This is a genomic window from Plantactinospora sp. A48 (assembly GCF_055793945.1).
Window position 1 is genome coordinate 1 of record NZ_JBTIXF010000013.1, and the last position, 115,343, is coordinate 115,343.

At 70.9% G+C, this 115,343-nt stretch carries 102 protein-coding genes and 1 CRISPR repeat array (1 of these 103 running past the window's edge); of the genes, 44 read left to right on the forward strand and 58 right to left on the reverse strand.

Features of this window, described 5'->3' with window-relative positions; translation table 11 throughout:
• Positions 1-136: 136 nt before the first annotated feature.
• Positions 137-319, reverse strand: a complete 183-nt coding sequence (locus ACXN5W_RS09660; protein WP_473157846.1) for a hypothetical protein — start codon at positions 317-319, stop codon at positions 137-139.
• A gap of 101 nt (positions 320-420) precedes the next feature.
• Here ACXN5W_RS09660 and ACXN5W_RS09665 point away from each other — a divergent pair, with 101 nt between their 5' ends.
• Entirely contained in the window at positions 421-2,526 is a 2,106-nt protein-coding gene (locus ACXN5W_RS09665; RefSeq protein ID WP_473157847.1) for an HsdM family class I SAM-dependent methyltransferase, read from the forward strand.
• A 347-nt stretch (positions 2,527-2,873) separates the two neighbouring features.
• Positions 2,874-3,815: direct repeats of the CRISPR family, unit length 29 nt; unit sequence CGTGCTCCCCGCGTACGCGGGGGTGATCC.
• A gap of 313 nt (positions 3,816-4,128) precedes the next feature.
• Here ACXN5W_RS09665 and ACXN5W_RS09670 read toward each other — a convergent pair.
• The gene (locus tag ACXN5W_RS09670) at positions 4,129-4,395 is read right to left on the reverse strand and encodes a helix-turn-helix domain-containing protein (RefSeq protein ID WP_473157848.1); all 267 of its coding nucleotides are present in this window, start codon (positions 4,393-4,395) and stop codon (positions 4,129-4,131) included.
• A gap of 136 nt (positions 4,396-4,531) precedes the next feature.
• Here ACXN5W_RS09670 and map point away from each other — a divergent pair, with 136 nt between their 5' ends.
• From map to ACXN5W_RS09690, 4 genes are all read left to right on the forward strand, one after another.
• Complete coding sequence (gene map, locus ACXN5W_RS09675) at positions 4,532-5,350, forward strand: type I methionyl aminopeptidase (protein ID WP_473157849.1); 819 nt, start codon at positions 4,532-4,534, stop codon at positions 5,348-5,350.
• Between the two features lie 156 nt (positions 5,351-5,506).
• Positions 5,507-5,845, forward strand: coding sequence for an ArsR/SmtB family transcription factor (locus ACXN5W_RS09680; RefSeq protein ID WP_473157850.1), 339 nt, complete (start codon positions 5,507-5,509; stop codon positions 5,843-5,845).
• Positions 5,842-7,611: a SulP family inorganic anion transporter gene (locus tag ACXN5W_RS09685; protein ID WP_473157851.1), complete on the forward strand. Its 1,770-nt coding sequence runs from the start codon at positions 5,842-5,844 to the stop codon at positions 7,609-7,611. Before ACXN5W_RS09680 ends, ACXN5W_RS09685 begins: the two co-directional genes overlap by 4 nt.
• Positions 7,596-8,276, forward strand: a complete 681-nt coding sequence (locus tag ACXN5W_RS09690; protein ID WP_473157852.1) for an adenylate kinase — start codon at positions 7,596-7,598, stop codon at positions 8,274-8,276. The genes ACXN5W_RS09685 and ACXN5W_RS09690 overlap by 16 nt, the downstream gene beginning before the upstream one ends.
• A 1-nt stretch (position 8,277) precedes the next feature.
• On the opposite strand, the gene ACXN5W_RS09695 is transcribed toward ACXN5W_RS09690, so the two are convergent.
• Positions 8,278-9,753 (reverse strand): glycosyltransferase family 39 protein, encoded by a 1,476-nt coding sequence (locus ACXN5W_RS09695; RefSeq protein ID WP_473157853.1) that lies wholly within the window; start codon positions 9,751-9,753, stop codon positions 8,278-8,280.
• Between the two features lie 468 nt (positions 9,754-10,221).
• Between ACXN5W_RS09695 and ACXN5W_RS09700 the strand changes: the two genes are divergently transcribed.
• From ACXN5W_RS09700 to ACXN5W_RS09725, 6 genes are all read left to right on the forward strand, one after another.
• Positions 10,222-12,675 carry a non-reducing end alpha-L-arabinofuranosidase family hydrolase gene (locus ACXN5W_RS09700; RefSeq protein ID WP_473157854.1) on the forward strand — a complete coding sequence of 818 codons (2,454 nt, stop codon included), beginning with the start codon at positions 10,222-10,224 and terminating at the stop codon, positions 12,673-12,675.
• Between the two features lie 349 nt (positions 12,676-13,024).
• Complete coding sequence (locus tag ACXN5W_RS09705) at positions 13,025-14,353, forward strand: restriction endonuclease (protein ID WP_473157855.1); 1,329 nt, start codon at positions 13,025-13,027, stop codon at positions 14,351-14,353.
• A 139-nt stretch (positions 14,354-14,492) separates the two neighbouring features.
• Positions 14,493-17,360: a M48 family metalloprotease gene (locus ACXN5W_RS09710; RefSeq protein WP_473157856.1), complete on the forward strand. Its 2,868-nt coding sequence runs from the start codon at positions 14,493-14,495 to the stop codon at positions 17,358-17,360.
• Between the two features lie 14 nt (positions 17,361-17,374).
• Positions 17,375-17,845, forward strand: coding sequence for a hypothetical protein (locus tag ACXN5W_RS09715; protein ID WP_473157857.1), 471 nt, complete (start codon positions 17,375-17,377; stop codon positions 17,843-17,845).
• Positions 17,842-18,723 (forward strand): hypothetical protein, encoded by an 882-nt coding sequence (locus ACXN5W_RS09720; protein WP_473157858.1) that lies wholly within the window; start codon positions 17,842-17,844, stop codon positions 18,721-18,723. The genes ACXN5W_RS09715 and ACXN5W_RS09720 overlap by 4 nt, the downstream gene beginning before the upstream one ends.
• Before the next feature lie 133 nt (positions 18,724-18,856).
• Entirely contained in the window at positions 18,857-19,717 is an 861-nt protein-coding gene (locus tag ACXN5W_RS09725) for a hypothetical protein (RefSeq protein WP_473157859.1), read from the forward strand.
• Between the two features lie 106 nt (positions 19,718-19,823).
• Here the strand turns inward: ACXN5W_RS09725 and ACXN5W_RS09730 are convergent, their stop codons facing one another.
• Positions 19,824-21,020, reverse strand: a complete 1,197-nt coding sequence (locus ACXN5W_RS09730; protein WP_473157860.1) for a cellulose binding domain-containing protein — start codon at positions 21,018-21,020, stop codon at positions 19,824-19,826.
• Between the two features lie 238 nt (positions 21,021-21,258).
• Here ACXN5W_RS09730 and ACXN5W_RS09735 point away from each other — a divergent pair, with 238 nt between their 5' ends.
• Genes ACXN5W_RS09735 through ACXN5W_RS09750 form a run of 4 tightly spaced genes read left to right on the forward strand, consistent with a single transcriptional unit; the run spans position 21,259 to position 24,846 of the window.
• Positions 21,259-21,783, forward strand: a complete 525-nt coding sequence (locus tag ACXN5W_RS09735; RefSeq protein ID WP_473157861.1) for a PadR family transcriptional regulator — start codon at positions 21,259-21,261, stop codon at positions 21,781-21,783.
• Positions 21,732-22,520: an ABC transporter ATP-binding protein gene (locus ACXN5W_RS09740; protein WP_473157862.1), complete on the forward strand. Its 789-nt coding sequence runs from the start codon at positions 21,732-21,734 to the stop codon at positions 22,518-22,520. Before ACXN5W_RS09735 ends, ACXN5W_RS09740 begins: the two co-directional genes overlap by 52 nt.
• 1 nt (position 22,521) lies before the next feature.
• Positions 22,522-24,306 (forward strand): ABC transporter permease, encoded by a 1,785-nt coding sequence (locus ACXN5W_RS09745; protein ID WP_473157863.1) that lies wholly within the window; start codon positions 22,522-22,524, stop codon positions 24,304-24,306.
• A gap of 42 nt (positions 24,307-24,348) precedes the next feature.
• A complete protein-coding gene (locus tag ACXN5W_RS09750) occupies positions 24,349-24,846 on the forward strand; it encodes a YcxB family protein (protein WP_473157864.1) in 498 nt (165 codons plus the stop codon).
• A 1-nt stretch (position 24,847) separates the two neighbouring features.
• On the opposite strand, the gene ACXN5W_RS09755 is transcribed toward ACXN5W_RS09750, so the two are convergent.
• On the reverse strand, positions 24,848-25,492 hold the full coding sequence (locus ACXN5W_RS09755) for a zinc metalloprotease (protein ID WP_473157865.1): 645 nt from the start codon (positions 25,490-25,492) through the stop codon (positions 24,848-24,850).
• 182 nt (positions 25,493-25,674) lie between these two features.
• Between ACXN5W_RS09755 and ACXN5W_RS09760 the strand changes: the two genes are divergently transcribed.
• A complete protein-coding gene (locus tag ACXN5W_RS09760) occupies positions 25,675-26,658 on the forward strand; it encodes a CPBP family intramembrane glutamic endopeptidase (RefSeq protein ID WP_473157866.1) in 984 nt (327 codons plus the stop codon).
• An 18-nt stretch (positions 26,659-26,676) separates the two neighbouring features.
• On the opposite strand, the gene ACXN5W_RS09765 is transcribed toward ACXN5W_RS09760, so the two are convergent.
• Entirely contained in the window at positions 26,677-27,393 is a 717-nt protein-coding gene (locus ACXN5W_RS09765) for an ArsR/SmtB family transcription factor (protein WP_473157867.1), read from the reverse strand.
• Positions 27,394-27,457: 64 nt separating this feature from the next.
• On the opposite strand from ACXN5W_RS09765, the gene ACXN5W_RS09770 reads away from it, so the two are divergent.
• Both ACXN5W_RS09770 and ACXN5W_RS09775 read left to right on the forward strand, forming a co-directional pair.
• Positions 27,458-28,378 carry a cytochrome P450 gene (locus ACXN5W_RS09770; RefSeq protein ID WP_473157868.1) on the forward strand — a complete coding sequence of 307 codons (921 nt, stop codon included), beginning with the start codon at positions 27,458-27,460 and terminating at the stop codon, positions 28,376-28,378.
• Complete coding sequence (locus ACXN5W_RS09775) at positions 28,375-29,202, forward strand: isocitrate lyase/PEP mutase family protein (protein ID WP_473157869.1); 828 nt, start codon at positions 28,375-28,377, stop codon at positions 29,200-29,202. The genes ACXN5W_RS09770 and ACXN5W_RS09775 overlap by 4 nt, the downstream gene beginning before the upstream one ends.
• Here the strand turns inward: ACXN5W_RS09775 and ACXN5W_RS09780 are convergent.
• The 8 genes from ACXN5W_RS09780 to ACXN5W_RS09815 form a co-directional block, all read right to left on the reverse strand.
• Entirely contained in the window at positions 29,186-30,469 is a 1,284-nt protein-coding gene (locus ACXN5W_RS09780) for an MFS transporter (protein WP_473157870.1), read from the reverse strand. The genes ACXN5W_RS09775 and ACXN5W_RS09780 overlap by 17 nt on opposite strands.
• Positions 30,466-31,005 carry an ArsR/SmtB family transcription factor gene (locus tag ACXN5W_RS09785; RefSeq protein WP_473157871.1) on the reverse strand — a complete coding sequence of 180 codons (540 nt, stop codon included), beginning with the start codon at positions 31,003-31,005 and terminating at the stop codon, positions 30,466-30,468. Before ACXN5W_RS09785 ends, ACXN5W_RS09780 begins: the two co-directional genes overlap by 4 nt.
• 212 nt (positions 31,006-31,217) lie before the next feature.
• Entirely contained in the window at positions 31,218-33,494 is a 2,277-nt protein-coding gene (gene katG / locus ACXN5W_RS09790) for a catalase/peroxidase HPI (protein WP_473157872.1), read from the reverse strand.
• Between the two features lie 23 nt (positions 33,495-33,517).
• Positions 33,518-33,946: a Fur family transcriptional regulator gene (locus ACXN5W_RS09795; protein ID WP_473157873.1), complete on the reverse strand. Its 429-nt coding sequence runs from the start codon at positions 33,944-33,946 to the stop codon at positions 33,518-33,520.
• 72 nt (positions 33,947-34,018) lie between these two features.
• Positions 34,019-34,843: an META domain-containing protein gene (locus ACXN5W_RS09800; RefSeq protein WP_473157874.1), complete on the reverse strand. Its 825-nt coding sequence runs from the start codon at positions 34,841-34,843 to the stop codon at positions 34,019-34,021.
• Between the two features lie 155 nt (positions 34,844-34,998).
• Positions 34,999-36,372 carry a glycoside hydrolase family 43 protein gene (locus tag ACXN5W_RS09805; protein WP_473157875.1) on the reverse strand — a complete coding sequence of 458 codons (1,374 nt, stop codon included), beginning with the start codon at positions 36,370-36,372 and terminating at the stop codon, positions 34,999-35,001.
• Positions 36,373-36,510: 138 nt separating this feature from the next.
• A complete protein-coding gene (locus ACXN5W_RS09810) occupies positions 36,511-37,131 on the reverse strand; it encodes a YdeI/OmpD-associated family protein (protein WP_473157876.1) in 621 nt (206 codons plus the stop codon).
• A gap of 44 nt (positions 37,132-37,175) precedes the next feature.
• Entirely contained in the window at positions 37,176-37,973 is a 798-nt protein-coding gene (locus ACXN5W_RS09815) for an alpha/beta fold hydrolase (protein WP_473157877.1), read from the reverse strand.
• A gap of 199 nt (positions 37,974-38,172) precedes the next feature.
• Between ACXN5W_RS09815 and ACXN5W_RS09820 the strand changes: the two genes are divergently transcribed.
• Complete coding sequence (locus ACXN5W_RS09820) at positions 38,173-39,969, forward strand: helicase-associated domain-containing protein (RefSeq protein WP_473157878.1); 1,797 nt, start codon at positions 38,173-38,175, stop codon at positions 39,967-39,969.
• Positions 39,970-39,990: 21 nt separating this feature from the next.
• Here ACXN5W_RS09820 and ACXN5W_RS09825 read toward each other — a convergent pair whose 3' ends face one another.
• On the reverse strand, positions 39,991-42,606 hold the full coding sequence (locus tag ACXN5W_RS09825) for a tetratricopeptide repeat protein (protein WP_473157879.1): 2,616 nt from the start codon (positions 42,604-42,606) through the stop codon (positions 39,991-39,993).
• Between the two features lie 252 nt (positions 42,607-42,858).
• Between ACXN5W_RS09825 and ACXN5W_RS09830 the strand changes: the two genes are divergently transcribed.
• The 5 genes from ACXN5W_RS09830 (at position 42,859) to ACXN5W_RS09850 (ending at position 48,512) form a co-directional block, all read left to right on the forward strand.
• On the forward strand, positions 42,859-43,293 hold the full coding sequence (locus ACXN5W_RS09830) for a hypothetical protein (protein WP_473157880.1): 435 nt from the start codon (positions 42,859-42,861) through the stop codon (positions 43,291-43,293).
• A 10-nt stretch (positions 43,294-43,303) separates the two neighbouring features.
• Positions 43,304-43,789: a hypothetical protein gene (locus ACXN5W_RS09835; RefSeq protein ID WP_473157881.1), complete on the forward strand. Its 486-nt coding sequence runs from the start codon at positions 43,304-43,306 to the stop codon at positions 43,787-43,789.
• A gap of 433 nt (positions 43,790-44,222) precedes the next feature.
• Positions 44,223-45,815: a cellulose binding domain-containing protein gene (locus ACXN5W_RS09840; protein WP_473157963.1), complete on the forward strand. Its 1,593-nt coding sequence runs from the start codon at positions 44,223-44,225 to the stop codon at positions 45,813-45,815.
• Between the two features lie 326 nt (positions 45,816-46,141).
• Entirely contained in the window at positions 46,142-47,032 is an 891-nt protein-coding gene (locus ACXN5W_RS09845; protein ID WP_473157882.1) for a hypothetical protein, read from the forward strand.
• 253 nt (positions 47,033-47,285) lie between these two features.
• Positions 47,286-48,512: an FAD-dependent monooxygenase gene (locus tag ACXN5W_RS09850; RefSeq protein WP_473157883.1), complete on the forward strand. Its 1,227-nt coding sequence runs from the start codon at positions 47,286-47,288 to the stop codon at positions 48,510-48,512.
• On the opposite strand, the gene ACXN5W_RS09855 is transcribed toward ACXN5W_RS09850, so the two are convergent.
• The 4 genes from ACXN5W_RS09855 to ACXN5W_RS09870 all read right to left on the reverse strand — a co-directional run bounded on the left by ACXN5W_RS09855 (position 48,490) and on the right by ACXN5W_RS09870 (position 51,232).
• Complete coding sequence (locus ACXN5W_RS09855; protein WP_473157884.1) at positions 48,490-49,242, reverse strand: HAD family hydrolase; 753 nt, start codon at positions 49,240-49,242, stop codon at positions 48,490-48,492. The two genes, ACXN5W_RS09850 and ACXN5W_RS09855, sit on opposite strands and share 23 nt — an antisense overlap.
• Before the next feature lie 105 nt (positions 49,243-49,347).
• Positions 49,348-49,572 (reverse strand): translation initiation factor IF-1, encoded by a 225-nt coding sequence (infA, locus tag ACXN5W_RS09860; protein WP_473157885.1) that lies wholly within the window; start codon positions 49,570-49,572, stop codon positions 49,348-49,350.
• A gap of 25 nt (positions 49,573-49,597) precedes the next feature.
• Entirely contained in the window at positions 49,598-50,341 is a 744-nt protein-coding gene (locus tag ACXN5W_RS09865; protein ID WP_473157886.1) for a GNAT family N-acetyltransferase, read from the reverse strand.
• Positions 50,342-50,668: 327 nt separating this feature from the next.
• Positions 50,669-51,232 carry an NADPH-dependent FMN reductase gene (locus ACXN5W_RS09870; RefSeq protein ID WP_473157887.1) on the reverse strand — a complete coding sequence of 188 codons (564 nt, stop codon included), beginning with the start codon at positions 51,230-51,232 and terminating at the stop codon, positions 50,669-50,671.
• Between the two features lie 205 nt (positions 51,233-51,437).
• Here ACXN5W_RS09870 and ACXN5W_RS09875 point away from each other — a divergent pair, with 205 nt between their 5' ends.
• Complete coding sequence (locus tag ACXN5W_RS09875) at positions 51,438-51,914, forward strand: MarR family winged helix-turn-helix transcriptional regulator (protein ID WP_473157888.1); 477 nt, start codon at positions 51,438-51,440, stop codon at positions 51,912-51,914.
• Between the two features lie 79 nt (positions 51,915-51,993).
• Here ACXN5W_RS09875 and rfbH read toward each other — a convergent pair whose 3' ends face one another.
• The 3 genes from rfbH to ACXN5W_RS09890 are packed head-to-tail and all read right to left on the reverse strand — an operon-like array spanning position 51,994 to position 55,668.
• Positions 51,994-53,310 carry a lipopolysaccharide biosynthesis protein RfbH gene (gene rfbH, locus ACXN5W_RS09880; protein ID WP_473157889.1) on the reverse strand — a complete coding sequence of 439 codons (1,317 nt, stop codon included), beginning with the start codon at positions 53,308-53,310 and terminating at the stop codon, positions 51,994-51,996.
• Positions 53,311-53,361: 51 nt separating this feature from the next.
• On the reverse strand, positions 53,362-54,348 hold the full coding sequence (locus ACXN5W_RS09885) for a Gfo/Idh/MocA family protein (RefSeq protein ID WP_473157890.1): 987 nt from the start codon (positions 54,346-54,348) through the stop codon (positions 53,362-53,364).
• A 36-nt stretch (positions 54,349-54,384) separates the two neighbouring features.
• Positions 54,385-55,668, reverse strand: coding sequence for an activator-dependent family glycosyltransferase (locus ACXN5W_RS09890; protein ID WP_473157891.1), 1,284 nt, complete (start codon positions 55,666-55,668; stop codon positions 54,385-54,387).
• Positions 55,669-56,076: 408 nt separating this feature from the next.
• Between ACXN5W_RS09890 and ACXN5W_RS09895 the strand changes: the two genes are divergently transcribed.
• Genes ACXN5W_RS09895 through rfbB form a run of 3 tightly spaced genes read left to right on the forward strand, consistent with a single transcriptional unit; the run spans position 56,077 to position 59,396 of the window.
• Positions 56,077-57,513 carry an NDP-hexose 2,3-dehydratase family protein gene (locus ACXN5W_RS09895; RefSeq protein ID WP_473157964.1) on the forward strand — a complete coding sequence of 479 codons (1,437 nt, stop codon included), beginning with the start codon at positions 56,077-56,079 and terminating at the stop codon, positions 57,511-57,513.
• A complete protein-coding gene (gene rfbA / locus ACXN5W_RS09900) occupies positions 57,510-58,379 on the forward strand; it encodes a glucose-1-phosphate thymidylyltransferase RfbA (protein ID WP_473157892.1) in 870 nt (289 codons plus the stop codon). Before ACXN5W_RS09895 ends, rfbA begins: the two co-directional genes overlap by 4 nt.
• A 3-nt stretch (positions 58,380-58,382) precedes the next feature.
• Positions 58,383-59,396, forward strand: coding sequence for a dTDP-glucose 4,6-dehydratase (gene rfbB / locus ACXN5W_RS09905; RefSeq protein ID WP_473157893.1), 1,014 nt, complete (start codon positions 58,383-58,385; stop codon positions 59,394-59,396).
• Here rfbB and ACXN5W_RS09910 read toward each other — a convergent pair.
• Positions 59,386-60,024: an antibiotic biosynthesis monooxygenase gene (locus ACXN5W_RS09910; RefSeq protein WP_473157894.1), complete on the reverse strand. Its 639-nt coding sequence runs from the start codon at positions 60,022-60,024 to the stop codon at positions 59,386-59,388. The two genes, rfbB and ACXN5W_RS09910, sit on opposite strands and share 11 nt — an antisense overlap.
• Positions 60,025-60,270: 246 nt before the next feature.
• Entirely contained in the window at positions 60,271-61,770 is a 1,500-nt protein-coding gene (locus tag ACXN5W_RS09915) for an MFS transporter (RefSeq protein ID WP_473157895.1), read from the reverse strand.
• A 137-nt stretch (positions 61,771-61,907) separates the two neighbouring features.
• Here ACXN5W_RS09915 and ACXN5W_RS09920 point away from each other — a divergent pair, with 137 nt between their 5' ends.
• Positions 61,908-62,357, forward strand: coding sequence for a MarR family winged helix-turn-helix transcriptional regulator (locus tag ACXN5W_RS09920; protein WP_473157896.1), 450 nt, complete (start codon positions 61,908-61,910; stop codon positions 62,355-62,357).
• A 103-nt stretch (positions 62,358-62,460) separates the two neighbouring features.
• On the opposite strand, the gene ACXN5W_RS09925 is transcribed toward ACXN5W_RS09920, so the two are convergent.
• The 16 genes from ACXN5W_RS09925 to ACXN5W_RS10000 form a co-directional block, all read right to left on the reverse strand.
• The gene (locus ACXN5W_RS09925; protein WP_473157897.1) at positions 62,461-63,114 is read right to left on the reverse strand and encodes a hypothetical protein; all 654 of its coding nucleotides are present in this window, start codon (positions 63,112-63,114) and stop codon (positions 62,461-62,463) included.
• A gap of 10 nt (positions 63,115-63,124) precedes the next feature.
• The gene (locus ACXN5W_RS09930; protein WP_473157898.1) at positions 63,125-64,597 is read right to left on the reverse strand and encodes an FAD-dependent monooxygenase; all 1,473 of its coding nucleotides are present in this window, start codon (positions 64,595-64,597) and stop codon (positions 63,125-63,127) included.
• A 26-nt stretch (positions 64,598-64,623) separates the two neighbouring features.
• The gene (locus ACXN5W_RS09935; protein ID WP_473157899.1) at positions 64,624-66,063 is read right to left on the reverse strand and encodes an MFS transporter; all 1,440 of its coding nucleotides are present in this window, start codon (positions 66,061-66,063) and stop codon (positions 64,624-64,626) included.
• Between the two features lie 29 nt (positions 66,064-66,092).
• Entirely contained in the window at positions 66,093-68,366 is a 2,274-nt protein-coding gene (locus tag ACXN5W_RS09940) for an SDR family oxidoreductase (RefSeq protein ID WP_473157900.1), read from the reverse strand.
• A gap of 16 nt (positions 68,367-68,382) precedes the next feature.
• A complete protein-coding gene (locus ACXN5W_RS09945) occupies positions 68,383-69,894 on the reverse strand; it encodes an FAD-dependent monooxygenase (RefSeq protein WP_473157901.1) in 1,512 nt (503 codons plus the stop codon).
• Between the two features lie 127 nt (positions 69,895-70,021).
• Complete coding sequence (locus ACXN5W_RS09950; protein ID WP_473157902.1) at positions 70,022-70,246, reverse strand: ferredoxin; 225 nt, start codon at positions 70,244-70,246, stop codon at positions 70,022-70,024.
• A 29-nt stretch (positions 70,247-70,275) separates the two neighbouring features.
• Complete coding sequence (locus ACXN5W_RS09955) at positions 70,276-71,511, reverse strand: cytochrome P450 family protein (RefSeq protein ID WP_473157903.1); 1,236 nt, start codon at positions 71,509-71,511, stop codon at positions 70,276-70,278.
• A 13-nt stretch (positions 71,512-71,524) separates the two neighbouring features.
• On the reverse strand, positions 71,525-72,418 hold the full coding sequence (locus ACXN5W_RS09960; protein WP_473157904.1) for an SCO6745 family protein: 894 nt from the start codon (positions 72,416-72,418) through the stop codon (positions 71,525-71,527).
• A 40-nt stretch (positions 72,419-72,458) separates the two neighbouring features.
• Complete coding sequence (locus tag ACXN5W_RS09965; RefSeq protein WP_473157905.1) at positions 72,459-73,421, reverse strand: aromatase/cyclase; 963 nt, start codon at positions 73,419-73,421, stop codon at positions 72,459-72,461.
• 64 nt (positions 73,422-73,485) lie between these two features.
• Positions 73,486-74,271 carry a 3-oxoacyl-ACP reductase FabG gene (gene fabG, locus ACXN5W_RS09970; protein WP_473157906.1) on the reverse strand — a complete coding sequence of 262 codons (786 nt, stop codon included), beginning with the start codon at positions 74,269-74,271 and terminating at the stop codon, positions 73,486-73,488.
• A 35-nt stretch (positions 74,272-74,306) separates the two neighbouring features.
• Positions 74,307-74,573, reverse strand: coding sequence for an acyl carrier protein (locus tag ACXN5W_RS09975; protein ID WP_473157907.1), 267 nt, complete (start codon positions 74,571-74,573; stop codon positions 74,307-74,309).
• The gene (locus ACXN5W_RS09980; protein ID WP_473157908.1) at positions 74,566-75,843 is read right to left on the reverse strand and encodes a ketosynthase chain-length factor; all 1,278 of its coding nucleotides are present in this window, start codon (positions 75,841-75,843) and stop codon (positions 74,566-74,568) included. The genes ACXN5W_RS09975 and ACXN5W_RS09980 overlap by 8 nt, the downstream gene beginning before the upstream one ends.
• Complete coding sequence (locus tag ACXN5W_RS09985) at positions 75,840-77,111, reverse strand: beta-ketoacyl-[acyl-carrier-protein] synthase family protein (RefSeq protein ID WP_473157909.1); 1,272 nt, start codon at positions 77,109-77,111, stop codon at positions 75,840-75,842. Before ACXN5W_RS09985 ends, ACXN5W_RS09980 begins: the two co-directional genes overlap by 4 nt.
• Positions 77,108-77,437: a TcmI family type II polyketide cyclase gene (locus tag ACXN5W_RS09990; protein WP_473157910.1), complete on the reverse strand. Its 330-nt coding sequence runs from the start codon at positions 77,435-77,437 to the stop codon at positions 77,108-77,110. Before ACXN5W_RS09990 ends, ACXN5W_RS09985 begins: the two co-directional genes overlap by 4 nt.
• A 495-nt stretch (positions 77,438-77,932) precedes the next feature.
• On the reverse strand, positions 77,933-78,760 hold the full coding sequence (locus ACXN5W_RS09995) for an SCO6745 family protein (RefSeq protein ID WP_473157911.1): 828 nt from the start codon (positions 78,758-78,760) through the stop codon (positions 77,933-77,935).
• Positions 78,761-78,851: 91 nt separating this feature from the next.
• Positions 78,852-79,781 carry a hypothetical protein gene (locus ACXN5W_RS10000; protein ID WP_473157912.1) on the reverse strand — a complete coding sequence of 310 codons (930 nt, stop codon included), beginning with the start codon at positions 79,779-79,781 and terminating at the stop codon, positions 78,852-78,854.
• Between the two features lie 197 nt (positions 79,782-79,978).
• On the opposite strand from ACXN5W_RS10000, the gene ACXN5W_RS10005 reads away from it, so the two are divergent.
• Positions 79,979-80,674, forward strand: coding sequence for a nucleoside/nucleotide kinase family protein (locus tag ACXN5W_RS10005; RefSeq protein ID WP_473157913.1), 696 nt, complete (start codon positions 79,979-79,981; stop codon positions 80,672-80,674).
• 44 nt (positions 80,675-80,718) lie between these two features.
• Here the strand turns inward: ACXN5W_RS10005 and ACXN5W_RS10010 are convergent, their stop codons facing one another.
• Positions 80,719-81,366: an FMN-dependent NADH-azoreductase gene (locus tag ACXN5W_RS10010; protein WP_473157914.1), complete on the reverse strand. Its 648-nt coding sequence runs from the start codon at positions 81,364-81,366 to the stop codon at positions 80,719-80,721.
• Between the two features lie 117 nt (positions 81,367-81,483).
• Between ACXN5W_RS10010 and ACXN5W_RS10015 the strand changes: the two genes are divergently transcribed.
• Positions 81,484-81,969 carry a MarR family winged helix-turn-helix transcriptional regulator gene (locus ACXN5W_RS10015; protein WP_473157915.1) on the forward strand — a complete coding sequence of 162 codons (486 nt, stop codon included), beginning with the start codon at positions 81,484-81,486 and terminating at the stop codon, positions 81,967-81,969.
• A 97-nt stretch (positions 81,970-82,066) separates the two neighbouring features.
• Here the strand turns inward: ACXN5W_RS10015 and ACXN5W_RS10020 are convergent, their stop codons facing one another.
• Complete coding sequence (locus ACXN5W_RS10020; protein WP_473157916.1) at positions 82,067-84,283, reverse strand: hypothetical protein; 2,217 nt, start codon at positions 84,281-84,283, stop codon at positions 82,067-82,069.
• Between the two features lie 197 nt (positions 84,284-84,480).
• Between ACXN5W_RS10020 and ACXN5W_RS10025 the strand changes: the two genes are divergently transcribed.
• Positions 84,481-84,870, forward strand: coding sequence for a hypothetical protein (locus tag ACXN5W_RS10025; RefSeq protein ID WP_473157917.1), 390 nt, complete (start codon positions 84,481-84,483; stop codon positions 84,868-84,870).
• Positions 84,871-84,988: 118 nt separating this feature from the next.
• On the forward strand, positions 84,989-85,924 hold the full coding sequence (locus tag ACXN5W_RS10030; protein ID WP_473157918.1) for a cyclase family protein: 936 nt from the start codon (positions 84,989-84,991) through the stop codon (positions 85,922-85,924).
• A gap of 180 nt (positions 85,925-86,104) precedes the next feature.
• On the opposite strand, the gene ACXN5W_RS10035 is transcribed toward ACXN5W_RS10030, so the two are convergent.
• On the reverse strand, positions 86,105-86,551 hold the full coding sequence (locus ACXN5W_RS10035; protein WP_473157919.1) for an anthrone oxygenase family protein: 447 nt from the start codon (positions 86,549-86,551) through the stop codon (positions 86,105-86,107).
• Positions 86,552-86,646: 95 nt separating this feature from the next.
• Between ACXN5W_RS10035 and ACXN5W_RS10040 the strand changes: the two genes are divergently transcribed.
• Positions 86,647-87,225 (forward strand): TetR/AcrR family transcriptional regulator, encoded by a 579-nt coding sequence (locus tag ACXN5W_RS10040; protein ID WP_473157920.1) that lies wholly within the window; start codon positions 86,647-86,649, stop codon positions 87,223-87,225.
• Between the two features lie 36 nt (positions 87,226-87,261).
• Here the strand turns inward: ACXN5W_RS10040 and ACXN5W_RS10045 are convergent, their stop codons facing one another.
• From ACXN5W_RS10045 to ACXN5W_RS10075, 7 genes are all read right to left on the reverse strand, one after another.
• Positions 87,262-88,506, reverse strand: a complete 1,245-nt coding sequence (locus ACXN5W_RS10045) for a serine hydrolase domain-containing protein (RefSeq protein WP_473157965.1) — start codon at positions 88,504-88,506, stop codon at positions 87,262-87,264.
• Positions 88,507-88,741: 235 nt separating this feature from the next.
• Positions 88,742-89,428, reverse strand: a complete 687-nt coding sequence (locus tag ACXN5W_RS10050) for a DUF6891 domain-containing protein (protein ID WP_473157921.1) — start codon at positions 89,426-89,428, stop codon at positions 88,742-88,744.
• 99 nt (positions 89,429-89,527) lie between these two features.
• Entirely contained in the window at positions 89,528-93,046 is a 3,519-nt protein-coding gene (gene eccCb, locus ACXN5W_RS10055) for a type VII secretion protein EccCb (RefSeq protein WP_473157922.1), read from the reverse strand.
• Positions 93,043-94,308: a VWA domain-containing protein gene (locus ACXN5W_RS10060; protein ID WP_473157923.1), complete on the reverse strand. Its 1,266-nt coding sequence runs from the start codon at positions 94,306-94,308 to the stop codon at positions 93,043-93,045. Before ACXN5W_RS10060 ends, eccCb begins: the two co-directional genes overlap by 4 nt.
• 154 nt (positions 94,309-94,462) lie before the next feature.
• On the reverse strand, positions 94,463-95,425 hold the full coding sequence (locus tag ACXN5W_RS10065) for an AAA family ATPase (protein ID WP_473157924.1): 963 nt from the start codon (positions 95,423-95,425) through the stop codon (positions 94,463-94,465).
• Positions 95,419-96,678, reverse strand: coding sequence for a S1 family peptidase (locus tag ACXN5W_RS10070; RefSeq protein WP_473157925.1), 1,260 nt, complete (start codon positions 96,676-96,678; stop codon positions 95,419-95,421). The genes ACXN5W_RS10065 and ACXN5W_RS10070 overlap by 7 nt, the downstream gene beginning before the upstream one ends.
• Positions 96,675-97,007: a CU044_2847 family protein gene (locus ACXN5W_RS10075; RefSeq protein WP_473157926.1), complete on the reverse strand. Its 333-nt coding sequence runs from the start codon at positions 97,005-97,007 to the stop codon at positions 96,675-96,677. The genes ACXN5W_RS10070 and ACXN5W_RS10075 overlap by 4 nt, the downstream gene beginning before the upstream one ends.
• A 341-nt stretch (positions 97,008-97,348) precedes the next feature.
• Here ACXN5W_RS10075 and ACXN5W_RS10080 point away from each other — a divergent pair, with 341 nt between their 5' ends.
• Positions 97,349-98,536 carry an FAD-dependent oxidoreductase gene (locus ACXN5W_RS10080; protein ID WP_473157927.1) on the forward strand — a complete coding sequence of 396 codons (1,188 nt, stop codon included), beginning with the start codon at positions 97,349-97,351 and terminating at the stop codon, positions 98,534-98,536.
• A 70-nt stretch (positions 98,537-98,606) separates the two neighbouring features.
• Here the strand turns inward: ACXN5W_RS10080 and ACXN5W_RS10085 are convergent, their stop codons facing one another.
• From ACXN5W_RS10085 to ACXN5W_RS10095, 3 genes are all read right to left on the reverse strand, one after another.
• A complete protein-coding gene (locus ACXN5W_RS10085; protein ID WP_473157928.1) occupies positions 98,607-99,353 on the reverse strand; it encodes an SDR family NAD(P)-dependent oxidoreductase in 747 nt (248 codons plus the stop codon).
• Positions 99,354-99,515: 162 nt separating this feature from the next.
• A complete protein-coding gene (locus ACXN5W_RS10090; protein ID WP_473157966.1) occupies positions 99,516-101,402 on the reverse strand; it encodes a hypothetical protein in 1,887 nt (628 codons plus the stop codon).
• A gap of 302 nt (positions 101,403-101,704) precedes the next feature.
• Positions 101,705-102,724: a helix-turn-helix domain-containing protein gene (locus ACXN5W_RS10095; protein WP_473157929.1), complete on the reverse strand. Its 1,020-nt coding sequence runs from the start codon at positions 102,722-102,724 to the stop codon at positions 101,705-101,707.
• Positions 102,725-102,795: 71 nt separating this feature from the next.
• On the opposite strand from ACXN5W_RS10095, the gene ACXN5W_RS10100 reads away from it, so the two are divergent.
• Entirely contained in the window at positions 102,796-103,251 is a 456-nt protein-coding gene (locus ACXN5W_RS10100) for a rhodanese-like domain-containing protein (protein ID WP_473157930.1), read from the forward strand.
• 201 nt (positions 103,252-103,452) lie between these two features.
• Here ACXN5W_RS10100 and ACXN5W_RS10105 read toward each other — a convergent pair whose 3' ends face one another.
• From ACXN5W_RS10105 to ACXN5W_RS10120, 4 genes are read right to left on the reverse strand one after another with little or no spacing between them, the layout of a single operon-like run.
• A complete protein-coding gene (locus tag ACXN5W_RS10105) occupies positions 103,453-104,442 on the reverse strand; it encodes a PfkB family carbohydrate kinase (RefSeq protein ID WP_473157931.1) in 990 nt (329 codons plus the stop codon).
• The gene (locus ACXN5W_RS10110; RefSeq protein ID WP_473157932.1) at positions 104,439-105,761 is read right to left on the reverse strand and encodes an AGE family epimerase/isomerase; all 1,323 of its coding nucleotides are present in this window, start codon (positions 105,759-105,761) and stop codon (positions 104,439-104,441) included. Before ACXN5W_RS10110 ends, ACXN5W_RS10105 begins: the two co-directional genes overlap by 4 nt.
• Complete coding sequence (locus tag ACXN5W_RS10115) at positions 105,758-105,916, reverse strand: glycosyl hydrolase 2 galactose-binding domain-containing protein (RefSeq protein WP_473157933.1); 159 nt, start codon at positions 105,914-105,916, stop codon at positions 105,758-105,760. Before ACXN5W_RS10115 ends, ACXN5W_RS10110 begins: the two co-directional genes overlap by 4 nt.
• A 30-nt stretch (positions 105,917-105,946) precedes the next feature.
• On the reverse strand, positions 105,947-106,126 hold the full coding sequence (locus ACXN5W_RS10120) for a hypothetical protein (protein WP_473157934.1): 180 nt from the start codon (positions 106,124-106,126) through the stop codon (positions 105,947-105,949).
• A gap of 107 nt (positions 106,127-106,233) precedes the next feature.
• On the opposite strand from ACXN5W_RS10120, the gene ACXN5W_RS10125 reads away from it, so the two are divergent.
• Both ACXN5W_RS10125 and ACXN5W_RS10130 read left to right on the forward strand, forming a co-directional pair.
• Entirely contained in the window at positions 106,234-107,082 is an 849-nt protein-coding gene (locus ACXN5W_RS10125) for a class I SAM-dependent methyltransferase (protein ID WP_473157935.1), read from the forward strand.
• A gap of 173 nt (positions 107,083-107,255) precedes the next feature.
• Positions 107,256-107,894 carry a hypothetical protein gene (locus ACXN5W_RS10130; protein ID WP_473157936.1) on the forward strand — a complete coding sequence of 213 codons (639 nt, stop codon included), beginning with the start codon at positions 107,256-107,258 and terminating at the stop codon, positions 107,892-107,894.
• 114 nt (positions 107,895-108,008) lie between these two features.
• On the opposite strand, the gene ACXN5W_RS10135 is transcribed toward ACXN5W_RS10130, so the two are convergent.
• Positions 108,009-108,632: a CGNR zinc finger domain-containing protein gene (locus ACXN5W_RS10135; protein WP_473157937.1), complete on the reverse strand. Its 624-nt coding sequence runs from the start codon at positions 108,630-108,632 to the stop codon at positions 108,009-108,011.
• Between the two features lie 126 nt (positions 108,633-108,758).
• Between ACXN5W_RS10135 and ACXN5W_RS10140 the strand changes: the two genes are divergently transcribed.
• The 6 genes from ACXN5W_RS10140 to ACXN5W_RS10165 all read left to right on the forward strand — a co-directional run.
• On the forward strand, positions 108,759-109,529 hold the full coding sequence (locus ACXN5W_RS10140; RefSeq protein WP_473157938.1) for a TSUP family transporter: 771 nt from the start codon (positions 108,759-108,761) through the stop codon (positions 109,527-109,529).
• A 984-nt stretch (positions 109,530-110,513) separates the two neighbouring features.
• Positions 110,514-111,281 (forward strand): TauD/TfdA family dioxygenase, encoded by a 768-nt coding sequence (locus ACXN5W_RS10145; RefSeq protein ID WP_473157939.1) that lies wholly within the window; start codon positions 110,514-110,516, stop codon positions 111,279-111,281.
• Positions 111,278-112,246 carry an AurF N-oxygenase family protein gene (locus tag ACXN5W_RS10150; RefSeq protein WP_473157940.1) on the forward strand — a complete coding sequence of 323 codons (969 nt, stop codon included), beginning with the start codon at positions 111,278-111,280 and terminating at the stop codon, positions 112,244-112,246. Before ACXN5W_RS10145 ends, ACXN5W_RS10150 begins: the two co-directional genes overlap by 4 nt.
• Complete coding sequence (locus ACXN5W_RS10155; protein ID WP_473157941.1) at positions 112,243-113,547, forward strand: KamA family radical SAM protein; 1,305 nt, start codon at positions 112,243-112,245, stop codon at positions 113,545-113,547. The genes ACXN5W_RS10150 and ACXN5W_RS10155 overlap by 4 nt, the downstream gene beginning before the upstream one ends.
• Positions 113,484-114,941: a mandelate racemase/muconate lactonizing enzyme family protein gene (locus ACXN5W_RS10160; RefSeq protein WP_473157942.1), complete on the forward strand. Its 1,458-nt coding sequence runs from the start codon at positions 113,484-113,486 to the stop codon at positions 114,939-114,941. Before ACXN5W_RS10155 ends, ACXN5W_RS10160 begins: the two co-directional genes overlap by 64 nt.
• Positions 114,938-115,343: the 5' end (the start) of an ATP-grasp domain-containing protein gene (locus ACXN5W_RS10165; protein WP_473157943.1), read on the forward strand. Its footprint extends 824 nt past the window's final position; the window shows 406 of its 1,230 coding nt (coding positions 1-406); it begins with the start codon at positions 114,938-114,940; its stop codon lies off the right edge, out of view. The genes ACXN5W_RS10160 and ACXN5W_RS10165 overlap by 4 nt, the downstream gene beginning before the upstream one ends.

The following is a 115,343-nucleotide window of genomic DNA, read 5'->3' on the forward strand; positions in this document are numbered from 1 at the left end:
CGCGCGTGTCAGCAACAGACCGATCTCCTCGCCGGCTTCTTCGCCAGCACCGGCATGACCCTCGAACCCGAGCCACCGAGATAGCTCGAACCTTGGCCTTTCAATCTCTGTTGTCGGTTGTTGATCGTGCGGCCGCTCAGCGCACCGGCAGTGCCGGCAGCGCCTCGCGGGGATCACGACTGTCCGCAGCCGCGACCGAGTGCTGTTCGCATTGCTCGCGACGGAGCAGTTCGCCAAACCGGCGGATCTCGGAGACCCGGCGGTCCTGGTAGGTCTTGGCGAACTTCCCGATCGTCGTGCTGCGTCCGCGTCGTGCCATGGTCAACCCCCCAGTGCGTGCTGCTGTGAACGACGTGGCGATGCTAGCACGAACTCCGTGAAGTCTATTCACAAGATAATCGGCTGTGCTAGCGTTCACCCGTGACAACAGCGCAGGACCAGGCCGGCAGCGGTCCCACCCTGACCGCGAGCGGTATCGCGCGGCTGGCCAACGTCGGCAGGGCAGCGGTCAGCAACTGGCGCCGCCGCTACGCCGACTTCCCCGCACCAGTCGGCGGCACCCCGAGCAGCCCGCACTTCGACGCGGACGCGGTCGAGGAATGGCTACGCAAGCAGGGCAAGCTCCATCAGGCCACCCCGGAACAGGTGACCTGGCGGCACATCGAGAACTACCAACCAGCATCCGCGATCGACGAGGTCCTCGGCATCTGCGGAGCCCACCTGCTCGTCACCACGGACCGGTCGAACGACGGACGCGATGTCCTGCTGACCCCGAAACAGCTGCTCGCCCGGCTTCGCGCCCTCGACCGCAACCTGGCCACCATGGTCGAGGCGGTCCTGCCCCAGAGATGGACACCCCAGCTCACGACCGTGTTGCGCGCCGTCGACCAGCTCGGTCAGGAACACGACCCGGAGACCGCCTTCGAACGCCTGCACAACCGGTACGTCACCTCGGCCTACTCGCTGTCCGGCCTGGCCAGCACCCCGGACAGCGTCGCCGGGGCGATGCTCACCCTCACCGGCCCCGGCCCGGTCACCTTCGACTTCACCAGCGGCACCGGCTCCATCCTGCGGATGGCCGCCGACCGCGCGCTCCGGGACGGCACCGCGATCCACTGCTGCGGGCAGGAGATCAAACCGCAGTACGCCCTGATCGCCCTGCTGCGCCTGTGGTTCGTACACCGGCGGGCCCAGCTGGCCGGGCAACCAGCGTCCCCGCCCGTGCTGCACGTCGGCGACAGCCTGCTCGACGACGCCTTCCCCGAACTGCGCGCCGATGTCGTCGTGGCCAACTTTCCGTTCGGCATCCACGACTGGGGCCACGACAAACTCGCCTACGACCCGCGTTGGGTCTACGGACTGCCACCACGTACCGAGCCGGAACTCGCCTGGGTGCAGCACGCGCTGGCGCATCTGCGTACCGGCGGCACCGCCGCGGTCCTCATGCCACCCGCCGCCGCGCTACGTCCGGCGGGGCGACGCATCCGGGCCGAGCTGGTCCGGCACGGCGCGCTGCGCGCTGTCATCGCCCTACCCGCCGGCCTGATGCCACCCGCCGGTATCAGCCTGCACATCTGGGCCCTCACCAAACCCGAGCCCGACCAGCACCCCGACGGCCGACTGCTGTTCGTCGACACCACCGCGGCACCCGACGACACCGCGCTACGCGATGTGATCGCCGGCGCCTGGCGGGCCTTCCAGTCCGGTCAGGACGATGACACCTCGCAGATTTACCGGGTGATCCCCGCCATCCAGGTCCTCGACGGCCAGGTCGACCTGACCCCGTGGCGATACCTTCCCCAAGCCGACCACCACGCCCCGGAACCAGCCCAGACCCTTACCCGGATCAGCGACTTCGAGCAGCTCATTGAGCAGACCCGCCGAAGTCTGCCCGCCGTACGCGCGGCGCGGACGGCAACCCTGCGCGAGGCACCGCACGCCAGCCTGGCCGACCTGCTCCGGGCCGGGCACATCGTCGTCCAACAGCGCCCACTCCCCCGGACCCGTACCGACCCGGACTCCCCCGGCGACCCAGTGCTCACCCCCGCCGACGTCCTGGCCGGCCGAGCCGCCAGCGGCACCGGCGGCCACTCGACGAACGACGACCCCGCGCCCCGTGTGCAGCCCGGCGACATCCTCATCCCGATCGCCGGCCGCGAAATCATCGCCCGAGTCGCCACCGCCGAGCAGACCGGCGCCGAACTGGGACCCGGACTACAACTGGTACGGGTCGACCCTGCCCAGTTCGACCCATGGTTCGTGGCCGGCGTCCTCTCCCGCACCGACAACACCCGGGTCGCCGGCCGGGCCTCCAGCGCCGGCAGCGGCACCCGGCGCATCGACGTACGGCGCCTCGCCATCCCCGTGCTGCCGCTCGACCAGCAGCAGAATTACGGGCACGCCTTCCGCCAGCTCAGCGAGTTCCAGGCCCGGCTCCTCGATGCAGCGACGGCCGGCGAGGCACTCGCCCACGAAATCGGCGACGGCCTCGCCCGGGGAACCCTCGCCGCGGTGCCGGAAGCCTAGACACCCCCCGCGCACGCGGGGATGATCCGGTGGCGAATTGGGGCGCGGCCCGGCAGCCAGTGCGCTTCCCGCCCACGTGGGGGTGATCCGACGCACCGACACGGGCGGAAGCAGCGGCTATCGTTTGCCGTCCATGACCACCGCTGGCAGCCGGTGAACCTGGATGGAGTGACCCTGATCCGTCGGCCCAGCGAGCCGGTGAGCAACCCAGCTGCGCCGGGTGGCTAGAGCAAGGCGACGAACCGCCGTCAGCTCGGACGACGCGGTCGGCCCGCGTAGAGTGAGGGTCAGCGATCTAAAGTGAACGAAAACGGCATTGTTGATCTTTGACGCCCCAGGTCAACAAGTGTGCTCCCCGCGTACGCGGGGGTGATCCCTCGTTCCGCGCGACGCGCTCGGCCCCCTGCCCGTGCTCCCCGCGTACGCGGGGGTGATCCCAGATACGCCCGGGGGAAATTGGGACCAGGGTCGTGCTCCCCGCGTACGCGGGGGTGATCCTGGCCAGCGTCATTGATACCGTTGAAAGCTTCCGTGCTCCCCGCGTACGCGGGGGTGATCCGACATGTTGAGAAACGTAGGCGACACCGTGTACGTGCTCCCCGCGTACGCGGGGGTGATCCTCCACAAAAAGTCATGTCTGCCCTGATCAGAAAGTGCTCCCCGCGTACGCGGGGGTGATCCGCCGTACTTCCGCGCTCCTGCCAAGCGCCGGTTGTGCTCCCCGCGTACGCGGGGGTGATCCGGACGTGACCGATGAGTACCTGGCGGCAAACCGGTGCTCCCCGCGTACGCGGGGGTGATCCGTGGAGGTCGCCTGCGTGGTCGCGCCACAGGTCGTGCTCCCCGCGTACGCGGGGGTGATCCGCGTTCCAGGGAGCCAATCTGAGCGGTCAGCACGTGCTCCCCGCGTACGCGGGGGTGATCCTTGCGGGCCCTGGAGGTAATGCAGGAACGGCGCGTGCTCCCCGCGTACGCGGGGGTGATCCCGTCGCGTTCGTCATGGGCGGGATCTCCGTCACGTGCTCCCCGCGTACGCGGGGGTGATCCGATTCACCCCGGCGCCGGTCGTGCTTGAAGTCAGTGCTCCCCGCGTACGCGGGGGTGATCCGAACGACGGATCAGCCTCCATCGCGCCCGTCAGGTGCTCCCCGCGTACGCGGGGGTGATCCGGTCATGGCCACAGTCGTACCAATCATCTTGAAGTGCTCCCCGCGTACGCGGGGGTGATCCCTGTGTCGTGGATCTGACAAATGCGTGTGGGGTGCTCCCCGCGTACGCGGGGGTGATCCCGCGGCCGGCGTCTACCTGGTGCCTCTCGCATCGTGCTCCCCGCGTACGCGGGATGATCCCGCCGCCCAGCCGTGGGCGTACGCCGCGATCGTCTGCTTCCTGCGTGCGCGGGGATGATCCGAGGCGGCGGATCGGACAGAGTGCGGCTTGAAGCTGCTCCCCGCGCGGGGGTGATCCGTGCAGCGACGCGACATACAGCAGCGCGATCGGGTGCTCCCCGCGTACGCGGGGATGGTCCGGGTGGATATGTTCGACGACGAGAGATACGTACGGCCAGCAAGGGCCGGTCGGGTGATTCGAGAGAGGCGCCGTTCAGGAGGCTTGGCGGAGGCGCAGGTCGGCGAGCCACACCTCGGCCAGGTCGCTGAGCGCGACGCCGAGGACCTCGCTGAGGCAGACGACGGTGCCGAACGCGGGCGCCGGGAGCCGGCCCACTTCGATCTTGCGTAGCGTCTCCGGTGAGATGCCGGCCGCCAGGGCCACCTCGGCCAGGCTGCGGCCACCGCGTGCGACCCGGAGCGCCGCCCCGAGGCGTTGCCCCGCGGCGATCTGTTCCGGAGTGAGCGGTGGGCGAACCATGCCAGCAGGATAGGTCCGCCCGTTCGGAGCGGCAAAGCCGACCCGCTGGACGTGCCATCCGCCAGACGCGCCGCCCGACCGGACGCACCAATCCAGCGTGGTATAAATATACCGCCACGGAGCGGGAGGGTTGATCGTGATCGAGCTTAAGTCCGCCGAGGAGATCGATCGGATGGCCGTGACCGGCCAGTTCGTCGGCGAGCTGCTGGCGGAGCTGCGTGCGGTCGCCGGCGTCGGGGTCAACCTGATGGACCTCGAACACCACGCCCGCCGCCGGATCAAGGAGCGCGGCGCCGAGTCCTGCTACTGGGACTACACGCCGTCGTTCGGCCGTGGTCCGTTCCGCAACGTCCTGTGCCTGTCGGTCAACGACGCCGTGCTGCACGGCCTGCCGCACGACTATGCCCTGCGCGACGGTGACCTGCTGAGCGTCGACATGGCGGTCGGGATCGACGGCTGGGCCGCCGACTCCGCGCTGTCGGTGGTCGTCGGCACCCCCGACCCGGCCGACCTGAAGCTGATCGAGGCCACCGAGGTCGCGCTGGCGGCCGGCGTCGAGGCCGCCCAGCCAGGCAATCAGCTCGGCGACATCTCCGCCGCCATCGGCGAGGTCGCCCACCGGTACGGCTACCGGGTCAACAACGAGTTCGGCGGGCACGGCATCGGTCGCACCATGCACGAGGCTCCGCACGTACCCAATGATGGCCGCCCCGGTCGGGGCCTGCGGCTCAGGCCCGGCCTGACGCTCGCGATCGAGCCGTGGTTCTGCCGCGACACCGACCGGATCAGGTACGACAAGGACGGCTGGACGATCCGGTCCGCGGACGGGTCGCGGACGGCCCATTCCGAGCACACCGTCGCGATCACCAGGACCGGTCCGCAGGTGTTGACCCGACGTCCCGGATCCGACGCCGGGCCGGCCAACCGAAGCCGGCAGTCGGCCGCGACGTCCTGACGAGCGACGGCACGAGCACCGGCACGAGCACCGGAGCCGGAGTCGGGCTGTGGGGGGTGGTCCATGACGGGTCGCTGTATCCACTACTTGAAGACTTTCGCAACTGATAAAGTCTGCATCGAAGGCTGACGGTGAGCGTAACGGGATGGTGATGGCGTGCCGGTGCCGCTGTATCAGGCGAAGGCGGAGTTGTTCCGCACGTTGGGGCATCCCGTGCGGATCCGGGTGCTGGAGTTGTTGCAGGACGGCCCGAAGCCGGTACGTGACCTGCTGCTGGAGATCGACGTGGAGGCGTCGAACCTGTCGCAGCAGCTCGCGGTGTTACGCCGTGCGGGGCTGGTGGAGTCCAGCCGCGCGGGCACGTCGGTGAGGTACGCGTTGAGCACGCCGGACGTGGCGGACCTGCTGGCGGCCGGCCGCCGCATCCTCGGCTCGGTGCTGGCCGGCCAGGGCGGGTTGTTGGTGCAGCTCCAGGCCGACGGGCGCGGCCAGTGAGCGCTGCCACCGCGGCGCGCACCGCCGTGGTGCGGCTGGGTGGGCTGCTACCACGGCGCGCGGACTGGGTGGCGGTACGCCGCAGTCCACGCCAGGACCTGGTGGCCGGGTTGACGGTGGCGGTGGTGGCGTTGCCGTTGGCACTGGCGTTCGGGGTCACCTCCGGCCTCGGCGCCCAGGCGGGGCTGGTCACCGCCGTGATCGCCGGCGCGGTCGCGGCGATCTTCGGCGGGTCGAACCTGCAGGTGTCCGGACCGACCGGGGCGATGACCGTGGTGCTGGTGCCGGTGATCGCCAGGTTCGGCGCGACCGGGGTGCTGATGGTCGGTGTCATGGCCGGGATCGTGTTGATCGGCTTGGCGCTCGCCCGCCTCGGCCGCTACGTGCGCTACCTGCCGACCCCGGTGATCGAGGGCTTCACCGCCGGCATCGCCGTGGTGATCGCCCTGCAGCAGGTGCCGGCGGCGCTCGGCGTCACCGGCGCACACGGGGAGAAGGTGTGGGCGGTGGCCGCCGACGCCGCCGCCCGGTTCGCCACCGATCCACACCCCGCCCCGATCGCGGTCGCGCTGGGGGTGGCGGCGGTGATGCTGCTCGGCGCCCGGTGGCGCCCGGGCCTGCCGTTCTCCCTGATCGCGGTGGCCGCCGCCACCGGCCTCGCCCAGCTGGCACCCCTGTCGCTGGCCCGCATCGGCGCGTTGCCGGCCGGGCTGCCCACCCCGTCGTTGGGTTTCCTCGACCTGCACTCCGTCGGCACGCTGCTGCCCGCGACGCTGGCCGTCGCGGCGCTGGCCGCGCTGGAGAGCCTGCTGTCGGCCACCGTGGCCGACGGGATGAGCGTCAACGAGCAGCACGACCCGGACCGCGAGCTGTTCGGACAGGGCCTGGCGAACCTCGTCGTGCCGGTCTTCGGCGGCATCCCCGCCACGGCGGCGATCGCCCGCACCGCGGTCAACGTGCGAGCTGGCGCCGGCTCGAAACTGGCCGCCCTGACCCATGCGATCGCCCTGGCCGTGATCGTGCTGGTGGCCGCGCCACTGGTCGGGCGAATCCCCCTCGCGGCACTGGCCGGGGTGCTGCTGGCCACCACCGTACGGATGGTCGAGGCCAGCGCCCTGCTCGCCCTGGCACGCTCCAGCCGCGGTGAGGCCCTGGTCCTCGCGCTGACCTTCACCGTGACCGTCGCGATGGACCTGGTCACCGCGGTCGCCGTCGGCCTCGGCGTGGCCGTCGTCCTCGCCCTGCGCGCCGTCGCCCGCACCGCCCAACTGCGGCAGGTGCCGCTGGAAACGGGCGACCACTCCGCCGAGGAACACCAACTGCTCGCCGAGCACATCGTGGCGTACCGCCTCGACGGGCCGCTGTTCTTCGCCGCCGCCCACCATTTCCTACTCGAACTGACGGAGGTCGCCGACGTACGGGTGGTCATCCTGCGCATGTCGCGCGTGTCCACGATCGACGCGACCGGCGCGCGCGTGCTCGGCGACGCCATCACCCGGCTGCAACGACGCGGCATCACCGTGCTGCTGTCCGGCATCGCCCCCGACCACGAACAGGTCCTGAGCGCCCTCGGCGTCGCCGAGCAGCTCCGCCGCGACGGACAGGTCTTCCCCGACACCCCCACCGCGATCAGATACGCGCGGACACACCTGATGCACACCCTGCCCCACCCGCATGACCCCGCCGACGCCCCCCGCCCGCGTACCACCGCGCAGGTCGGCGCGTCCCCCCGAACCCACGGAGAGCAGCCATGCGAGTACTCATGATCGGCCCGCCCGGTTGCGGCAAGGGCACCCAGTCGGTACGCATCGCCGGCCACTACGGCATCGAGCACATCTCCAGCGGCGACCTGCTGCGCCGCCATGTCGCCGAGTGCACCCCCGTCGGCCGCGCCGTCGAACAGTGCATGCGACGCGGGGACCTCGTGCCCGACCACATCGTCCTGGACATCCTGCGCAAACCCGTCGAGGCCGCCAGCCGCCGCGGGGGTTATGTCCTCGACGGCTTCCCGCGCACCGTCGCCCAGGCCGAAGCCGCCCACCGTGCCACCGAGCCCTTCGGCGCCGCCGTGCGGATCGCGCTCCACCTCGAAGCCGGACGGGCCCAACTGATCGGCCGACTGCTCACCCGCGGCGCCCAGAAGGACCGTGCCGACGACACCGAACAGGTCATCAGTCACCGGCTCGACGTGTTCGACGAGACCGCTGGCCCACTGCTGGCCTACTACGCCCAACACGAAATACTGATCACCATCGACGGAGACCAGCCGGTGTCGCAGGTCACCGACGCCGCGATCCGCCGCCTCGACCAGGCACGCAGGCAACTCGACCTGCCCGACATCAGCCTCGCCGGCACCGGGGGCGCGTACCGCGCGCACCGGGTCGCCAGCTCAGCCACCACGGCGACGGCGGCCCAGGGTGGCGGGGCCTGACCTAGTCGTCGTGGGTGAGGTGGGGCCAGATCCCGGGCCAGTCGGTGGTGGGGCCGGTGCAGAGGCTCAGGTCGAGATGGTTGAAGTCGTTGTCCACCCCGTACGGCGCGACGAACGTGCCCACGGTCCGGCACCGCGCGAAGTACGGCCGGAGCCGGTCGGCGGCGTCCACCGCGAGCACCGTGTCGGCGGACGCCGAACCCGGTCCCCACATGCCGTACGCGTTGTGTCCCGACAGCACCGGTGGTAGTCCGGCCGGGCCGAGCACGTCGAGGGTGGCCGCCTCGGCGTAGTTGCCGGTGAAGATCGACGTTGGCGGTGTGCCGGAAGCGGCGAGCGTGGCGTTCTCGGTGGCGACGAGGCGGGCGAGTTCCGGCCAGCCGACGGTGTCGGCCAGGTCGCCGCTGCCCGGGTGGGCGTGCAGGTCACGTACCGGCCAGACCGGTAGCACCGAGGGCAGCACGGCCAGGGTCGCCACCAGGATGGCGCCGACGACGAGGACCCGGCGTCCCAGCGGTCGTCGGCCCCGGGCGAACCAGCGCTCGGTCGCCACCGACCCCGCCGCGAGTACGGCCGGCAGCAGGCCGGAGGTGTAGTAGGGCTTTCCCGGCACCCAGGCCAGCACGTACACCGCCACCAGGGTGACCGTGATCGCGAGGTAGCGCAGTTCCGGCGTACGCCACAGTCGCACGACGCCGGCGATCAGCACCGGGACGGTGCAGAGGCCGCCGTAGACGAGCTGCGCCGGTAGCCCGCCCAGGTAGGCGGCCACCGAGGTGTTCTCCCGATGCAGCGACGCGGCCATCGCGAACTGGGGCCAGCCGTGCGTCGCCTGCCACACCACGTTCGGCGCCCAGATCAGCGCGGCGATCCCGGCGCCCAGCCACGGCCAGCGGGTGCCCAGGATGTCGAGGCGGCGGGTGACGAGCAGGCCGACCGTGAGCGTCAGCAGCAGCAGCGCGATCAGGTTGTTGACCTGGAGGCCAAGGCCGGCGACGAGGCCCGCGCCGAGCCACCACCGGGGCCGGTCCCGGGCGATGGCGGTGGTCACGCACAGCACCACGAGCGTCCAACTCAGCAGCGCCGGTGGCGTGGTGTTGCCGATGTGTACGGCGCCGAGCAGCACCGGGGCGCCGGCCAGGCAGAGCGCGGCCAGGATCCGACCGATCCGCCCGGCACCGAAGATCGCGGCCTGCCGCGCGGCCAGCACGATGATCGCGCCGCCCGCCAGCGCCGGCAGCGTGCGTACGGCGGTCGGGTTGGTGCCGCCGATCGTCGTGGCCAGCCGGGCCAGGAGCGGGGCGATCGGCGGCTGGTCGACGTAGCCGAACGCGAGGTGGCGGCCCGCTTCGATGAAGTACAGCTCGTCCTGCTGGAAGCCGTAACCGGCGCTGAATGCCAGCTCGATGGTGACGAACGCGGCGGCGATGACCCAGACCAGCGCCGGAAGGCGGTCGTCGGTGGCGGGCTGGCTCATCGGTCCCCTCACATTCGGCGCTGGTACCGAATGGTCCCATCCCGCTCCGGCGGGCCCGGAGACGGGCCGGGAGACGGGCCGGGAGACGGGCCCGGAGACGGGCCGGGAGGCGTCGGCTGCCAGCCGAAACGCCGGTCGACCAGGAGGCCGGCCCGGATTCCCGGCAGTCGGTCGCAGACCCGGTGCCATCGACATTGACCGATCGCAGAGCGGTCGGTATCGTCCGGCTAACGGTTACCGATATGTTTCTCGAAAATTTCGAAGTCGATGGGGTGCCGCGCGGATGGCCGCGGCCCGTCGACTCCGATCCGGCGTGGAGCGAGGCATGGTGAGAGCAGGACCACCGACGCCGCGCATCGCCGTGCCCGTGGCAGCCGAGCCCGTGGCAGTCCCACGCCGGGTACGCGGGTCCGCCCGCGTCTCCACCCACCCCCACGCATCGTCATCCGATGCCCGCGAAGGAGTGTCATGAAACGTCTACGGAGACATGGCCGCCACCGGTTGGTGCTGGCGGCCGCCACCAGCGTGCTGGCCGTGGCCGGCGCGGCGCTGGTGGTGCCCGGGATGGCCCAGGCGGCCAGCACCCTGGGCGCCGCGGCGGCGCAGTCGGGTCGGTATTTCGGTACGGCTATCGCCGGCAGCAGGTTGGGTGACTCCACCTACACGACGATCGCGGCGCGTGAGTTCAACATGGTCACCGCCGAGAACGAGATGAAGCCGGACGCGACGGAGCCGAACCAGAACCAGTTCAACTTCTCCGCCGGGGATCAGATCTACAACTGGGCCACGCAGCGTGGGATGCAGGTGCGGGGTCACACTCTGGCCTGGCACGGGCAGCAGCCGGGTTGGATGCAACGTCTGTCCGGTAGCGCCCTGCGTAGTGCGATGATCAACCACATCAACGGGGTGATGGCGCACTACAAGGGCAAGCTGGCCGCGTGGGATGTGGTGAACGAGGCGTTCAACGAGGACGGTAGCCGTCGGCAGTCGAACCTGCAGGGCACCGGCAACGACTGGATCGAGGTCGCGTTCAGGACCGCGCGGGCGGCTGATCCGGGGGTGAAGCTCTGCTACAACGACTACAACATCGAGAACTGGAGTTACGCGAAGACGCAGGGCGTCTACCGGATGATCCAGGACTTCAAGTCCCGGGGGGTGCCGGTTGACTGTGTGGGTTTCCAGACGCACTTCACCGGTGGTAGCTCCCTGCCGGGCAACTTCCAGCAGACGTTGTCGAGTTTCGCCGCTCTGGGGGTGGATGTGGCGTTGACGGAGGTCGACGTCACCAACTCTTCCACGACGCAGTATGCGGGTCTGACTCAGGCGTGTATGAACGTGCAGCGGTGTATCGGTATCACCGTGTGGGGTGTGCGGGACAGTGACTCCTGGCGTTCCGGGGAGAACCCGCTGTTGTTCGACGGTGGGGGTAACAAGAAGGCCGCGTACACCTCGGTGTTGAACGCCCTCAACGCGGCGGGACCCGGCCCGACCAACTCGCCGACCGGCGGCCCCTCGCCGACGGCCACCTCCGGACCGACCACCCCACCGCCGGGTAGCGGCACCGGCCGGATCCTCGGCGTCCAGTCCGGTCGCTGCATCGACGTACCCAACTCGACGCAGACCAATGGGACCCGGGTGCAGTTGTACGACTGCAACGGCCAGTCGAACCAGCAGTGGACGTACACGTCGAGCAGGCAGCTGGCCGTGTACGGCACCTCCAAGTGCCTGGACGCCAACGGTGCGGCCACCGCCAACGGCACCGCCGTCATCATCTGGGACTGCAACGGCGGCGCCAACCAGCAGTGGAACATCAACTCCAACGGCACCATCAGCGGCGTACAGTCCGGCCGCTGCCTCGACGTCTGGGGCACCGCCAACGGCCAGCAGGTCCAGCTCTACGACTGCCACGGCCAGGCCAACCAGCAGTTCCAGTTCAGCGGTGGCTCCACGCCGCCCACGACCATGGCCCCCACGTCCGCACCGCCGACCAGCGCCCCGCCGACCAGCCCGCCCGGCAACTGCTCGCTTCCGTCGTCGTACCGGTGGACCTCGACGGGCTCGCTGGCCAACCCGGCGAACGGCTGGGTTTCGCTGAAGGACTTCACCAACGTCGTCTACAACGGCAAGCACCTGGTGTACGCGTCCAACGTCAACGGCTCGGGGTACGGGTCGATGGCGTTCAGCCCGTTCACCAACTGGTCGGACATGGCCTCGGCCCCCCAGACCGGGATGTCGCAGGGCACCGTGGCGCCCACGTTGTTCTACTTCGCCCCGAAGAACATCTGGGTGCTCGCGTACCAGTGGGGCCCGTCGCCGTTCATGTACAAGACCTCCAGCGACCCCACCAACCCCAACGGCTGGTCCGCGGCGCAGCCGCTGTTCACCGGCAGCATCTCCGGCTCCGGCACCGGCCCCATCGACCAGACCCTGATCGCTGACGACCAGAACATGTACCTGTTCTTCGCCGGCGACAACGGCAAGATCTACCGGGCCAGCATGCCGATCGGCAACTTCCCCGGCAACTTCGGCTCCAACTACACCACGATCATGAGCGACTCCACGAACAACCTGTTCGAGGCCGTTCAGGTGTACAAGGTGGCCGGTCAGAGCCAGTACCTCATGCTCGTCGAGTCGATCGGCTCGCAGGGCCGCTACTTCCGCTCGTACACCGCCAGCAGCCTCAGCGGCAACTGGACCCCGAACGCCGCCAGCGAGAGCAACCCGTTCGCCGGCAAGGCCAACAGCGGGGCCACCTGGACCAACGACATCAGCCACGGTGACCTGGTCCGTACCAACCCGGATCAGACCTTCACGGTCGACCCCTGCAACCTGCAACTGCTCTACCAGGGCAAGGCGCCCAACGCCGGCGGCCCGTACGACCAGCTGCCCTGGCGGCCGGGCGTGCTCACGCTCCAGCGTTAGTGGATTGACCAGGTTCGGATGTTCCTGACGTCCGACAACGGCGCACGCCGGACCGCGTGAACCGCTGCCACGACTCACACTCAGGAAACGGATGGACCCCGAACGGGCGGGCTCGGCCAGACCGAGCCCGCCCGTTCCCGTTCGTAGGCATCCATCGGCGCGCTCCCAGCGCTCGGCCCGTTCAGCGGTCAGCACCACGGGCACCTGTCGCAATCGATGACCAGCCGTACCGCGGCTGTCCGAGCCTCGTCGAGGGTGCCCAGATCCGACGCCCTGGTCACCGACGTCGATCGGCGACCAGAGCCAAGGCGAGTGGGGATGGACAATGCTCGCCCGGCACAATGTGGGAGTGGATCATCCGCGTCAGATTCCAATGCTCGAAATCTTGCGGTACGCCCAGAATGCCAGCCGGATCGAGGTGGAGTTGGACGGTTACCTCAACTATCACTTCGTTACCACTCCAACCGCGGCCGGCCACACCCCGAAGCTGATGCTCGAAGCCGGGATTAACCCGGCGGCCGGGATCACCGCGCCGGACGGCCCTCGTCGGCCGGTGATCAGCCTGCGTTCGAGCCCTTGGAAGGCTGGGCACGCCACCAATCCCTGGCACGATGAGTTCGACCTCGATCACGGTCATGTGCGTTACTACGGGGATCACAAGGCCACCACACCTGGCTTGCCGGGCGCCACCGCAGGCAATCGCGCCCTGCTCGATGCATGGTCGCTGCATGCCGCAACCGACCCCCGCCGCCGACTTCAAGCGCCACCGTTGCTGATCTACCGGTCTGTGACCGTGAGGCGAGGCGGTCGCACCCTGGTGAAGGGACATGTGGAATTCTGCGGTGCGGCGATCATCGAACGGCTCGAGCATGTGGTGCAGCGGGATCCGGACACCGGCCGCAGTTTCCCCAATCTGGCATTGGACCTCGCCGTCATCAACCTGGCCGATGCCGGCGACGCCCTGGATCTGCGGTGGATCGACGACCGACGCGACGCAGCGCTCGACGCCGAACAGGCCACCCGATACGCACCGACCTCATGGCTACGCTGGGTCCGCGAAGGTCGCTCAGCGATTCCCCGAGTGCGTCGGCGAGTGGTTGCCTCCCGTGTCAGGACCGCGGAAGACCAACTACCCGTTCCCGGGTCGGTCGAAGACGACCTGCTGCATCGGCTCTACCGATTCTTCGACGGGCGCAAACACGCCTTCGAGCTGCTCGCTGCCCGGGTCAGTGCTCAGATCCTGGGTGGGTCCGGAGCCCGCTACCACGATGGTTGGTTGACCCGGCCCGGCGGCGACGGTGGGGTGGATTTCGTCGGCCGGCTCGATGTCGGCACGGCCGCGAACAACACGCCCTTGGTCGTGCTGGGTCAGGCGAAGTGTGTCCAGCCCGGGTCGTCCATCAGCCCGGACCAGGTCGCCCGGGTGGTCGCGCGGCTGCGCCGTGGCTGGATCGGAGTCTTCGTCACCACTGGAGTGTTCTCGAAGCAGGCGCAGATCGAGGTGATCGACGACCAGTATCCACTGATTCTCGTCGATGGGCGGACCCTTGCAGCTCAAGTGCTGCGGATGACGGCGGCCGATCACGACGGTGACCTGGACGCGCTACTGGCATCTGTCATCACCGACTACGACACCGCGATGACCTACCGCCGGCCGGACGAAATCCTCCACGCCTGACTTCCAGGCGGAGATCAGTCGTCCCTGACGGCGCGGATCGGCAATCTGACAGCGTACGCAGGGACCATTCACATACGATCGCCGCTCGGCGTCGTACCAGCCGCTGTCGCCGTCAGCGCCTCGAGGTCGGTGGTGGAACGTGCTGGACTCGACGCCCCGCGCGGGCGCCGGGCTGCGCTGGCTGCATGTGCTGGTCCTGCTCGTGCTGGTCAGCACCGGTGTCTGCGCCGGCCAGGCGGCGTTCGTCGCGAACGACCTCGGCCAGTGGGGTGACGTACAGGCCTGCGCCGCCCTCAACGGTCTTCCGCCCGATGGCGGGCAGACCGCGCGGCTGCTCGGCCGGGACGACGTCTACGACCGCTGCGCCGCCGGCTTCGATGCGGCCCGCCAGGCGGCGATGGTGGTGGGCGCGGTCGCGGTGCCGCTGCTCGCCGGCGCCTGCCTGGTCGTTGCCGGTCTGTGGCTGCGCTGGCGACTGGGCCGACGGGTGCGGCGGCGACCACCGGGGGACGGCGCGACCGCGGTGGTGTCGGCGGCGTTCGACTCCTGGTGCCAGGCGCTCGGACTGACCGGACGGCGTCGCCCACGGCTGGTCGTGGCCCCGGTCGGCCGGGCGGACCTGGAGGCGTACACGACGGCCGTGCCGCTGCGCCGGCCCCTGGTCGTCGTGCCGGTCGGTTACGCCTACGGCCCCCGCGAACAGCTCGACCTGGTGACCCTGCACGAGTTGGCGCACGTACGCGCCCGTGACGTCTCCTGGGCGGCGGCCACCTGGTGGACCGGGTGGATCCTGCTTCCGGTGCTGGCGCTCAGCATGGCACCGGCGCTGCTGCGGCCATCGGTCGTGGGCGGCCGGTACGCGATCTGGCTGGCCGTCACCGCCGTCCTGGCCGTGGCGACGCTCCTGCTCCGCACGGCGGTGCTGCGCCGCCGGGAACACGCGGCGGACCGCTTCGCGGTGGCCGTGGGTGACCTGCGGACGGCGCTCGCCGACGCCACCGGCCGCGACCGGGTCACGCACCGCTCGCCGTCGCGGCTGGCCAGGCTGCTCGCCACCCATCCCGCGGCCGGCGACCGGGTGCGGGCGCTCGACCGGGACGAACGCTGGGAGGGCGGGGCGGCGGTCGCGGCGGTGACCGGGCTGCTGGCGATGACCGGATACCAGACGGGCCATCTCCTGAGTCTGCGCCTGGACCGGCTGCCCGGCGGGGTCGACGGCCGGGACCTGGCCATCGGCCTGGCCGCGCTGTGCTGGGCGGCGATGGTCGTGCCCGGCTGGGCGGCGAGGCCGGCGCTCACCCCCGGCCGGTGGTGGGCCCGGGTGCTGGGGGCGAGCGCCGGCCTGACCGCCGGCTGTCACCTGCCGACGTTGGGCGAATCCACGTCCGTCGCTGGCGTGTTCATGGCGGGGTTCCGGCCGGCGGCGATCATCGGCACGGCGGTGGCCGTGACCGGCGTGAGCGCGTTCGGCGCGGGCCTGGCCGAGGCGGTCGCCGGCACACCGCGCGGCCTGCGCCGCGCCGCCGGGGCGCTCTCCGTGCTGGCTCTGGCGGCACTGCTCGCCGCCGTTCTGTGGACGGTGGACCTGCTGATCATCGCGCACTGGTCCTGGCACAGCGTGGCCATCGACCGCGCCCTGTTCGTGACCCCGTCCAGCGGGTACCAGCGATGGCTGCCGGTCCCGCTGCTCGTCGCGGGCGCGGTGCTGGTCACCGGGCGGATCCCGACCGGCCTCCGGCGGTTCCGCCCGAACCGGTGGCTTGTGCTGCTCGTGCTGGTCGCCGGCGGCGCCGGGACGATCGCCTGCGCCGTGGTGACCCAACTGCTCGCCGGCCGGGCGGGCGACGACAGCTCCCGCTTCCTTCTGCTGCTCGACAGGTGGTGGATCTGTGCCGGCACCGGCTGGCTGGTCACGCTCGTCGTGCTGCTCCGCCGGGGTATGCGCGGGCCCGACGGCGGCGCCGCGACGGCGTGGCTGGCCGGCGCGGCGACGGTGGCGTTGTGCGGGGCGGCCCAGTTCGCCCGGGACGCGGTCGTCGGCGCCGGTCGTAGCGGTACGCACCTGCTCAACTTCCTGTACCGGCCAGGCTGGCTCTTCGGTGCGCTTGTCGTACTCACCTTCCCGGCGGCGGTACTCGCCCACGATCTCGCTCCGCTGCGCAACAGCGCCGCCCGGTCCCGCGGAGGGGTCCGGGCCGCCCTCGTCGGCACCGTCGCCGGGACGATCGCGGTCGCCTGCGTGGTCGGTCTCGGCTGGAGCGAACCGGTGACGGGTGCGGTTGGCGACTGGCCGCGACTGGCCAACGCCCGGGTCCGGCCGGGCGACCCCGGAGGCGACCGCGCACGCACCAACGCCGATCCGGGTCGGTCGCTGACCGGTCAGGCCGTCGACACGGTGCTGACCACCGCCCGGCGCGGGCTGCCGGCGGAGTGGGCGACCTCCCGGGACGGACCCGGGGAGACACCCGAGGAGGCGTCCGGGGTCCAGCCACCCGCCTGCGCGGAGCTGTTCGCCGCCGGGCGTCGCGCCGAGCGGGACCGCGCCCCGACGGCCGCCGGAACCATCGTCCTCGCCATCCCGGCCGCCACGTTCCCACCGCTGGGTGCCACGCTCCGGATGAGCCTCGTCTCCTATCCCGCGACCTCGGCCGGGCCGGCGGTCCTCGCCGGGACCGCCGAATCGGTCCGCGCCTGTCCACACTGGTCCGTGCCGGCCGACCTCACCGACGACCGGCTGTCCCACCTGTCGATCGAAGCGCTGCCGTCCTCGTCGGAACTGCCGTACCCGAACGCCCGTACCCGGGTCAGTGAGTCCTCCACGGTGCTGGGGCTGCCGGCGGCCGGCGCCGCGGTCAACCTCCTGGTCGCGGTGGGTCACAACCTGGCGGTGGTACGCGTCGAGTACGCCCGGCCGTACCGCGACCAGCTCGACGCGGACGAACTCGCCCTGCTCGACGGGTACGCCGTCGTCGCCGCCCGGCTGATCGTCCGTGCCCTGGAAAGCTGAACAGGAGACCGACCGTGGAAGAGCTGCGCCTCAGCGAGCTGGTGCGGGAGGTGGTCGCGACCGCCGCGCCGCAGGAGCTGGACCTGTTGCCGCAGGTGACCGCCGCCTGGCTGGCCGGCGAGCTGGAACCGTTGCCGCCGTCCGCCACCGGAGCACCGGTGCGCTGGCGGGGTGGGGCGATCGGCGCCGGTCTGGAGCCGGATCTGCTGACCCTCCTGGCCTACCCGGTGCTCACCGGGACCGTCAGCCAGCTGATGGCGCCGGTCGCGGAGTACGGCTGGCGACGGCTCCGGCGCCTGATCCGGCGGCGCCCACGGCGTACCGATCCGGTCATCCCACGCGAGGTCATCGAGGACGCCGACGCCGTCCGCGCGGCGATCCTCGCGCACGGACCAGCCGTCGGGCTCTCCCGGGAACGCGCCACGCTGCTCGCCGACGCCACCTACGCCGCCCTGATCCGCCGCCAGACGAGGAATCGCACATGAGCCACCGGACCACTCGACGCTTCGTACTCGGACTGGCCGGTGCCGCAGCGGCCGGCTGGTTGACCGGCTGCGGTCACGACAGCACTGAGCGGCCGGCCGGGCCGACCGTACCCACCCTGGGCGGCTCCTCCGGCGGCTCGGCCGCCCCGGACGACCTGCTCGACCGGCTCGCCGGCTACCCCGGTGGCTTCCGGTTCACGCCCGCGAACAGCGTCCACTGGAACGACGACCCGGGTCGGGCCCGGGCCGTGGTGGCGATGCGTACCGAGTTGGCGAGGTTCCTCGACTGGGCCGTCACCAACGGCCATCCCGACATCCTGCCCGCGCTCCCCCGCTCACTGGTCGGCCAGGAATACGTGCTGGATCCGCTGGTGGACAACACGGAGAGCCTCGACACCACGCCACTGCCGGGCGCGCGGGAGCCGTTCGGCCGGCTGATCCCGGACGACAACACGGTGAAGAGCCAGATCAGCAGCCGGCAGGCCGGCTTCCTGCTCACCATGCTGAAGACGGTGCTGTCGCGACCGGCGTACGCCCGCCTGGTCACCGAATCGCCGCTGCTCAGGGCCGCGGACGGGAAGAACATCCTTCACGTGTACCCGTACTCCGCGCCCAATCCGGTCGGCGGCACCGACCAGTACACCCCGGCCGGCATCCGCGAGGCGTTCGCCAAGAACCGGGACCTGCGCTGGCTGATCGCCAACCCGGGCCGGAACCTGACCGCCGAGGAGCAGCGTCGCCTGCTCGATGGCGGCGGCACGCTCTACGACACGGAGGGTTTCCGGGTCATCCACCTGGACAGTGCCCGGGGCGGGAACGTGCCCGCCACCCTGGCCCGCTCGCTGTACGACGCGTTCAGATCCGTGCTCCCGGCGTAGTCGTCGCGAACGGGCCCGACTCCGGGGCGGACGGGTCGGCCGGCGGACGGGTCGACGGGCGGATCACCGGGTCCGGAGTGGACGAACTGTCGCGGGCGGGCGGGTACCGGGCGCGGGCCGGCATACTCGTCCCGTGCGTCTTTCTGCGGTGGCCCATGGATTGGTCCTCGTCCGGAAACCGGACACCGGTACCCGGGAGGGTGGTCCGGGAACCCGGCGTTGGGGCCTGGTCGGTGCGGTCGTGGCGGTGGTCGTGCTGCTCGCCGCCCTCGGCGTGCTGGTCCGACGGTCCCCGGACCGGCCGGCACCGCCGGCGCCGGCCGCGTCGGCACCGGCGGCCTCGGCCCTGGCAACGCCGGATGCCCCGCACCCGCTGCCCTGGCAGTCGGCGCTGGTCGCCCGGGACGACCGGACGGTCACGGTTTACGCCGGCCCGGACCGACGGTGCGCGGAACTCGCCGAGGCGCAGGCCGCTGGTACGGAGCACGGCGACCGGGAGGTCACCATCACGGTGACCGGCCGTGCGGTGGACGCAGCCGAATGCGGGCGGATCGGGTCCGCCGTTCCGCTGGTCGTGGCGCTGCACGGACCGCTGGGAACGCGGAGCCTGCGGGACGCCGCCGACGCGCGGCCACGACCGGTCTACTTCGAGCGGGAGCTGCCCGACCTGCGCGGGGACAAGCGGTGGAGTCCGCTCCAGTCGCACGTCATGGCCGGCGGTGACGGCTGGAACCAGGGGTACAACGGATCCGGCGGGAGTTCGTTGCTGCTGTCCGCCCAACCCACCGCGACGGTGCGGCGGCCCGTCGCCGTCAGCACCCTGACGGTCGGCTCCCGCCGCGGCGTCGTCAGCGGCGGCCCGAAGACCTTCTGGGTGCTGAGCTGGGAGGCCCGGCAGGTGACCTATTCGCTCCAGCTGATCCCGGCCGAGGGTGGCGCCACCCCGCTGGGGCAGTTCAAGCGGGAGGTTTCCAAGCTGCGCTGGACGGGCTGACCAAACCGGCGCCGCCCCCGCCGGTTGAGGACGGCGGGGGCGGCGGGTCGGTCGGCCCAGGTGCAGAGTGAACCGCTGGGCTCAGGGTGCGGGGAGAGCTGCTGGCTCAGGTGCAGGGTGAGCCGTTGGTCAGGGTGAACGCGGTCGGGTTGGTGTTGGTGCCGGTGTAGCTGGCCTGGAAGCCGAAGCTCACGGTCGAGCCGGGGTTGATGACGGCGTTGTTCGCGTCGTTGTTGAACGCGACGTGTTGCCCGGTCTGGGTCGCGGTCCCGTTCCAGGGGGTGGTGATCGTCTGGTTGCCCGGGAAGTCCCAGTTGAGCGTCCACTTGTTGATGGCCGTCGTACCGGTGTTCTTCAGGGTCAGGCTGGCGGTGAAGCCGTTCGACCAGCTGCTCGCCGAGTAGGTGACCTTGCAGGAGAGCGTCGGGTTGGTCACCGTGTAGCCGTTGGCCGCGTCCCGGACGGCGGTGACCGACGGGCAGCCGTACCCGTCGTCCGGGGTGTTCAGGCCCTGGAAGCTGGAGTTCGACGGGCCGAGGTTCACCCAGGAGCCGCCGATCTGCAACTGGATGCCGCTGGCCTTCCACACGTGCCCGCGGCTCTTCGTGCAGTAGTCACCGACGGTGGTGACCGGGTTCCAGGCGGTGTACCCCTCGAAGATCGCCCAGCCGTACCCGTCACCGCCGTTGTAACCGTGGGTCGTGTAGAGGACGTCCCAGGTCGAGGTGGTGACGTTGTACACCGACGCGGTCCACTCGTTCGTCGCGGCGTTCGTCTTGAGGATCTGGAAGTCGTACGCGGAGTTGGTCACGTACTTCGACTTGAAGGTGGCGTCGACGTCGGCCACCCAGTGCCCCCGGGGGTTTACGTCGCACCAGTCCCAGACGATGATTTCCAGGATGGCGTTGTGGTACTGGGGGTACAGCTCGATGCAGGAGTTGCTACCCGGATAGAGGGTGGGAGCGTAGATGAAGTCTCCCGTGGAGTAGCCGGGGTTGATGCTGTTCCTGGCCCGGGCGCCGGTGACGCCCGCGTTGATGTGGAAGCCGTAATCCGGGTGGTTGTAAGGGGCCGGGTTGCCCGTCCAGCTCGGCAGTGGCTGTGGTGTCGACTGCGGACCGGGTCGCTTCGCGGACGCCGGTTGGGCGTTGACCGGCGGCTGCGGGTGTGGCGCCGCGATCGCCGCCGGCTGCCCGGCACCGCTCGGCGTCGCCGCCTGGGCCGGGATGGAGAGACCGGCGACTACGGTGACCGCACCGCAGACGACGGCCAGGCCCTTGGTCAGGCCAAAGTGAAACCTCAAGGTTTCCCCCTTACCTAAATGCCGGACAGGGAAAGCGCGCACTGGACACCGGTGTCACCGCCGTCGCCGCTCCTGTCCTGGCGCAACGGATCAAGCCTCGCCTCAGCCGGCTTTCGGATCCAGATTCCCGAACGACCCCGAACGAGCCCGAACGAGCCCGAACACCGGGCCGGCGGGATTTGACACCGGGATAGCTAGCCGTTATCTATTAGCGGTCTGTTCGAGGGGGTGCGACCGGGTGCAGGACGTGGTGCTGGCCATGCTGGCCAAGGAGCCGGCCTACGGGTACGAGCTGCGCAGCAGGATGCGGGCCGCCCTCGGCCCGCTCGGCGCGACGATGAACGCCGGGCAGGTCTACGTGACGCTGGCCCGGCTGGCAAGGGCCGGACTGGTGACCTCGGAGCGGGCCGACGGCCTGCCGGACCGGCCCGATCGGCGGGTCTACGCCCTCACCCCCGCCGGGCAGCAGCGGGTCACCGGCTGGTTGGCGGAGGTGAGCTGGCCGAAGCCGGACCTGATGGAGTTTCACCTGAAGCTGGTGGCCGCCGCCTCCGCCCGGCTGGCCGACCCGGTGGCGCTGGTCGACGCGCAGCGACGCGAGGTGCTGCGCCGGTTGCGCGACGCCCAACGGTCGGCGCTGGACCGGGCGGTGGATCCGGTCGCCGGGTTGTTGCTGGAGGGGGTCGTCCTGCGGTTGCGGGCCGACCTGGAATGGCTGGAGGCGTGCGAACGGATGTGGACCGGGCGGAAGGCGGGGTCGTGACCGGATCGACGGTGTTGCGGGCCTCCCGGCTGAGCATGCGGTACGGCGACGAGCAGGCGTTGGTACGCGCCGTCGACGAGGTCGACCTGGACGTGCCGGCCGGGCAGGCCGTGGCGATCATGGGACCGAGCGGCTGCGGCAAGTCGACCCTGCTGCACCTGCTCGGCGGGCTGCAACGCCCCACCGCTGGGCAGGTGTGGTTGGCCGGGCAGCGGATCGACTCGATGCGCGAACGGGCCCTGGCCCGGCTGCGGCGCGACGGGGTCGGGTTCGTGTTCCAGGCGTTCCACCTGATGGATGAGCTGACCGCGGTGGAGAACGTCGAACTGGCCGCGCTGCTGGCCGGTCGGTCACCCGGTCGGGCCCGCCGCCGCGCCCTGCACCTGCTGGACCGGGTCGGTCTCGCGGACCGGGCCAACCACCTGCCGTCGGCACTGTCCGGCGGCCAGCGGCAGCGGGTCGCCATCGCCCGGGCGTTGAGCAACGAGCCGCTGGTCGTACTGGCCGACGAGCCCACCGGCAACCTCGACAGCGCCGCCACCCTCGACGTCCTACGGCTGTTCGAGGACCTTCGCGCCACCGGACAGACCCTTGTCACGGTCACGCACGACGCCCGCATCGCCGCGATCGCCGACCGGGTCATCGCGATGCGCGACGGAACCTTCGCCGACGACACCCACCTGACCGCTGTCGCTGACCGGGCCGGCGCCGGAACCCGCTACGACGGGCGGCGCTGACATGACCGGCCGGCTACTGCTCGTGTGCCGACTCCTGACCCGCGATCTGCGTCGGCACCCGGCCGAGTCCGTCCTGCTGCTGATCGCCATGACCGCCGCGACCGCGACACTGTCCCTCGGGCTGACGCTGAACGTGATGGTCACCGACCCGTACCAGCGGACCCGCGCTGTCACCGCGGGACCGGACCTGGTCGTGGAGCCGGGAGCGACCGGGCCCAGCGCACTGGCCGCGCTGGACCCGGTCGCCACCGCACCCGGCGTCACCGGCCACAGCGGACCCTTCCCGGTCGCCTACCTGGCGCTGACGGCCCACGACACGACCGTCCGGGTCGTCGTCGAGGGCCGGGACGGCACGCCGGCCGCGGTCGACCGGCCGGCGGTCACCGACGGCACCTGGGTCCACCCCGGCGGCGTGGTCGTCGAGCGCACCTTCGCCGACGCGCTCGGCATGCACACCGGTGACCCGGTGAGCGTCGCCGGGCATCCGTTGCGGGTGATCGGGCTCGCGGTCACCGCCGCCAGGCCCGTCTTCCCGTCGGTCGGTTGGCATGCCCCGGGCGGTTACCTGGTCGAGAAGGGCGGCCTGATCTGGGTCGACCGCGGTGACATCGCCGCGCTTGCCGGCGAGCAGGAGCTGGCGTACGCCCTGAAGTTGAGGCTGGCCGATCCGGACGCGGGTGCGGCGTTCCGGAGCACGTCAACCGGTTCCGACGCTTTCCGTGGTGGGCGGATCCGCACCTGGCAGGAGCTGGCGATGACCGACAACAAACTGACCGGGGCGGCACAGGAAACCCTGACCATCGGCAGTTGGCTCCTCGCGGTCCTCGCCGTGGTCGGCGTCGCCGGCATCGTGGCGGGTCGGGTCATCGCCCAACGCCGCCGGGTGGGGTTGTTCAAGGCCGTCGGTGCCGGTCCGGGCATGGTCGCCGTCCTCAACCTCGTCGAGTACCTCGTGACCGGCGCCGTGGCCGCCGGCCTGGGGCTGGCCGCCGGCTGGTTCGCCGCGCCCAGACTGTTCCGCCCGAGTGTTGGATTCGTCGGCTCCCTCGGCGGCCACCCGCCGCTGCGCGTGGTGGCCGCCGCGACCACGCTCGCCCTCACGATCGCCGTCGCGGCCACCCTGATACCCGTGGTGCGGACCGCCACCACCAGCACCATCCACGCCCTGGCGGACGCTCCGACCTCACCGCGCCGCAGGGGGTGGGTGATCCGGTTGTCCCGTCGGCTGCCCACCGCCCTGCTGATCGGTGTCCGCATCAACGCACGACGACCCCGCCGAGCCCGACTCGTCGCTACGAACGCCATGATCACCACGGCCGCGCTCGCCGCCGTACTCACGAACCTGGCCCAGGCCCCCGACCCGCTGAAGCTCGGTTACTCGACCCTCCCCGACGCCCGCAACGAGCGGCAGCTCCACGCCATGTTCCTCGTCGCCGGGATCGCGTGCCTCCTCGCGCTCTGCAACACCGTCGTGAGCGCCTGGACCGCGGTCCTCGACAACCGGCGACCCCTGGCGGTCACCCGCGCGCTCGGCGCGACACCCGGGCAGGCCGCCATCGGTTTGACGGTGGCGCAACTGCTTCCCGCGGTGCCCGGCGTCGCCGCCGGCGTCCCCTTCGGCGTGGGGCTCTATCTCCTCTTCGACGGCGACCGGTACGCCCCCGCCACCTGGCTGGCCGGCGCGGCACTCGGTGTCCTGCTCGTCGTGGCCGTGCTCACCACCGTCCCCGCGCTGGCCGCCGCCCGGCACCCGGTCGCGGACGCGTTCAGGTCCGCACCAACCTGACCGCACGCCCGGGAACGGCTGGGGGGCACTATCGTTCCTGACGTGCACATCCGTTTTGACGTCCCCGCCGACCCCGCCTATCCGGGCCGGGTGGCCGCCGCGCTCAGCGTCGTCCGGCTGCGCAGGTTCGGTTACATCGGCGCGGGGCTGGTGGCGGTCGGGGTGATCGGTTTCGCCCTCTCCCGGGGGCTCGCGCGGGGGGACCGGATCGCACCGCTGTTCCTGGCGATGGTCGTGGGCGGTCTGCTGTCGATGCTCTACCCGCCGTGGGTGCGGGCCCGCGCCCGGCGCCGCTCCAGCCGCTACGCCGTCGAGGGCGCCTACGACATCACCGACGACAACATCATGATGCGCAGCGGCTCGGAGTCCGGTGGCATCGCCTGGGACGGGGTGGCCCGGGTGAAGGACACCCCGGAGTTCTGGATCGTGTTCGTCGGAAAGATGCCGGCGACCGTGATCCCGCGCCACCTGATGTCCGCGCAGGACGCCGAGACGTTGCAGGCCTTTCTGACCGAGCGTGGGCTGCTCCGGTCCCGGTAGCTCAGCCGCCCGCCGCCGGTCGCGGGGCGTTGGCGTCCCGAACCGGATCAGCGAGCGGATCGTCGTCGCCGTCCCCTCGCACGATCGTCCGCACCGTCCTGGTCACCTCCTCCTGGTAGTAGCCGGACCGGAGCGCGGCGCGCGTGGCTGCCGGCGCCGAGAGCCAGCGGACCAGGTTCCGGCCGTCGCTGCGCGGTGACGTCCCGGGAACGAGATTGAGCACCCCGAGCAGGGCCGCCGACAGCGCCGCACCGAGCAGCGCGACGCGGGTGGTCGCCGTGCTCGGCAACGCCGTCGCGGCGCCCAGCACCGCCGCGGTGAACAGGTTCGTCAGCGGGCCGCCGAGGTGGAACAGCGCCATCCGCAGCGGCAGCCTGGGAGCCGGCAGCACCAGCCGCACCACCACCTCACTCCGCCAGCCGGTGAAGGGTGCGATCCGGACCGCGGTGACCGGCAGCCGCAGCAGCTTCGCGGCGACCAGGTGGCCGCACTCGTGCAGGATGACGTGGACCCACAGCGACACAACGGTGATGCCGACGACGGCCACGGCGTCCGCCATGGACTCGGTGACGAGCAGCGCGAACACCACCGCCTCCAGCACCAGGAGGATGGACGCGGCGACCAGCCGCCGACGGGACGAGATCACCGGCAGATGGTACGGGCCGGCCGGCGTCGGCCGGCTGACCTGACCAAGCAGCGGGCGATGAGCCTGTCGGCCCGGTCGGCGAGGTGCCGAGGGCTGAACCTACCGACGGGGTGGGCCCAGCCGTACCCGTTCCGACAGCCAGCCGTAGTGATCCGCGGTCGGGCGGCTGGTTGTCTGGCGTCATGTCCAGAATCAAGGGGCCGCTGGCGTACCTGCTGATCAGTTTCGGGGTGACCTGGACCGTCGAGATCACGCTGTACCTGCGGGGTTTCTCGATGGTGGATCCGCTCGTGCAGATCCTCTCCCTCGCCTGGTTCGCGCCCGCCGGCGCCGCCCTCATCGTCCGCCGCTGGGTCACCCGCGAGGGGTTCGCCGACGCGGGTCTGGCGCTGCGGCTGCGCACCGCCTGGCCCCACTACCTCACGGCCTGGCTCGGACCGCTGGTGCTCACGGCCGGCGCCCTCGGGGTCGCGGCGGCCCTGGGGCTGTGGCGGCCGACCCTGGCACCGGTGAACGACCTGGTACCTGGCCTGCACTGGTGGGCCTTCCTGGTTGTGCTGATGCTCGTCGTACCGCTGCTCGCCCCGATCTACTGGGGCGAGGAGTTCGGCTGGACCAGCTACCTGCGGCTGCGGATCTTTCCCGGTCGGCCGCTGGCCGCCACGCTGGCCACGGGCCTGATCTGGGCGATCTGGCACTATCCGCTGGCCTTCCTCGGGTACGTCGAGTTCGGCAACGTGGCCCTGGGCCTGCTGGTCTGGACGGTGTCATTCCTGTGCCAGGAGGTCCTTCTCACCTGGCTGCGGCTGCGCAGCGGCAGCATCTGGACCACGAGCGTCGCGCACGCCGGAAACAACATGACCCTGTCGCTGCTGACCGGCACGCTGCTGGGTGAGACATCCGACGCGACGGTGAGCACCATGGTGATGACCGTGCCGATGGCCGCGGTGGCCGGTTGGGTCCTGCTCAGTGGGCGGTACCGGACCGTCCCACAGCACCCGACGCGGCAGCGCCACGGCGGCCACCGACGCGGCCGGCTGCCGGCTGCCGACCTCGATGGTGACCGGGGCGTGGCCGCCGCGCTGGTGCCGGACCCGGTGGGCAGGCCCGAGTGGGGTGTCGATGATGTCCGGTGTGCGGCAGCGGAACCTGGTCAGGCTCGGTAACCTTGGCGACCACCTGGGTCACGCGCTCGGCAGGGTTACGCCCAGCGAGTCGGCCAGCACCCGTCCGCCAGCGGGCGTCACCCGCACCGCCCGGCCGGTGCCGATCCGCTCGATCCAGGCGCGCTCGAGGAAGCGGCGGCACAGCACCGCCCCGGCCACCCCGGCGAGGTGGTGGCGTCGCTCGGTCCAGTCGAGGCAGGGCCGTACCACTGGGCGGCGCGTGGCCGTCAGCTCGTCCGGCCCCGCGCCCAGCACCGCGGCGAACCAGTCCACGCCCGTCGCGGTGAGCGCGAAGCCGGTGTCCTGCTGGAGCAGCCCGCGGGCCAGCAGCGCGTCGGTGACGGCGACACCCAGCCGCCCGGCCAGGTGGTCGTAGCAGGTCCGGCCGCGGGCCAGCGCGTGCGCGGCGGCCGAGGTACGCAGCGAGGTCACCGGCGGTGGCGGGCGGCGCCCGTAACCTGCGAGGTCCTCGACGAGCTGGGCGGTGCGCGCGTCGGCGAGCCGCAGGTAGCGGTGCCGGCCCTGTCGCTCCTGCACCAGCAGGCCGCCGTCGACGAGCAGGTCGACGTGCCCGCTCGCGGTGGAGACCGCGACGCCCGCGTGCCGGGCCAGCTCGCCCAGCGTCCAGGCCCGACCGTCGAGCAGGGCGAGCAGGAACACGGCGCGGGTGCGGTCGGCGAGCAGCCCGGCCAGTCTGGACAGGGGCTCACCGGGGCGGGTCGGGTCGGTGGGCATGCCTCATTCTGGCCGCCGATCACTTCGGCGGGCGCCGAAGTGTGCCGGGCCTAGCTTCGGTGGCATGACCGTTCTCACCGACTCGGTACATCTCACCACGTATGCCCAGGTCGCTGCCGCGCTGACCGAGCCGTGCCTGGCCGTGGTGCCCCCGCCGCCCGAACCCGGCCCCATGGGGCGGCTGCGGGCGGCCGTCGCCCGATTCACCGACGGACCCGCGCACGCCCTCCGCCGCCGCCTCGCCGAGGCCCTGCTGACCGGCCTGGATCCGGCCGGGCTGCGGACGGCGGCGCACGCGGCGGTCCGCGCGGGTACCAGCGCTGATCAGCTGGGCTACGTCCCGGTGCGGGTGCTCGCCGCCCGGTACGGCGTGCCGGAGCACGACCTCGACGGCGCGGTGGCCGCGGTACGCGCGGTCGCGGCCGCGTACCAGCCGGGAAGCGCGGCCCGGCCCGGCGCCGACGCCGCGGTGACGACGCTGGTCCGGCTCTTGCCGCCCGGTGCGGCGGCGGAGTCCGGCACGGGCGTGGCCGCACCGCCGGCGGGGGTCCGCAGCCGCGGTGCCGACCTGGACGAGGTGACCGCGGCGCGGATCGGGCTGCTGGTCCAGGCGTGCGAGGCCACCGCGGGCCTCATCGCGAACACGCTGCGCGTCCTGCCCCGCCCCCCGGCCTGGCCGGTCGCCGACGTGCTGGCCGAGGTGCTGCGACACGACCCGCCGGCGCGGGTCACTCGCCGGGTGTGCACCACCGGGACCACCGTCGGGTCCCTACGGCTCACGGCGGGCATACCGGTCCTGCTCGACCTCGCCGCCGCCAACCGCGACCCGTCCGTGTTCGCCGACCCGGACCGGTTCGACCCCGCCCGCCCGGACCGGGACCGCCACCTGGCCCTGGGCGCGGGCCCGCACCGCTGTCCCGGCCGCAACCCCGCCACGGCACTGGCCGCCGGGGTCGTCACCGCCGTGTGGGAGATGGCCCGATGACCGCGTTCCACGCCTCCCGGCACAGCGGGTCGGTCTGCGACGCGGGGACGGCGTTTCGCCAACTGCATCACGGCGACACGCCGCTGTTGCTGCCGAACGCCTGGGACTTCGGGTCGGCGGCGGCCCTGGTCGCGGCGGGATTCGCCGCGGTCGGCACGACCAGCCTCGGCGTGGCCGTGGCACACGGCCTGCCCGACGGCTGCGGCGCGACCCGTGCCGAGACCGTGGCCGTGGCGCGACGGATCAGCACGCTGCCGTGTCTGCTCACGGTTGACGTCGAGGGCGGCTTCTCCGCCGACCCGGCCGAAGTCGGGCGACTGGCCGCGCAGCTGTCCGGGTACGGCGTCGCCGGGATCAACCTCGAGGACGGCCGGGCCGACGGGACGCTGGCCGACCCGGCGGCGCAGGCCGAGCTGATCGCGGCCGTCCGCGACACTGCGCCGGGCCTGTTCGTCAACGCGCGCACGGACACCCACTGGCTCGGCCGGGGCGGCCTGCGGGAGGCCGTCGACCGGGCCCGGCGCTACGTCGCGGCCGGGGCCGACGGCGTTTTCGTGCCCGGCCTGACCGATCCGGCGGCGATCGCCGCGCTCGTCGCGGAGCTCGCCCCCACCCCGGTCAACATCCTCCACTCGCCCCAGGGCCCGCCGCCAGACGTGCTCGCGACCCTCGGCGTACGCCGGGTGAGCTGCGGATCGCTGCTGTTTCGGGCCGCGCTGCAGGCAGCGGTACAGGTGGCGGCGGGCTTTCGGGAGGCCTCTCCGGCACCGCCGGGCATACCCGGCTACGCCGAGATCGCGGCGCTGGTCACCGGGCCGCGATGACCACTTCGACCGGGCTGTCCGCTGCCGGACTCTCACGGTCGGCGGAACCGCGCAGCGCTGCCTCGACCCGGCGGTTGCTGGTCATGGTCGCCGTGACGGCGGTCATCACCAGGAGGAGGCCACCGGCGGCGTAGAGGGGGGTGCGTATGTCGTAGGTGGTGGCCAGCCAGCCGCCGAGGAAGGCGCCGAACGGTGCGGCGCACATGGCGAGCATCCGGGAGGTGGAGCCGATCCGGCCCATCAGGTGGGCCGGGACGATCGCCTGCCGCAGGGAGGGGCCGAGCACCATCGTGGCGCCCATACCCGCCCCGCAGGCGGCGAGCGCGAGCCCGGCCACGTACGGGTTCGGGGCGGCGGCAAGGCCCAGGATGGCAAGCCCTTCGACCAGGGCCGTGCAGATCAGCGCGGTGCCGATGCCGAGACGGCGGCCGAGGAAGGAGGCGACGCCCGCGCCGAGCAGGCCGCCGGTTGCCTCGGCCGTGAGGAGCAGGCCGAAACCGAAGGTGCCGATGCCGAGACGGTCGTGGGCGAACAGGGCCAGCACGGTCTCCACGGCGAGGAAGGCGATGTTGCCGACCGCCGGACGGAGCGCGAGCCCGAGCAGCAGTCGATCCCCGAAGACGTACGAGGCTCCGGCCCGCGCCTGCCGCAGCAGCGACTCGCGGGGCTGCGGTGCGGGCGGGGGTACGGCGGGCAGTGACCGTACGAGCACGGCGGACAGCACGAACGACACCGCGTCGGTGAGCAACGGGACCGCCCGCCCGAGCAGGAGCAGCGCACTGCCGGCCGGGGGTCCCGCGAAGCCGGACGTGGCGGTCTGGGCGCCGCGCAGGCGGGCGTTTGCGCGTTCCAGGGATGCGGGATCGCGGCCGAGCAGGTCCGGCAGATAGGCCGTGGCGGCCGTGTCGAAGAAGAGTCCGCCGAGGCTGAGCAGGAAGGCGACGACCGCGAGCAGTGGAATGCTCAGCACGTCGAGCAGGGCCGCGGCCGCCGGAATCGTGAGCAGCCCCGCCCGCGCGACGTCTGCTGTCCACATCGTGCGGCGGCGGTCCCAGCGGTCCACCAGCGCACCGCCCAGTATTCCGAAGAGCAGCCAGGGCAGTGTCCCGGCGGCCGTGATCACGGCCAACGCCATCGGGTCCCGCGTCAGCGTCAACGCGAGCAGAGGCAGGGCGGCGTGCATCACCCCGTCACCGAGCGAGGACACCGTCTGTGCGGTCCACAGCCGTCCGAACCCGGTCGGCAGCTTTCTCGCGTCCGAGGTCACTTGGCGTCCCCCTCGGCTTGCTGGCGCGGCGCCGGATGGAACAGCGCGAAGATGAGCGACGCGTCCGGCAGCGACGGATCGGACAGCTTCCGGTACTCGTCCGCCAGTGCGTGCAGCCGCGCGCCCAACTCCGCGAACTGTTCCTCGGTGAGGCGTAGGTGTGCCATCCGTACGTGTCGCTCGCTGTGCGCCGCTGCCGCCTCCAGGTCGGCCACCGCATGGCGCATCAGGATGTCCGGCCCTCCCTCGCCCGGATCCGGCAGCACGATGCTCTGCGCGGCCATGGCGTAGTACCGCTCGGTGACCCCTCGCACCTTCCGCGTCCGTACCACCTTGACCAGGCCAGCCCGCTCGAGCAGGCGCACGTGGTAGCTGGAACTGCCCTTCGCGAGGCCCACCCGTTCGGCGATCTGGGTGATCGTCGCCGGCTCGAAGCGGAGCATGGCCATGATCCGGTGGCGGGTGAGATTGGAGACGGCACGTAGCTGCTCGTCGGTGGTGACGTGAAGACTCTCGGCAAGATCACTGGTGGACATGCGGCTAATGGTCAACGACTCTTGACCATTGCGCAAGGGGGTTCGGCACCTTCTTTCCGGTCAAGCGATCACGGCCGCCGACCGTACGCTGACAAAACCGCCGCAGGGCGGGCACCCCAGCGGACGAAACGCGGGATGTCGCCGCGCCGACACGACAGAGCCCCGGTCGATCGCGGTGGATCGGCCGGGGCCCGTCGGTGGGTCGGGTCGGGTCAGGACAGGTCGAACCGGTCCAGTTCCATGACCTTGGTCCAGGCCGCGACGAAGTCCGCGACGAACTTCTCCCGAGCGTCCTGGCTGGCGTAGACCTCGGCGAGGGCCCGCAGCTGGGAGTGGGAACCGAAGACCAGGTCGACCGCGGTGGCGGTCCACTTCACCTCGTCGGTGGCCGCGTCGCGGATCTCGTACACGTGCTCCTCGGACTCCGAGGCCCGCCACCGGGTGCCCGGAGAGAGCAGGTTGGCGAAGAAGTCGTTGCTGAGCACCCCGGGCCGGTCGGTGAGGACGCCGTGCCGGCTGCCACCGAAGTTGGCACCGAGCGAACGCAGGCCGCCGACCAGGACGGTCATTTCCGGCGCGGTCAGGTTGAGCATGTAGGCACGGTCGACGAGGAGCACCTCCGGCTGGGTCTTCTCGCCCGGCCGCAGGTAGTTACGGAACCCGTCGGCGCGTGGTTCGAGAACCCGGAAGGACTCGACGTCGGTCTGCTCGGCGGTGGCGTCGGTGCGGCCCGGGTGGAACGGCACGGTCACCTCGACGCCGGCGTCCCGGGCCGCCTTCTCCACGGCGGCCGAGCCGGCCAGCACGATCAGGTCGGCGAGCGAGATCCGTGCGCCGCCGGCACCGTTGAACTCCCGCTGGATGCCCTCGAGCGTGTCCAGGACCGTCGCCAGCTGCGCGGGCTGGTTGACCTCCCAACTGCGCTGGGGCTCAAGGCGCAGCCGGGCGCCGTTGGCGCCACCACGCTTGTCGGTGGACCGGAAGCTCGCGGCCGAGGCCCAGGCGGTGGACACCAGCTGGGCGGTGGTGAGCCCGGAGTCCAGCACCTTCGCCTTGAGCGCGGCCACATCGGCGTCGCTCACCAGCTCGTGGTCGACGGCCGGGACCGGGTCCTGCCACAGCTGCGACTCCGGGACCCACGGGCCCAGGAACCGGCTGACCGGACCCATGTCGCGGTGCAGCAGCTTGTACCAGGCCTTGGCGAAGGCCAACGCGAACTCGTCGGGGTTCTCCAGGAAGCGACGCGAGATCTTCTCGTACGTCGGGTCGAAGCGCAGCGACAGGTCGGTCGTGAGCATCGTCGGCTTGTACTTCTTCGACGGGTCGTAGGCGTCCGGGATGATCGCCTCGGCGTCCTTGGCGACCCACTGCTTGGCGCCGCTCGGGCTGGTGGTCAGTTCCCACTCGTGGCCGAAGAGGATCTCGAAGAACCGGTTGCTCCACTGCGTCGGCCGGTCGGTCCAGGTCACCTCGAGGCCGCTGGTGATCGTGTCGGGACCCTTGCCGCTGCCGTGGCTGCTGAACCAGCCCAGGCCCTGCGCCTCCAGCGGGGCGCCCTCGGGCTCGGGGCCCACGTGGTCGTCGGCGTTGCCGGCACCGTGGGTCTTGCCGAAGGTGTGACCACCGGCGATGAGGGCGACGGTCTCCTCGTCGTTCATCGCCATCCGGGCGAAGGTCTCGCGGATGAAGTGGGCCGCCGCCCGGAAGTCCGCGCTGCCGCGCGGGCCCTCGGGGTTGACGTAGATGAGTCCCATCTCGGTCGCGCCGACGTCCTCGGCCATCTGCGTGTCGGCGACGTAGCGCTCGTCACCGAGCCAGGCGTCCTCCGGACCCCAGAAGATCTCCTCCGGCTCCCAGACGTCCACCCGCCCGAAACCGAAGCCGAAGGTCTTGAACCCCATCGACTCCAGGGCGACGTTGCCGGCGAGCACCAGCAGGTCGGCCCAGGAGACCTTCTGGCCGTACTTCTGCTTGACCGGCCACAGCAGCCGGCGGGCCTTGTCGAGGTTGGCGTTGTCGGGCCAGCTGTTGAGCGGGGCGAAACGCTGACCGCCGTCACCGGCGCCGCCGCGACCGTCCTGGATCCGGTACGTGCCGGCGGCGTGCCAGCTCATCCGGATCATCAGGCCGCCGTAGTGGCCGAAGTCGGCCGGCCACCAGTCCTGCGACGTGGTGAGCACCTTGACGATGTCCTGCTTGAGGGCCTCGACGTCGAGCTTCTCGAACTCCTTGGCGTAGCTGAAGTCCGACCCCAGCGGATTGCCCTTCGGCGAGTGGGCGTGCAACACCGAGAGGTCGACCTGGTTGGGCCACCAGTCCCGGTTGGTACGCGGCCGACCGCCGGTCTTCGGGGTCGGCGCGTCGATCGCCGGGTTCTCGCTCTCACTGCCGTGCGCGGTCACGGAGTCGTGCGCGACCGGGCAGCCGCCTGCCGCCATCTGGTCCACGCCCTGGGCACTGGAGGGACCGTTGTCCTGGGTGTTGCTCATGTGCTTCCTTCCGAACGGGCGGTTCACTGGGTCGTGCGGTCGGTCGCGCAGTCGGGGCAGGTGCCCCGGTAGACGACCTCAGCCTCGTCGATCACGAATCCGTGGTCGTCGGAGGCGGTGAGACAGGGGCGGTTGTCGACGGCGCAGTCGACATCGGCGATCGCCCCGCAGGAGCGACACATGACGTGGTGGTGGTTGTCGGCGACCCGGGACTCGTAGCGGACGGTGGCCCCGATCGGCTGGATCCGCCGTACCAGACCGGCCTCGGTGAGCGCCCGCAGCACGTCGTACACCGCCTGCTGGGACACCGTGGGATGATTCGCCCGTACCAGGGCGGTCACCGTGTCGGTGTCGACGTGCGGATGGTCACGCAGCGCGGCGAGCACCGCCAACCGGGGCCGGGTCACGCGCAATGAGACCGACCGAAGCTGCGCCTCGAACTCGGCTGTCACCCGAAGAACATAGCCCAGTTTTCTGGAACATTTCCAGTTTACCGCCGATCCAGTGCCGTCCCCCGCCGGCGCTCAGAACGCCGCGCGCAGGTACAGCCGGTTGCCGTCGGCGTCGGTCAACTCGAGCCGGTCGGCGTCGAGGGCGAAGGCCACCGCACCGTCCAGGACGTCGAAGACGGTGATCTCCAAGCCGAGGTTCTGCTGCGGGCACATCCGCTTCGTGACGCCCAGGTCGGTCACGAGGACGGTTCCTTCGCCCACGACGGCCCCACCGCTGAGCCAGTTGCAGGAGAGTCCGCCGGTCACCTCGGCACCGTGGAACACCAGGTGCGCGTACCCGCCCGCCGGGACCGGGCTGGTGCCCGGCCGGGAGGTCGACTCCACCAGCCAGTACGTGTCCGACAGCGGCCGGTCGACTTCCGGTACGGCGACCAGCCGGATCTGCGTGTCGTCGACCGACAGCAGCAAACCGGCGTCGTCCCGGATCCACTCCGGCCCGGCACCGAGGAACTGGCCCAGCCAGGTGTCCTGGGCGCGCTGCTCCGGACCGTACGGAAGATCGGTGCTGCGCTGGCCGGTGACGACCAGGCGGCTGCCCTCGACGCCGACCTGGCCGGAGATGAGGTTCCCACCGGCGTGGGCCCGTAGGGTGCCGTCGGTGATCCGCAGCCGGATCACCGTGTCGGGCAGCAGCGGGCGGGGCTGGCCACCCTGGGTCACCGCCACCGACTGGAACGTGCGGTCCTCCTCGATCCCGGGCTCAGCGTCGGGAGACGCCGCGGCGGTGTCCGGGACCACCGCCGCGGCACCGGGGGACGCCACCGTGGCAGCGGGGAACGCCGTGGCGGTGCCGGCCGCCAGCAGCCCTACGACAACGAGGTTCGTCAATATCTTCATGGTTCCCATGATGCCCGACCGCACCCGCGCCGCGGGCGATTCCAACCCGCCGGTCCTGGCTCGCCGGTCGGTTCAACTCACCGGGCGACCCTGGCTCGCCGGGCGGTCCTGGCTCGCCGGGCGATCTCGGCTTGCCGGCGGTCGGGCGGGCCCGCTCAGTAGCCGATGCGGAAGGTCGCGTCCTGCCGGTCGGCCGTCGGGGAACCGCTCGTGATCGGGTCGATCCGCAACAGGTAGTCGTAGTGCCGCAGGTACCGGTCCGGGTAGTTGTACGAGCGGAACGACGTCCACGAGGCGTCCGCGAAGCCGGCCGTCCGATAGAACGTGGCGTCGGCCCTGAACACGCTGGTGCCGTCGTTCGCCTCCAGCCGCAACGCGTAGTTGTAGTGCCGCAGGTAGCGGTCGGGGTAGTTCACCGAGCGGAACGACACCCCGGCCGGGTCGGCCAGGCCCGGGACCAGGGTCCACAGCTGGTCCTGGTACGGATCGAAGGGGTACGCGTCGATCCGCCCGACGTTGTTGCTGTGCCGGATGTAGCGGTCCGGGTAGTTGTACGACTTCACGCGGTTCCACGCCGGCGTACCCCACCTGGCGGTGAGCGCGGACAGTTCGGCCGAGGTGATCGGCGTGATCCCCGGATGCTTGGAGTTCAACGGCTGGGTGTACGACCGGTCGTTGAGCAGGCTCCACGAACCACTCGCCACGTTCGTGGTCTGCCAGCAGAAGAACCGGCCGTTGGGGCTCCACGTGTCGCCCCACATGTACCAGGTGTCCGAGGCGTTGGACCGGACGATCTCCGGGGCCTCGACGCCGCGCCCGGGGCCGATGGCCGACGTGTAGACGCCGAAGCTGCCCGGGTTGAGGCTGTTCGAGCGGGTGCCGAGCAGCGTGCTGTTCGTGTTGTTCTTGAAGTACAGGTAGTTGACCCCGTTGACGCTCACGAAGTCGCCGTCGATGGCGTCGTAGCCGGGGTCGAAGAACGTCTGTGGGCTCGACGCGGTCACGAAGTCGCTGGTGTAGTTCACCATCAGCACGTTGTGACCACCGTTGACCGCCGAGTAGACGATCGCGTACTGCCCGCGCCCGGCGTCCCAGTACGCCTCGGGCGCCCAGGCGTGGGTGGCGAGGGAGTGCACCTTCAACAACCGGTACCCGGTGAAGGTGGTCAGGTCGGCGGAGTCCCAGACGTGGATGTACTGGCTCTGGTAGTTCCAGTCGGTGCCGTTGAGGTCGGTGGCGAGCACCACGAAGCCGCCGCCCTGCTTGCGCAGGATGAACGGGTCGCGCAGGCCCCGGCTGCCCGATGTCGGCGTGACGACCGGGTTGTTCTGGTTCAGCGGGGTCCAGTTCAGGCCGTCGGCGCTGACCGCGAGGTGCAGGCCGTAGTTGGCGGCGGTCATGCTGGGAGATTCGGTGAAGTACGCCATGGCGTAGCCGGCGTAGGTGGCGGCGGAGGCGGTTCCGGGGCGCAGCAGGACGGCTCCGGCGACGGCGGCGCCGGTGGCGGACAGCAGCGTACGACGCTTCAAGAGGTCACCTCGGGGGTGTCATCGCTGCCGAGTGGTGAACCGGCAGCGGGTTTCATCGATGTTATCGTTAACATTGATGAAGTCAAACATCGATCCGCCGGCCTGGGGACCGCCGCCCGTGGGGTCCCGGACGCCCGGTCACGAAGATGTCGATGACGGCGGGCTCGGCGGCCTGGCCTTCTGCGGATAGATCGTCTCGTGGCTGGCCAGCATGGCGACGAACTCGCCGATCTTCCGCTCCCGGGTCTCCGCCCGCTTGACGGCATTGACGCGGTGGATGAGAGCGAACCGGTTGGTCCTGGTGAGGACGTCGAACATGGCCTGGGCGGCGGGTTGGGCGGCGATGGCGGCGAGCAGGTCGGCCGGCACCTCGGCCTCCGACGGCGGGGCGTAGGCGGCGGCCCAGCGCCCGTCCGCCTTCGCGGCCTCCACCGCGGCCCAGCCCGCAGACTGCATCCGCCCCTGCGCCTCCAGCCGGGCCACGTTGGCGACGTTGCGTTGCGACCATGAGCTGCGGGACCTGCGCGGGGTGAACCGGATCCACGAGGTTTCCTGGTCCCGTTTGCGGGTCTGGCCGTCGATCCAGCCGAAGCACAGGGCCTCGTCGACCGCCTGTTGCCAGGTCAGCGTGGTGACCGTGCCGCCCTTCCTGGTCAGCGCGAGCCAGACGCCGGGCGACGACGCGTGGTTCGCCGACAACCACGCGCGCAGCGCCTCGGCGTCCGCGACCACCAACTCATCCAGCTCGGCGCTCCCCATGACAGCAGGCTAACCGCCGCCTCGCCGCCACCCGATCCCGCCGGTCAGTCGCTCGATCCGCGTAGCCAGTCGAACACCTCCCGCAGGGTATCGGGGCCCGGCAGGTGTCCCCCGGTGTAGCGGTGTCCTCGCGCTCCGGGGATGTGCGCGAGCAACCACTGTGCGTGCTCGCTGGAGACGTTCTCGTCGTGCGAGCCGTACCAGATGCCGACGGGAACCGGGCCAGTCGGCATGGCGAAGCCCCAGGGTCGGGCGAAGGCGATCTTGTCGTCGACCCAGCCGTCCAGGCTGTCGATGAACGTGGCGCGTAACCGGGCCATGGCCGCCGGATCTTCCCGGGCCGGCGGTCCCGGTGGCCTGCCGGGCAACTCCGGGCCGCCGGCTTCGACCTTGGCCATGATGTCGCGGGCGATCTGCTGGAGGCTGCGCCGCAGGGTCTGTTCCTCCGGTGGCTCCACCTCCTCGGTCGGTTTGATCCCGCCGAGCACGGCGCATCGGATCACCCGTTCCGGTAGCAGCGCGGCACAGGCCAGAGCGTGCGGCCCGCCGCCCGAACCACCGTAGACGGCGAACCGCTCCCAGCCCTGGGTGTCGGCGAGCACCCGGACGTCCTCGGTCACGTCGGCGACGCTACGGCCGGGTTGGCGGCCCGAGCCCCCGTATCCGGGGCGGTCGGGCATCAGCACGCGCACGCCGCTTCGGTTCATCGCCTCGATCTGGTCCGGACGCCGCCAGCGGGTGCTCGGCGTACCGTTGTGCGCGATGATCGGAAATCCGTCGGCAGGTCCGTAGAGGCAGTAACGCACGATCCGTCCGTCGATCTCCACCGACTGCTCAGCCACCATCGAACCATCCAACATCACGCCGAGGGGCGGTTGCTGGGAGGTACGTCAGTTACGCAGGCTCCACTGCCGGTTGGCGCCGCCGGTGCAGGACCACAGCTGCGAACGGTCTCCGCTGCGATCCGGCAGGGTCGCGTCACTCGGATCCGGTGCGGGATGTTGGATAGGGGTGTTGCCGGACCCCTTGGGAGCGCCCGCCGTGAACCCGTACGATCAGCTCGCCGGTCTTGACCTGCCGAACCTCCAGGTGTTGGAGGCGGCCCTGGCCCTGGGCGGCCTGGTCACCGAGGCAGAGGTGTCGGCGTTGGTCGGCGCTGACGCGACGCCGTACCTGCGGCGCGCCGCCGATGCCGGACTGGTCGCGTCACTGCGGGGCCGGCTCGCGGTGAACAGCGTCCTGCGGGAGGTCTTCGCCCGTCCGCTGGGTGTCGGCCCGTCGGCTGACCAGCTGATCACCGTGTTGAACGTCGATGACCTGAAGGTTGTCGCGAGCAACCTGGGACTGCCCACGAAGGGCCGCAAGGCAGACCTGCTCGAGGCGGTGGCGAACTTCTTCCGCGATGCGGACAACGTGCAGGGTCTGGTCAAGCGGATGCCACCCAGAACGCGGACGGCGTTGGAGGAGGCTGACCGGGACGGTGGACGGATCCGTCGCTACGGCGGCACCGGCATCGCGTCGCGGGGTAGGGCTCCGAGCCGCTATCGGCAGGTGCATCCGCTGGACTGGGCCGAGGAGCACGGGATGGTCTACCGAGTGACCTGGGAGGACTACCAGTTGGCGAGCCAGGTCACGCTCGCCCTGCGGGGAGTGGACTACCGGGCTCCGTTCCAGCCGCAGGAGCCGACGGTCACCTGGCTCGCGCCGGATCCCGTGGCGGTACGCCGCGACGCCCAGGCGCAGGGCATCGCCGCGGTCGGGCTGATGTCGACGCTGCTGGACGGGGCTGGGCGTACACCGCTGGCCACGGTCAAGGCCGGCGGCGTGGGTGTGCGCGAGCTGACCCGGACGGCGAAGACGCTTGGCGTGCCGGTCTCCACCGTGCGGCTGCTGCTGGCGGTCGCGGTGGAGGCCGGGCTGGCCGAGCTGGGCGAACGCGTGATGCCGACAGCCGCGTACGACCGCTGGCTCGGTCTCGGCCTGGACCGGCGGCTGGCGGTGCTGCTCAACGCGTGGCGCGACCTGGACTACCTTCCGTCGTCGCAGACCGGTCCATGGGCGCCGGACTACGATCATTCCTGGTCCGCGCACGCCCGGATGGCCGCGCTGCGGTCGTTGGGTGACCGGGCGACGACGAGCGTCGAGCAGGCCACGCAGTGGATATGGTGGCGGCAGCCGCTGGCCTTCGGCGGCGCCACCACGGTGCGCCGCCTGCTGGACGAGGCGATGACCCTGGGCGCTCTCGGCGCGGGCGCGATCAGCCCCGCCGGACAGGCGCTGATCGCCGGCAGAGACATCGCCAAGGCCGTCGGCGACCTGGGTGAGGTGTCCAACACCGCTCGGCTACAGGCCGACCTGACCGCGGTCGTGATGGGAACACCAGGCCCCGCGCTGGCGGAACTGCTCGACGCCGTCGCAGCCGTGGAGTCCCGGGGCACGGCCACCACCTGGCGCTTCAGCCCGGCGACGGTACGCGGCGCGTACGACGCGGGCTGGACCGAGCACCGCCTGACCAGGGCCCTGACGAAGATCGCTGAATCCGGACTGCCGCAACCGCTGAGCTATCTGCTGGCCGACGTCGCCCGCCAGCACGGATCGGTCCGTGTCGCACCCGTGGCCAGCACCCTGGTCAGTGACGACACCGCGCTGCTGGCACAGATCTGCGCCGACAAGCGACTGGACAAGCTCAACCTGCGGCTGCTCGCCCCAACCGTGCTGGCCAGTCAAGCCGCCACGACCGACACGATCGCCGCCCTGCGCAAGGCCGGCTATGCGCCCCGCCAGCAGAACGCCGACGGTCGCGACGTCATCGAGAAGGCCCGCCGCCATCGCGCCTGACGGATCGACGGCCGGCCGAGATCATCGCCGTACGCCGATCGCGGTCAGCTGAGTGCGGATCTGCTCGGCCTGCGGCATGCCGAGCTCGACGTAGCGAGCGAGCGCCTGGTGATAGTGCTGGCGAGCCTGGTCATCGTCGCCGAGAGCGTGGTGGGCGCGGCCAAGACCGGCATGGGCGCGGGCCTGCTGGTCGAGCGCGCCGATGTCGGTGGCGATGCCGAGCGCGGCAGTGTGGTGGGCGACGGCGTCAGAGCACTGACCGGCGGTCTGGGCCGCCTCTCCGAGTCCATTGAGCGCGTAGGTTTCGCCGTCCCGTCCGCCGGTCTGGCGGAAGATGGCCAGCGCCTCCTGGTGGTGCCGGACGGCTTGCGCGGACTGGTTGAGGTGGGTGTGGAGGATGCCCAGGCTGTCCAGCGTCCACGCTTCACCGTCGCGATCGCCGCGCTGCCGGTACAGGGTCATCGCCTGTTGGATGTGTTCAGCCGCCAGGTCGTACCGGCGGATTCGCACCTCGACGTCGCCGAGGTTGCCCAGCATGGACGCCTCCCCGACCCGGTCGCCGGTCTGCCGGCACAGGGCGAGGGCCTGCCGGTAGTGCTCGGCGGCCGGCTGGTAGTCCCCGAGCCGCGCCGCGACGAAGCCGAAGTTGCCCAGTGCGCGGGCCTCACCGGTGAGGTCACCGGCCTGCCGGTAGCGGGTCAGCGCCTGCTCGTGACGGTCGGCGGCCTGCCGGTAGCGGCTCAGCCGCGCTTCGACGATGCCCAGGTTGGTCAGGGCGCGTGCCTGACCGGTGCGGTCGCCGGTCAGCTTGTGCAGGTTCAGGGCGCGGTCGAAGTGGTCGACGGCCTGATCGAACCGGCCCATCTGGACGTACGCCGCGCCGAGATTGGTCAACGCGTGTGCTTGCCCCTTGGCGTCGTCGGTGTTGCGGGCGGCGTCGCGGGCGTGGCCATGGATGGTCAGGGCATCGTTGTGGTATCCGCCGTTGAGGTAGCGGAAGAGGATGGTCGACAGCCGAGTGGTGTGGCTCGGCCAGCCATGGGTGGCGGTGTGCCCGGCCATCGCGACCAGGACGACGCGCTCAGCGTCCAGCCAGGCACGGGCCGTTCCCGCCTCGGTCAGGAACGGTGTCGGGGTGGCCGGCGACGCGACCCGTGGGCGTCGATGCGCCTCTGCGGGGTGCAGGGTGTCCATCGCGGCGGCGCTCGTGGCCAGGTAATAGTCAAACAGGCGGGTCAGCGCCGCGCGCCGTTCGGGTGGCGGATCCTCGTCGCCTGCCTTGTTGACGGCGAAGACGCGGATGAGGTCGTGCAGGGTGTACCGGCCGGGGCTGGCCTCCTGTAACAGGTGGTCGCGGCGCAGATCGCGCAGGTGAGCCCGCGCGGTGCGCAGGTCGAGATCGCACAGGGCCGCGGCTGCGTAGGCGTCGAGGTCCTGGCCGGGGTGCAGCGCGATCAGCCGGAGCAGTCGTCGCCGATCGGCGGACAGCCGTTGGTAGGACAGGTGGAGGGCGAGTTCCACACCGTTGTCCAGGCGGCGTTCGTGGCGGCGTTCGTCGAGCCGGTCGGCGTGATCGGTGAGGGTCCAGCCGGGCTTGCCGCGGATGTGCCCGGTGACCAGTCCCAGGGCCAGCGGCAGGTGGCCACAGCTCCGGGCGATCCGAACCGGGGCCTGTGGATCTGTGCCGACGGGGGTCCCGGGCACGGCCTGGGTGAGGAACACCACGGCCTCCTCCGCGGTGAAGACATCCAGGGTCAGGCGTGTCGCGGGCGGCAGGGCGGTGAAACCCCGCCGGCTGGTGACCAGCGTGATGCAGCCGGGAACGTCCGCGATCAGTGGGCGGACCTGGTCTTCGCCGGCGGCGTTGTCCAGGATGACCAGCGTGCGTGTGCCGGCGACGCATTCCTGGAACGCGGCGGCGCGGGCGCCCAGATCCTGCGGGATCTCGCGGCCGGGTACGCCGAGTAGGCGCAGGAAACCGTCCAGGACCGCGGCTGGATCAGCCGGCGGCTGGGCCGGGTCGGAGTGGAACCCTCGCAGGTTCACGAACAGGACGTGCTCGAAGGGTCTCTCCTGGGCGAGCAGGTGCCCGGCGTGGATGGCGAGCTGGGTCTTGCCGACGCCGGCCATGCCCTCGATCGCCGAGATCACCACCGCGCCGCCGCCGCGCTGACCGGGTTGGAGTGCGCTGCGCAGGCGGTCCAGTTCGATGGTGCGACCGGTGAACTCGGCCAGGTCCCGGGGCAGGCCGTCCTGGACGCGGACCTGCGCCGCCGCCGTTGTCTCCCCGCCGATCACCCGCATCGCCTGGCGCCACTGCGTCACGTACCCGACATCGGGGTGCAGTGCCTCGACCACCGCGACGACCAGGTCGGAATTCAGCCGCCGCCGGCCATAGCGGAAACAGTCCACCACAGTGGTCTTGCCGGCCAGCTCACCGGTTGGCCGTCCGGCCTCTGACCACGCCGCGTTGATGCGGTCCTTGATGGTCTCGTAGGACGGGTCGCCGGCCCAGACCTTCAACAGCCGCAGCCGTTCGACGACATCGTCGAGGGTGCTGGCCTGCCCGGGGTCGGGCGGGTCGGCGAAGGTGTCGACCGGCGGGCCGGCCAGCTCCCGCCGAGACTGGGACGGCATGGCTCACCTCCAGTTCGGGTCGATGCCCTCACGTGCCTCTCAGGTTAACGACGGCGGGCATCCCACCGCCGTTCGGATTCGGTCGGAATGCGCCAGTCGGTCCCACCGGTGGTGTTCAGTCGAGAGGACTGCCGTGCCCGGGAGGCGCGCAGCAGCCGTAACCACTGACGGGCCACACCATGGAGGAAAGCAATGCGGAGGATCCAAGCCCAGCGGTCTCTGGCGTCAGTCGGGGCCATAGTCGCCCTCCTGATGGGACTCGCCGCCCCGGCGTCCGCCCAGGCCAGCTCGACGACCCCCACCGGCATGGTCTCGACCCTGGCTGGCGGACCGTGCGGATCGTCCTACTCGCTGGTCACCCACTACCCGGTCAACAGTCAGGCGACCGGCGAGATCAACATGTACCTGGACGTCTACTACTCGTCGACCGCGAAGCGGAACTGCCTCGTCGCCAATCACGCCGGCAGCGCGTACGGCACGAGCCTGTCCTCGCTGGCGGAGATCCGGCCGTCCGGGTCGGCCTGGCCGGCGTGCCCGAGCGTCGGCTGCGACGAGGGCAACTACAAGTACTACGCGGGACCGGTGTACACGCCGTCCGGCGTGAACATGTCCGGCAGGTGCGTTGACGTCGGTGGTCTGGCCGGCATTCAGACCGACAAGATTTTGTACAGGATCAACTGTGGCTGAGGGGTTCCCGATGAAGCGACTTCTTGTGACCATCGCCCTGCTGGTGCTGACGTTCGGCGGGTTGGCGAGCCCGGCACACGCCGCCGGTGAGGCCCAGTTCGGGGTCGCCGCGGCCAACTGCCAACACTCGAAGGGCGCGGGCAGCGTCGTGTCGGCGGACTACATCCGGACCAACGCCGGCGGCCAGGCGATCGGGGCGGTCCAACTGTGCCGAAGCGGGTCCTACTACTGGGCGTACATGGTCATGTATTCGCCGCTCCGCTCCGGCTACTGGGGCAACGCTCTCCTGTTCCGCTCCCCGGACGGCGCCAAGTGGTCGTGCAACTCCAGCGGCGGGAACCTGTACGTCGAACCCGGTCAGACGATGTGCTGGACGCCTCGGATCTATTCGTCCAGCACCAGCCAGACCTTCCTGGCCCAGGGGTACGTCTGCGTCGGGGTCTATCCGAGCGAAGCCCAGTACTACGCCGACGGGCAGACGGCCTGGCGGCGCTGAGCGACTGCGGACAGGAGAACCCGGGGCGGCCTCTTGGAGGACCGCCCCGGTCGTCGCCGGCCTCCGCGGGTCGGCCACCCTTGCGGGATACATTGACACACGTCGGTGTTAGCGCTAACTTTCGGCTCAGGTAAGGACAGTCCACCGGCCCCGGGCCAACTTGCTGACTCGCGACGCGGTCCGGAAACCCGGCACGCCCACCCAGGCGGTGCCGGAGGCCGACCGGCGGCAGTCCCCTGCCGCCCACGGACGGCGGGCAGCACCGAAGACCGGCGCCGGGTTACTCCTAGGAGCCCGCATGTCCATCGTCACCCCCGATCCGGGACGAGCCGGTCAGCCGTACAGAACCGGCGACCCGGGGCCGTCCACCCGACCCGCCCACCCCGGCGGTGCCCGGCGCCGCCGGCTACTCGCGGAGGGACTGGCGCTGCTGATGCTGGTCGCGGTCGCGGGCTGGTGGGTGAGCGTGGGCGCCGCCCAACCGGCGCAGGCTCTCGGCAACGGCCTGGCGCTCACTCCGCCGATGGGCTGGAACGACTGGAACTCGTACGGCTGCAGTGTGTCGGAGTCGCTCGTCAAACAGACCGCCGACAAGATCGTGTCCTCGGGGCTCGCCACGGCCGGCTACCAGTACGTGAACATCGACGACTGTTGGATGCAGCACAGCCGCGACTCGGCGGGCAATCTCCAGCCGGACTACGCGAAGTTCCCCGACGGAATCTCCGGCACGGCTGCGTACGTGCACTCCAAGGGGTTGAAGCTGGGCATCTACGAGGACGCCGGCACCGCCACCTGCGCCGGCTATCCCGGCAGCCTCGGGCACGAGGCCCAGGACGCACGGTCGTTCGCGTCGTGGGGCGTGGACTACCTGAAGTACGACAACTGCAGCAACGCGGGGCAGACCAGCCAGCAGCAGTACATCGCCCGGTACACGGCGATGCGCGACGCGCTCGCGGCCACCGGGCGGCCCATCGTCTACAGCATCTGCGAGTGGGGATCCAGCTCACCGTGGACGTGGGGCGCGAACGTGGGCAACCTGTGGCGGACCACCGGTGACATCTCCGCGTCGTTCTCCAGCATGCTGTCCATCTACCGGCGCAACGTGTCCCTCGCCCAGTACGCCGGCCCCGGCGCCTGGAACGACCCGGACATGCTCGAGGTGGGCCGGGGCATGTCCACCGAGGAGGACCGCACCGAGTTCAGCCTCTGGGCGGAGATGGCCGCACCGCTGCTGGCCGGCAACAACCTGGTCACGGCGAGCGCCACCACACTGTCCATCCTGGGCAACCGGGCGGTGATCGCGGTCGACCAGGACCCGCTGGGCAGGCAGGGCCGGGAGATCAGCTCCGCCGGCGGGCTGCACGTCCTGGCCAAGCCGCTGGCCAACGGGGACGTCTCGGTCGTGCTGTTCAACGAGAACTCCGGGACCGCGACGATCAGCACGACCGCGGCCGCGATCGGCAAGAGCGGATCCGCGACGTACGACCTCGCCAACCTGTGGACCGGCACGAACAGCACCACCAGTGGCACGATCAGCGCCAGCGTCCCGGGGCACGGCGTGGTGATGTACCGGGTGTCGGGGGGCAACACCAGCCCGTCGCCGTCGGTCTCACCCACCTCGTCCTCACCGTCGCCGTCGGTCTCCCCCACCTCTTCCTCACCGTCGCCGTCGGTCTCCCCCTCCACGTCGCCGACCACGGGTACGCCGGCCCCCTGCCGGGTGTCGGCTGAGGTCAACGCCTGGAACACCGGGCTGACCGAGACGGTCACCATCGCCAACACCGGTGGCACCGCGATCGACGGCTGGTCGTTGGTCTTCACGCTTCCTGGCGGGCAGACGATCACCAACGGTTGGAACGCGACGTACAGCCCGTCGAGCGGGCAGGTGACCGCGAGGAACGTCAGTTACAACGGCGCCCTGGCGGCCGGTGCCTCCACCTCGATCGGTTTCCAGGCCACGCACACCGGCAACGCCGCCGCCCCCACCGCCTTCACGCTGAACGGCACCCCCTGCGCCACCGCCTGACAGCCGGATCGGTCCGAAAGAGTCCTCCCAGCCACGGCCGGCCACCCGCCGACCACGGCCGGGAGGACTCTTTCGGGTACGCCCCGACAGCGCGCTGAGTGTCGCGCGGCGACGGGCCGGCTGCCACGTGACCCGGTTCGCGTGGTCGGGTCGCAACTCCCACCAGGCGCGCGCGCCGTGCGGGCCTCCTCCCGCCAACCGACCACCGGCAGCGGCGGGTCCGGCCGGCGTCCGACAACGTCCGTTCCCGGACCATCCGAAGGGCCGGGAGAGGTAGACGCTCCTTGATACGCTCCCGTGGCCCTAGCCTAAGGAGAGACACCGAAGTGAAGAAACGATCAAGCGTCGCGGCCGTGCTCGCACTCTCAATCGGGATCACTGTCGCCTCGACGGCGCCGGCATACGCCGCCACGGACAGGAGCGGGGCGGAACGACTGAACATCCCGAACAGCAGCGCGTGCCGGGCGGGTCGTACGGTCCTGGAAGGCTTGGTGGCGGGTCCGGGCGGCCAGCTCTACATCATTTTCTCGAAGGGAAGCGCCGGGGAGCCGGTCCTGTCCAGATGGGTTCGCGACGGCTCAACCTGGGACGGCGCCAGTTGGACCTGCGCCGGGGCGCCGACCTCGATGCCCGAACTCGGCCATGGCAACGACCTCGCCTACAACCCGAACTATCTGGGCCACGGACCAGCCCTGATCGCCACCCAGGGAAGCCAGTCCGCGTTTCCGAGCGACGACGTGACGATCGTGCACCTGAACAGCAACGGGACCTTCGGCGCGACCGAGGTGGTCCATCTGCCCACGGGAAACATCAGCGGCCTCTGCTACAGCGCGACGGCGGCCGGCGGAGCCGGCAGGTACGCCGCCCGACGGTTGAACAGCCTGTGGACCCATCCCGGTTCCGGATCGCTGACAAGTGGATGGACCCTGGTGAAGAGCAACCTGACGAGTCACGACAATCGTTCCGACCAGGGCATCGACTGCTCCGAGAACTACATCTGGAGCACCAGGTCGATCAACGACTCGACGCCCGACACCGGATGGAACTGGGTGTACCAGTACAACTGGTCCGGGGGCGACGTGGAGAGCGACATCGGGATTCCGGGCAACAACCTGACCGATGAGATCGAGGACATCACCCACATCGGGAGCGATTTCTTCGTCGGCATCAACCGAAACGGCGGGAGCGCCGACTCCGTGAAGGTGTTCACCGAGTAGTCGTCGACGCCAACGGTGGCCAGGTGGCAGCAACGGCTGCCACCGGGACGTTCAGCCGGCAGGGCGGTCACGACGGGCGGGGAAGCACGACCAGCCTGCCGCCCGGGAGATCGGTGCGCTGCCAGGCAGCCTCGATCTCGCTCTGCTGCCGGACCTGGAACGGCACGCCGGAGCCGCCGGTCGCCGGCCGGCCGGGTTCGTGGGTGATCGTACGATCTGGACTGAGATCCGGACGGGTGAGCGGGGGGGCGCAGTGAGCAGCAGGGTGTTGGTGTCGGGAGCGAGCATCGCGGGGCCGGCGTTGGCCCACTGGCTGCATCGGCGGGGAGCCGAGGTGACCGTGGTGGAGCGGACGCCCGAGCTGCGTCCCGGCGGGCAGGCCGTGGACGCGCGCGGGGTGACCAGGGAGGTCATCCGGCGGATGGGGCTGGACGCGGCGGTCCGCGCGGCCCGCACCGAGACCGCTGGCGCGTACACGGTGGATGCCGACGGGACCGTGCTGGAAACCTACCGCGCGGACGACGACGGCGGTGACGGCTACATCGCGGAGATCGAAATCCTGCGCGGGGACCTGTCCCGGGTGCTGTACGACGACACCCGGGACGGCGTCGAGTACGTCTTCGGCGACCGGATCGCCGAGCTCACCCAGGACGCGGACGGGGTCGACGTGGCCTTCGTGGGCGGCGACCGGCGGCGCTTCGATCTGGTGATCGGGGCGGATGGGCTGCACTCGGCGCTGCGAGCGATGGTCTTCGGCCCGCACGAGCGGTTCATCCGCCATCTCGGGCGGGTGCTGGCCTTCTACAGCGCCCCCAACGAGTTCGGGCTGGACCGCTGGTTGATCAACTACCAGGAGCCCGGGTCCGGGCGTTCCGCCGGCCTGCGGCCGATCCAGGACGCCAGCCGCGCGATGGCCATATTTTCCTTTCCCGCGGCCGACTTCGACGTCGACCACCGTGACGTCGCGGCGCAGAAGCGGCTGCTGCGGGAGCGGATGGACGGTCTGGGCTGGTTGACCCCGCGCATCCTCGCGCACCTGGACGACACCCCGGACTTCTACCTGGACCAGGCCGCGCAGGTGGTGATGGACCGCTGGTCCAGCGGGCGGGTGGCGCTGCTCGGGGACGCGGCGTTCAGCTCGTCGCCGCTGTCCGGGCAGGGCACCGGGCTGGCCCTGGTCGGCGCGTACCTGCTGGCCGGTGAGCTGGCCGCCGCCGGCTGGGACCCGGCAGCCGGATTCGCCGGGTACGAGGAACGGATGCGCTCGTTCGTCGAGGCCAACCAGGAGATCGGCCGGTTGCACGCGCGCAGCCTCGACGTCTCCGGGCCGGACGCCGCGCCAGGCCCGGAGTTCGACGGCGAGTGGTTCACCGAGCTGGTCCAGCGCGCACTCAACGGCGTCGAACTGCCCGACTACCCGGGAGTGCCGGACTCCGGCGCGGCGGCCGGAGCGCCGATCAGCTCGTCGGCAGTGCCGTAGGCCGTCGCCTCGGGTGGGCTGAACCAGCGGGCCCGTCGAGGTCGGCGAGCATCTCCGCCACCGCCTGGTGAAGTCCAATGGTCGTACCGGTCGCCGATTCCGTGTGGACCAGCAGGGCGGGGATCCCGACGGCCTCGGCGCCCCGTACGTCGGCCACCGGGTTGTCACCGACCATCCACACCCGGGCCGGCTGGCCCATCGCCCGCATGGCGTGTTGGAAGATCCTCGGGTTCGGCTTCTCCCAGCCGACCACGGCCGAGGTGAAGATCGCGTGGACGTGCTCGCCGAGGTCGAGCTGATGCACGATCTGGCCCAGCTCGGGCACGTGGTTGCTCAGTATGGCGTTGCGCCAACCCGCCCCGGCGACCGTCCGCAGTGCTGCCGGAGCCTCGGGGAAGACCGTCCACCTCTCGGTGGCGGTGTACCGGTGCCGGAACAGCCGGGCGGCCTGCTGCGCCCGGGCCGAGGCCACACCCGCGCCGCGGAGGGCTCCGGTGAAGACGAGTTCCAGCTCGGCCCACCAGGTGTCCGCGTCGGTCAGATGTTCGTGACCCCGGTCGTGCTGGTGCCAGGGAAGTCCCGGCCGCAGGAGGGGCAGGATGTCATCCCGCCCGATCTCAGACGGTTGGCCACCTGCTTCGGTCAGGCACTCGAGCAGGCAGGTGCTCCACGTTCCAGAGCGCCGGGCCAAGGTGCCGTCGAAGTCCCAGAAGACCACCGGAGTTGACACGCGATGATCCTCACCGCTCGACGGCCGATCCGCAAGATCCAGCTCGGTCGGGCGGTGCGGGCGACCCGGCCCGGAGCCGGGTCACCCGCACCGCTGGCGACGGCGCTAGTTCCGGTACCGGAAGAGGATCCGGCCCCGGGTCAGGTCGTACGGACTCAGCTCCACGAGCACGCGGTCGTAGGGCAGGATCTTGATGTAGTTCTTACGGATCTTTCCGCTGATGTGGGCCAGCACCTTGTGGCCGTTCTGAAGCTCCACCCTGAAGGTGGCGTTGCGCAGGCATTCGAGGACGGTGCCCTCAAGTTCGATGCCGTTTGATGCTCTTGCCATCGTCAGCGCCTCCTTTCGGTCGCGGTCAGCGCAGGACCAGTTCGAGATTGCTGCCGGTGCGCGCGGCGCCGATGCCCTCGAACAACGCCGTGGCGGCCGGGTTGGATTCGCTCACCTCGGCCGAGGCCGTCTCCCTGCCGATCCGGTACAGCGCGCCCAGGGCGTGCGCCAGCAGCGCCCGGGCGATGCCGCGGCGCTGACACTCGGCCCGGACGGCGATCAGCCCTATCCGGGGCAGCCGGGTCACCGTCGCGACCCGCAGCAGCCCCACGTACCGGCCGGACTGTGCCGCCACGGCGTACTTCGACGGGTCGAGCCCGGGGCGGACCAGCACCTCGGCCGGCATGTCCGGCCAGCCGGGGCCGGCCTCGACCTGCGCCCGGATCGCGTGGTCGAGATCACGCAGCGGGCCCTCCTGCGCGCTGCCGAAGGCCAGAACCGTCACGCCGGGCAGCGGCGGAACCGAATCAAGGCCCGTGGTGCGTGGGTCGGTGGGTACGGCGTACTCCCACTCGCGGCGCCGCGTGGTGAAGCCGGCTCGCTGCCACTGGGTGACCAGGTCGACGTCGACCTCGTCGACCACCGTGTACAGCGGCCTCGGCAGGGCCGCCAGCATTGTCTCGGCCAGTCGGTCGAAGGCCGTGCCGTGCCAGGCGTCGACGCTGACGAACATTCGCCCGTCGGGCCGGCGCGACACCTCGCCGCGGCCGACCACGAGGTCGTCCTCCAGCGCATGCCACTGGCCGGACGCGACGCGCGAAATCAGCACGGTATGGCTGAATTCCACAGGGTTCATAACTGGTGCCTTTCGGGATCGCCTCAGGGGGCGCTCCCGGCGACACCTAGGTCAGTAGCCGGTCCGTGACGACGAGGGGAGCACCCACATCGATACAACGTTCACGGGTCTCACCTCCTCGGCTGGTGTCACGGCGCAGGGAAACTATCAGCCCGTCCCCCACTCCGTCCAACCCGTTTCCCCGCCAGGCAGGGTGGCGACCGGCCGGGCCCGCACCTTCACCAGGGTCGACACGCCGGTGGACGGCCAGCCGGGGCGGCAGCCGGTGGGCTGCCGCCCACGGCAACCCACCGGCCCTCGTCACGACCGGCGCAGGGTCGCGAGAGCCCCACCCCAGGCCACGACCTGGTCGAGCATCCGGTGCAGGATCGCCTCCTGATGCGGAGCCGGCCGTACCTCACCGTCCTCCCCGAACTCCGTGAAGAGGTTGAGCGCCACCTGGTCACGAACGTCGGCGAGGTGCAGCTCCGACATGACCGGGCGCAGGTGTTCGACGGCCCGCGTGCCGCCGGCGAGGCCGTACCCGATGAACCCGGCGGATTTGTTGTGCCACTCGACATAGAGGTAGTCGAGGGCGTTCTTCAGCGCCCCGGTGTACGAGTGGTTGTACTCGGGCGTGACGAACACGTATCCGTCGTACGAGTCGATGGTGCGCGCCCAGCGGTGGGTGTGCGCACCGACGTAGTGCTCCGCGCCCATCGCCGCCGGCGTGGATTCGTCGAGGTGGGGCAGGTCGAAGTCGGCCAGATCAACGATCTCGTACTCCGCGTCCCCCCGTTGCGACGCGAGCTTGTGCGCCCACCGGGCAACGGCCTCACCCCGCCGCCCTGGTCGGGTGCTGCCGATGATGATGGCGATCCGCATGAATCCTCTTCTCGGGATAGCTGGACGTGCTCACTGCGTCGGGGCCGGACGGAGCGGCCACGTTCGTCGTGGACCGCCTCCAACGGAGGGCCACGGCAGTCCGCTCGGGACCACGGCGCGGCCGGGCGGGAATCCCCATCAGCTTGCTGGCGTCCACGATAGCGGGCCGATCGTTGGAACTCCAACGCATCGCTAGACTGGCGAGGTGTCTGAGCAACGGGCCCTCCCGGGCGCCCCACCGGTCCGGCTACGACGGTTGACGTCCTGGCTGCTGCACCAGGCGGCGAGCCGCGCCAACCGGCTCGTGGGGCGACGGCTGGACGAGCCGGGCGACCGGATGCGCTACGCCCTCCTCGCCGGCGTCGAGGAGTTCGGCGAGACCAGCCAGGCGGAGCTGTGCCGTCGACTCGGCATAGACCCCGGGGATGCCGTGACCACGCTGAACGGCATGGAGTCGGACGGGTTGCTGCGACGTACGCCGGATCCGACCAACCGGCGGCGGAATCTGGTCCACCTCACCCCGCGAGGCAGGGCCCGGCTGGCACAGCTCGACGGGCTCGTCGACGCGGCACAGGATGAGCTGCTGGCGTCCTTGACACCGGCTCAGCGCGATCTCCTCGCCAGCCTGCTGCGTCAGCTGGCCGACATCCCACCCCCCGATCCGCCCCGGGTTCCCGACTGACGTTGACCCTGCCGACCGGCGCCAGGCGCACCGAGCAGCCCCATCCGGCGTTCTCGCACCCAGCGCCGCCCGCCACGGCTCAGTCGACGCCGACCAACGACTTCCGGTTGACGAACTCGATGATCGACCCGGCGATATAGCTGATCATCTCCGGGGTCAGGCCGGGATAGACGCCGACCCAGAAGGTGGCCTCGGTGACGATGTCACTGTTGGTCAGCTCCCCGCTCACCCGGTGGTTCACTCCGGCGTAGGCCGGGTGGCGGGTCAGGTTGCCGCCGAAGAACCGCCGCGTCGAGATCCTCCTCGACTCGAGGAAGGCGACCAGTTCCTGCCGACTGTACGGGGCATCCGGCAGCACGGTCAGCACGAAACCGAACCAGCTGGGGTCGGCTCCCGGCGTGGGCTCCGGGAGCAGCAGTCCCGGTACGCCGTCCAGGGCCGCGCGCAACTGCTGCCAGTTACGCCGACGGGCCGCCCCGAACTCGTCGACCCGGCTCAGTTGGGTCAGTCCGAGTGCCGCCTGCAGGTCGGTCGACTTCAGGTTGTACCCCACGTGCGAGAAGATGTACTTGTGGTCGTACCCGTGGGGCAGGCCACCGAGTTCCTGATCGAACCGTTTCTGGCACCGGTTGTCCTCGCCGGGGTCACACCAGCAGTCCCGGCCCCAGTCGCGCATCGACTCCACCAGCCGGGAGAGCGACAGGCTGTCGGTCAGCACGCACCCGCCCTCCCCCATGGTGATGTGATGGGCCGGATAGAAGCTGACCGTGGTCAGGTCACCGAAGGTCCCGGTGAGCCTGCCCTCGTAGCGTGAACCGACCGCGTCGCAGTTGTCCTCGATCAGGTACAGGCCGTGTTGCCGGGCCAGCTCCGCGATCTCCCGCACCGGGAACGGATTGCCGAGCGAGTGCGCCATCATGATCGCCCTCGTACGCGGTCCGATGGCTGCCGCGACCCGTTCCGGGGTGGTGTTGTAGGTGCCGAGTTCGATGTCGACGAACACGGGAACCAGCCCGTTCTGCACAATCGGATTCACCGTGGTCGGGAAGCCCGCCGCGACGGTGATCACCTCGTCTCCGGCCCGGAGCCGCTCGTCGCCCAGCTTCGGCGAGGTCAGCGCGGCGAGTGCCACCAGGTTCGCCGAGGAACCCGAGTTGGTCAGATGCGCCTTCCGCAGGCCGAAGTACCTGCCGAACACCCGCTCGAACCGGCGCGAACTCACCCCGGCGGCGATCCGCAGGTCCAGTGCGGCCTCGACCAGGGCCAGCCGGTCATGCTCGTCCAGCACCGCGCCCGACGCCAGCAGCTGGGTCACTCCCGGTACGAACTCGAACGCTGCGGATTCCCGATGGTATTCGCCCACCAGTTCCAGGATCCGGTCCTTCACAGTCTCCATGAGATTCCTCCGACGTTCGAAACGGGCGGCTGTCCGGCGGGATGGGTCGGGTCACGGGCCGGGAAGCAGGATCGCGCGTTCCCGCACGCGGTCGACCAGTTCGGCCTGGGTCACCACCGCGTCGCCCTCCAGCCCGGAGGGGACGCCGTCCCGGATCCGGGCGACGAAGGCCGACACGACGGCGGCGAACTGGTCCGTCGCGGGCACGGTCAGCTCCTCGACCCGGTCCTGTTGTTCGACGCGGATCACCGGAGAGTGCGTGGGAGGGGGCGTGTAGGCCCAGAGCGTCGAGATCCGGCCGCTGCTGCCCCAGAGCGAGTACCGGGAGCGATAGGCGTGTTCCATGCCGAAGGTGAGGTGGGCGGTCACCCCGTCCCGCCGGCCGAGCAACGCCGACCCACCGAGGTCGACGCCCCGTTCCTGGTCCTGGTGCAGGACGGAACCGATGACCTCCAGCTCCGGACCCAGGTACAGCAGCGCCGTGCGGATCGGATAGACACCGATGTCGGTGAGGGCGCCGCCACCGATGGTCGGGTGATAACGGATGTCGTCGGCCGGCTTCGCCGGAAAGGCGAACTCCGCCGTCAGGGAACGCAACTCCCCGATCGCCCCGCCGGCCACCAGCTCCCGCACCCTCGCGTGCTGGGGGTGGCACAGGAACATGAAGCTCTCCAGCAACACGAGGTTGCGGGAGTCGGCGAGCGCGACCAGCCCGGCGGCTTCCTTCGCGTCGTAGGTGACGGGCTTCTCCGACAGGACGTGCTTTCCGGCGCGGAGCGCACGCTCGATCCACTCGGCGTGCAGCACCGCCGGCAGTGGGATGTACACGGCATCCAGGTCGGGGCGTTCGAGCAGCCGCTCGTAGCCGACCATCGGCTCGCCGCCGAAGCGCTCGGCGAACCGCTCCGCCTTCTCCCCGGTCCGGCTGGCGATCGCCAGCAGTCGCACCTCGGGGTTGGCGACGATGGCCGGCAGCATTCGGCGATACGCGATGCTCGCGCAGCCGAGCACACCGATACGCAGTGGCGTGGCGTTCATCTGCCCGCTCCGTTCGATTCGCCGGGACTGCCGTCGTCAACGGCCATGCTTCTCGGTCAGCTCCGCCAGGACCGGGACCAGGTCCACCGGGCTGGGCATGGCCGTCAGTTCCTCGTGGAGTTCCACCGCGCGCTCCCGGAACGACTCCTCGGTCAGGACCCGCCGCAGGCTGTCCCGCACCCTCTCCACGGTCAGATCCCGCTGGTCGATCAGGATCCCGGCACCGCGCCGGGCGACCCGGTTGGAGAAGTCGACGTATTCCGAACCGTCCTTCGGGATCAGGATCTGCGGCACTCCCTGCGCCAGCGCGGCGGCCAGGGTGCCGGTTCCGCCGAGGTGGATGATGGCCGAGCAGGTCGGCAGAAGAAGGTTGAGCGGGACGTACTCGATGACCCGGACGTTGTCCGGGATGCTCGTCACGCCGGCCAGTTGGGTGGCGTTCAGCGTCGCGACCACCTCGACGTCCAGGTCCGCCGCCGAGTGGAGGATCTCCGTCACCGATATCTCGTTGCCCGCGAACAGTTCGCGACCACTCGTGCCGAGCGTGAGGCAGACCCGTGGGCGGCGCGGCGGCTCCAGCAGCCACTCCGGCACCACGGCGGCGCCGTTGTAGGGCACCGGACGGACCGGAACGTAGTCCAGTTCGACCGGCAGCCGCATGTCGGGTGGTGTCGGATCGATCGTCCACTGACCGACCAGCAGTTCCTCGTCGAACTCCTGGCCGAACCGCTCCAGCGTCGGCCTCATCATCTCGGCCATCAGGTCCAGCCGCGGCTCGTCGGCAGGTGACCGGTCGAGCCGGTCCCGGAACCTGCTCCTGATCCAGCCGAACCGGTCAAGCCCCCACAGCAGGCGGGCGTGGACGGCGCCACCAGCCCGGGCCGCCACCGGCGCGGGAAAGAACAGTGGATCCCAGATCACCAACTCCGGGCGCCAACTCCGGACGAAGTCCACCAGCTCATCCGTCATCCGCGACTTCGGGGTGCCGGCCGGGTCCGTGGCGTGGTACATGGCGAACGTACAGACCGCGTAGTTGCGAACCATCTGCCACAGGTTGCTGTCGGCGGGATCCACGCCCACCGCCTCGGCGATCTGGTGCAGCGTGTCGTTGTCGAACGTGGCCTGCACGGCGGCGGCCAGATCGATCTCCTCGCCCAGCGACACGGCGGTGAGTCCGGTGCCGGTGATCGTGTCGGCCATCGTCGGATGCTTGTGGGTGACCACCCGGACCTCGTGCCCGACGCTCTGCAGGGCCCAGGCCAGCGGGGCCAGTGGCAGCAGGTGGGACGTGACCGGAAGGATGGCGAACAGGATACGCATACGGACGGTTCCGTTCTGCTAGAAATCGCACGAAGACAGCCGCGCACCAATGCTGTGCAGTTCGACCAATGGATGACATCGTCAGCGCTTCGCAGATAGGGTGTCAAGCTTTCCCATGCAGGACTGCGGCAAGATTTCGTCAAATCATCGCCAACCGCGAGGCCACCCGTCGGATCAATAGCAAAGAGCCGCATCGCGGTGTTGCAGCAATGCGGGTTCCGCACTATCGTTGTATCGACCAACGTTGACGTTCAACAATCGCCCGACACTGCGCTCCACCCCAGTGACGCCGAGAATTTCGGAATGTCATGCCGAAAGTTCGCCGGTCGGGCACGGTCTACCGCTCGCACGTCGCCGTGAGCTTTCGACGCAGGAGCTATCTCGATGCCGATCAAGACCATTCCCGGGCTGCTCCGCCCCCCTCCCCTACGCCGCCGTGTGCCGCTCACCACGCCTCGCCGGATAGCCGAGTCCGCGCACACCGAGGGCGTCTTCATCCCCACCGAGCAAGTCCCACAATGGCTCGACCAGCGTCGACAGGCCAACAGATACAGTGTCCGACGCATCCCCTTCGACGCCCTCGACGCCTGGTCCTTCGCGCCGGACACCGGTGATCTGGTCCACCGCAGTGGCCGATTCTTCACCGTCGGCGGCCTACACGTCACGGAACTCGGCGAGCCCTACGGCGACGGACCATTGCGGGAGTGGCACCAGCCGATCATCGAACAGCCGGAGGTTGGCGTCCTCGGCATCCTGGCCAAGGAGTTCGGCGGCGTTCTGCATTTTCTGATGCAGGCCAAGATGGAGCCGGGCAACCGGAACTTCATCCAGCTCTCACCAACCGTACAGGCGACCCGCAGCAACTACACCGGGGCCCACCGCGGTTCGGCGGTGAACTACATCGAGCATTTCGTCGCGCCGCGACCCGAACGGGTGATCGCGGACGTGCTCCAGTCCGAACACGGGGCCTGGTTCCTTCGGAAGTCGAACCGGAACATGGTCGTGGAGGTCACCGGAAAGGTCTCCCTCCTCCCCGACTTCTGCTGGCTCACCCTGCGGCAGATCCACCAGCTCCTCCACCTGGACAACGTGGTGAACATGGACGCTCGTACCGTGCTGTCCTGCCTGCCCGGCGGCGAGCCGGACGAGACCGCGTTGATGTCCGACGTCGAACTGCTGTCCTGGATCACCAGCCAGCGGACCCGGCACCATGTGCGGGCCCGGCGGGTCGGCCTCGACGGACTCCTCGGTTGGCGACGCGACGGGTACGCGATCAGGCACGAACACCGACGGTACTTCTCCGTGGTGGCCGCTGCCGTACAGGCGGCGAACCGCGAGGTCAAGGGCTGGACCCAGCCGTTGATCGAACCGGTGGCCCCCGGCGTCATCGCCTTCTACACCAGAACCTTCTCCGGGGTTCGCCACGTGCTGGTGCACGCCCGGGCCGAGGGCGGTTTCCTCGACACGATCGAGCTGGCACCGAGCGTGCAGGGCATCCCGCTCAACTACGAGCATCTCGATCCCGCCGCCCGTCCGCCGCTGCTGGACCATGCCGGCGCCGTGGTCGACAGCGCGATCCGCTACCAGGCCGTGCATTCGGAGGAGGGCGGCCGATTCATCAACGCCGAGAGCCGGTACCTGATCCTCGACGCTGACGTCCTTCCGGAGGTACCGGTGGTCCCGCCCGACGGCTACGCCTGGGTCACCCCCGGCCAGCTGTCCGCGCTGTCCCGTCACGGCCACTACCTCAACGTGCAGGCCCGCTCGTTGCTGGCCTGCCTGCGTTCGTTGGGGCAGTGCGGCGCGCCGGACAACCGTCACCGACCCAGAGAGGACCGCTCGTGAAAGGCATCATCCTGGCCGGCGGTACCGGCAGCCGGCTGTACCCGATCACCCTCGGTGCGTCCAAGCAGATGCTGCCGGTCTACGACAAGCCAATGATCTACTATCCGCTCTCGGTCCTCATGCTGGCCGGGATCACCGACATCCAGATCATCTCTTCCCCGGCCGACCTCAGCGGCTTCCAGCGACTGCTCGGCGACGGTACCAAGCTCGGGCTCTGCCTCTCCTACGCCGTCCAGGACCAGCCCCGAGGGTTGGCCGAGGCATTCCTGATCGGCGCCCGGCACATCGGCTCCGAGCCGGTCGCCCTGGTGCTCGGAGACAATCTGTTCCACGGCCCCGGACTCAGCGCGCTCCTCCGGAGCAAGGTTCGTGAGATCGACGGATGTGTCCTCTTCGGTTACCCGGTGTACGAGCCGGGACGCTTCGGCGTCGGCGAGGCGGACGCCGCTGGGCGCCTGATCTCGATCGAGGAGAAACCGGCCCGGCCCCGGTCCAACCTGGCGCTGACCGGCCTCTACCTGTACGACAACGACGTCGTCGACGTGGCGAAGAACATCCGCCCCTCCGAACGGGGGGAACTCGAGATCACCGACGTCAACCGGGTCTACTTGGAGCGGGGTAAGGCGGAACTCGTCGCGCTCGGCCGAGGGTTCGTCTGGCTCGACGCTGGAACGCCCGACTCGCTCGTCGAGGCGAACCAGTACGTCCAGATCCTGGAGAACCGTCAGGGCGTCCGTATCGCGTGCATCGAGGAAATCGCCTGGCGGATGGGGTTCATCAGCAGGGCGGCGTGCCATCAGCTCGGCAGCCAGCTCAGCGGATCGTCATACGGGAAGTACATCATGGACATCACCGCAGAGGACTGAGTCATGAGAATTCTGGTGACCGGTGGCGCCGGCTTCATCGGTTCGAACTACGTCCGAGGTCTGCTGTCGGGGCGGTACGCGGCACCCGACACCGTCGACGTGACCGTGTTCGACAAGCTCACCTATGCCGGCAGTTGGCACAACCTCCCGGTCGGCGCCCGCCGGTTGGTGCTGATCCGCGGTGACGTCTGCGACGCTGCGGCGCTGCGCGACGTGCTGCCCGGGCACGACGCCGTGGTGCATTTCGCCGCCGAGTCCCACGTGGACCGGTCTGTCGAGGGCGCTGGCGAGTTCGTGCGGACCAACGCCTGCGGCACCCAGACCCTGCTGGAGGCGGCGCTCGACGCCCGGGTGGGGCGCGTGGTCCACGTCTCCACGGACGAGGTGTACGGCTCCATCGCCGAGGGCGCCTGGACCGAGGAGTGCCCGCTGCTGCCGAATTCTCCCTACGCCGCGTCGAAGGCGTCGTCGGACCTGATCGCCCGCGCCTACTGGCGTACCCACAACCTGGACGTCTGCGTCACCCGGTGCTCGAACAACTACGGTCCCTATCAACATCCCGAGAAGCTCATCCCGCGCTTCGTGACGAACCTGCTCGACGGCCGGCCCGTGCCGCTGTACGGCGACGGCCGGAACGTCCGCGAGTGGCTGCACGTCGACGACCACTGCCGGGCCGTGCACGCGGTCCTGACCCGGGGACGGGCCGGGGAGATCTACAACGTCGGAGGCGGGGAGGCGAGAACCAATCTCGATCTCACCGAGGAGATCCTGAGGCTCTGCGACGCTCCGCCCACGATGATCCGGGCGGTCGAGGACCGCAAGGGGCACGACCGGCGCTACGCCCTTGACGACACCAAGATCAGGCGGGAGCTCGGCTGGGCGCCGCAGACCCGGCTGGACGACGGCCTCGCGGCGACCGTGGCCTGGTATCGGGACAACACCGAGTGGTGGCGTGCCGCACAGGAGCGGGCCGCCGCGAGGGAGGCGGGCCGGGCCCTGATGCGGTTCAGCGTGTGATCGACTCGGCCAGCAGGTAGCGCTTGCCCCCGATGCCGCGAACGCCCGGCATGGTGATGGCACGCAGGCACTCGTGCGGCAGCTCGCTCGCGCCGAAGCGCAGGTGGGCCTCCTCGTCGGTCCATTCGGCCCAGTTGAGCACCCGGGTGCCGTCCACGCTGAGGTGGAAGTGCGAGGCCACCAGGCCCGGGAAGGGCTTGCCGAGCGGACCGTCCACCAACGCGTCCGCGGACCGCCGCTGCCGGTCCCGGCCGTCCACGTCGAACACGGGCGCGACGAGGGCCCCCGCCACACTCTCCGGCTCCAGCACCCGCCCGCGGTAGAGCCGGTAGCGCACGGGCTCGGTGGCGTCCTCGTCGAGCTCACCCAGGCCACCGGAACGGACGAACTCGCGGTAGGCGTCGTCGGTGGTCCACTGGGCGTAGGTCAGCACGTTCTCGTCGTCGGTGCTGACGAAGGCGGTCATGGACAGGAAGCCCTCGGGCAGGGCACCGGTCCGGTAGGGCGTCATCACCCGCTCGACCTCCGCCTGCTGCCGCTCGGCCGACCCGACGTACAGCGGGGCTACCAGCACGATCCCGACGCCCGGACGGTTGACATCCGGAAAACTGGTGGTGGACGTGGCCATGGGAGATGCCTCCGGTTTCTCGGTGTGGACAGCCCGGTCCCGCTCGCCGAAGTCGCGGGCTGTGAACGAATCCGGCTGGTCATGCGGCGACCGGCTCATCGTCCCGGTCGGGGGGCGCCGGGACGATGAGCCGGGGTCCGGAGGGGCCGAGGAGACGGGCGGTCGCGTCGGGCCGGGCCGCGGGCCGGCCGGGCCACCACGGCGGCCGGGGAGCCGCACCACCCGGGATCTCCCGGCTCAGCAGATTCAGGGTGAGGAGTTCTCGAGGTCCGCCTGCGGCTCCGCGGCCGTTGCCTCCTCCTGCTCCAGGCGTCCGGTGTTGATCGCCAACACCACGACGAGGGCCGCGACCAGGAGAATTCCGACGGTCCACCGCATGGCGATGGCATAGCCGTGCACGGCCGCCTGACTCGACCGGGCGGAGTCGCCGCCATTGGCGACCAGCCAACTCGCCGTGGCGCTGGCCGCGATCGTGTTCAGCAGAGCGGTGCCGATCGAGCCGCCGAGCTGCTGGGAGGCGTTGATCATCGCGGAGGCGACGCCGGCGTCCTGGGGTCGCACGTTGTGGGTGGCCAGGCTGATCGCCGGCGTGAACGCCATCCCCAGCCCCACGCCGAGCAGCAGTTCGGCCGGCAGCACCAGCAGGAAGTACGAGGTGTCCACGTTCAGCCGGGTGAGCAGCGACATGCCGAGCGCCGCGACGACGAACCCGGGCGCCATGATCCAACGCGGTGGGATCCGGGTCATCAGCCGGCTTGCGATCTGCCCGGCCCCGACCAGCATGCCGGCGACCAGCGGCAGGAACGCCACCCCCGCCTGGAGCGGTGAGTAGCCGCGGACCACCTGCAGGTAGTAGGTGAGGATGAGCAGCAGGCCGAACATGGAGATCACCGCGAGTGCCTGCGAGGCGAACACACCCGCCCGGTTGCGTTCCGTCACCACCCGCAGCGGCAGCAGCGGTGCCGAGGTCCGGCGTTCCACCGTCACGAACAGCCCGAGCAGGACGGCGAATCCGACGAACAGCCCCAGCGTCGAGCCCGCCACCCAGCCGTCGACGTCGGCCCGACTGAAGCCGTAGACGAGGAACACGGCGCCCGCGGTCGCCAGCAGCGCGCCCGGGACGTCGAGCCGTGCGCGGTCGCGCGGGCGTGGCGTGTCGTGCACGGTGGGAACCGCGCCGAGCAGAACCACCCCGGCGAAGACGACGTTCACCAACAGCGACCACCGCCAGTTGAGGTACTCGGTCAGGACGCCACCGAGGATGAGACCCACCGCGGCGCCGCTGCCGGCGATGGCGCTGAAGATGCCGAACGCCTTCGCGCGTTCCTTCGGTTCGGTGAAGGTGATGGCGAGCAGCGAAAGGCCCGCGGGAGCGAGGAACGCGCCGAACGCACCCTGCAGGGCGCGGGCGCCGAGCAGCATCTCGGCGTTCACGGCCACCCCGCCGAGCGCGGAGGCGACGCCGAAGCCGACCAGGCCGACGAGCAGCGCGCGCCGATAGCCGATCAGGTCCGCTATCCGACCGCCGAGCAGCAGCAGGCCGCCGAACGCCAGCGTGTAGGCGGTGACGATCCACTGGCGGTCGACATCCGAGATTTTCAGACTCTGCTGCGCCCAGGGCATCGCGATGCTGACGATGGTGGAGTCCACCGAGATCATGAGCTGGGCTACGGCGATGACGACCAGGGCGAACCAACGGCGTGGATTCGGGTCGGTTCCTGCCGGCGAGGCAGTGGCATCAGACATGGCTATTCCTTGCGGCTCTCTCGGCGGCAGGCCCTCGGGCCAATCGTAGGAGGACCAATATTGTATGAACCAACGTTGTGGTTCCAACTTAATGGTGACCAGCTGGTGCACGCAACCGGATGACGTAAAGTGGCGTCATGATCTGGCCCGACCGCCTGGCCCGGCTGGACGCCTTCGTGACCTGGCACGCCGCTCAGCGCGCGCACCGGCTGCTCTGCGCCCACCTGAACACCACCGGCCTACGCATGCAGCACTACCGCGTGATGGCCGGCCTGACGGAGCTCGGCGAATGCACCCAGGCCACGCTGAGCCGGGCCCTCGATCTGGATGCCGGAAACCTCGTCCTGCTCCTCACCGACCTGGAGGAGCGCGGAGCGATCACCCGTTTCCCCGACGCCGCCAACCGCCGCCAGAATCTGGTCCGCGCCACCGAGCGGGGACGCCAGCTCCTCGCGGACATGGACCGGGCCGTCAACCAGGCGAACGACCTGTTCCTGGAACCGCTCGACCCGGCCGAGCGCGAGCAGTTCCTACAGATGCTGACCCGGATCATGGGTACGCCCGCCGACACCCGGACCACCCTGTAGACACCGCCACGTGGGCACGACCCGTGGCCAGCCGCGAGGAGTCGGGTACCCGGCCGGGACGGCGCCGGCAGCGCCCCGGCGACCCGCGGCGGCCCGGACCAGCTCAGCCGTCGAGGCCGCGATACAGGCCGTAGCGGGTGTAACCGATCGGCCGTACCCCCGGGGTCTCGTTGGCGATACGGAGCGCACCGTACCGGGTGGCGCCCTCAAGGAAGGTCTCGTGCGTCTCGTCGCTGATCCACTCCGCGAAGTTGATGACCCGGGTGCCGTCGACGCTGACATGGAAGTGGGAGGCGATCAGGCCGGCGTACTCGTCGGCCGGAGCCCGACGCAGATGCGCGCTCACCGAGTCCACGATGAACCGCTGCCGCTCCGGGCCGTCCACGTCGAAACTCGCGGTCACCACCGCGGCGGGCGGACCCGCCGCCGGGCTGAGCAGCACGCTGCCGGCCAGGCGGTACTCCACCGGCTCGACCCGGGCGGCGGCCACCGGCAGCGATCGGACGAAACGACGGTAGACGTCGTCGCGCGAACACTGGGTGTACGTCAGCACGGTGTCTCCGCCGCTGCTCAGGTAGCAGGAGAACGTCAGCATCCCCACCGGCCAGGGGGTCCGCTCCCAGACGTCGGCGATCTCGTCGAGCACGGCCCGGCCCCGGTCGGGGTCCGGCACGTACCAGTGGCTCAGGTATATCGCCCGAACGTCCGGGCGGGTGACGTCCGGCATGACCGACCGTCGGGTCGCGGTGAGACTCATAGCCGACTCCTCACTGTCGGGGGGTGGGAGCGCCGAAGAAGCGACGCAGCGTGGTGGCGAGATCGCCGCCCTCGGAGGTCCAGGCCACATAGCCGTCGGGGCGGATCAGCAACGCGTCCGCACCCTCCGTGGGATCCGACCGCTCGTCGACGACCCGCGCGGAGACCAGGTCCACCCGGTCCGCCCAGTCCCCGGCGATCAGGGCCGGTTTGGGGTCCGGTCCCAGGGTGAGCAGGACCCCGTGTGCCCGGTGCAGCAGTTCCACAGTCGTGCTCCGCCGGCCGTCGGCCAGCAGCAGGTCCACCCGCGGGATCCGTCGCCCCAGCAACGGATGGTCACCCGGTCCCACGTCGTAGCGGATGTCCAGGCCGCTCACCAGACCCGCGAGATAACGCGCGGCCTGGTCGGTGCGGAAAACCTCGGTCAGCACGTCGCGCAGCGGCTGAATCTCCACACCCCCCAGGAAGAGCGCCGCCTGGGCCCGCGTGTTCCGCAACAGATCGGCGCCGACCGGGTGCCGTTCGAGGTGGTAGGTGTCCAGCAGTTCGTCGCCGGCCCGACCGGTCACCACCGCGCCCATCTTCCAGCCCAGGTTGACGGCATCCTGGATGCTGACGTTCATCCCCTGCCCGCTGGCCGGCAGATGGATGTGCGCGGCGTCGCCGCAGAGCAGCACCCGGCCCCGGCGGTACTCCGACGCCTGGCGCGCGGCGTCCCCGAAGGAACTCACCCACACCGGGACGCCATCGGAGATGTCGTTGCCGCTGACCCGCTGCCAGGCCTCGGCGACCTCGGCGAACGACGGCGGACCAACCCGCTGCCGGGGCTTCCGACCGTGCTCGTAGACCACGATGCGCATCAGCCCGTCACCGAGCGGGGCGGCGAGCAGCATGCCACCCGGCCGCCGCTCACCGGACCAGAGCTCACGTTGGTCGAGACCGCGGACGTCGGCCAGCAGAAGCTCGGCGGTGGCGTCGGTGCCAGGAAAGCCGAAGCCGCCCGACTGCCGGACCAGGCTCCGGCCACCGTCGCAGCCAACCAGGTAGGAAGCGGTGAGCCGCCCCGCTCCACCCGAGCCCGCCACCTGCACCTCGACGTGATCGTCGGCGCCGGTGAACCCGGTCAGCCGAAGGCCGCGGCGCACGTCCGCGCCCAACTCGACGGCCCAGTCGCCGAGCACGGACACGGTCTGTGCCTGCGGAACGCCGGTGACGCTGGCGTGCGCGCCGTCAGCGACCGCGAAGTTGACCGGCACGCTACCGAAGTGACCACCCGGCGACCGGTTCAGCTCACCGAACCTCGGCAGGAGACCCCGCTGGTCGAACACCTCCAACGTGCGCGCGGTGAATCCCATCCCGCGCGACTCGGCGGTCGGGCCCTCCTCCTTCTCCAGCACGATGACGTCAGCTCCGGCCAACCGGAGCTCCGCGGCGAGCATCAACCCGGCGGGTCCGGCCCCGGCGACGATCACATCGCTGTCCATCACTTCCGTCCTCTCCTTGGCGGGGTTCACTTCGCTGTGTGGTCGGTGGGCGTGGGCGCCGTCTCCGCGCCGCGGTCGCCGGCCACCTCCCGGACCCGCGCCCCCCGCGGGCCGCGGGTGCCGCGGGCCAGCCCGGTCAGCGCGGTGACCAGGCCAACGGCGCCGAGTGTCGAGATCGCCCACAGCGCCGGGCCGAACCCACCCCCGGTCAGCAGGGCCGACACCACCGCGGGGGCGAACGCGGCAGCCAGTTGCACGGCCGTCTGGTAGACCCCGACGGCCATCGGGCGCTCGGCCGGCGGGACGGCCGAGACACCCAGCATGTTCAGCGCGGCGAAACTCAGCACGAAGCCGAGACCGACCAGCACCATGACGGGCAGCAACCCCGTCAGGTACGACGACGACGGGCCCACCCGCAGGTACCAGACGTACCCCAGCAGGGGCGGTACCGCGCCCACGGCGACCAGCCGGGCCGCACCGAACCGGCGTACCAGGCGGGCGGCGAAGAGCGAGGTGACCATCAGCGGTGCGCTGGCCGGGAGCATCGCCAGCGCCGTCCGCAGCGGTGACCAGTCCTGGGTCAGTTGCAGCCGCAGCGTGACGACGAACAGCAGGCCCAGGTAGGAGCCGTTGAGCGAGGCGGCGCCGAGCATCGACCGGAGCAGCGCCGGGTGGCGCAGCAGGTCCAACCGGACGAGCGGATCCGTGCCACGCAGTTGCCCCACGACGAAGGCCGGCAGCAGCACGGCCGCCACGACGAGCCACCACCATCGGGCGGGAGTGCCGACGATCCCGCACACCAGGGCCACCGAACCAGCGCTGAGGCACCCGGCCGCCACCAGACCGTATCCGCCACCGTGGGCCGGTCGAGGCTGCCTCGGGATGACGTACCACCCGGACACGAGCAGCAGCAGCACGACCGGCGCGGGAGAGGCGAACGCCCAACGCCAGCCGGCGACCCCGGTCAGCAGGCCGGAGAGCACCAGTCCGACGGCGAAGCCGGAGCCGCCGGCGAAGGCGTACCCGGAGATCGCCCGATCCCGCTTGGTGCCCTCGGCGAAGGCGGTCGCGATGATGGCCAGCCCGGTCGGCGCCGTCAACGCCGCGCAGAAGCCCTTCACGAAGCGCAGCGCCACCAGCACGGTCACGTCGCCGGCCAGCGAGCTGGCGACCGACGCCGCGGCGAACACCAGCAGGGCGGCGAGATACACCGGCCGCCGGCCGCGCAGCGCGACGAGCCGGCCGCCGAACAGCAGCAGGCCGCCGAAGCCGAGGGCGAACCCGGTCATCAGCCACTGCAGGGTGTCCGGCGCCAGGTCCAGGTCCCGTCCGATCGAGGGCAGCGCCACGACCGTCATGGACACCTCGACGGCATCGATGAGCATATTCGCGGCCAGTACGGTGAGCAGCCCCCACTCGCGTCGGCTGAACGCGGCGGTTTCGGCGCGGGTGGCGATCACGTCCACTGTGGCGTCTCCTGTCCTCGGTGTCCGGCTCAGCCCAGGAAGGTGCCTCCGCTGGCGTCGATCAGGGCACCCGTCACCCACCGCGCATCGTCGGAGACGAGGAAGGCGGTGACGTCCGCGACATCCTCCGGTTCGCCGACGCGCCCGAACACGGAAAGCTGGCTCATCTGCTCCACCGCCTCCGGGATGCCGAATACCGGGTTGTCGTTACGGGTGATCCCGGGTGCCACGCTGTTGACGGTGATCCCGCGCGGTCCCAGGTACTTCGCGAAGTGCAGGGCGAGTTGCTCGACCGCGCCCTTGCTCATCGCGTACGCGACCTCGTCGGGGTTGGCGACCCGGGTCAACCCGGACGAGATGTTGACGATGCGACCACCGTCGGGCATGTTTCGCAGGGCCCGCTGGATCACGAAGAACGGCGCCTTCGCGTTCACCGCGAACACCCGGTCGAAGGTCTCCTCGGTGGTGTCCTCCGGGGCGCCGCCCCCGGTCATCACGCCCGCGTTGTTGACCAGGATGTGCAGTTCCGCCGTACCGGTACGTTCCTTCAGACCCTGTTCGAGGGCGAGGAAGAGTTCGTGTACCGCACCGGACGTGCTCAGGTCGGCCTGAACCGAGAACGCCCGGCCGCCGTCGCGCTCGATGTCGGCGACCACCGACTCCGCCGCCTGAGCCCCGTTTGCGTAGTGGACGGCCACCAGCGCCCCCTCGGCGGCGAGCCGCCGGGCGGTGGCCCGACCCATACCCCGGCTCGCGCCCGTCACGAGTGCCGACTTTCCGCTCAGTTTCATGCTGTTCTCCCGCGTTCGACTGGTCGGTGCATGGAAACGGGCCCGGTCGGGGTGACCGAACCAACGCCGGATCGTTGCGTCGAGTGCGTCGTCGGGCCGAGTGCCCGCCCAGCAGACATGGCCGTCCGGCCGGATCAGGAACGCCCATCCGCTGACCGGCGCGGCTGACGCGACCGGCTGCGCCGCGACGACCGTCAGCCGGTCCGCCCACGGCGCGCACCGCTGCTGGAACCGTTCCCGCCCGGCACCGTCACCGGTCAGGTCGAGGAGCAACGCCCGACCGTTCCGGAGCAGGCCGGCGCTGGTGACGGCCCCGTCGGCGGTGTGCAACCGCAGGACGGGGAACCGGGCCCCGTGCAGCTCGTGCCGCGCCTGCGCCGCCTCGTACCGGATGTCGGTTCCGGCGATCATGGCGGCCAGGTGGGCCCGGGTCTGCTCGTAGCCGAGCAGTTCGGTGATCACCTGCCGCGCCGGCTCGACCTCGGGGCCGCCCAGTTGCAGCATCGCCTGTGCCCTGATGTTCGTCAGTACCCGCCGACCCACCGGGTGGCGCTCGTCGTGGTAGCTGTCCAGGGACCCGGCGGGTGATCCCTTCGACACCCGCAGAGCGAGCTTCCAGCCGAGATTGATCGCGTCCTGGAGTCCGAGGTTGAGAGCCTGACCGCCGACCGGCATCTGGCGGTGCGCGGCGTCGCCAGCGAACAGGACCCGGCCGTGCCGGTACGCCGACAGCTGACGGGACGTGTCGTCGAAGGCGTTCAACCACGTCGGCGTGCCGTGCCGGATGTCCTCGCCGGTGACCAGCAGCCAGCTCTCGCACACCTCGGCGAAGGTCGGGGCCGCGGTGCGCTCCCGGGCGGGCGCGTCGAAGACACCCACCATGACCCGGGTGACACCGTCGGGTCGACGGGCCGCGATGGCCAGACCCCGGGGCAGCCGCTGGAACCTGCGGTCCGGGATGTCGATGCCGGCGACATCGGCGCGCAGGAGTTCCCGGGTCGGGTCCTGTCCGGGAAAGTCCGCGCCGAGCAGGCGTCGGGTCGTGCTGTTCTCACCGTCGCAGGCGACGACCCACGAGGCCCGCACCGGCACCGGTCCGTCCGGTCCGTCGGCGAGGACCCGTACCCCTTCCGGCCGGTCCTCGACCTGACGGACGTCGTACCCGCGCCGCACCTGGGCACCCAGCTCGACCGCCCAGTCCTGCAGCACCGCCTCCAGCTGTGTCTGCGGCACCTTCCACTGCCCGGAGAACGGGCTCGGCACGGTCAGGTCCATCGGAATGCCGCCGAAGTGTCCGCGCGGTTCCACGGGTGGGGTTCCGAGCCGTTCCACCAGTCCGCGGCTGTCCAGGATCTCCATGGTGCGCGCGTGCAGCGTGGAGGCCCGGGATTCCGTCATCGGTGTCGCGCGGCGTTCCAGGACGACCACTCGCACGCCGCCGAGCCGCAGCTCACCGGCGAGCATCAGCCCGACGGGCCCGGCCCCGACGATGACGACGTCGGTCTGCTGCATGACTCTCCTCGCTCCGCTACCGGTGCGGGTACGGCTGTCGCCGCTGATCGCCCAGGCACGCCCGGCGCGCCGGCCCGAACCAGCGTTCGAGCGCCATCGGCAGGTCACTCCAACTGCCCGGGGCGGCCCAGGCGACGTACCCGTCGGGCCGCACCAGCACGGCGGAGGTGTCCCGCAGGTCCGCGGGAGCTTCGCTGGGAACCGCGGTGACGACGTCGACGCGGTCGGACCATCCCGCTGCCCGCCGCCGCAGCGCGGCGTTGTCGGCCAGGTCGAGCAGCACACCCCGACCGGAACGGAGGGCGTGGGTGCTGCTCGGTCGCAGTGGGTCGCCGGCGAGTTCCAGGTGCGGCATTCGGCGACCCAGCAGCGGGTGGCTGCCACCACCGACGTCGTAGCGGATCTCCAGCCCGCTGACCATGGCGGCCAGGTGCCGGGCCACCACGTCGTACCCGATGAGCTCGCGCAACACGTCCCGCAGCGGATGAACCTCGGGGCCGCCGAGGAACAGCAGGCCCTGGGCCTGCGTGTTGATCAACAGTCGCCGACCGACCTCGTGCCGCTCCTCGTGGTACGTGTCCAGCAGTCGTTCCGGGGCGGTGCCGCGGATCACGGCGGCGAGTTTCCAGCCGAGGTTCACCGAGTCCTGGATGCTCGTGTTCATGCCCTGCCCCCCGGCCGGCAGGTGTACGTGCGCGGCGTCGCCAGCGAGCAGGACCCGGCCCCGGCGATACTCGGTGACCAGCCGGGCGGGGTCGCCGAAGGCGCTCAGCCACACCGGCTCGCCATGCGAGATGTCCTCGCCCGTCAGCCGCTTCCACGCGGCGCTGACCTCGTCGTACTCGGGTGGGCTGGTGCGGCGCCGGGGCGGGGTGCCGCGCTCGCAGACGATCAGCCGGGTGATGCCGCCCGGCAGGTTGCCCACCATGATCATGCCGCCCGGCAGCGTCTCGCCGATCATGCGGGGTTCGAGGTTCAGCCCTCGCACGTCCGCGAGGAACATCTCCATGGTGGCCGGGGTGCCCGGGAAGTCGAAACTGGCCTTCTTGCGCACCAGGCTGCGCCCGCCGTCACAGCCGACCAACCAGCCGGCCCGAAACTCCCGCACCGTCCCATCGGGCCCACGGGCCTCGACGCTGACCGCGTCGCCACCGTCGGTGAGGTCGAGCGTCTCCCAGCCACGCCGGAGGTCGGCACCCAGTCCGGTCGCCCAGTTCTCGAGCACCGCCTCCGTGTGCGACTGCGGTATGGTCTTGGCCGCCTGGTGCGCGCCGTCCAGGATCGAGAAGTCGACCGGCAACCCGCCGAAGTGCCCCAGGTTGCTGACCTCCACCTCGCCGAACCGCGACAGCAGGCCCCGCTGGTCGAAGATCTCCATGGTCCGGGTTGTGAAGCCGAGGCCGCGCGACTCACCGGTCCGCTGCGGCAGCCGCTCCAGGACCAGGACGGTCACCCCCGCGAGGCGCAGCTCGCCCGCGAGCATCAGACCCGCGGGACCGGCGCCCACGACGATCACTTCGGCGTCCATTACACCCTCCCTCGTTGACGGTTGTCGGATCCACCCCGGTGGCGACCGCCGGCGATCCCCACGTCCCGACCGGCCCGCGCGAACCGGACCGCGACCTCGCCACGGATGGCGGACGCCACCCTCCGGATCACCGCGCGGACGGCTCTTCGTCGAGCGAGACCGTGATCGCCCCCGTCGGGCAGCAGTCAGCCACCGTGCGCAGACGCTCGGGCTCGATCTGCCGGCTGTCGTCGTCGAACGGACGGACGACGGCCACGTCCTCTTCGTCGAGCCGGAACACCCGGCTCTCCATCACCTCGCACAGCCCGGTGCCGCGACAGAGGGCCCGGTCTACCGACACTGCTGGTCGCACTGTGCTGCTCCTTCGCTCGCGGGCGGCGGTCAGGACCGGGACGGGACGGTGCTGACCGGGAGGCTGGTCAGCCGCCGGATCGCCCAGTTGTCGATGAAGCGGATCTCCTCGCGTGGGATCGCCAGCGACAACTCTGGGAAGCGCTCCACCAGGGCCGATATCGCCACCTCCCCCTCCAGCCGGGCGAGCGCGGCACCGATGCAGTTGTGCAGTCCGTGCCCGAAACCGACGTGACGCGGCCCCACCCGGTCGATGTCGAGACGGTCCGGGTCGGCGAACTGGCGCGGATCCCGATTGGCGGCCGACAGCGCCGCTATCACCGGTGCGCCAGCCGGCAACCGCACGCCGGCGAGTTCGAGATCCTGAGTGGTCGTCCGGAACAGCGCGGTGCTCAGCGCTCCCTCGTACCGCAGCAGTTCCTCCACCGCTTCACCGGCCACCTCGGGTGCCGACCGGAGCCGGGCCAGCTGGGCCGGATTGTCGAGCAACGTGAGCACCGCGTTGCCGATGAAGCCGCGCACGGTGTCGCTGCCCCCCATGATCAGCGCGGCCACCAGGCCGGTCAGCTCGTCGGAGCCCAACCGGTCACCCTCGTCGCTGGCCTGGATCAGGGCGGAGGTCACGTCTTCGGCGGGGCGCTGCCGCTTCTCCGCCACGAGTTCGGCCGCGTACTCGCAGATCCGCCCGAACGCGGCGGGGACCCGGTCCATCAGCGCCGGGTCCGACGGGAACGCCTCGTTGAGCGCGCTCACCAGTTCGCGGTGCCGTTCGATGCGGAAGCCGAGGATCTCACCGAGCACCCCGGCGGACAGCTCACCGGCGTAGTCGTCCAGCACATCGAAACGCTCCCGCCGCGCGCAGTCGTCCAGGACCCGGGCGACGACGGCCCGCACCGTTCCCCGCCACTCCTGGACCCGGCGGGTGGTGAAGGCGCCCATCGCGAGCCGGCGCAGTCGGGTGTGCGCAGGCGGGTCCACCACGGCGATGCCCTGTTCGAGGATGGTTCCCGCCGCGGCCACCAGGCCGGCGTCGCGGAACTCGGTACTGCCCCAGGTGCCGGTCTCCGCGCTGAACCGTGGATCGGCCAGCACCGCCCGGACGTCGTCGTAGCGGGTCACGATCCAGGTCCGTACGTCGCCGACCGGAAACCGGAACTCGTGTACCGGTGAGTGTTCTCGCAACCAGGCCAGGGTGGGATGGGGGTTCTGGTAGTACTCGCTGGAGAACAGGGCTGTCGAGGGCACCGGCGTGGTCGACACCGTCATGGCAGGTCCTTTCCTAGAGTTTGGTCCAGATCGCGGTTTCCGGTGCGAAGAACCGATCCAGTGGGGGCGGAAACACCCCGGCGTCTCCCGCGACGCGGACCAGGCGATGCACGAAACGGGCCAGCTTGTCCACGGTCGCGGCACCCAGCGACTCGTACGGCGCCCGGTCCATCCGGCTGGTGGCCGACTCGACCTCGTCCCGGAGATCGCTGCCGCGGGCGGTCAACCGGCCGGCGTCGTCGACCAGCCCACGAGCCCGCAGCCGGCGCTCGGCGGCCGACCACTCCGCCGCGGTCCACCCGCGTTGCGGCAGCACGATCTCCCGGGGCATACCGTGCTCGCTCGCGCAGTCGATGACGAGCGCGGCGACCCCGGTGAGGTCGTAGCAGCCGAGCACCGCGACGTGCCCGTCGCCGCGGTGCTCGCGCAGCATCGTCGCGGCGTGCCACAGGGCGATGTGCGGTTCCGCCGGCGGGTCGAGAGCCGCGCTGGCCGCGTAGAGCGGCCGGCCAGGCACCGCGCAGGCGCCGGCCACCGAGGTCGCGATCTGTGCCGCCTCCGACATCGCCGCGGAACGGATGACCTCGACGCCCAGCAGGCGCTCCAGAGCGGCCCCGGCCGCTCGTTGCCGGGCGGCGATCGCCTGCTCCGGCGTGACCACCTCCCAGAGCATCGGCAGGCGCTTCGCGATCAGTTCGGGCGAGAAGGTGTTGAACACCGCGGTGACCACCGGGGCCGCCACCCGGCCGAGCGGGGAGGCCCGGCCGGCGAGGTAGATGGAGCTGTGGTCGGTCACGCCCGCGGGTGCCAGCTCGGCCCGCAGGTCAGCGGTGAAATAGGGGATCGAATGCAGGGCGTTGAGCGCCTGCGCGCAGCGTCGCGCAGCCCCCGTCTCAGTGGGCGGCACAGGCTCAGCGCGCGATACGGGCTCAGCCGGCGACACGGGCTCAGCGGGTGACACGGGCGTGGGCCGTCTCGGCGTACCGGCGGGCATGGTCGAGGGTGGCGCTGCTGTTCGCGCTCAGCGCGCCGCGCACGTACTCCCTCGCCTGGGTGACGGTGGCGTCCGCGCCGAGGACCCGGGAGATGTTCGCCGTGTTCAGCACCACCGTGTGCTGGGAGGTGGCGATCACCGCGCCCGAGTCGTCCTCCTCGAAGGTCCACAGTCCGGTGTGCAGGGTCATCAACGCCGGTAGCGTGACCTGCTTGTAGGCGATCTGCTCGGGCGGCAGACAGACCCGGTACGACCTGGTCGTGTGGGTGGAGCCGTCCCTGGCCCGGGTGTCCATCTCAAGGGTCTGCAGACCCGGGATGTCCTCGGTCAGCCGGACCCTCGCCACGTGTGGCAACCGCTGCGGCCACTGGTCCGCTTCGTTGATGAAGTCGTAGACGTGTCGAATCGACCCCTCGACGCGGACACTGTCGGCGAAGCTGAAGGTCAGCTCCCGGCTGCGGTGGGCCAGCTCGAGGTTCTCCCGCAGCGCGGCCAACTCCTGCCGGGAGTTGCGGTCGACCGCCTGGTCGATCCACGCCAGGGCCCCGGGATCGTCGTCGACGGCGCGGTAGTCGTGCCGCAGGCGGATCCTGGACTCCGACTCGGACAGCGCCTCGATCAGCCAGATCCCACCCATCGCCGCGACGGGCGGTGCGCAGACCTCCTGGCGGAAGTCGATCCGCAGTTTTCGCGGGTCGAGTACGCGGCGGGAGGTCCAGTTCTTCGGCTCACCGTTGGCGGTCGCCCAGATCCTGATCCGCTCCTCGTCCGCCCCGCGTTCCAGGTGTTGGACATGGATGGTGGGTGGGAATATCCGGGGCCAGTTCTGCACCTCGGCGATCAGTTGATAGACCGCCTCGGCCGGCGCCGACACCACGATCTCATGCTCCACTTCGCGTACGCCGTACTGCGTCATCTGTGCTTCCTCACTCTCGAGCCGCCCCGGGCTCGCCTGTCGGTGGGGAGGGTTGGCTGTCGGTTCAGAAGTTGCCGAGCCCGCCGCAGACGTTGAGCGCCTGCGCGGTGATCGACGCGGCGCTCTCCGACACCAGGTAGCCCACGAGCCCCGCGACCTCCTCCGGGGTCGAGTAGCGACCGAGCGGGATCTTGCCCTGGAACCGCTCGAGGATGGCCTCCTCGGTGGTGTCGTAGGCGGCGGCGTAGCCCTGGCGGACCCGCCGCGCCATCGGCGTCTCGACGTAACCGGGACAGACCGCGTTGACGGTGATGCCGGTGGGGGCGAGTTCGTTCCCCAACGCCTTCGTGAAGCCGACGACGCCGTGTTTGGACGCCGAGTACGGCGCACCGAGCACGACGCCCTGCTTGCCCGCGGTCGAGGCGATGTTGATGACGCGGCCACGCTGCTTGTGCCGCATTCCTCCGGCGTTCAGCACGGCGCGGGTGACCCGGAAGACACTGTTGAGGTTCGTCTCGATGACGTCGTTCCACAGCTCGTCGGTGATGTCGGCGGTGACACCGCCGCCGCTGCGACCCGCGTTGTTGACGAGCACGTCGATGGTGCCGAAACGTTCGACGGCGGTGTTGACGAGCACGTCCACGTCCCGGGACAACCGCACGTCCGCCGCGACGCCGTCGACCTCCAGCCCTTTCTCCCGCAGCTGCTTGACCGTCGAGGCCACGTTCTCGGCGGAACGGGCGCCGATGAAGACCGCGTGGCCGGTTGTCGCGAGCAGGTGGGCCACCGCGAGTCCGATTCCGCTGGTGGCCCCGGTCACCAGGGCCACCGGCCGCTGTTGCTGCGTCATGTCCGCCGTCCTTCCGCAGTGGTGTTGGGTTTCGGCTAGGCGCTGTGGATGCCGGAGAGCGCGGCGTTGACGGTCGAGATCAGGCCGCGGGGAGCGTCGTCGACATCGATCGCGTCAGGCAGCGTGATGCCGAACTCGCGCTCGATACGGCCCCCGGTCTCCAGCAGCGCCAGGGAGTCGTAGCCCAGATCGGCGAAGGTGGTGTCCAGAATGTCCGCGCCGGGATCGACGTGCTCGTCCGCGCCGGCACCCTCCAGCAGGATTCGCGTCAGGTCGGCGATGGTGAACCGCTGGTCAGCCATGTGTCTCAACTCCGGGTGTGACGAGGGGTGGGGATGGTGGTGTCGCTCGCGGCCCGTCGGCCGGGGCGCGCAGGACGACGGCAGAGTTGAACCCGCCCTGCCCCCGGGCCAGGACGAGGGCGGTGCGAACGGTGGCCGGTCGTCCGGTTCCGACCACCAGATCCAGGCCGTACGTCTCGGCCGGTCGGACGTGTACCGTCGGCGGGATCACGCCGTCCCGCATCGCCAGCAGCGCGGCGGCCACATCCAGCGGCGCGGCGCCGGAGTACAGCCGGCCAGTCATCGTCTTCGGCGCCGTGACCGGCACCGCACCGGAGCCGAAGACCGCGTCGATGGTCTCGGCTTCCACCCGGTCGAGTTCGGCGATCGCCGCGGCGTCGGCGAAGACCACATCGACGTCACCCGGCGCCGTTCCCGCGTCCGCGAGCGCGTTCTCGATCGCTCGACGCAAGCCGGGTTCGCCGCCCCTGCCGGGTCGCGGATCGATGGTCGCGGCATAACCGGCCAGTTCGCCATAGGGCGCCGCGCCGCGCCGGGCGGCCGCCGCCGCGTCCTCCAGGATGAGAATCGCACCGCCCTCACCCGGTACGTGGCCGCGGGCTTCGGCGTCGAACGGCAGGTACGCCCGCTCGGGGTCCTGGGCGGTGCTGAGCCGTCCCCCGGCCATCTGCGCCACCCAGCCCCATGGGCAGATCGAGGCGTCGACGGACCCGGAGACAACCAGCCGGGTGCCCTTGCGGATCTGCCGGCGGGCCTGACCGAGCGCGTCGAGACCCCCGGCCTGGTCGCTGACGACCACCCCGCTGGCGCCCTTCATGCCGTTACGGATCGATATCTGCCCGCTGTTGACGGCGTAGAACCATGCGAAGGACTGGTACGCGCTGACGTGCTGACTGCCCCTGCTCCACAACTTCTGCAGTTCACCCTGGCCGAACTCGAAGCCACCGGACGAGCTCGCGGTGATCACGCCCATGTCGAAGGCCGGCAGGTCGACCGGTCGCACGCCGGCGTCCGCCAGCGCCCAGTCCGCCGCGACCAGGGCCAGCCGGGTCATCCGATCGGTCTGGGCGAGCAATCTGCCCGGCAGGTAGGCGGCGGCGTCGAAGTCCGTGATCTCCCCCGCGAGCCGTACCGGGTATCCGGACGGGTCGAACCGGGTGATCCTGCCGATCCCACTGCGACCGGCGCGGGTCGCCGACCAGTAGGCCTCGATGCCGAGCCCGTTCGGGGAGACGGGGCCGAGACCGGTGACCACCACCGCGGCGTTCATCGGTGCTGCCGCTCCGGCCGGGCCAGCACCATGGCGCTCTGGAACCCACCGAATCCGCTGCCCACCGTCAGCACGGTGTCGACCGTCCGCTCCCGGGCGTTCACCGGCACATAGTCGAGATCACATTCCGGATCCGGGGTGTTCAGATTGGCCGTGGGGGGAACCACGGAGTTCTCCATGGCGAGGGCCGACGCCGCGATCTCGATGGAGCCGATGGCGCCGAGCGAGTGGCCGACCATCGACTTGATGGAACTCACCGGCGTGCGGTAGGCGTGGTCCCCCAGCGCCGACTTGAACGCCGCGGTCTCGTGCCGGTCGTTCTGCTTCGTGCCGGAGCCGTGGGCGTTGATGTAGTCGATCTCGTCGCGGTTCACCCGGGCCTCGTCGAGCGCGACCCGGATCGCCTCGGCCATCTCCACACCGTCCGCCCGCAGACCGGTCATGTGGTAGGCGTTGCTACGTGTCGCGTAACCGGCGATCTCGGCGTAGATGTGTGCGCCTCGTCGGCGGGCCCGGTCGAGTTCCTCGAGGACGAAGACCGCCGCGCCCTCGCCGAGCACGAAACCGTTCCGAGTGGCGTCGAACGGTCGCGACGCCCGTTCCGGCTGGTCGACCCGGGGCGTCGTCGCCTTGATGGCGTCGAAGCAGGCCAGTGTGATCGGCGAGATCGGCGCGTCAGCGGAGCCGGCGATCATCACGTCGACCGACCCGTCGCGGATGAGTTCGGCGGCGTAGCCCACCGAGTCGATGCCCGAGGTGCAGCCCGTGGAGACCGTCGTGCTCGGTCCCTGAGCGCCCACCGCCCAGGCGACCTCGGCCGCGACCGAGCTGGGGACCAGGTAGTCGTACAGGTGGGGCACGGCGTAACGGTGGTCCACCAGCTCCAGCCGGCCGCCGTCACTGACCACCCGGTACTCCCGGTCGAGTCCCATGGTGGCACCGACGGCGCTGCCGATGGTGATCCCGACCCGGTACGGGTCCAGCGGCTCCAGGTCGATCCCGCTGTCGGCGACCGCGCCCCGAGCGCCGACCACCGCGAACTGAGCGCTCCGATCCATCCGGCGGATCTCCTGCGGGCCCAGACCATGTTCCTCGGGATCGAAGTCCACCTCGGCCGCGACGCGGGACCGGAAGGGCGTGGGGTCGAAGAACGTGATGATCCGGGTCGCCGTACGGCCTTCGCTCAGCAGACTCCAGAAGTTCTTGGTGCCGGTGCCACCGGGAGCGAGGACCTCCATTCCGGTGATCACCACCCGGCGGCCGTTCACGCGGACCCCGTCCAGGTGTAGAAGCGCGTCGCCATGGCGTCGGCGGGAGAGCGCCAGGTCGCCGGATCGTAGGCTTCGATGAATGGCTTCAGGTCGTCACTGATCTGCGTGAAACGCGGGTGGCCCTTGGCCTGCTCGATCCGGGTCGGACCATTTTCCCCTTCGAAATCCTGCAAGTGGAAGTAGAGGCCTCGGTAGGTAAAGAGCTGGCGGCGCCGGGTACCCATTAGCTGCGGCATTTCCGACGAGTCGAAGTCGGCGAACAAGTTAGCGACTTCCGCCATGTGGGCGGGATCCATCCGCGCCACGATCAAGGTACTGTGCATGGCCTGCCTCCCTTCTAGGGAAAGGTAATCACCGAGAGCACCGACGGGGGCTAGAAAAAGCATCATCGGCGGATGACCGCTGTTCAAGAGGAACAATGTCAGCCTATGGTCAAACTTCCGCAAATTAAAAAATACGGGCCGGTACCGGTGCGACGACGGTCAGCGGACCGTCAAGAGAATGCAAGCTTCATGGCTTCGATGACGGACGTCGTGTTCCTGGAACCGCATCGGCACCGCAGGACCGCCGCTGATCATCGTCAAGCGCGAACCGTTCGGACAGCGCACTGTCCGCGTGAACGCATCTTGGGCATCGCCGAGAGCCCGCCCGCGAATCGGACTGGCTGTCGGGTGAGCGGCACCGACACGGCGCGCTGATCGCCCGCGCCCGCGCGGTGGCACGAGCGGAACTTCCCTACCGGGCGGCGGGACCGCCCTGGCGGACGGCGGACTTGCCCTGGCGGACGGCGGGCTTGCCATCCCGGCGGCGGCTGCCCGTCACTGTGACCCCGCGGCCACCAGCGTCGCGGTGACGGGTTCGAGTTCGGCGATCAACTCGTCGAGTTCGGCCGACGAGAGCGCCTCGTACGGCGCAGCGGCGAGTTCGTCGGTGACGGCTTCGATCCGTTGCTGGGTCTCCCGGCCGGCGTCGGTGAACCGGCCGTCGGCGTCGACCAGCCCACGCTCCCGCAACCCGGCCATGACCTCGGCGAGCCGCTTCTTCGGCAGGTGGTGGATGCGCCCGAACGTCTCCGGCGGGTGGATACCCATGGCCAGCGCGCTGAGCACGTGCGCCTCGGTGCCGCCGATTCGCGCGCCGACCAGGGCGGCGATGTGCCCGTCGGCGCGGTGCTCGCGCAGCATGTTCGCGCTGTGCCACAACCGCGCTACCGGGTCGCCGGGCACCGGGAGGGAACGCAGCCCGGCGTACATCACCCGACCCGCCGTGGGCGCGCTCGTCGCGGCCTTCGTGGTCAGGTCGGCGGCACGCACCAGGCCCGGGGAGCCGGCCAACTCGTCGCCGAGGATCCGCCGGACCGAGGCCGCGCTGCCCCGCTCCCGCGCCGCGACGGACGCCTCGGGCGGGATCGTCTCCCAGGCGCTCGGGATGTGCCGGGCCGCCTCGCCGTCGGCGAAACTGTAGAAGGCCGCGTGTACGACCTGCGCCGGCACCCGTCCCAACGGTGCCGCCCGGCTGGCGAAATACCCGTCCCAGTAGGTGCGGTGGCCGAGCGCGGCCAACTCCGCATTGCACTCGTCGGCAAAATAGGTGACCAGGCAGATCGGCTCAAGAAGCTCGAACATGCGACGAGCGATGCGGGACATGGCCAACATCATGGCAGCAACCCGCCGGGGAATCGGTACGGGCCGCCGGGTTCCTCTCCGGAGTGCGGTCGGACCCCGCCAGGTTCGGGCGTCAGCCGTCCGCGCGCCAGTGCGACCAGTCGGTCCGTTGGAAGGTGCGCGTCGAGCAGTAGTAGGAGCCGCTGTCCCACCGGCCGTCGGCGGTGGCGCTCGACGCCGTCACCCAGCCGCCGCCGGTGTACACCGAGATGTTCTGGGACTCGAACCGCTTGCCGGCCCGGTCGGCGCAGGCGGCTGCGGTGCTGCCGGTGACACTGCTGTACTCCTCGTCGATGACCCAGCCGCTGTCCCGGCCGGTCTGGCTGGTGCCGCCCGAGGTGTAGAACGAGTCCCAGGCCTGGGTGCGGTAGTTGTACAGCAGGGCCACCCAGACGTTGCCGCTGGCGGCCGTACGGTAGACCCGGGCCGTGTAGTTCGACGCGCCATCGGTGTAGGTACCGACGAAGTTGCTGTCCAGCGTCACCTTCTTCTTGAAGGTGACGCCGTTGCACCAGTCCCACGCGCCGATGGCCCTGGCGCTCACCGTGTACAGCGTGACCAGCTCGATGCAGCTGTTGCCCGCCGGGTACATCGTGGGTGAGTAGATCGTCGTGGAGCTGCTGCGGACCGTCAGGTTCGGGGAGATGGACTGCGTGGCGCAGGAGCCGTAGCTGCCCGGTTTCAGCGAGGTGCCCTGCGCGGGGTGGATCTGTGCGTTCAAGCCGTAGGTCGAAGTTCCCGGCATCATGCCCCGGAGCTTGCGGTGCGCATCGGTGAGGCCACCCAGCTCGCGCTGCGTCTGCGCCAGGGAGTCGGCGTGTTGCACGGCCTGACCCGACTCCCGGGCGCTCCCGGCGCAGGCCACCGCCGCGGTCGCGGCCAGCGGCCGCGGACGGCTGTCCGAGGCGACCGCCGCGGCGGACGGCCCGGCCGGGATCGACAGGACCGTCGGGATGAGAAGTGCGGTGACTGCGGGTAGCAGCCGACGACCGAGGTCGGACATGCGCGAACTCCTTCGGACCGGGACGCCGCGACGGGGAGACCGTCAGGAGAACGCAATTATAGATTCTGATCGATGTTAAGAGAATCGGGGAATTTCAACGAGCCACCGGACCACGAAGACTGGCCCTTCCCGAAACGGTTGCGGCCCACCCGGCGAACCGGGCATCCTGTGCCGGTGTCGATCCAGGCCGCGCCCACATGACCACGGCACGCAGGCAGGTACTCGATGGCTTGGCACGTCGAATCCTCGCGTTGCGACTGGATCACCCGACCCGAGTGGGCATCGACGGTCACTCCGCGGCCGGCAAGACGACCCTGGCCGACGAGGTGGCCACAACACTGCGTGCAATGACCGCGCGGGCGGTACTCCGGGTCACCCTCGACCACTTCAAGCGGCATGTCGACCTACGCCGACGATTTCCGCCCGGCTCGCCGGAGAGCTACTACTTCGAGATGTTCGACTCCGGCGCCATCCGCGACGAACTGCTGGTGCCGCTCGGCCCCGGCGGCAACCGCCGCTACCGCACTCAGATCATGGATTTCAGTGGTCGTACCCCCGTTGACTCCGGCGTCGAGGTGGCCCCGGACGATGCGATCCTCGTCGCGGACGGCGGCTTTCCGCAGCGGCCCGTCCTGTCACGACACTGGGACCTCTGCGTCTACCTGCACATCCAACCTGCCGATGTGCTGCACCGGGGCACGGCCCGCGACCAGGCATGGATGGACTCAGCGGAGGCCGCCGCCGAGCGCTATCGCACCTACTACCTTCCCGGCGAAGAGCTTTACCTGGCCGAGGCTCACCCCGCCGAACGAGCGGACATCGTCCTCGACAACCGCGACTTCGAGGCACCTCGCATCGTGCGTGACCTTTCCGACGGAGGACCTCAACGCTGACCCCGGCCATGAGGCACCTCGGCGTCCCGGCGGGACACCGGCGCTCAGGCGGGCAGGGGCGCCGCGCCGAGGATCCGGCCGGCCTCGCGGGCCGACTGCAGCGCCCCGGCGTGCATCTGCGCGGCCTGCTCGGTGAACGCGTCCAGGGCCGGGTTGACGCCGACGAGGGTGAACTCGCGTTCGACGACGGTCAGGTCGGTTCCCCAGCAGTCGGCGAGGATGCGGCGCAGGTACGGGGTGGCGTGGTCCCAGCCCTCGCGTGGGGTGCCGCCGCCGTACGCGCCGCCACGGACGGTGGCCAGCACCGCCGGCTTGCCGGCCAGGAAGGGCTTACCGAACGCTCGTGGCTCGGCGCAGATGATGTCGATGTACGTCTTGAAGTGCTGCGAGACGCCGTAGTTGTAGAGCGGCACGGCGAACAGGAGTGCGTCCGCGGCGATCAGCTCGTCCACCAGGGTCGCGGCGAGGGTGACGGCCTCCCGCTGCTCGGCGGTGTGCTCCTGCGGCGGGGTCGAAGCAGCCGTGACCGCCGCCGCCCAGGCCGTCGCGGGGAGGGTGTCGACGCCGATGTGGCGACGCTCGATCGAGTCGCCCGGGTGGGCGGCGAGCCACTCCTCCTCGACGATGTCCGCGATCTCGCGACTCGCGGAGCCATGGGTACGGATGCTGGCGTCCAGCCGGAACAGGGTCATGATCACTCCTGGGGATTCGGTTCAAGCTTGAAGCGACACTATCTCGTACTTACTTCAAGCTTGAACCTTTTGTGGTACACCTCACTTCACGGTTGAAGCAGGTCGTAGGCTTGGTACATGCCGGACGAACCACGGTGGCTGACCGACAGTGAGCGCGAGGCCTGGATAGCGCTGGCCAAGCTGGTCTTCAACCTGCCCGGCGCGCTCGACGCCCAACTGCTGCGGGACAGTCGGCTGACCCTGTTCGACTACTTCGTGCTCAGCAGCCTGTCGATGGCACCGGACCGGACACAGCGGCTCAGCGACCTGGCCGCGCACGTCGGCAGCTCACTGTCCCGGCTGTCGAACGTCGTGAAACGGCTGGAGCAGCGGGACCTGCTACGCCGCGAGCCGGACCCGGAGAATCCCCGCTACACCAGGGCCGTGCTCACCGACGCCGGGTGGGACGTCGTGGTCGCCGCGGCGCCCGGCCACGTCGCGGCCGTGCGGCGCTATGTCATCGACGGGCTCACCGAGCGGCAGGTCAACGTGCTGCGCGAGATCGCCTGCCACGTCACCCGACAGATCGACGAGGCCACCGAGGAAGGCGTACGGCGCGGCTAGGTTCTCGTCCCGCTGGCGCGGCCGGGAAGCACGCCGGTGGCGACGACGGACGAGGTCACGGCATCTGCCCGGCGGCGCGGGTCGGCGGGTCCGGGCGTCACGGCGTCTGCCCGGCGGCGCGGGTCGGCGGGTCGGCGGGCAGCCGCAGCCCCTGGCTCGATCGCTCCCAGACCAGGGTCGGGTCGTTGAGCGGGTCCACGTGCCACATCCGGACCGGGATGGTGGGCTCGACCAGCCGGCCGGCGCGCACGGTGGCCTGGACTCCGGTGGACAGGGTGACCGGCGTGCCGGTCTGCAGGCTGGCCAGATAGTCCTTGCCGGCCGGCGGCGGATCCCGAAGCAGGGCGTCGGCGAGTTGTACGGCGTCCCAGGCCGGGATGAGGTACGTCCCGAGGTCGTTGGGCCGACAGGGCTGGCTGGTGAGCTTGACGGCGGCGTCGAGCGTGCAGGCGTTCCGCAGCTGCCCGTTGCCGGCGTCGGCGGCCCGGTCGGCGCAGCCGAACGTGTCGTCCGGGCCGAGGCTCAGCAGGTCGCGGACGCGGGGGGCCAGGATCTGGGTGGTGAGCGTGGCCAGCGACTCCGGGGTCAGGTCGGCGCAGCCGGGACCGCCGACGTTGTAGTCGACCGGCCAGTCGGCGTTGCTGACCGCGCGTAACTGGTAGTTGGCCATGAACCGGCTCACCGAGACGTCCGCGATGACCAGCCGGGGCCGGGAATGACCGCAGACCTCGTTGATCCGCTGGACGAAGTCGGCGAACCCGGTCCAGCGGTCGGCGAAGTACAGCACGGTGGGCGACCGGTCCGCGTTGCCCAGGCAGATCGTGGCGTCGATCCGGTCCAGGCTGGGCACGTGCCGTCCGGTCGCCCGCCCGGTCGCCTTGACCTCGGTGAGCAGGTCGTTGACCAGCGAGGTGGTGTACTGGTCGGTCGGCTCCGGCGTGGCGTAGATGTCGAGCCGGAACCCGTCGGGGAACCGGTGCGCCAGCCGGGCGGCGGTGTCCTGGGCGTACTTGCGGTTGGCCGGTGCCAGTTGGAGGTAGCCGGCCCGGTCGACGAACGGACGTCGCGGTGCGCCGAGGTCGGCCAGCAGGTTCGGCGCGATGAAGGGGATGCCGGCGTCCAGCAGCCGGTTGATCGCCCGCTGCGTGGTGTCCCGACTGTCGCCACCGCCGATGACCACCACCCGGGGACCCATGGCGGCCCGGTGCGCCACGATCAGCTGTGCGACATCGTCGATGTGCTCGACGTTCTGGGTGGCGTCGGCGATGACCACGTGCAGCCGGTGTCCGTGCTCGGCCGCCAGTCGGGTCTGTGCGAACAGCATCGCCCGCAACTGGTCGCGTTCGGCCGGGTAGTCCCGGCCGTCGGCGCAGCGGGCCGGGTCGGCCGGATCCGGGTCGCAGGACAGCGCGCCCAGCCACACGACCGTGAGGTCACCGTCGTGCACCGGCCGGTTGTTCTCCAGGATGCGCTGCTCCAGGGCGGTGGTGACCGGATCCCGGCCGAAGGCCGGCGCGGCGAGCACCCCGGGGTCGGCCGTGTCGAGCAGCCCGAAGCACCGGTCGCCGTGCGCGGTGGCGCGCAGGACGGTGGCGCCGGTCGAGGTCGGCAGCGTGTAGCAGCCGTGCGTGACCCCGGGTAGCCAGTCGGCCCGGGTCCAGCCGAGGAAACCCAGCACGAGGGTGAGGACGGCCAGGATGGCGTGGTGCGTGGCGGTCAGCGCCGGCTGCCGGATCAGCGTGACGAGCCGGTCCGAGACCAGTACCGGCAGCACCACCGCCGCCAGGGAGACGGCCAACGCGCGGGCCTCGGGGCTGCCCTGGAACATGTTGGCCACGAAGACGGTCGCGGCTGCGAAGGCCACGGCCATCCCACCGAGCAACCCGACAAGCCGCAGGTTGGGGCTCAGCAGCGTGGCGATGGCGGTCAGGGCCACCGCCACCAGGATGGTCCACAGCCCGATGTAACCGGTGATGCCCGTGTGGACGATCAGGATCAGCAGGGCCAGCACGGCGGCCAACCGGGACCGCGGCCGGCTGGCCACCGCCGCGGTGAGCCGCGATCTGTCCAACCAGTCCGGGGCGTCCGGCTGCGTTCCGCCGACCAGGCTGTGTAGCCTGCCGTACAGCCGGATGGCGGCCCACAACACCACGGCGGTGGCCGTGACGAGGATGATCGACCAGAGCCCCGCGGTACCGCCGAGCAACGCGCGGACCAGGATCAGCACCGCCAGCAGGACCGCGGTCAACCGCAGAACCGCGTTCACGGTGAACAGCGACCGCAGGAACCCGTTCTGCCGTTCATGTTCGGGCATCGGACGCTCCACGAGGGCCGGTGGCATGCTGATCCCGAGCATAGAAACCACCCGCAAGGCCGGAATCCGGTACGGCGGGACTGGGCGTGCGATCGACATGGCGCAGCCATGACATCTGCCATTCGAGATTGACTGTTCTTATCGATAGACTGCGATTCGCTTGTTGAATTCCCAGCCATTTCCCGAAGGACTCCCCCATGAGCGTTCGAATGGTTCGTGCCGGCGTGGTCGCGATCGTCCCGCTCGCGACCTGCCTGTTCGTGGCGGCCCCGGCACAGGCCGCGCCGGCCGCGATCACGGTCACCACCGCGTACCTGACCTCCACCCACGACCTGGAGGTGGAAGGCACGGCGACCTGCAGCGTGTCGACCGGCACTGCCCACATCAGCGTCATCGGCACGCAGCTCATGCCCTTCACGATGGGTTCGGGATACGCGGATGTGCCCTGCGCCGGTGGCCCCGTCGCCTGGCACGTGTCGGCCTACAGCGGTGACGGCTGGCAGTGGAACAGGACCGCCTCGGTGAGCGCGTTCGTGAGCGACGACAACGGCGGGTTCGCCAACTCCGCCGGTAGTTGGTGGATCTGACCGAACCACCGGCAGCCTGGCCTCGAACCGGTCGTCGGGGTACGGCGGGTACCCTGCGTGCGGTGCCTCGAACCGCCTGACCGGAAGGGTCGATGCTGGGATGACGACAGGGCGGCCGATGCCCAGCCAGGAAGACGTGCTCGGTTATTTCGGCACGCTGTCGAACTGGGGGCGGTGGGGCGACGAGGACGAACTCGGGACCTTGAACCACATCACCGACCAGGTACGACTGGCGGCGGCCCGGTCCGTGCGCCACGGCCGAAGCGTCTCGTGCGCGTGGGAGGTCGCCGCGCCGGAGGACATGGAGCGGTCGACGACCACGTGTCCGTGCGCCGCCGACATGCCAGGTGCCGAGAACATGCCGGCCGCGTTCCACGCCGACCGGCGGTGGGGCTTCTCGTCCGAGCGGCTCGGCATCACGTTCCACGGCAACACGCTCACCCACGTCGACTCGCCGTGCCACATCTTCTGGGACGGCAAGACGTACAACGGGCGGCCACACTCGCTGGTCGACGCCGGCACGGGATCGGCATGGGCGGCCGTCACGGCGGCGGCGAACGGAATCGTCACCCGCGGTGTCCTGCTGGACATCGCGAGGGTCCGCGGGGTGCCGTGGTTGGAACCGGGGCAGGGGGTGTTTCCCGAGGACCTCGAGGAGGCCGAGCGTCGCCAGGGTGTGCGGGTGCGTTCCGGCGACGCGGTCCTGCTGCGTACCGGGTACGGCCGGCTCCGGCACGAGACCGGCGCGGCCAGCGGTTTCACGCAGGCCGGCTGGCACGCCTCCTGCCTGCCGTGGCTGCATGACCGGCAGGTCGCGTTGATCGGCGCCGACACCCCCCAGGATGTCCAGCCGTCGGGGTACGACGATGTGCTGATGCCGGTCCACGCCGTGAGCCTCGTCGCGATGGGTCTGTGGTTGCTGGACAACTGCGATCTGGAGTCGTGCGCGACGACGGCCGCCGAGCTCGGCCAGTGGGACTTCCAGCTCGCCGTCGCGCCGGTCCGCTTCGCCGGGACGTCCGGCAGCCCGGTCAACCCGATCGCCACGTTCTGACCGCGATCGGGCTGACAGCCGGGGTCTCCGGGGGGCGCGTTTTCGGGGCGGGATTCCGGTGAACCGCTGTCGCCCGAGCGGCCCCGCCGAACGCGCGTTGCGGGCGTGGTGCCGCGTGCATGGCGTCGCGTGCATGGTGCCGCGTGCGTTGCGCCGCGTGCATGGTGTCGGTCCGCGGGCTCAGGTGAGGGCGGCGACCAGCAGGGCGAAGGCGGCGATGAGGACGGCGACCCGGATGTAGTGGTAGCGGTCCCAGCGGTTCATCTGCTGCTTCCAGTCCGCTGGCCGGTCCTCGGGGGTCCACGTCCTGCCCCGGTTGTTGATCGGGACGAGCAGCAGGATCGACATGATCACGCTGAGGAGCAGCAGCGCACCGGCGGTGACGACGAGGCCGGTGCCGTGGTGGTGCCATCCGGCGATGGCCCAGACCGTGGCGAGGACGAGCGAGGTGATGTACCAGACCGGCATCACGGCGCCGAGCATCCGGCCGCCGTGGGCGCGACCACGCAGGGCGCTGTCGTCCGGGAGGCCGTCGAGGATCGGGTTGATGACGAAGGCGACGGAGAACTCCACCCCCACCATCACGCCGACGACCACCGTGGTGAACACCTGGAGCGCGTTGAGCATGACGAACCCTCCTGAGATCGATCTAGCACCGCTAGCTGGAGTGGCAACGCTAGCACTACCACCGATCATTTATCTAGCGGTGCTAGGATCGAGTCGTGTCAGTACAGGAACGCAAGGAGCGCGAGCGGGCGGACCGGGAGCGCCTCATCTTGGCGACGGCCCGCGAACTGGCCGAACAGCAGGGCTGGGACGCGGTCACCACCCGCCGGCTCGCCGAACGCATCGAATACAGTCAGCCCGTCCTCTACAGCCACTTCCGGGGCAAGCGCGAGATCATCGGCGCCGTAGCCCTCGAAGGCGCCGCCGAGATGGCCGCGGCGCTACGGGTCGCGACCTCCGGCGCGACCGGGCCGCGGGCCCGGGTCATCGCCCTCGCCCGCACCTACCTCGACTTCGCCGCGCGCAACCCGGCCGTCTACGACGCCATGTTCCAGCTCGACGGCGGCCTCGCGTTCGCGCGGGCGGACACCCCGGAACCGTTGAAGGACGCCTTCGCAGCCCTACTGGAGAGCCTCGAACAGGTCGCCGGTGACGGCGTCCACCCGGCGTTGTTCACCGAGGTGTTCTGGGCGGCCCTGCACGGGCTGGCGACCCTGACCCGGGCGGGACGGCTGCCACCGGAGGACACCGAGCACCGGACGCAACTGCTGGTGGACCGGCTCGCCGTGCTCTGACGCCCGCGCCGTCCTCGTGTCCGACGGGCCCGCGCGTCAGCCACCGCCCGGTGGGTTGACCGGAGCGCCGGTGACGGCCTCGGCCTCTCGCAGGCAGATGTCCAGCAGTGGCACGCCGTCGCAGTTGCTGAGGATGACCCCGACCCAGCCGGTGTCCGGGTAGATGCTCCAGTTGGCACCGATGCCACCACCCCCGCCGCCGCGCCCGATCACCCACTGGCCGTTGATGATGCTGACCGGCATCGTGTACGCCTCGTACGACGTGGGATCCGGGCCAGGGAGTCTGGCCCCGGCGAACAACTCGGCGTGGGGCCGGTCCAGCACCACGCCGTCGCGCAGCGCCTCCGCGAACCGGACCAGATCCGGCGCGGTGGCGAAGCCGTCGCCCGAGGCGTAACCGATGAAGCTACGGCCCGGGTTCCTGCCCAGGATGTTCGGGTCCAGGCTGCCCTTGTCCAGGTTGCGGACGGCGTCCACCAGGCTGCCGTCGGCCTGCCGCAGGTACGGGTGCGCGATGTGCTCGTCGGTGAGCCACTGCGGCCTGGTGTAGAACGCCGACCCACTCATGCCGGAGCGCCCGAAGACGTTCTCGTGTACGTAGTCCCAGAACGTCATGCCGGACACCGCCTCGACGATCTGCGCGGCCATGGCCAGACCGACGCCACCACCGGGAAGATGGCCGTTGGACCCTGCGCCGGGAACCCCCACCAGCGTCGCCTGCCGGGCCCACTGCTCGTGGTACTCGTGCACCTCGTCCCGACTGTCGAAGACGCGTTGCCAGTCCGGCATCGGGGCATCCAGCCCGGAGGTGCTGGTGAGCAGGTGGTGAATGGTCACCTTCTCGGCGATGTCCCTGGGAAGTCCCGTCAGGTGTTCGCCCACCGCGTCCGACAGCGACACCCTGCCCTGCTGCACCAACTGCAGGACGGCAACCGACAGGAAGGGCTGGCTCCCCGAGGAGAGGTTGAACGCGGTGCCCTCGTGGTTGCGGATCCCCCTCTCCCTGTCGGCCATGCCGTAACTGCGGGACAGCACCGTGCGACCGTGGTGCGACAGCAGCACCACGCCGGAGAACCTGCCCTCGGCGGCCAGCTTCGCCACGTACCGGTCGTAGGCTCCGCCGGGCCGGGTGGCCGGCGGGATCCTGTCGTGCCCGGCCACGTCGGCGTGGCCGACCCCAGCGCCCGCCATCGGCGCGGCGGTCACCGCGCCCGCGGCCGCCAGCCCGCCCCATTTGACCAGCCGGCGCCGGTCGATGCCAGGTGCCGAATCCGAGCCCATGATCACGTTTCTCTCCTCGCCGCGGGACCTTGCGCTGGAGGTGAAGCGCTCTGGTTCACTCCGGTACTCAACACGCACGACCGTTGCGGCGGCGTATGCGTTTTTCGATAAGTCCCCGATACACCCTTTAAGATCAACTTTCGATGCAACAGGGCCTGGGGCAAACGGGCGGTACGAAGCCGCCATCCGCCTCACCGCCATCATCGAATGGTGGTGACCGACGTGGACACAGTGCTCAGGAGGTGGTCTGCTTCAACGGCGCGTACCACTGCGCGCCCGTCACCCTGATCCGCCTGGCCTGGTCACGATTCCACTCCACCCGCATGCCGTGCCTGCGAAGCACGGGGAAGGCGATCTCGTCCAGCATCCGTTCCAGGCTGGCCTGGTAGCTGGCCTCCTGCTCGGCCTCGGACAGTGCGTCATAGGCGGCCTCGTCGAAGTCCGCCGGCGGAAAGGCGCCGTAGCCGAGGTAGACGGCACCCTCCTCGCTCCCGACCAGCGCCTCCGTGTCCTGCTGGTGGTACCAGAGGTATCCGTGCCAGTGCCGGGAGTCGTCCCGCTCGTCGTGGATCTCGGTCGACGCGCAGTTGCCGCAGCAGCTGAAGTTCTCCCTGGCCAACACCCCGAGCTCGTTGAGTTCGGCGAAGGCCGAGTTCAGGTTGCTCCGCACCGGTCCCCACCCGCGCTGCTGCTCCCGCCGAGCGGCCAACGCCGTCTCGTACGCCGCCCTGAGCTCCTCGTCGGTGGCGCCGTGGCGCTGCTCGGGCACGTCGTGGCAGTCCACGAACTCGTCGGCGTCGTCCTCGCCCCGCACGACCCAGTCCCATATCTCGTCTTCGAGGTCCCGACGACCCGGCTCAGCGATCCGCTCGGACAGGAACCTGACACCCTCGGGACGATCGTTGTAGATCCATCGACTCACGGCGACGATCTTCGCACGAGCCTGTGACATCGCGGCCCGACGACCGAGGACCGAGGACCGAGGACAGCGGGCGTTGGGCGGCTCGACCGCGTTCGTCCCTCAGCGGGACAGTGCCAGTTGCAGCGTCCGGGCGCCCGCCGAGCGGGTGACCAGTCGGCCACGACCCGGCGGCAGCAGCTCGGGCCGGGCCGACCCGCTGTCACCGGGCCGCCGTTCGGGCCGGACCGACTCGGCCAGCGGTCCGTCGCCGGAGAGCACGATCGTCGGCGTGTCCAGGTCCCGCAGCGCCCGCAGCGGCGGTTCCGACAGCGCCCGGTACTCGCCGACCGCCCGCCCGGCGAGCACCAGGTGCAGCCCGACATCCCGGGCGACCGGCAGAAACTCCCGCAGCGGGGCCAGTGGGTCCGATCGCCGCTCCAGCGGGCTGTTCGGGCTGAGGGACACCAGTTCGTAGTCGTCGATCAGCACGAACAGCTCTGGCCCCTGCCACCAGGACCGGTCCCGTAGCTGCTCCTGGGTGACGTCCGTGAGCGGCATCCGCTCCCGCAGGAGGGCGGCCACGGACCCGACCATCTCCCGCGCCTGCCCCAGCGTGGCCGCGTGCCCGAGCAGGTGGTCCGCGGGCACGACGTCGAGCAGGCCACGCCGGATGTCCACGACGACCATCCTGATTCGGTCCGGTGGGTTCGCCGCGGCGAGAGACCGGGCGAGGCCACGCAGGAAGCTGGTCTTACCGCTCTCGGCGTCCCCGGACACCATGAGGTGCGGATCCACGGCGAAATCGACAACGGCCAGCCGGAGGTCGTCCTCGTAGAGTCCGATCGGCACCCGCAGACCTTCCGCGCCCGGCAGGTCGTCGTGGGACAGTTCGGCCGGCAGCGTCCGGACCGGCGGCGTGGGCGGCCCGGGCCAGGCCCGCCGGACCCGATCGACCAGCCGGTCCAGCTCCCGCTCCACGGCCTCGGAGCGGTACGGGTTCTCCCGCATCCGCCTGTCCCGCAGTGCTGAGCCGAAGTCCGGCGGCGGGTCGAGCAGCGGCAGCGCGGTGAGGAAGTGCAGCCCGGCCGGGGTGAGCCCGCGGCCGGGCCGGTCGGCCGGCACCGTGGCCGCCCGACGGTGGTCGATCGCCGAGTCCGCCGGGTCGGCCAGCCGCAACTCCAGCCGGGTCGCCGGGATCGGTTCCCGCTCCCACCGGTTCGCGGCGACGGCCAGGTGAATCCCCACCGCCGGGCCGCGCACCGCCAGCTCGGTCACGGCCTCGACCAGGTCCGGAAAGTAGCGTCGCAGCTCCGACCAGCCGTTGATGACCAGCAGGATCCGGTCGTCCGACCCGGCGACGTCGGCCGGGTCCTCCGTGCGGGACGGTGACCGTGCGGCCATGGTCGCCGTCAGCTCCGCGATGGTCCGCCGGACCCGCTCGCCGTCGCGGGGCTCGACCACCGTGCCCACGTGCGGCAGGCCGGCCAGCACCGACAGACCCCCGCCGACCAGGTCCAGGCAGTAGCACCGCAGTTCCGCGGGCGTATGCCGTAACGCCAGGCCGAGGACGACGGTCTGGAGCATTCCGGTACGTCCGCTGCCGAGCAGCCCGACCACCGCCAGGTTGCCACCGGACAGGTCCACCCACAGGGGCTCCCGACGCTGCTCGGCCGCGTTGTCCACGACGCCGACGATGGTGCGCAGCGGTGGCCACCGGTCGAGGTCCCGGACGGTGAGGCCACGGTCCGACGACACCACCACCGGTCCGGTCAGCTCGCCCAGCAGGGGCGGCGCGTCCAGCGGCGGCAGCCAGACCTGGTGGGCGGCGGGTCCCCGGCCCACCATCCGGTCGACCAGGACATCCAGCACCGTCGACACCGACACGGTCGGCCTGGGATCGGGCCGCAGCACCTCCGCCCAGCTCGACACCGGGTCCGGCGGCCGGTACCGGCCGGAGACGTACGCGGCCCGGAACCGGCGCGGTTCGCCCGGATCACCGGCCAGGTAACCGTGCCCGGGTATCGGCGGCAGCTCGGCGGCGTCCGGCCGGCCGATGCCGGCGCGGCTCTGCGCCGCGGACAGGGTTCGCAGCGCGATCCGGGCGGACACGAAGGGCTCGAGTTTCCCCCAGTACCTGTCGGCCAGGCCCTGGGCAGCCAACAACAGGTGCACCCCGAACGACCGGCCGAGCCGGCCGATCTGCACGAACACGTCGCGAAAGTCGGGTTGATCGGCCAACAGCTCGTCGGCGCCGTCGAGCACCACCAGCAGGTCCGGCAGCGGCGCCAGAGCCAGCCCCTCGGCCCGCCCGGCCTGGTAGTCGGGCTGGGACCGGAATCCGGCGGCCCGCAGCAACTCGGCGCGGCGGGTCAGCTCGCCGGTCAGGACGTCGGCCAGCCGGTCGGTCCGGTACCCGTCGCCCCGCAGCCCGGACAGCACCGCCGTGCTGTGCGGCAACCTGGCCAGCGGCCGGTACGCATCGCCGGTGTAGTCCACCAGCAGCAGGTTGACCTGGTCCGGGCCGTGCGTGGCGGCCAGCGCCAGCGCCAGCGTACGGACCAGCTCGGTCTTGCCCGCGCCGGTGGCTCCGAACAGCAGCAGGTGCGGCCCGATCCCGCCGCGCACGCTGTCGTCGAGGTCCAGCCGGACCGGGGCGCCGTCCGGGTCGGCTCCGATCGGCACCGAGAGCCGGGCACGCGGTCGGGCCCACCCGGGCTCCGGGTCGAAGGCGGCGGGGTCGCCGATGCCGAGCAGCCCCGGCAGGTCAACGGTGCCCGGTTCGCCGGCCCCGGCGGCGGGGACGGATGCCGGAGCCGGGGGCGGGGGCGGCAGCAGCCGTACCAGGGTCTCCAGCACTTCCCGCGCGGCCACCGCGGCCTGCGACTCGTCGTCACCCCACCTCGGGAAACCCCGGGGTGAACGGGACTGATCGGCGGGCGCCGGCGGGTCGGCGACCGCCGTCAGGGCCGTGACGATCGCGCGCAGGTCGCTGCCCGGCAGCAGGGCCAGCTCCCCCAACTCGCGCACCGCGTCGGGGGCGTCCGCCGGCCGGCCCAACCGGGTCAACGCGGCGGCCAGCCGGGTGTCCAGGGCCGACTCCGGGGGAAGTTGCCGGTCCAGCCGGCCGGCCATCGCCACGAACCACTCCCGGGGCAGCGGCCCGGATCCCCCGGCGGCGCTGGCCCCGGCCCGGGTCAGCCAGTCGGTGGCGGCGGCCGGGTCCAGCAGGCTCAGCGCGGTCAGCCGCTGGGCGTGATCCAGTTCGGGCAGCGACCGCCAGCGGGGCGAGCCGTCGGCGTACTGCTCCAACAGGCTGGCCACCCGGGCCACCCGGGCGGGACCGTACCGGGCGACCAGGGCGGCGAGCAGCGCGGTCCGCAGCGCCGGCTCGATCTCGTACAGCCCCTCCCCCAGCTCTCGGCACAGCGGGGACAGCAGCAGGGCGGACTCGACGGCGTACGGCAGCACGATCGGGGGGTCGAGGAAGAAGTTGACCCGTAGCAGGTTGACGAAGGCGGCGTCCAGCGCCACCGGTACGGCAGCGTGGCAGGCCAGGTCGAGAGCGCCGGGCGGCAGCGACTCCCGCGCCGCGAGCAGCTGCCCGGCCACCGGCGACGAGCGGGCCCAGCCGGTCGTCACAGCGGGCGCTCCACCGGCGCCGGCCGACCACGCAGGGCGTTCACCGCCCGGTGCAGGCCGTCGCGGTCCAGCGGGAACATCGGTACGTGCCGGGCGATCTGCGCGGCGCTGGTCCGCTCCCAGCGGTCCGGCGGGACCGGGTTGAGCCACGCCACCTCCCCGACGGCGGCCCGCAGGGCCCGGACCAGGGCGACGGTGTCCAGCACCCGGGCGGTGTCGAGGGTGCCCCGGGCCGCGCCCGCGTCGCTGACCAGGACGGCCCCGGTGTTCCGGCCGACCCCGGCCAGCAGTTCGGACAGCGGCACCGGCACGGTGAGCTCGGTGTCGGCGTACACCCGACCATCGGCCAACGGGGCGATCCGGGACAGGACCGGGTCGAGAGCCGGGCTGAACGGGTCGGGCAGTTCGTCCAGCAGCGGTCGGTCGGCGCTGGTGCCGGCGCTGTTGTGGAAGTACGCCACGGTCAGCGCGCTCAGCCGGCCGGCTCGTTGCACGGTCCGCCGGACATGCTCGACGTAGTCGTGGAACGGCGCCATCGAGCCCTGCCGGTCCACCAGTAACAGCAGGCCGCTGGTGTTGCGGCGACGCGGCACCAGCACGGGAGGGGTGGGCAGGCCCGTCGCGGCGTACCGGTGCAGGGTGGCCGGCACGTCCAACTCCACCGGCGGTCCGGACCGGGTCGGCCGGCGCAGGCCGCGCCAGACCTGCGCGATCGCGCGCTCGGTGAGTGGATACTGCGGTACGACCACCAGCGCCGGGTCGTACCGGCCGGTGCTCGGCGGCGCGTACGCCGGGCCGGACAGGCCGTGCACGGCCGGCGGCGACGGTGCGGGCTGATCCGGCACGGCGGCCGGCCCGAGGTCCGGTACCCCGGTCGGGCCGTCCGGCGGCGGGTCGGCGGTTCCGGCCTGCTGCGCCGCGGCCGGCGGCTGTTCGCCCTGCCCCGGAGTCGTCCATTCGGGAGCCCCGACCCGTTCGAACGCGGCGCGCACCACCTCCGCCTCGCTCGCCGAGCTGGCCCACAGCGCGACGCAGAGATCGACCAGCGCGGCCCGGGACGACCAGCCGAAGCCGGCCGCGAGTGCGGTACGCAGCGCCACGCAGTCGTCCACCCCCAGCGGCAGGCCCCGGCGCCGCAACTGCCCGACCAGCGCCCACAGGAACGCCGGCAGCCCCGGCACGACCTCCGGGCGAACGACGCCGATTCCGACCGGCGGTCCGTCGGGGAGCCGGACCGAACCAGCCGGTGGACGGTCCGGCACCGCGCTCACCCCCACCGCCCCGCAACAGGGGAGCCCACCCACGACGGAACCAAGCCTGACCGCCCCGCGACGGCGGGGGAGCCCACCCGCGTCGGGATCAAGCCTGACCGCCCAGAGCGGGTGGGCTCCCCCGCCGCCGAAGACGACGCGATGTTCATGGCCGGCCCAGCCAGTCCGCCACCCGTACCTGGTCGGAGTGCTGCTTGATCAGTGCGCCGGGGTACGGCAGCCGGTCGAGGTCCGCCGGGTCCACCCCGACGGCCTGCAGGTAACCGACCCAGTCCAGCAGCTCGCTCAGGCCGGGCTTCTTGGCCAGGTCGAGATCCCGCAACCACCGCAGCGTGTCCACGGCCCGGGACCGCAGCTCCGGGTCGGCCACGCCGTGCAGGACGAGGATCCGGTCCAGCTCGGCGGCCTCGGTCGGGAACCGGACGTGGTGGAAGACGCAGCGCCGCAGAAAGGCGCCGGGCAGCACCTTCTCCTCGTTGTTGGTGACGATGATGATCGGTCGCAGGTCCGGCCGGTCCGCCGGCACGGTGTGGCTCAGCCCCGGCACCTCCGGCACGTCGAAGCTGAGCTGGTCCAACTCCCGCAGCAGATCGTTCGGGAAGTCGATGTCCGCCTTGTCGATCTCGTCGATCAGCAGCACCGACCGGCGACCGTGTCCGGCGCGGGCGATGGCCCGGCCCAGCGGGCCGAGCCGGACGTACCGGCGGATGTCGTCGGCGGGTCGCCCACGCAGCCGGCCGCCGAACTGGGCGTCGTACAGCCGGCGGACCGCGTCGTACGAGTAGAGCAGGTCGCTGCCGCGGCTGGTCGACTTCACGTAGGCGGTCTCCAGCGGCAGCGCCAACGCGTAGGCGACGGCGTGCGCCAGTCGGGTCTTCCCGGCGCCCGGGTCGCCCTGCAGCAGCAGCGGGCGGCCGAGCGCGATGGCCAGGTTGACCGCGTCGGCCAACCGCTCGTCGGCCAGGTAGGGCTCCCGGTCGACCGGCGTGGTCGGCGGGTTGGCCGGTGGCACCGGGTCCACCCCGGCGACCTCGATGGGCCGCTGCGGCGGCAGGTCGGCCAGTCGGTCGAACCGGACGGACACGTCGACGCGGTGTCGGGTCAGCACCCGGCCTCCATCTCCTCGAGGTAGGTCAGCAGCTCGGCCGGGTCGAGCTGGACGCGCTTGATGAAGTCTTCCAGGACCTCGTACGTGATCCGTACGTCGAGCCGGTCCGCCACCGACGACTCAGCCACGATGTGCTCGGCCCAGACTCCGGCCAGGGAGGCCGGCCAGCGCCGGTAGGACACCACGTGGGTGGCCCAGGTCGCCACGTCGTGCTGCGCGAACGCCGGTCGGGGCAGCATGCTGATCCCGGGCGGGCAGGTCTCGGCGGGCAGGCCGGCGAAGAACAGCACCAGCCAGCGCTTCCGGCGCCGGTAGGCCGCGCGTACCCGGTCCCAGAAGTCCGCGACCAGCTCGGCCGGGACGCCGTCCACGAGCACCGGGCACACCACGCTGTACCGGTCCAGGTCGGCGAAGTACCGGGTGACGTAGCTGACCGCCGTCTCCGGGGAGATCATCTCGGGGCGTAGCGCCAGCAGGTCCTTGCGGGCCACCTCCCCCAGGTACGGCGGCAGCCAGGCGCAGAGGTTCGTGATCACCTTCAGGTCGGCGTCCGGTACGCCGAACGCGAGCAGCCGGTCGTCGGTCGCCGCCTTCGCCCGCAGGATGTCCGTCTTCAACCCGTCCAGGTCGAAGTACGCGGTGTCCAGCAGGCGCCGTACCGGTGCCGGACGCTCCGGGCGGATCACCGGGGTGCCGAGGTCGAACCGGCGCACCACCCGGTCCACCGGGACGGCGAACAAGACGTTGCTGGCCAGCCGGCGTAGTCCGGGCCCGGCGGCGGCGCGTTCCGGTACCTGTTCCACCAGGATGCCCACCACCGCGCCGTCGACCGTGACGGCGCTGCCGGAGTAGCCCCGATAGTCCTTGAGCTCCTCCACGACGGCCAGTTGCAGCACCGTCATCTCGTACCCGCCGGCATTTTCGACCAGGTGGTCGACGGCGGTGACCTCGCCGGTGAGCTGCACCGCGGCTCCCTGGGGTCGCGCCGTCACCCGCCACCGCGCGCTCAGCGTGGCGTGTGCCAGGGCCGGCACGATCGCGAGCGACTCGGTGACGCGCAGCAGTGCGGAGTCGATGGCGGATTCGCACCGTACCCACTCGACCGGCACCCGCACGCCGGCCGAGGTGACGAAGGCCAGTTCCCCGGCCGCGCGGTCCCGCACCACGTGCGCGGCCGTCGCGACGATCCGGTCGGTCAGGCAGAAGCCGCTGCCCAGGTCCGTGTCGCCGGCGACGATCCGTCCGTCGATCATGTGCGGGCGAAGGTGACCGTGACCTCGAAGGTCGACTCGGCGCCGGCCCGGGACAGCACGACGCCGGCCTCGGCCTTGAGCGTGACGCCGAACTTCGCGGACAGTTCCCGGACCTGCCAACCCGGCCGTTCGGGCAGCCCGTCCAGGTCGGTGTCGACCGCCCGCACCCCCGCCATGATGGCGGTCCGGATCTCGCCCAGCCGGTCCTCGAGCCGCTCGGCGAGGTCTCCCCAGCCGATTTCCCGCTGCTGGTCGGCCGTCGGCAGCACCTGCACCAGCACGGCACCGGTCGCCGCGGCACGGGTCACCGGCACGTCCGCGTCGGTCACCGGCACGCTCCTCCCGCTCGTCCCCGCCGTCGTCACGAAGCTGGTGGCGGACCACCTCCACGATGGAGGGTCCAGCGTACCGGCCGGTCGCCGGTGGTCGGTCCCGGCCGGTGTCGGATCCCCGACGTCGACCGGGGACGCCGCAGCTCGCCGCAGCCGATCCGGTGGACGCTCGCCCATCGGCACCGGGTGGTTCCGTCGCCCATGGAATGGAAAAATCGGCCACCTGCGGCGGAGGAGGTCCGGCGACCCGGTCGAAGGCAAGCTGGTCGATCTGTCGACACCGCCATCGGTGCGACCGCTGGGCTCCGCGGCGACCGGGACAGGGATCGGGGGTTGCGATGCGGGCCATCGTGGTGGGCGGCGGGATCGGCGGGCTGAGTGCGGCCATCGGGCTTCGCCGACGCGGCTGGGACGTGACCGTGCTCGAACGGGCGCGGCGGTTCGGTGAGGTCGGCGCGGGCGTGGCGGTGCAGGCCAACGGGGTACGCGCCCTCGACGCCCTCGGCGTCGGCGACGCCGTGCGGGGGGCCGGGCGGGTCGAGGCGGCCGGTGGCCTCCGCACGCCAGACGGCCGGTGGATCTCCCGGATCGACGGCGCGAGTCTCGAGCGGATGCTCGGGGGCGCCACCGCGGTCGCCATTCACCGGGCCGCACTGCACGGCGTCCTGCGAGCGGCGTTACCGGCCGGCGCGCTGGTCGCCGACGCCGAGGTGCTGGACGTGCGACCCGGAACCGGGCCGGTGGTGCGCTACCGCCACGCCGACCGGGAGGTCGAGACCACCGCCGATCTGGTGGTCGGCGCCGACGGCATCAACAGCATCGTGCGCCAGCGACTCTTCCCGGATCATCCGGGGCCCGCGTATTCCGGATCGATGGCCTGGCGCGGGGTCACCCGTGAGCGGTGGGCGGGTGAACCCGTGACCGCGCTGCACTGGGGGCCCGGGGCGGAGTTCGGCATGGTTCCCCTCGGGGACGGCCGGGTGTACTGGTGGGGCGCGGTGAACGCTCCGGCGGGCGGGCGCTCGGCGGGCGGGGACGAGATGGCCGGGGTGCGGGAGCGCTTCGGTCACTGGCACCGGCCGATCCCGGCCCTGCTCGACGCGACTGATCCCGCCGCCGTGCTCCGCACCGACCTGTGTGACCTGGCCACGCCGCTGCCGTCGTACGTGGACCCGGCGGTGGTACTGCTCGGCGACGCCGCGCACGCGATGACCCCGTACCTGGGTCAGGGCGCGTGCCAGGCGATGGAGGACGCGGTGGTGCTGGCCGCGGTCTGCGGGCCGGGCGACGACGTGCCGGCCGCGCTGGTCCGGTACGACGGCCTGCGCCGGCCGCGGACCCAGCGGATCGTGCGCGCCTCCCGGCAGACCGGCCGGATCGGCCAGCAGTTGCACAACCCCGCCGCCGTCCGGCTACGCAACCTGCTGCTCCGGCTGACGCCACCGCGGGCGGCCCTGCGGTCGATGATCCGGTACGTCGGCTGGGAGCCGCCGACCATCCCCGCTGCCGGACGTTCGGGTACCTGACCCCGGGTGAGGTGTCCCCGCTGCGGTGGAAGGCGCGGCAGCAGGGTCCTCCCGCGCAACGGCCACCGGCTCAGCGGCCGAGCACGGATCCGCCGTTGACCCCGAACACCTGGCCGGTGACGTACCCGGAGTGCGGGCCGGTCAGGTGGCGCACGGTGGCGGCGATGTCGTCCGGCGTACCGGCCCGGCCCACCAGGGTCGCGGCCACCCGACTGGCATGCCCCTCGGGCGTCATCCGGCCGGCGAAGAACTCCGTGTCGACCACGTACCCGGGACTGATCACGTTCGCGGTGATCCCCTCCGGGCCGAACTGCCGGGCCAGGTCGTACATCCAGCCGTGCAGCGCGGCCTTGGCCGCCGAGTACGGCCCGCCGCCGCCGCGCTGTGCGGCGATCGAGCTGAGCAGGATCACCCGGCCACCGGGCCGGCGCAGCACCGGCCGCAACGCCTCGGTGAGCAGGACCGCGGTCAGCACGTTCGCGTCGAAGTTGGCCCGCCACACCGCCGCCAGGCCGGCCAGGTCGGACGTGTCACCGCCGAGGAACCCACCGGCGTTGTTCACCAGTACGTCCACGGCCCGGCCGCCGACCGCGTCGACGACCCGTCGCACGGCGGCCGGGTCGGTGAGGTCGGCCGCCAGCGGCGTGACCACACCCGCGCCCGCAACCGCGGCACCGATCTGCTCGACCGCCGCGTCCAGCACGTCGGCGCGCCGTCCCACGATCAGAACGTCGTGCCCGTCCTCGGCCAGTACCCGGGCGGTGGCCGCGCCGATCCCGGTGCCGCCACCGCTCACCACCGCGAGCCGCTCCCCCACGCCATACCCCCTTCAACCCCAGCCCGGAAAGGAAGGGCACCTTGTTATCGCCTTTTGTATAGGAAGGGTCCCTTCCTAACACATCGGCGGGGCGGCGGGGTGGCCGGTGCGGGGAGAGGGGGACGATCCGTCGACCGGCCCCACTCCCCCCGTCCGGGACAACTATCTCTGCGTGAGCCGGATCAGCTCCCAGCCGCCTTCGGGCTTGTCGTCCGTCGGGTCGGTACGCAGGTTCATCGGGTTGGCCATGCCCAGGTAGAGCGTCTTGCCGTCCGCGACCATGGTGCGGAACCCGTAGTTCATGTAGTTGCCGAGGCCCTTGGTGTCCACGGCCTTGGCCTTGGTCAGCACCGAGTCGAACATGTACAGGTCGCCGCCGTACAGCGCGGGGTCGATGGTGATCGGATCCAGATCGCTGCCGGTGGCGGCGTTCTTGAAGCCCATCGCCTCGGCGGTCTTCGGCAACAGGTCCTTCGCCAGGTAGCTCCAGTCCATGCAGCCGACGAACAGCCGGTCATTGACGACGGCCATCGTCCAGGTGTAGTTGGTGTAGATGTTGCCGAAGCCGATGTGCCCGAGGCGGGGGATGTAACCCGTCGAGGTCATCTGCCAGGCTCCGACGCCACCGTTCGCCGTCGGGCTGTACGCGGGCAGCTTCGACTCGCCGTAGAGCACCTCGGTCGTCGGCAGCAGGCCGCCGAAGCCCCGGCCGCGGAAGATGCTCACGGCCCGCTGCGTCTGTTCGAGCGTCGTTCGGGCCGTCACCTCATCGGCGGGCGGATAGCTGGCGGCGAAGACACTCGTCGACTTCATCGGTACGTGCATCGTGCCCCAGTAGAGGTACCCGCCGTAGGAGGCCAGCGCGCCGAGGCCGTAGGTGCTGGCGATGATCGGATCGGGCTCGTACTGCTCGGTGGCCCACACCTCGGTCCACAGGCTCAGGTCCGCGGCGGTGAGGCCGGGTTCACCGTCGGTGAGCTTCGGGCTCATCCACACGCCCGCGAGCGCCGGGTTCACCTCGCTGAGGGTTTTGCGGCCGGACCCGCCAAGCAGCGAGTTCGCGGTGCTGGTGACGCTGTCCAGGACCGAGCCCACCAGACCGGTGGAGCTGGCGGTCGCGCTCGGGCCGTCGGTGGAGGTGCCGCTCGGCGTACCGCTGCTCGACCCGCCGCTCGGCGCCGCCAGCTCGGCCGCGGCCAGCGAGCCACCGGCAACCGCGGACCAGGTGCTGACGAAGATGCGGCCCTCGTGCACCGTCAGGTCGGCGACCTGCGCGGGCAGCTGACCCACCTCGGTGAACGCGAACGGGTTCGTCTTGTCACCGGTCCAGCGCAGCAGATAGCCGCCGTTCTTACCGTTCTGGCCGACGCCCACGCCGGCGTAGAGCACGCCGTCGGCGACAAGGAAGTGCCGGATGTTGCCGTACTTGGCGAAGTTGGCCGAGCCGAGGTACTGCCCCGTGGTGGTGTCGAATGCGAACATATTGATCGACATGCCGAGAGCCGGCCCGGCCAGCAGGACCACCCCGTTGGCGGTGCCGCCGGCGCGCAGGCCCAGCGTGTTTTTCAACCGGTTCAGGTCATCCGGCGAGGCGTTCTGGACTTCGTCGGTTTTTTCCGTCAGCGCCTTGGTGCCGAGGTCGTAGTAGTAGATGTGCGGTCGGCGGTGATCACCCACGTTCTTCGGCATCGTGGGGTTCTGCGCCACGATCTGGCTCTGCGCGAACTCGCAGACGTAATCGTCGTTGATGCGCGGGTTTGGCAACTGAAGAGTGGAGCCCTGGACGATGCAGTTCACGTTGGCACCGGTGCCGAACCAGAGACGGTTGTTCGCCTCGGCGAGCGACCACACGTACGCCTGATTGACCTTCGGCTGGCCCTCGGCGCACGGTGGCCCGGCCGGGTACGGCTGCCCGATGCCGTTGAAGCACTCGTCCGGTTGTGCCTTCGCGAGTAGTTCGGTCTCGAATGTGGTGCCTCCGATGGGCGGCAGGATGACGATGCCGGCCGCCGCGGGCTGTGCGCCGATCAGCCCCGACACGAGAGCCATAATGACGACGACGGTCAACGCACGCCATCGCAGCCTGGTAAGCGAATGCATGATGGGACCATAGACAATTCTGATCCTCCTAACAGTCCCGGTTGGTAAAATTCTCGCCGCAGTTCTGTGCGACGAGCGATTCCCTCCGACATGGACGATGTGGACACTCGTTGATGGTCTTTGGCCGATCTGGCCGAGGATGTCGAACATGCCGCCTTTCCCGACCGGCTCGGGTGATTTCGCTTCTGACCCTGGGCCTCCGGCCTGGCTCTTCCCCGGCCGATGGGACGTGGAGGGTGTCGCTGGCGCGGTCAGGAATGCGATGGCGACGCGGGGCTGAATCCGTTGGACGCCGAGGTCCCGTCGATGCGGAATGCTCGGCGGTACGCCGCTGGGGAGGTGCGCATGGCCCGACCGAAGTGGTGCCGGTAGGTGATCGGGGAGTCGAAGCCCACCGCCTTGGCCAGTTGCTCGATCGGGGCATCCGTGGTTTCCAGCAGGGCGAGGCTGGCCTGCACCCGCTGGTTGATCAGCCAGCGGATCGGGCTGGTGCCGGTGGATCGGGCGAAGTGTCGCAGGTACGTACGCGGTGACATCCGGGCGCGATCGGCGAGGGTTTCGACGGTGATGGGTTGACCGAGGTGTTCCAACGCCCAGTCCATGCTGCGGGCCACCGCGTCATCGTCGGTGCTGGTGTTCACCGGCGCCTCGATGAACTGGGCCTGCCCGCCATCGCGCTGTGGCTGGGTGACCAGCCGGCGGGCGACGGCGTTGGCGATGGCGGCGCCATGGTCCTGCCGGATGACGTGCAGGCACAGGTCGAGTCCGGCGGCGCTGCCCGCGCTGGTGAGGACATCCCCGAGGTCGATGTACAGCACGTCGGGGTCGACGTCGACGGCGGGGAAGCGACGGCGCAGCAGGTCGGCGTAGCGCCAGTGGGTGGTGGCCCGACGGCCGTCGAGCAGTCCCGCGGCGGCCAGGGCGAACGCGCCTGAGCAGATCGACATGACCCGGGCGCCGCGTTGGTACGCCAACTGGAGGGCCGCGACGAGTTCGTCGGAGATGTCGGCGGCGACGTCTGACACTCCGGGCACGATCACCGTGGACGCTCGGGCGAAGACGTCCAGGCCGTGTGGGGTGTGCAGGCTGGCCCCGCCGATCACGGGTACCGGTCCGGGCTGCTGGGCGCAGAGGGTGACCTCGTACCAGTCGCGGTCGAACTCGGGGCGGGGTAGCCCGAACACCTCGGTGACGATGCCGGTTTCGAAGACCGACATGCCGGGATAGGCCAGGACGGACACGGTACGACTGGCGGGGCGCGAGCCGGGCATGGCGAGATCTTAGCGATGATTGGCGTTCCCGCCACTGGTGGCTCGTATCGGTGACCGGCCATGCTCCTTGCATGTCAAGGTCCTTTTCCGTTCCACCGGCGCCGCCGGCAGCGGCGGCTGCCCATTTCGCCGTACGGCTGTCCGTCGAGACCGACGTCAGCGACGTCCATGCCGACCTGGCGGCCGACGCCGGCCTGCTGGTGATCGACTCCCGCGGCGAGGCGGCCTGGCGGCAGGGGCACCTTCCGGGTGCCCGACACCTACCGACAGTCGAGATCGCGGCCCGGGCGGCGGAGCTCATCCGGCCCGGCACCCCCGTGGTGACCTACTGCTGGGGCCCCGGCTGCAACGGTGCGACCCGCGCGGCACTGGAGTTCGCCCTGCTCGGCTACCCGGTGAAGGAGATGATCGGCGGCTACGAGTACTGGGTCCGCGAGGGATTCCCGGTGCAGACCGCCACCGGGCTCATCCGGCGGCCGATCGACGGCCTGACCGCCCCGGTGACCGACGTGTCGTGCGGCTGCTGAGATGCCCACCGGACAGCTCACGGCATCCTCCCGGCCCGGACCGGGGCCGGCCCGTCGGCGCTGGTCCGGCCGGCCCCGGATTCGCCCGGCGGCTGGCACCGGATGCCAGCGCCGACGACCTTCTCACCGGGTTCACGCGCATCACGGCCGCCGCGAACGCCGGTGACACCGGCGCCCGGGGTCTCGTCGAGCAGGCGGCCGCTATCCCGGATCCGCGGCTGTCAGCGCGTCGATCTCGGCCGGCGTCGGTGGGTCGGCGCCCGGTCTGGACACCGTGACGGCGGCGGCGCTCGCCGCCCGGGATCCCGCCCGGCGCAGTTCCTCCCGCCCGAGCGCGGCGAGCGCCTCGCGGGCGGTCGGACCGTGCGCTCCGAGGCCGACAAGCGCGTCGATGAGCGCCCCCATGAAGGTGTCGCCGGCACCGATCGTGTCGGCCACGGTCACCGGCACGCCCGGCACGGTGACGACGTCGTCGCCGCGCACGAGCACGCTGCCGTCCGCGCCCCGGGTGACGACGACCAGGACCGGCCCCGACACCGCCCAGGCGCGGGCCACCTCCACCGGGTCGGCGCCGGGGTGGTACCAGCCGAGGTCCTCGTCGGACGCCTTGACGACGTCGCTGAGTCCCACCAGCCGCTCGACGCGCGGCAACACCTGCGCGACGTCCGGGGTGATCGCCGGGCGCGCGTTGGGGTCGAACGTCACCAGGGCACGCCCGCGGGCCTCGCGCAGCGCGGCCTCGACGGTGGCGGCGCCCGGGTCGAGCACGGTGGCGATCGAGCCGGTGTGCAGGACGGCGACGCCGCCCGTCGCGGTGACCCGGGCGAGGGTCTCGGGCGAGAGGTCCCAGGTGAGATCGAAGTCGTAGCTCGCGGACCCGTCGGCGGCGAGCCGGACGGCGGCGACCGACGTCCGACCCGTGGCCGGCGGCCCCGCCACGACCGTGACGTCCGACGCCTCGAGCCAGTCCCGCGCGGCGGCGCCACGCGCGTCGTCGGCGAGCGTGGTGACGAGCACCGGGCCACGGCCCAGACGTCCCAGCGTCACGGCCACGTTCGCGGGGCTGCCGCCGGGCAGCTCGCGTCCGCCGAGGCCGGCGCCGTCATCGTGGCGTGCCGGCAGTACGTCGACCAGCGTCTCGCCGATCACCACCACGGCCCCCGTCGGCGACCGGTCCCCGCGCCCGCTCATGCCGGCGTCCGCCGGCCCTCGGGGCCCTTCGGCGAAGGGTCGAGCAGCCCCGCCCGTAGCGCGCGGGCGAGGGTGGGCGCGAGCGGCAGTCGCGGCAGCAGCGTGGCCTGCACCGCGTGGTAGATGTCGGGTTTGCCGGACCACACGGTCGTGGCGGGCCGGTTGTCCGGGTCGAGCTCGTGCCACCACGAGCCGCCGGCGTGGTCGAGCAGGTGCCGTTCGGCATAGTCCCACCAGGCGGCGTAGCGGTCGGCGTAGCGCCGCTCGCCGGTGCGCCGGTGCAGCGCCGCCGCGGCGGCGATCGCCTCGGCCACCACCCAGTGCATCCGCTGGCGCACCACCGGCGTGCCGTCCCAGTCGGTGGTGTAGACGAAGCCCTCCGCGCCGTCGGCCGCCCAGCCGTCGTCGACGGCACGGTCGAACAGGCGCACCGCCACCGCCGCGAGGGCGGGATCCGCGCCGAGCGCGGCCTCGACGTGCAACAGCAGCCGGGACCACTCCAGAGCATGTCCGGGGGTGGCGCCGTACGGCTTGAAGGGGTCGTCCGGCCGGGTGCGGTTGAGGTCGAGATCCGGGGTCCAGTCCGGTCCGAAGTGTTCCGGCAGGCGCCCGTCGTGGGCGGCGGCGAGGTCGACGACGAACCGTGCCGACCGCGCGGCCCGGTCCCGCCAGCCGGCCGCTCCCCCGCCGGCGACGGGCGCGCCCGGGTCGTCGAGCACCTCGACCACGTCGGCCACGGCGAGCAGCGCCTCGACGGAGTGCATCGTGGCATTGAGGCCGCGGTAGTCGTCGGGCCGGGTGAAGTCGGCGTCCCAGGTGTCCACCGGACGACCGGCGTCGTCGTCCCAGAACCACCGGAGGTAGACGTCGGCGGCGTCGGCGAGTAGCGCGGCGCCGCCGGGCCGGCCAGCGGGCGCCGCGGACGACGCGGCGAGCAGCACGAAGGCGTGGTCGTAGCAAGACTTGCCGGCGGCGCGGTCGGGGACGCCGTCGGGGCCGAGCCCGTGGAACCACCCACCGCGTTCGGCGTCGCGCAGCCGGCCGGTCAGGGCCTTCAGCGCGGCGTCGGCGACGGTGGCGCTGCCGGGCACACCGAGCAGCACGCCGAGCGAGTACGCGTGCGTGGTGCGGGCGGTGATCCAGGTGAGCACGCCGTGTGCCGGATCCGGCTCACCACTGGCGTCCAGGTACGCGGCCCCGCCGTCGGGCAGCGCGGACCGCGCGCCGAAGGCGAGCAGCCGGCGGCACTCGGCGGCCAACCAGGCGTGGTGGGCGGGCAGGGCGAGCAGATCCACGGGGCCGGCCGGAGTGGCGGTCATGCAAGGGTCCTCTCTGCCGGGTCCAGGAGGGTGTTCTCCCCCGCGCGCAGGGCCCCGCGCACGTCCCAGCGGCAGGAACGGTGCGTGTTCCGCGTCCGCCCCACCAGGTCGCCGTTGAACTCCACGGTTGCCACCGTATCCAGCCCGTACGCCACGGGGTCGTGACGCGCCGGGGCGCCGTCGGATCAGGTGAACGTCGTCGAGGAACGCTCCGGTGTGTCGCCGACCCACTGCTGCGCGGCCTCGTCGGCGCCGTCGAACGGGTCGTCGATCAGACCGGCACGCCGCAGGTCCAGGTGCGCCTCGCCGGTCAGCACGTCGCGTCTGTCGATGAGGACGACTTCGATGCCTTCGCGGATCGTCATCCGGGAGCGGGATGACGATCCGCGAGCGGGATGAACACCCCGTCGATGTCGGTGATCTGGCGATGTCGGTCCTTTACACGTTCGGTCGATCGTGGCTGGATGGATCGGTGACCGATGGGTTCGACGAATCCGTCAGCGGCATGATGCGCGCTGTCGAGGCCAACTGGGACGCCAGGACACCGGTCCACGTGGCCAGCGAGTTCTACGACGTCGGCAGGCGGGACGCCGAGTTCTGGTTCGCCGAGTTCGAGTGGGCCGACCTGGGTGACGTGTCGGGCCGGGACGTGCTGCACCTGCAGTGCCACCTCGGCACCGAGACGGCGGCGTTCGCCCGGCGCGGGGCCCGCGCGGTCGGTCTGGACATCTCCGGCACGGCCGTGCGGGCAGCCCGCCGGATCGCCGCCGAAGCCGGGCTTGACATCGAGTACGTACAGGCCAATGTCTTCGATGCCGTGCGGGCCGTTTCCGGTCGCCGGTTCGATGTCGTCTACACCGGCAGGGGTGCTCTGGTCTACCTGCCGGACCTGGACCGTTGGGCACGCGTGGTCGCCGAACTGCTGCGACCCGGCGGAACCGTGTACGTGATGGAGTTTCACCCGCTGCTGGCCTCGCTCGGCCTGGTTCCGGCCCCGGACGAGGGCACCGATCTGACGCTCCGGCACGACTGTCTGGGCGGGCGCGGCCCCCGCCGGCTGGACTCCACCCACAGCTACACCGACGGGCCACCACTGGACGGCTCCACCGTGAGTTACGAGTGGTCGCACGGCCTCGGTGAACTGGTCACCGCGCTGGTCGGCGCCGGCCTGCGGGTGACCGCGCTGCGGGAGACCGACGAGGTGCCGTGGCAGCGCTGGCGCCGAATGACCACCACCGAACGCGGTTGGTGGCGACTGCCCGCCGACGAGCCGCGAATCCCGCTGATGTACGGCCTGCGAGCCACCGCTCCCGCCGGCTGACCCACGCCACCGCCGTCCGCGATCGGGACCTTCCGGTGGACGATGAGCATGGCCCGACCTCCGTCCGGGCCGATATCACGCGGCGTAACTGTTCTGACGGGTACGCCTCGGGTCGGGGCGACCCCGTCGACGTGCCCCATCGATAGTGATGATGATGTGCTGTACTGCCCGGCATGAGGCAGCGGGTGGGTCTGGTCATCGGTGTGGTGGCGCTGCTGGTAGGGGTGGGCGGTCTGGCCGGCCGGTGGTGGTGGCGCAGCCTTTCGCCGTACGGGCCGGAGGTGTTGGCCGCGACCGCGACCCTCGATCTGGCCGACCAGGCGACCGCGGACGCCGCGTTCAGCCCGAGCAATGTGGAGCAGGCAGGCGACGGCGACCAGATCTTCCTCTGCCGGGTGTCCTGGAAACGTCCACCCGATCCTCGGGTGGACGGCTCGTTCCGGATCGTGGTGCTCGACAAACGCACCCGCCGTATGCCTGGATTCATCACCGCGAGGTCGGCACGGCCGGACGATGTCGGCTCCGGTTCGGACGAGGCGCTGGACCGGGCCGAGAAGCGCTATCCCTGGCTACAGGGCATCGGTACGCGCGAAGTCGACGGCGGAGCCTTGACCACCGGCAGTGCCGTCATGGTGTACTCGGTCGATGCGTCACCCGTGACAGTCGCCTTCGTGCTGCACCCGCGACGTCCGGATACGCCACCCGAGCGAGCCGTCGCCACCGCGCCCGCCGCGGTCGGCAACCTGCTGGTCGCCCTGATCAGCGTCGGACCGGGCGGTCAGGTCCACTGGGCCCAGCGTCTGCTGAACTGATGTCCTGCCACCGGAGCGCCGGCCAGAATCGTTCGTGGTGTGGTCCCCGCTGAGGCTTCGCAGAACGTACGGCCAGCGCCAGCACGCGCAGCACCGGGTGGCGCAGCACTTAAGTCACGCCGTCCCGAATCTGCCCGGCGAGCCGGGAGCGACCGGCGGTGGCGGTTCGCACGTCGGTCGCGCGGATCCCGGGTCAGGTACGCGGCGGACCCCGCCCCGATCACGCACCCGCTCCCGGTGTCGCCGGACACCCTCCCGGTTGCCACAGGCGGGCGAGCAGAAACGCTGCCTCCCGGTCCGGCTGAAGTCGGCGTACGCGGTGGTGCAGCCCTGCGCGGCGCAGCGGCCCAGGCGGTGCATTCCCCGGCCGGAAAGGTGCAGCGCCGTCGCGACGCAGATCAGCGTACGCAGCATCGAGGCCAGGGAAACGCCGGATTCGCGGTAGTGCAGATGCCAGCCTTCGCCCGCGTGGTTGGTCAGCCTCGGGTAGGCCGACGCGTCGCGCAACAGGTCGTTGAGCAGGCCCGCCCGGAGCTCAGGGGCGGGGGCGTCCACCACGGCCAGCCAGTCACCGAGGAACGTCCGGGTGTGTTGCAGATCGTCTTGGCCGTACGGCATGTCGACGACCAGGCCGGCGCCCCGGCAGCGGCCCACCAGTTCCCGCGCTGTTGATGGCGGATCGTTCGCCAGGGTGATCGCCAACCGGAGGGCATCCTCACCGTAAGGGTTGAGACGCATAAAGGTATTACAGCAACATGGCGACCATGGCACCAGCCGCCTCACGCGGCCATCCTCGTCGAGGTCCGCAACGCCCCACCACACCGACCCGGGTACGGCAGCCCGGCACGAGAGGTTGACGAGAACGTGCACCTGGATCTGCAGACCGTGCTCCTGCTCCTGGCCGTCGCCACCGCCGCGGGTTGGGTGGACGCGGTCGTCGGCGGCGGCGGGTTGATCCTGCTACCAGCCATCATGCTCGGCTTCCCGAACCTCTCCCCCGCTACCGCCATCGGCACCAACAAGCTGGCCGCGATCACCGGAACCTCTTCGGCGGCCATCTCGTACGCCCGTCGTACGAAGATCGACTGGCGGATCACCGGCCCGGCGGCCGCTGTCGCGGCGTGTTTCTCGGGGCTGGGTGCACTGACCGCGGCCAGCATCCCGGCGAACTCGTTTCGCCCGGTGACGATGGGGCTGCTCCTGCTCGTCCTGGCCTTCGTGGTGCTGCGCCCGTCGTTCGGCACCATCACCGAGGAGCGCGAGGTGACCACGCGACGTCGCATCGCCGCGCTGCTGCTGGCCGGGGTGGTGATCGGCTTCTATGACGGCGCGTTCGGACCGGGCACCGGCACCTTCCTGATCATCTCGTTCACCGCCCTGCTGAGCATGGACTTCGTCGGTAGCTCCGCGATGGCCAAGTTCGTCAACGTCGGTACGAACTTCGGTGCGCTGGTCGTCTTCGGCACGGGTGGTCACATCCTGTGGCACCTGGGCCTGGCCATGGCGATCGGCAACATCGTCGGGGCTCGGCTCGGCGCGCGTACGGCGCTGCGACGCGGTGCCGGCTTCGTCCGCGCGGTGCTGGTGGTGGCCGTGGTCGGTATGGTCATCCGCCTGGGCTTCCAGTATTTCTGACCGGTTCAGGCCGGCACGAATGATCCCTCTCGCTGATTGGACAGCCCGTGTGGACACGGTTCTCCGGCAGGCCGGAGAACGACTCCAGGGCGGCGTTGTCACCGGCCGCACCCGCCCCATGGAAACCGATCGTCCGGTGGCAGCCGGGGCGCGGACGGTCTTCCGGCCACGAAACTGCGAGCCACGGTCGATGTTCCGCAGACAACCGGTTCGGGTCTCCTCACGGGCCATCCGCATGACGTCATCACGGGACTCTCGGGGATAGGGCTTGGGCACAACGACATCGCTTCAGCCTGTTCCCGGGGCAAGCCAGCTCAGCTGTCACCTACCGGTGTGTCAGACCCGTGGTCCGGATCCTCGCGTACCTCTTTTCCGGTCACTCGCGAGTCCCCGCCGCGATGTTCGGGCCTGGCCCGCCGGGTCAGCGCGGCCGGACCATCCACAGTGAGGCGGACGGCCGGCAGGGTCAGGTGCCGGCGGTGCCGCCGGCACGACCAGGGCCGGCGCCCACCCAGGGGCGTGCTGGCCGGGCCGAGGTCAGCGGGCATTTGCCGTGCTCGAACTCAGTAGACGGTTTTGGAATGGCCGCATCCCTCGACGAGAAGAGCCGGACCCAGATGTCACTTATCCAGAACATTTCGCCATTTGTAAATAGTGATGCGTCCGGCATGGAGTATCGGGACTCGCCGGACGCTGGATGCGCGACATTTCATCGACATGAACGAGGCTGGACACTCGCTGTGATGGTCTTGACGACCCTCGTGACATAGACCAAACTCTTTGAAGACCGCGCACGTCCCGGTCACTGAGCAGCACCGAGACGCGGCGCGCGACCAAACGGGGAAAGAGGCGTTCGACATCACGGCACGGGTGGACGGGTCCCGTCGTCGTCATGCCGCGCATATCAGATGCTGGCATGTCAGTCGACACCTCAATCCCATTGGCCGGCAGAACCATTTCTGCCACGACATATGGGAGTCGTGCATGTCGGTGCGCACTATGCACACCCAGTCCATTTCCAGCCCTCCGTCCGTCGACGTCCCAGCGGCGCTGGCGTCGGACGGATTCGCTGTTCTCGGCCCGGTCGACGGCGTTGACCGCGCCGCCACCATGCTCGGCCAGTTCGGCGTGCTGGTCGGTCAGTACGACGGCAACCTGACCCATGAGGTGACCTACCGTCCCGGCAACGAGGGGCGGGCCTACTCCCAGAGCGTCAACACGATCCGCGCGCACACCGAGGCGCCCGGCTGGCGTCCCAGCCCGAAATACCTTGCGCTGTACTGTCACCGCCAAGCCCGCTGCGGCGGCGGCCACACCGACCTGCTCGACATCGAGGCGCTGCTGCCGCTGCTGACCGACGCCGAGCGCGCACTGCTGACCGACGCCGAGCTCGACTTTCCCGCACCGGCGCACGCCACCGACGGGGCCGGACCCGTGCGCGGCCCGATGCTGTCGGGTGGCACCGCCGGACCGCGCGTGCTGCGCTTCAGCTACAACCTGCTGACCACGGGGGAATACGACCCGCCGCTGGACAGCCGGCCGGACCCCGGGCGGTTGCCGCTCGGCGAGGCCGGCGCCGCCCTGGCCACCCGGGTCAGCGAACTGTTCGCCGAGCACCGGATCAGCGTCCTCATCCCGGAACACGCCGTGCTCATCTGGGACAACCGGCGGATGCTGCACGCGCGGTCGCGGTACACCGACACGGGCCGCCATCTGACCCGTTTCTGGCTCAACGAGCTGGACGCTGCGTGAGCATCCCGGGGCTGCCGTCCTACGACCCGGCCGACCCGGCCGAGAGCGCCGTCATCGCGCGACTGGCCGGCAACTGGCCGCGCCGGGCCACCGTGAAGCGGGACGAGCCCGACCTCGACGAGCTGTTCGACGCGCAGCGGCCCGACTACCCCGAGGTCATCGTGCCCTTCCGCGACCACGACGTGTGGCTCGCCCTGCCCGACGCCACCCGCTCGACGCTGCTGAGCTGGGCGTGGGTGGCCTACAACCGGCACACTGTGCTCGCCGAGCAGCGCGTGGCCAATCCGGCGTTCGCCCTCGTGATGGAGGGTGAGTTCCCGGGGCTCGGCGGCGAGTCGATGCAGATCGCGCTGGCCCAGGCGATGGTCGACGAGCAGTACCACACCCTCATGCACATCAACGCCAGCGCCGTCACCCGCCGACACCGGGGCTTGGCGTTTCCCGACTCGGCGCTGCCCGAGTCGCACACCGCCCGGGTGCACCAGCGGTTGCGCGACGCCGCGCCCGAGCGGTGGCAGCGCAGCCTCACGACACTGGCGTTCGCCACGGTTTCGGAGATCTCCATCAACGCGTACCTGGACCTGCTCGCCGACGATCAGGACATCCAGGTGATCAACTCGACCACGGCCAAGTTGCACAACCGCGACGAGTACTGCCATGCGTCGATTTCCGACGAGCTGGCGAAGATCGTGTACGACACGCTGGACGCTCCGCGACGCCGGTACTTCCTCGACGCACTGGTCGCCGGTCTCGACGCCTTCGTGGCCACGGACTACACGACCTGGGAACAGATCCTGGAGCTGGAGCAGGTGCCGGGCCGCGACCGGATGGTGGCCGAGGTTCGTGACGACCGGTCCCGGGCCAGGCTCGTACGCGACTACACCGGTCTGCACTCGCTCCTGTCGGACCTGGATGTCCTCGACGAGGTGGACTTCGACTGGTCCAGGGCGGTGGTCCACCCGTGACAGGCACCGTGCGGACGCCCGCGCTGCGAAGCGTCTCCGGACAGCGGCTCGCCGCCCTGGTCGCGGACCGCACGGGCGATGCCGGTCTGGCCCGCGACGCGGACGTCGTGTCCCGCGTCCTGCCGTTCAAGGTGAGTTCCTACGTCGTGGACCACCTCATCGACTGGGACCTGGCCGCCGACGACCCGATGTACCGGCTCGCCATACCGCACCGCGACATGCTCGACCCGGCGGACTACGCGCAGGTCGCCGCGGCGCTGGACAGCGGCGACGCCCAGGCGCTGCGGATCACCGCCGACAAGGTGCGCGACCGGCTCAACCCGCACCCCGGCGACCAGTTGACCCGCAACGTACCCAGCGACGACGAGCTTGACGCCTGGGGCCTCCAGCACAAGTACGCCGAGACGGTTCTCGTCTTTCCCCGGCAGGGACAGACCTGTCACAGCTACTGCGGATACTGTTTCCGCTGGGCGCAGTTCGTCGACCGGGCGGACCTGAAGCTCGCGGTGTCCGGGCCGCAGGTGATGACCGAATACCTGAGGCGCCACCGGACGGTCACCGACGTGCTGCTCACCGGGGGCGACCCGCTGGTCATGCGCACCGACCTGCTCGCGCAGTACGTGGAGCCGCTGCTCACCGACGAACTCGACCACGTGCGGACGGTTCGCATCGGCACCAAGGCGCTGTCGTTCTGGCCGTACCGGGTGCTGCCCGGTCCGGACGGCGACGCGCTGCTGCGGCTGCTGGAACGGGCGGTCGCCGCCGGCCGGCACGTGGCCCTCATGCTGCACTTCTCGCACCCGCGCGAGCTGAGCACCGAGCCGGTGCGGCAGGCGCTGCGGCGCCTCGCCGGCACGGGGGCCGTGCTGCGCGCGCAGGCCCCGCTGGTACGCCACGTCAACGACGAGCCCGCGACCTGGGCCACGATGTGGCGGGAGCAGGTCCAGCACGGCATCGTGCCCTACTACATGTTCGTGGAGCGGGACACCGGTGCCCGCCGCTACTTCGGCGTGTCGCTCGCCCGGGCCGTCGAGGTGTACCGCGAGGCGGTGCGCCAGGTGTCCGGCCTCGCCCGCACCTCGCGCGGCCCGGTGATGTCCGCGTCACCGGGCAAGGTCTGCGTCGACGGGGTCGCCACGCTGCCGTCCGGGCCGGCCTTCGCGCTGCGTTACCTGCAGGCCCGGGATCCTGACCTGGTCGGTCGGCCGTTCTTCGCCCGCTTCGACCCACTCGCCGAGTGGTGGGACGAGTTGCGCCCGTACGGGCCGGCCGACGCGCCGTTCTTCGGGCCGGCCGACTGATGCGCCTCGACCTGCACCTGGTCCGCATGGTCGACCGGGAGGTCTGGCGCTGCGCCCGGGAAGAGATTCCCGAGCACCATGCCGTCCTCGTCCAGCTGACCGTGGACGGATGCGCCGGCTGGGGTGAGGCCTCGGCGTTCATGACGCGGACGTACCGTTCGGACGTCGCGCACGTCGTCGACCGGCTACGACAGGTCGAGCCGATCCTGCGGGACGCCGACCCGGCTGCGCCGGAGGGCCTGTACCGGCGCCTGCGGCCGGTGCTGCGCGACTGCCCGTTCGCACTGGCCGCGCTCGACGTCGCCGCGCACGATCTGTCGGCGCGGCTCGCCGGCCGGCCGCTCCACGCGCATCTGGGGCTGCCCTCGCCACAGGGACGTCCGTCGGGCTACAGCATCGGCCTCGCGCCGTTGCCGGAGATGGTGGCGAAGCTGCGCGCCGTGCCGGGCTGGGGCCTGTACAAGGTGAAGCTGGCCCGGGCCGACGACCTCGACGTGCTGCGGGCGCTGCGCGAGCACACCACCGCGCCGTTCTGGGTCGACGGCAACGCCTGCTGGGAGCCAGCCGCGCTGTTCGCGGTTCTGGACCAGCTGCCGCAACTCGGCGTGGTCGCCGTGGAGCAACCGTTCGCCGTGACCGATGTCGCGGCGCACCGCGAGGCGCGCCACCGCAGCCCGGTGCCCGTCTTCGCCGACGAGTCCGTCACCGGTCCGGCCGACCTGGACCGCGCCGCCGGACAGTTCGACGGCGTCAACATCAAGGTGCTCAAGGCCGGTGGCCTCACACCGGCCCTGGCGATGCTGGGCCGGTGCCGCGCCGAGGGCCTGGCGACCATGCTCGGCTGCCTGCCCGAGTCATCGGCGGGCGCCAGCGCCACCGCCCAGCTGGCCGGCCTCGCCGACCACCTGGATCTCGACACCGTGGCTCTGCTCGACACCGACACCGGCACCGGGGTGCGGCTGGACGGTCAGGGCCGGGTCCTGCTCGCCGCCGGTCCGGGGACCGGATTCGAGCCCGACCGGGCCGCCGAGGCATGGGTCGTCCGTCCGGTCGCCCCGGAGCGGACCGCGCGGTTGTGGCCCGGTGACGGGCCACCCGGCGACGCCCGCCAGCTGGGCGTCGTGCGCGACGGGGCGGTCGTCGCCGCGCTCGGCGTCGCCGCTCACCCGTCCCCCGACGGCGCTGCCCGCTGGCGACTGTACGGCCCGGTCACCACTGCCACCGCCCGGGAACGTGACTACGCCACCGCGCTGCTCGACCGGGCCGTTCACGACCTCACCGATGGCGTGTGGGCACCCGGGGCCGACGGATCCGTCGAGGTACTGCGGCCCGCCGCCGAGACAGCCGACCCGCACCGGCCCGGTTCCGCCGTGCGCAGCGGGGATCCGGCGTGATCCTCATCCTGGTCAGCCCACGCCAGCACGGCCTCGACCTGACCCGTGCGATCCCCGACGCCCTGCCCCGCTGCCAGGTCCTCACCGGCGGACCGGTCCCCGCCGGCGCCGACAGCGCAGCCGGCCTCACCGCCGTCGCGAACTACGACGAGGAGACGATCGTCGAGACAGCCACCCGACTGGCCCACGGCCGCCACGTCGAGCGGGTCGTCTCCTTCGCCGAGGCCGACGTCCTGCCCGCGGCGCGGCTGCGGGAACGCTGGGACCTGCCCGGCCAGCACCCGGCCAGCGCCGCCGCGTACCGCGACAAGCTGCTGATGCGCCGGCACGCCGCCACGGCCGGGTTGCCCGGCCCCGCGTTCGCCCCGGCGGAGACCGCGACGGACGTGGCGCGGTTCGTCG

Excerpts from the sequence above, each read along its gene's own strand:
- ACXN5W_RS10020 (WP_473157916.1), bottom strand. The coding sequence starts at position 84,283 with ATGCCCGAACATGAACGGCAGAACGGGTTCCTGCGGTCGCTGTTCACC.
- ACXN5W_RS10145 (WP_473157939.1), top strand. The coding sequence starts at position 110,514 with ATGTCGGTGCGCACTATGCACACCCAGTCCATTTCCAGCCCTCCGTCC.
- ACXN5W_RS09920 (WP_473157896.1), top strand. The coding sequence starts at position 61,908 with ATGATCTGGCCCGACCGCCTGGCCCGGCTGGACGCCTTCGTGACCTGG.
- ACXN5W_RS09975 (WP_473157907.1), bottom strand. The coding sequence starts at position 74,573 with ATGGCTGACCAGCGGTTCACCATCGCCGACCTGACGCGAATCCTGCTG.
- ACXN5W_RS09800 (WP_473157874.1), bottom strand. The coding sequence starts at position 34,843 with ATGAAGATATTGACGAACCTCGTTGTCGTAGGGCTGCTGGCGGCCGGC.
- ACXN5W_RS09835 (WP_473157881.1), top strand. The coding sequence starts at position 43,304 with ATGAAGCGACTTCTTGTGACCATCGCCCTGCTGGTGCTGACGTTCGGC.
- ACXN5W_RS09775 (WP_473157869.1), top strand. The coding sequence starts at position 28,375 with ATGACCGCGTTCCACGCCTCCCGGCACAGCGGGTCGGTCTGCGACGCG.
- ACXN5W_RS09940 (WP_473157900.1), bottom strand. The coding sequence starts at position 68,366 with ATGCAGCAGACCGACGTCGTCATCGTCGGGGCCGGGCCCGTCGGGCTG.
- ACXN5W_RS09700 (WP_473157854.1), top strand. The coding sequence starts at position 10,222 with ATGAAACGTCTACGGAGACATGGCCGCCACCGGTTGGTGCTGGCGGCC.
- ACXN5W_RS09810 (WP_473157876.1), bottom strand. The coding sequence starts at position 37,131 with ATGGGGAGCGCCGAGCTGGATGAGTTGGTGGTCGCGGACGCCGAGGCG.
- ACXN5W_RS09965 (WP_473157905.1), bottom strand. The coding sequence starts at position 73,421 with ATGACGCAGTACGGCGTACGCGAAGTGGAGCATGAGATCGTGGTGTCG.
- ACXN5W_RS09945 (WP_473157901.1), bottom strand. The coding sequence starts at position 69,894 with ATGGACGCCGAAGTGATCGTCGTGGGCGCCGGTCCCGCGGGTCTGATG.
- ACXN5W_RS09670 (WP_473157848.1), bottom strand. The coding sequence starts at position 4,395 with ATGGTTCGCCCACCGCTCACTCCGGAACAGATCGCCGCGGGGCAACGC.
- fabG (WP_473157906.1), bottom strand. The coding sequence starts at position 74,271 with ATGACGCAGCAACAGCGGCCGGTGGCCCTGGTGACCGGGGCCACCAGC.
- ACXN5W_RS09765 (WP_473157867.1), bottom strand. The coding sequence starts at position 27,393 with ATGCCCACCGACCCGACCCGCCCCGGTGAGCCCCTGTCCAGACTGGCC.
- ACXN5W_RS10110 (WP_473157932.1), bottom strand. The coding sequence starts at position 105,761 with ATGACCGCCACTCCGGCCGGCCCCGTGGATCTGCTCGCCCTGCCCGCC.
- ACXN5W_RS10035 (WP_473157919.1), bottom strand. The coding sequence starts at position 86,551 with ATGCTCAACGCGCTCCAGGTGTTCACCACGGTGGTCGTCGGCGTGATG.
- ACXN5W_RS10135 (WP_473157937.1), bottom strand. The coding sequence starts at position 108,632 with ATGCGTCTCAACCCTTACGGTGAGGATGCCCTCCGGTTGGCGATCACC.
- ACXN5W_RS10070 (WP_473157925.1), bottom strand. The coding sequence starts at position 96,678 with ATGATCGACGGACGGATCGTCGCCGGCGACACGGACCTGGGCAGCGGC.
- ACXN5W_RS09690 (WP_473157852.1), top strand. The coding sequence starts at position 7,596 with ATGCGAGTACTCATGATCGGCCCGCCCGGTTGCGGCAAGGGCACCCAG.
- ACXN5W_RS09660 (WP_473157846.1), bottom strand. The coding sequence starts at position 319 with ATGGCACGACGCGGACGCAGCACGACGATCGGGAAGTTCGCCAAGACC.
- ACXN5W_RS09990 (WP_473157910.1), bottom strand. The coding sequence starts at position 77,437 with ATGCACAGTACCTTGATCGTGGCGCGGATGGATCCCGCCCACATGGCG.
- katG (WP_473157872.1), bottom strand. The coding sequence starts at position 33,494 with ATGAGCAACACCCAGGACAACGGTCCCTCCAGTGCCCAGGGCGTGGAC.
- ACXN5W_RS09825 (WP_473157879.1), bottom strand. The coding sequence starts at position 42,606 with ATGCCGTCCCAGTCTCGGCGGGAGCTGGCCGGCCCGCCGGTCGACACC.
- rfbB (WP_473157893.1), top strand. The coding sequence starts at position 58,383 with ATGAGAATTCTGGTGACCGGTGGCGCCGGCTTCATCGGTTCGAACTAC.
- rfbH (WP_473157889.1), bottom strand. The coding sequence starts at position 53,310 with ATGGAGACTGTGAAGGACCGGATCCTGGAACTGGTGGGCGAATACCAT.
- ACXN5W_RS10030 (WP_473157918.1), top strand. The coding sequence starts at position 84,989 with ATGCCCAGCCAGGAAGACGTGCTCGGTTATTTCGGCACGCTGTCGAAC.
- ACXN5W_RS10100 (WP_473157930.1), top strand. The coding sequence starts at position 102,796 with ATGTCAAGGTCCTTTTCCGTTCCACCGGCGCCGCCGGCAGCGGCGGCT.
- ACXN5W_RS09740 (WP_473157862.1), top strand. The coding sequence starts at position 21,732 with ATGGCTGGAGGCGTGCGAACGGATGTGGACCGGGCGGAAGGCGGGGTC.
- ACXN5W_RS09995 (WP_473157911.1), bottom strand. The coding sequence starts at position 78,760 with ATGTCCCGCATCGCTCGTCGCATGTTCGAGCTTCTTGAGCCGATCTGC.
- ACXN5W_RS09930 (WP_473157898.1), bottom strand. The coding sequence starts at position 64,597 with ATGGACAGCGATGTGATCGTCGCCGGGGCCGGACCCGCCGGGTTGATG.
- ACXN5W_RS09695 (WP_473157853.1), bottom strand. The coding sequence starts at position 9,753 with ATGAGCCAGCCCGCCACCGACGACCGCCTTCCGGCGCTGGTCTGGGTC.
- ACXN5W_RS09785 (WP_473157871.1), bottom strand. The coding sequence starts at position 31,005 with ATGTCCACCAGTGATCTTGCCGAGAGTCTTCACGTCACCACCGACGAG.
- ACXN5W_RS09720 (WP_473157858.1), top strand. The coding sequence starts at position 17,842 with ATGAGCCACCGGACCACTCGACGCTTCGTACTCGGACTGGCCGGTGCC.
- ACXN5W_RS09925 (WP_473157897.1), bottom strand. The coding sequence starts at position 63,114 with ATGAGTCTCACCGCGACCCGACGGTCGGTCATGCCGGACGTCACCCGC.
- ACXN5W_RS10045 (WP_473157965.1), bottom strand. The coding sequence starts at position 88,506 with ATGGGCTCGGATTCGGCACCTGGCATCGACCGGCGCCGGCTGGTCAAA.
- ACXN5W_RS09915 (WP_473157895.1), bottom strand. The coding sequence starts at position 61,770 with ATGTCTGATGCCACTGCCTCGCCGGCAGGAACCGACCCGAATCCACGC.
- ACXN5W_RS09890 (WP_473157891.1), bottom strand. The coding sequence starts at position 55,668 with ATGCGTATCCTGTTCGCCATCCTTCCGGTCACGTCCCACCTGCTGCCA.
- ACXN5W_RS10090 (WP_473157966.1), bottom strand. The coding sequence starts at position 101,402 with ATGGCTCTCGTGTCGGGGCTGATCGGCGCACAGCCCGCGGCGGCCGGC.
- ACXN5W_RS10000 (WP_473157912.1), bottom strand. The coding sequence starts at position 79,781 with ATGTCCGACCTCGGTCGTCGGCTGCTACCCGCAGTCACCGCACTTCTC.
- ACXN5W_RS09980 (WP_473157908.1), bottom strand. The coding sequence starts at position 75,843 with ATGAACGCCGCGGTGGTGGTCACCGGTCTCGGCCCCGTCTCCCCGAAC.
- ACXN5W_RS09910 (WP_473157894.1), bottom strand. The coding sequence starts at position 60,024 with ATGGCCACGTCCACCACCAGTTTTCCGGATGTCAACCGTCCGGGCGTC.
- ACXN5W_RS10130 (WP_473157936.1), top strand. The coding sequence starts at position 107,256 with ATGAGGCAGCGGGTGGGTCTGGTCATCGGTGTGGTGGCGCTGCTGGTA.
- ACXN5W_RS10010 (WP_473157914.1), bottom strand. The coding sequence starts at position 81,366 with ATGACCCTGTTCCGGCTGGACGCCAGCATCCGTACCCATGGCTCCGCG.
- ACXN5W_RS10120 (WP_473157934.1), bottom strand. The coding sequence starts at position 106,126 with ATGACGATCCGCGAAGGCATCGAAGTCGTCCTCATCGACAGACGCGAC.
- ACXN5W_RS09770 (WP_473157868.1), top strand. The coding sequence starts at position 27,458 with ATGACCGTTCTCACCGACTCGGTACATCTCACCACGTATGCCCAGGTC.
- ACXN5W_RS09745 (WP_473157863.1), top strand. The coding sequence starts at position 22,522 with ATGACCGGCCGGCTACTGCTCGTGTGCCGACTCCTGACCCGCGATCTG.
- ACXN5W_RS09760 (WP_473157866.1), top strand. The coding sequence starts at position 25,675 with ATGTCCAGAATCAAGGGGCCGCTGGCGTACCTGCTGATCAGTTTCGGG.
- ACXN5W_RS10005 (WP_473157913.1), top strand. The coding sequence starts at position 79,979 with ATGACCACGGCACGCAGGCAGGTACTCGATGGCTTGGCACGTCGAATC.
- ACXN5W_RS10080 (WP_473157927.1), top strand. The coding sequence starts at position 97,349 with ATGCGGGCCATCGTGGTGGGCGGCGGGATCGGCGGGCTGAGTGCGGCC.
- ACXN5W_RS09870 (WP_473157887.1), bottom strand. The coding sequence starts at position 51,232 with ATGCGGATCGCCATCATCATCGGCAGCACCCGACCAGGGCGGCGGGGT.
- ACXN5W_RS10025 (WP_473157917.1), top strand. The coding sequence starts at position 84,481 with ATGAGCGTTCGAATGGTTCGTGCCGGCGTGGTCGCGATCGTCCCGCTC.
- ACXN5W_RS09840 (WP_473157963.1), top strand. The coding sequence starts at position 44,223 with ATGCTGGTCGCGGTCGCGGGCTGGTGGGTGAGCGTGGGCGCCGCCCAA.
- ACXN5W_RS10015 (WP_473157915.1), top strand. The coding sequence starts at position 81,484 with ATGCCGGACGAACCACGGTGGCTGACCGACAGTGAGCGCGAGGCCTGG.
- ACXN5W_RS09955 (WP_473157903.1), bottom strand. The coding sequence starts at position 71,511 with ATGACGGTGTCGACCACGCCGGTGCCCTCGACAGCCCTGTTCTCCAGC.
- infA (WP_473157885.1), bottom strand. The coding sequence starts at position 49,572 with ATGGCAAGAGCATCAAACGGCATCGAACTTGAGGGCACCGTCCTCGAA.
- ACXN5W_RS10095 (WP_473157929.1), bottom strand. The coding sequence starts at position 102,724 with ATGCCCGGCTCGCGCCCCGCCAGTCGTACCGTGTCCGTCCTGGCCTAT.
- ACXN5W_RS09830 (WP_473157880.1), top strand. The coding sequence starts at position 42,859 with ATGGGACTCGCCGCCCCGGCGTCCGCCCAGGCCAGCTCGACGACCCCC.
- ACXN5W_RS10105 (WP_473157931.1), bottom strand. The coding sequence starts at position 104,442 with ATGAGCGGGCGCGGGGACCGGTCGCCGACGGGGGCCGTGGTGGTGATC.
- ACXN5W_RS09885 (WP_473157890.1), bottom strand. The coding sequence starts at position 54,348 with ATGAACGCCACGCCACTGCGTATCGGTGTGCTCGGCTGCGCGAGCATC.